Annotated in this window: 110 protein-coding genes, 2 tRNA genes and 1 pseudogene (2 of these 113 cut by a window edge); 66 read left to right on the forward strand and 47 right to left on the reverse strand. The window is 63.5% G+C overall.

What is annotated here, in order from left to right; translation table 11 throughout:
- The 8 genes from C8C99_RS06950 to C8C99_RS06985 all read left to right on the forward strand — a co-directional run.
- Positions 1-533: the 3' portion of an amino acid ABC transporter permease gene (locus tag C8C99_RS06950; RefSeq protein ID WP_056645362.1), read on the forward strand. 136 nt of this gene lie to the left of the window's left edge; only the last 533 of its 669 coding nucleotides appear in the window; its start codon lies off the left edge, out of view; the stop codon is at positions 531-533.
- Positions 530-1324 carry an amino acid ABC transporter ATP-binding protein gene (locus C8C99_RS06955; RefSeq protein ID WP_304529394.1) on the forward strand — a complete coding sequence of 265 codons (795 nt, stop codon included), beginning with the start codon at positions 530-532 and terminating at the stop codon, positions 1322-1324. Before C8C99_RS06950 ends, C8C99_RS06955 begins: the two co-directional genes overlap by 4 nt.
- Before the next feature lie 58 nt (positions 1325-1382).
- Positions 1383-2276, forward strand: a complete 894-nt coding sequence (locus tag C8C99_RS06960; RefSeq protein WP_108625326.1) for a phytanoyl-CoA dioxygenase family protein — start codon at positions 1383-1385, stop codon at positions 2274-2276.
- The gene (locus C8C99_RS06965; protein ID WP_108625327.1) at positions 2276-2902 is read left to right on the forward strand and encodes a HutD family protein; all 627 of its coding nucleotides are present in this window, start codon (positions 2276-2278) and stop codon (positions 2900-2902) included. Before C8C99_RS06960 ends, C8C99_RS06965 begins: the two co-directional genes overlap by 1 nt.
- Positions 2903-2974: 72 nt before the next feature.
- Positions 2975-4261: an imidazolonepropionase gene (gene hutI / locus C8C99_RS06970; protein WP_108625328.1), complete on the forward strand. Its 1287-nt coding sequence runs from the start codon at positions 2975-2977 to the stop codon at positions 4259-4261.
- The gene (locus tag C8C99_RS06975) at positions 4258-5643 is read left to right on the forward strand and encodes a formimidoylglutamate deiminase (protein ID WP_108625329.1); all 1386 of its coding nucleotides are present in this window, start codon (positions 4258-4260) and stop codon (positions 5641-5643) included. Before hutI ends, C8C99_RS06975 begins: the two co-directional genes overlap by 4 nt.
- Positions 5644-5664: 21 nt before the next feature.
- Entirely contained in the window at positions 5665-6480 is an 816-nt protein-coding gene (hutG, locus tag C8C99_RS06980; protein WP_108625330.1) for an N-formylglutamate deformylase, read from the forward strand.
- Positions 6481-6601: 121 nt separating this feature from the next.
- Positions 6602-6811: a hypothetical protein gene (locus C8C99_RS06985; protein ID WP_056645342.1), complete on the forward strand. Its 210-nt coding sequence runs from the start codon at positions 6602-6604 to the stop codon at positions 6809-6811.
- Positions 6812-6841: 30 nt separating this feature from the next.
- On the opposite strand, the gene asd is transcribed toward C8C99_RS06985, so the two are convergent.
- The 6 genes from asd to C8C99_RS07015 all read right to left on the reverse strand — a co-directional run bounded on the left by asd (position 6842) and on the right by C8C99_RS07015 (position 12485).
- On the reverse strand, positions 6842-7693 hold the full coding sequence (gene asd, locus C8C99_RS06990; protein WP_056645340.1) for an archaetidylserine decarboxylase: 852 nt from the start codon (positions 7691-7693) through the stop codon (positions 6842-6844).
- A gap of 64 nt (positions 7694-7757) precedes the next feature.
- Positions 7758-8471 (reverse strand): ABC transporter ATP-binding protein, encoded by a 714-nt coding sequence (locus C8C99_RS06995; RefSeq protein ID WP_108625331.1) that lies wholly within the window; start codon positions 8469-8471, stop codon positions 7758-7760.
- 1 nt (position 8472) lies between these two features.
- On the reverse strand, positions 8473-9246 hold the full coding sequence (locus C8C99_RS07000) for an ABC transporter ATP-binding protein (protein ID WP_108625332.1): 774 nt from the start codon (positions 9244-9246) through the stop codon (positions 8473-8475).
- A complete protein-coding gene (locus C8C99_RS07005) occupies positions 9239-10237 on the reverse strand; it encodes a branched-chain amino acid ABC transporter permease (protein ID WP_056645329.1) in 999 nt (332 codons plus the stop codon). Before C8C99_RS07005 ends, C8C99_RS07000 begins: the two co-directional genes overlap by 8 nt.
- A gap of 85 nt (positions 10238-10322) precedes the next feature.
- A complete protein-coding gene (locus tag C8C99_RS07010; protein WP_056645325.1) occupies positions 10323-11186 on the reverse strand; it encodes a branched-chain amino acid ABC transporter permease in 864 nt (287 codons plus the stop codon).
- Positions 11187-11297: 111 nt separating this feature from the next.
- Positions 11298-12485, reverse strand: coding sequence for an ABC transporter substrate-binding protein (locus tag C8C99_RS07015; RefSeq protein WP_108625333.1), 1188 nt, complete (start codon positions 12483-12485; stop codon positions 11298-11300).
- Positions 12486-13027: 542 nt separating this feature from the next.
- Here C8C99_RS07015 and C8C99_RS07020 point away from each other — a divergent pair.
- The 4 genes from C8C99_RS07020 (at position 13028) to C8C99_RS07035 (ending at position 16020) form a co-directional block, all read left to right on the forward strand.
- The gene (locus C8C99_RS07020; RefSeq protein ID WP_108625334.1) at positions 13028-14197 is read left to right on the forward strand and encodes an HPP family protein; all 1170 of its coding nucleotides are present in this window, start codon (positions 13028-13030) and stop codon (positions 14195-14197) included.
- 290 nt (positions 14198-14487) lie between these two features.
- Positions 14488-14739, forward strand: a complete 252-nt coding sequence (gene infA / locus C8C99_RS07025) for a translation initiation factor IF-1 (RefSeq protein WP_015014402.1) — start codon at positions 14488-14490, stop codon at positions 14737-14739.
- Between the two features lie 185 nt (positions 14740-14924).
- A tRNA-Pro gene (locus C8C99_RS07030) sits at positions 14925-15001 on the forward strand.
- A 221-nt stretch (positions 15002-15222) separates the two neighbouring features.
- Positions 15223-16020: a heparan-alpha-glucosaminide N-acetyltransferase gene (locus C8C99_RS07035; protein ID WP_255411682.1), complete on the forward strand. Its 798-nt coding sequence runs from the start codon at positions 15223-15225 to the stop codon at positions 16018-16020.
- Positions 16021-16139: 119 nt separating this feature from the next.
- Here C8C99_RS07035 and C8C99_RS07040 read toward each other — a convergent pair whose 3' ends face one another.
- The 6 genes from C8C99_RS07040 to C8C99_RS07065 all read right to left on the reverse strand — a co-directional run bounded on the left by C8C99_RS07040 (position 16140) and on the right by C8C99_RS07065 (position 20870).
- Complete coding sequence (locus C8C99_RS07040) at positions 16140-16925, reverse strand: peptidylprolyl isomerase (protein WP_015014400.1); 786 nt, start codon at positions 16923-16925, stop codon at positions 16140-16142.
- Between the two features lie 66 nt (positions 16926-16991).
- Complete coding sequence (locus tag C8C99_RS07045) at positions 16992-17252, reverse strand: BolA family transcriptional regulator (protein ID WP_056645320.1); 261 nt, start codon at positions 17250-17252, stop codon at positions 16992-16994.
- A 15-nt stretch (positions 17253-17267) separates the two neighbouring features.
- On the reverse strand, positions 17268-17807 hold the full coding sequence (locus C8C99_RS07050; RefSeq protein ID WP_056645317.1) for a septation protein A: 540 nt from the start codon (positions 17805-17807) through the stop codon (positions 17268-17270).
- 24 nt (positions 17808-17831) lie between these two features.
- On the reverse strand, positions 17832-18245 hold the full coding sequence (gene msrB / locus C8C99_RS07055) for a peptide-methionine (R)-S-oxide reductase MsrB (RefSeq protein ID WP_108625335.1): 414 nt from the start codon (positions 18243-18245) through the stop codon (positions 17832-17834).
- Positions 18242-19723, reverse strand: coding sequence for a YdiU family protein (locus C8C99_RS07060; RefSeq protein WP_108625336.1), 1482 nt, complete (start codon positions 19721-19723; stop codon positions 18242-18244). The genes msrB and C8C99_RS07060 overlap by 4 nt, the downstream gene beginning before the upstream one ends.
- Before the next feature lie 79 nt (positions 19724-19802).
- On the reverse strand, positions 19803-20870 hold the full coding sequence (locus tag C8C99_RS07065; RefSeq protein WP_108625337.1) for an AraC family transcriptional regulator: 1068 nt from the start codon (positions 20868-20870) through the stop codon (positions 19803-19805).
- A 185-nt stretch (positions 20871-21055) separates the two neighbouring features.
- On the opposite strand from C8C99_RS07065, the gene C8C99_RS07070 reads away from it, so the two are divergent.
- Positions 21056-22789, forward strand: a complete 1734-nt coding sequence (locus C8C99_RS07070; protein WP_108625338.1) for a carboxylesterase/lipase family protein — start codon at positions 21056-21058, stop codon at positions 22787-22789.
- A 46-nt stretch (positions 22790-22835) separates the two neighbouring features.
- Here the strand turns inward: C8C99_RS07070 and C8C99_RS07075 are convergent, their stop codons facing one another.
- Positions 22836-23522 (reverse strand): Crp/Fnr family transcriptional regulator, encoded by a 687-nt coding sequence (locus C8C99_RS07075; RefSeq protein WP_108625339.1) that lies wholly within the window; start codon positions 23520-23522, stop codon positions 22836-22838.
- 288 nt (positions 23523-23810) lie between these two features.
- Here C8C99_RS07075 and C8C99_RS07080 point away from each other — a divergent pair, with 288 nt between their 5' ends.
- From C8C99_RS07080 to C8C99_RS07180, 20 genes are all read left to right on the forward strand, one after another.
- On the forward strand, positions 23811-25454 hold the full coding sequence (locus C8C99_RS07080) for a 3-(methylthio)propionyl-CoA ligase (RefSeq protein ID WP_108625340.1): 1644 nt from the start codon (positions 23811-23813) through the stop codon (positions 25452-25454).
- A 187-nt stretch (positions 25455-25641) separates the two neighbouring features.
- Positions 25642-26874 carry a branched-chain amino acid ABC transporter substrate-binding protein gene (locus C8C99_RS07085; protein ID WP_056645296.1) on the forward strand — a complete coding sequence of 411 codons (1233 nt, stop codon included), beginning with the start codon at positions 25642-25644 and terminating at the stop codon, positions 26872-26874.
- Positions 26875-26957: 83 nt separating this feature from the next.
- Positions 26958-27911, forward strand: a complete 954-nt coding sequence (locus C8C99_RS07090; protein WP_108625341.1) for a branched-chain amino acid ABC transporter permease — start codon at positions 26958-26960, stop codon at positions 27909-27911.
- A 4-nt stretch (positions 27912-27915) separates the two neighbouring features.
- Positions 27916-29238, forward strand: coding sequence for a branched-chain amino acid ABC transporter permease (locus C8C99_RS07095; RefSeq protein ID WP_108625342.1), 1323 nt, complete (start codon positions 27916-27918; stop codon positions 29236-29238).
- 2 nt (positions 29239-29240) lie between these two features.
- Entirely contained in the window at positions 29241-30026 is a 786-nt protein-coding gene (locus tag C8C99_RS07100) for an ABC transporter ATP-binding protein (protein ID WP_015014388.1), read from the forward strand.
- Between the two features lies 1 nt (position 30027).
- Positions 30028-30723, forward strand: a complete 696-nt coding sequence (locus C8C99_RS07105) for an ABC transporter ATP-binding protein (RefSeq protein ID WP_108625343.1) — start codon at positions 30028-30030, stop codon at positions 30721-30723.
- Positions 30724-30913: 190 nt separating this feature from the next.
- A complete protein-coding gene (locus C8C99_RS07110) occupies positions 30914-33013 on the forward strand; it encodes a 3-hydroxyacyl-CoA dehydrogenase NAD-binding domain-containing protein (RefSeq protein WP_094290992.1) in 2100 nt (699 codons plus the stop codon).
- A gap of 35 nt (positions 33014-33048) precedes the next feature.
- Positions 33049-34224, forward strand: coding sequence for an acetyl-CoA C-acyltransferase (locus C8C99_RS07115; RefSeq protein WP_108625344.1), 1176 nt, complete (start codon positions 33049-33051; stop codon positions 34222-34224).
- Between the two features lie 421 nt (positions 34225-34645).
- Positions 34646-36049 carry an NAD(P)-binding protein gene (locus C8C99_RS07125; protein ID WP_108625346.1) on the forward strand — a complete coding sequence of 468 codons (1404 nt, stop codon included), beginning with the start codon at positions 34646-34648 and terminating at the stop codon, positions 36047-36049.
- Positions 36050-36208: 159 nt separating this feature from the next.
- Positions 36209-38062 (forward strand): acyl-CoA dehydrogenase, encoded by a 1854-nt coding sequence (locus tag C8C99_RS07130; RefSeq protein ID WP_108625347.1) that lies wholly within the window; start codon positions 36209-36211, stop codon positions 38060-38062.
- Complete coding sequence (locus C8C99_RS07135; protein WP_108625348.1) at positions 38062-38271, forward strand: hypothetical protein; 210 nt, start codon at positions 38062-38064, stop codon at positions 38269-38271. Before C8C99_RS07130 ends, C8C99_RS07135 begins: the two co-directional genes overlap by 1 nt.
- 174 nt (positions 38272-38445) lie before the next feature.
- Positions 38446-39237: an SDR family oxidoreductase gene (locus C8C99_RS07140; RefSeq protein WP_108625349.1), complete on the forward strand. Its 792-nt coding sequence runs from the start codon at positions 38446-38448 to the stop codon at positions 39235-39237.
- A 145-nt stretch (positions 39238-39382) separates the two neighbouring features.
- Complete coding sequence (locus tag C8C99_RS07145) at positions 39383-39814, forward strand: PaaI family thioesterase (protein ID WP_108625350.1); 432 nt, start codon at positions 39383-39385, stop codon at positions 39812-39814.
- Between the two features lie 114 nt (positions 39815-39928).
- A complete protein-coding gene (locus C8C99_RS07150; protein ID WP_108627072.1) occupies positions 39929-40945 on the forward strand; it encodes an NADP-dependent oxidoreductase in 1017 nt (338 codons plus the stop codon).
- On the forward strand, positions 40945-41397 hold the full coding sequence (locus tag C8C99_RS07155; RefSeq protein ID WP_108625351.1) for a GNAT family N-acetyltransferase: 453 nt from the start codon (positions 40945-40947) through the stop codon (positions 41395-41397). The genes C8C99_RS07150 and C8C99_RS07155 overlap by 1 nt, the downstream gene beginning before the upstream one ends.
- Positions 41398-41451: 54 nt before the next feature.
- Entirely contained in the window at positions 41452-43119 is a 1668-nt protein-coding gene (locus C8C99_RS07160) for an isovaleryl-CoA dehydrogenase (RefSeq protein ID WP_199226351.1), read from the forward strand.
- 30 nt (positions 43120-43149) lie between these two features.
- Positions 43150-44085: a glutathione S-transferase family protein gene (locus C8C99_RS07165; RefSeq protein ID WP_108625352.1), complete on the forward strand. Its 936-nt coding sequence runs from the start codon at positions 43150-43152 to the stop codon at positions 44083-44085.
- A 147-nt stretch (positions 44086-44232) separates the two neighbouring features.
- A complete protein-coding gene (locus C8C99_RS07170) occupies positions 44233-45138 on the forward strand; it encodes an SDR family oxidoreductase (RefSeq protein ID WP_056645269.1) in 906 nt (301 codons plus the stop codon).
- A 101-nt stretch (positions 45139-45239) separates the two neighbouring features.
- Positions 45240-45845: a methylated-DNA--[protein]-cysteine S-methyltransferase gene (locus C8C99_RS07175; RefSeq protein ID WP_056645267.1), complete on the forward strand. Its 606-nt coding sequence runs from the start codon at positions 45240-45242 to the stop codon at positions 45843-45845.
- A gap of 225 nt (positions 45846-46070) precedes the next feature.
- Positions 46071-47096 (forward strand): diguanylate cyclase domain-containing protein, encoded by a 1026-nt coding sequence (locus tag C8C99_RS07180; RefSeq protein ID WP_108625353.1) that lies wholly within the window; start codon positions 46071-46073, stop codon positions 47094-47096.
- Positions 47097-47129: 33 nt separating this feature from the next.
- Here the strand turns inward: C8C99_RS07180 and C8C99_RS07185 are convergent, their stop codons facing one another.
- The 3 genes from C8C99_RS07185 to C8C99_RS07195 all read right to left on the reverse strand — a co-directional run bounded on the left by C8C99_RS07185 (position 47130) and on the right by C8C99_RS07195 (position 49197).
- The gene (locus tag C8C99_RS07185) at positions 47130-48212 is read right to left on the reverse strand and encodes a DUF72 domain-containing protein (protein WP_108625354.1); all 1083 of its coding nucleotides are present in this window, start codon (positions 48210-48212) and stop codon (positions 47130-47132) included.
- 45 nt (positions 48213-48257) lie between these two features.
- Positions 48258-48662 (reverse strand): hypothetical protein, encoded by a 405-nt coding sequence (locus tag C8C99_RS07190; RefSeq protein WP_108625355.1) that lies wholly within the window; start codon positions 48660-48662, stop codon positions 48258-48260.
- 241 nt (positions 48663-48903) lie between these two features.
- Positions 48904-49197 carry a DUF4148 domain-containing protein gene (locus C8C99_RS07195; RefSeq protein WP_108624899.1) on the reverse strand — a complete coding sequence of 98 codons (294 nt, stop codon included), beginning with the start codon at positions 49195-49197 and terminating at the stop codon, positions 48904-48906.
- 273 nt (positions 49198-49470) lie between these two features.
- Between C8C99_RS07195 and C8C99_RS07200 the strand changes: the two genes are divergently transcribed.
- The 3 genes from C8C99_RS07200 to C8C99_RS07210 all read left to right on the forward strand — a co-directional run bounded on the left by C8C99_RS07200 (position 49471) and on the right by C8C99_RS07210 (position 54043).
- Positions 49471-51840, forward strand: a complete 2370-nt coding sequence (locus tag C8C99_RS07200) for a Tex family protein (RefSeq protein ID WP_108625356.1) — start codon at positions 49471-49473, stop codon at positions 51838-51840.
- Between the two features lie 87 nt (positions 51841-51927).
- Positions 51928-52755, forward strand: a complete 828-nt coding sequence (locus C8C99_RS07205; RefSeq protein ID WP_108625357.1) for an HDOD domain-containing protein — start codon at positions 51928-51930, stop codon at positions 52753-52755.
- A 115-nt stretch (positions 52756-52870) separates the two neighbouring features.
- Positions 52871-54043, forward strand: a complete 1173-nt coding sequence (locus C8C99_RS07210; protein WP_108625358.1) for a patatin-like phospholipase family protein — start codon at positions 52871-52873, stop codon at positions 54041-54043.
- 331 nt (positions 54044-54374) lie between these two features.
- Here C8C99_RS07210 and C8C99_RS07220 read toward each other — a convergent pair whose 3' ends face one another.
- Both C8C99_RS07220 and C8C99_RS07225 read right to left on the reverse strand, forming a co-directional pair.
- Positions 54375-57197 carry an EAL domain-containing protein gene (locus C8C99_RS07220; RefSeq protein ID WP_108625359.1) on the reverse strand — a complete coding sequence of 941 codons (2823 nt, stop codon included), beginning with the start codon at positions 57195-57197 and terminating at the stop codon, positions 54375-54377.
- Positions 57198-57448: 251 nt separating this feature from the next.
- On the reverse strand, positions 57449-58585 hold the full coding sequence (locus C8C99_RS07225; protein ID WP_108625360.1) for an iron-containing alcohol dehydrogenase: 1137 nt from the start codon (positions 58583-58585) through the stop codon (positions 57449-57451).
- A 97-nt stretch (positions 58586-58682) separates the two neighbouring features.
- Between C8C99_RS07225 and C8C99_RS07230 the strand changes: the two genes are divergently transcribed.
- From C8C99_RS07230 to C8C99_RS07240, 3 genes are all read left to right on the forward strand, one after another.
- Entirely contained in the window at positions 58683-59552 is an 870-nt protein-coding gene (locus C8C99_RS07230) for a 2-keto-4-pentenoate hydratase (protein WP_108625361.1), read from the forward strand.
- Positions 59553-59613: 61 nt separating this feature from the next.
- Positions 59614-60576: an alpha/beta hydrolase gene (locus tag C8C99_RS07235; RefSeq protein ID WP_108625362.1), complete on the forward strand. Its 963-nt coding sequence runs from the start codon at positions 59614-59616 to the stop codon at positions 60574-60576.
- 8 nt (positions 60577-60584) lie between these two features.
- The gene (locus C8C99_RS07240) at positions 60585-61442 is read left to right on the forward strand and encodes a YbgC/FadM family acyl-CoA thioesterase (RefSeq protein ID WP_108625363.1); all 858 of its coding nucleotides are present in this window, start codon (positions 60585-60587) and stop codon (positions 61440-61442) included.
- A 63-nt stretch (positions 61443-61505) separates the two neighbouring features.
- Here C8C99_RS07240 and C8C99_RS07245 read toward each other — a convergent pair whose 3' ends face one another.
- A complete protein-coding gene (locus C8C99_RS07245; protein WP_108625364.1) occupies positions 61506-62423 on the reverse strand; it encodes a folate-binding protein YgfZ in 918 nt (305 codons plus the stop codon).
- A 45-nt stretch (positions 62424-62468) separates the two neighbouring features.
- Between C8C99_RS07245 and mltG the strand changes: the two genes are divergently transcribed.
- From mltG to C8C99_RS07275, 6 genes are all read left to right on the forward strand, one after another.
- Positions 62469-63455 (forward strand): endolytic transglycosylase MltG, encoded by a 987-nt coding sequence (mltG, locus tag C8C99_RS07250; RefSeq protein WP_304529395.1) that lies wholly within the window; start codon positions 62469-62471, stop codon positions 63453-63455.
- 24 nt (positions 63456-63479) lie between these two features.
- A complete protein-coding gene (gene tmk / locus C8C99_RS07255) occupies positions 63480-64157 on the forward strand; it encodes a dTMP kinase (protein WP_108625366.1) in 678 nt (225 codons plus the stop codon).
- On the forward strand, positions 64154-65161 hold the full coding sequence (locus C8C99_RS07260) for a DNA polymerase III subunit delta' (RefSeq protein ID WP_108625367.1): 1008 nt from the start codon (positions 64154-64156) through the stop codon (positions 65159-65161). Before tmk ends, C8C99_RS07260 begins: the two co-directional genes overlap by 4 nt.
- 17 nt (positions 65162-65178) lie before the next feature.
- Positions 65179-65538, forward strand: coding sequence for a PilZ domain-containing protein (locus tag C8C99_RS07265; protein WP_056645241.1), 360 nt, complete (start codon positions 65179-65181; stop codon positions 65536-65538).
- 63 nt (positions 65539-65601) lie between these two features.
- Positions 65602-66408 (forward strand): TatD family hydrolase, encoded by an 807-nt coding sequence (locus tag C8C99_RS07270; RefSeq protein WP_056645238.1) that lies wholly within the window; start codon positions 65602-65604, stop codon positions 66406-66408.
- Positions 66405-67079, forward strand: a complete 675-nt coding sequence (locus C8C99_RS07275; protein WP_108625368.1) for an ankyrin repeat domain-containing protein — start codon at positions 66405-66407, stop codon at positions 67077-67079. The genes C8C99_RS07270 and C8C99_RS07275 overlap by 4 nt, the downstream gene beginning before the upstream one ends.
- A 94-nt stretch (positions 67080-67173) precedes the next feature.
- Here C8C99_RS07275 and msbA read toward each other — a convergent pair whose 3' ends face one another.
- Entirely contained in the window at positions 67174-68976 is a 1803-nt protein-coding gene (gene msbA, locus C8C99_RS07280; RefSeq protein WP_108625369.1) for a lipid A export permease/ATP-binding protein MsbA, read from the reverse strand.
- Between the two features lie 139 nt (positions 68977-69115).
- Between msbA and tolB the strand changes: the two genes are divergently transcribed.
- From tolB to C8C99_RS07305, 5 genes are all read left to right on the forward strand, one after another.
- The gene (gene tolB / locus C8C99_RS07285; RefSeq protein ID WP_108625370.1) at positions 69116-70435 is read left to right on the forward strand and encodes a Tol-Pal system beta propeller repeat protein TolB; all 1320 of its coding nucleotides are present in this window, start codon (positions 69116-69118) and stop codon (positions 70433-70435) included.
- Positions 70436-70479: 44 nt separating this feature from the next.
- Positions 70480-71022, forward strand: a complete 543-nt coding sequence (pal, locus tag C8C99_RS07290; protein WP_056645231.1) for a peptidoglycan-associated lipoprotein Pal — start codon at positions 70480-70482, stop codon at positions 71020-71022.
- The gene (gene ybgF / locus C8C99_RS07295; protein ID WP_108625371.1) at positions 71022-71813 is read left to right on the forward strand and encodes a tol-pal system protein YbgF; all 792 of its coding nucleotides are present in this window, start codon (positions 71022-71024) and stop codon (positions 71811-71813) included. The genes pal and ybgF overlap by 1 nt, the downstream gene beginning before the upstream one ends.
- Positions 71813-72640, forward strand: coding sequence for a ThiF family adenylyltransferase (locus tag C8C99_RS07300; protein WP_108625372.1), 828 nt, complete (start codon positions 71813-71815; stop codon positions 72638-72640). The genes ybgF and C8C99_RS07300 overlap by 1 nt, the downstream gene beginning before the upstream one ends.
- A 42-nt stretch (positions 72641-72682) precedes the next feature.
- A tRNA-Lys gene (locus tag C8C99_RS07305) sits at positions 72683-72758 on the forward strand.
- 1110 nt (positions 72759-73868) lie between these two features.
- On the opposite strand, the gene C8C99_RS07310 is transcribed toward C8C99_RS07305, so the two are convergent.
- A complete protein-coding gene (locus C8C99_RS07310; RefSeq protein WP_233247328.1) occupies positions 73869-74549 on the reverse strand; it encodes a DNA/RNA non-specific endonuclease in 681 nt (226 codons plus the stop codon).
- A gap of 445 nt (positions 74550-74994) precedes the next feature.
- Positions 74995-75693, reverse strand: a complete 699-nt coding sequence (locus C8C99_RS07315; RefSeq protein ID WP_056419560.1) for an SOS response-associated peptidase — start codon at positions 75691-75693, stop codon at positions 74995-74997.
- Positions 75694-75729: 36 nt separating this feature from the next.
- On the opposite strand from C8C99_RS07315, the gene C8C99_RS07320 reads away from it, so the two are divergent.
- Both C8C99_RS07320 and C8C99_RS07325 read left to right on the forward strand, forming a co-directional pair.
- Positions 75730-76176, forward strand: coding sequence for a LexA family transcriptional regulator (locus C8C99_RS07320; RefSeq protein WP_056419563.1), 447 nt, complete (start codon positions 75730-75732; stop codon positions 76174-76176).
- 20 nt (positions 76177-76196) lie between these two features.
- The gene (locus tag C8C99_RS07325) at positions 76197-77495 is read left to right on the forward strand and encodes a Y-family DNA polymerase (RefSeq protein WP_108625373.1); all 1299 of its coding nucleotides are present in this window, start codon (positions 76197-76199) and stop codon (positions 77493-77495) included.
- Positions 77496-77823: 328 nt separating this feature from the next.
- On the opposite strand, the pseudogene C8C99_RS07330 reads toward C8C99_RS07325, so the two are convergent.
- A pseudogene (locus tag C8C99_RS07330) lies at positions 77824-78777 on the reverse strand (IS5 family transposase); the annotation flags it as partial.
- 183 nt (positions 78778-78960) lie between these two features.
- Here C8C99_RS07330 and C8C99_RS07335 point away from each other — a divergent pair.
- From C8C99_RS07335 to C8C99_RS07345, 3 genes are all read left to right on the forward strand, one after another.
- Positions 78961-79413, forward strand: a complete 453-nt coding sequence (locus C8C99_RS07335; RefSeq protein WP_056419573.1) for a PaaI family thioesterase — start codon at positions 78961-78963, stop codon at positions 79411-79413.
- A gap of 233 nt (positions 79414-79646) precedes the next feature.
- The gene (locus C8C99_RS24405) at positions 79647-79970 is read left to right on the forward strand and encodes a heavy-metal-associated domain-containing protein (protein WP_082493245.1); all 324 of its coding nucleotides are present in this window, start codon (positions 79647-79649) and stop codon (positions 79968-79970) included.
- 18 nt (positions 79971-79988) lie between these two features.
- Positions 79989-80492, forward strand: a complete 504-nt coding sequence (locus tag C8C99_RS07345) for a hypothetical protein (protein WP_015012969.1) — start codon at positions 79989-79991, stop codon at positions 80490-80492.
- A 75-nt stretch (positions 80493-80567) separates the two neighbouring features.
- Here the strand turns inward: C8C99_RS07345 and C8C99_RS07350 are convergent, their stop codons facing one another.
- From C8C99_RS07350 to merT, 12 genes are all read right to left on the reverse strand, one after another.
- Positions 80568-81497, reverse strand: a complete 930-nt coding sequence (locus tag C8C99_RS07350) for a sensor domain-containing diguanylate cyclase (protein ID WP_056419579.1) — start codon at positions 81495-81497, stop codon at positions 80568-80570.
- A gap of 21 nt (positions 81498-81518) precedes the next feature.
- Positions 81519-82331 carry an alpha/beta fold hydrolase gene (locus C8C99_RS07355; protein WP_056419582.1) on the reverse strand — a complete coding sequence of 271 codons (813 nt, stop codon included), beginning with the start codon at positions 82329-82331 and terminating at the stop codon, positions 81519-81521.
- 140 nt (positions 82332-82471) lie between these two features.
- Positions 82472-85618 carry an efflux RND transporter permease subunit gene (locus C8C99_RS07360; RefSeq protein ID WP_108625374.1) on the reverse strand — a complete coding sequence of 1049 codons (3147 nt, stop codon included), beginning with the start codon at positions 85616-85618 and terminating at the stop codon, positions 82472-82474.
- Complete coding sequence (locus C8C99_RS07365; RefSeq protein ID WP_056419591.1) at positions 85615-87132, reverse strand: efflux RND transporter periplasmic adaptor subunit; 1518 nt, start codon at positions 87130-87132, stop codon at positions 85615-85617. The genes C8C99_RS07360 and C8C99_RS07365 overlap by 4 nt, the downstream gene beginning before the upstream one ends.
- A gap of 12 nt (positions 87133-87144) precedes the next feature.
- Positions 87145-88470 carry a TolC family protein gene (locus tag C8C99_RS07370; RefSeq protein WP_108625375.1) on the reverse strand — a complete coding sequence of 442 codons (1326 nt, stop codon included), beginning with the start codon at positions 88468-88470 and terminating at the stop codon, positions 87145-87147.
- Positions 88471-88545: 75 nt separating this feature from the next.
- Positions 88546-89001, reverse strand: coding sequence for a hypothetical protein (locus C8C99_RS07375; protein ID WP_060987635.1), 456 nt, complete (start codon positions 88999-89001; stop codon positions 88546-88548).
- A gap of 69 nt (positions 89002-89070) precedes the next feature.
- Positions 89071-91359 carry a heavy metal translocating P-type ATPase gene (locus C8C99_RS07380; protein WP_108625376.1) on the reverse strand — a complete coding sequence of 763 codons (2289 nt, stop codon included), beginning with the start codon at positions 91357-91359 and terminating at the stop codon, positions 89071-89073.
- Between the two features lie 119 nt (positions 91360-91478).
- Positions 91479-91718, reverse strand: a complete 240-nt coding sequence (locus tag C8C99_RS07385) for a DUF2933 domain-containing protein (protein WP_015012930.1) — start codon at positions 91716-91718, stop codon at positions 91479-91481.
- 213 nt (positions 91719-91931) lie between these two features.
- Positions 91932-92204 carry a hypothetical protein gene (locus C8C99_RS07390; protein WP_015012929.1) on the reverse strand — a complete coding sequence of 91 codons (273 nt, stop codon included), beginning with the start codon at positions 92202-92204 and terminating at the stop codon, positions 91932-91934.
- A gap of 321 nt (positions 92205-92525) precedes the next feature.
- Positions 92526-94208, reverse strand: a complete 1683-nt coding sequence (merA, locus tag C8C99_RS07395; protein WP_015012928.1) for a mercury(II) reductase — start codon at positions 94206-94208, stop codon at positions 92526-92528.
- Positions 94209-94279: 71 nt separating this feature from the next.
- On the reverse strand, positions 94280-94555 hold the full coding sequence (merP, locus tag C8C99_RS07400; protein ID WP_008905582.1) for a mercury resistance system periplasmic binding protein MerP: 276 nt from the start codon (positions 94553-94555) through the stop codon (positions 94280-94282).
- A gap of 15 nt (positions 94556-94570) precedes the next feature.
- Positions 94571-94921, reverse strand: a complete 351-nt coding sequence (gene merT, locus C8C99_RS07405) for a mercuric ion transporter MerT (protein WP_108625377.1) — start codon at positions 94919-94921, stop codon at positions 94571-94573.
- A gap of 70 nt (positions 94922-94991) precedes the next feature.
- Between merT and merR the strand changes: the two genes are divergently transcribed.
- The 3 genes from merR (at position 94992) to C8C99_RS07420 (ending at position 96609) form a co-directional block, all read left to right on the forward strand.
- Positions 94992-95420: an Hg(II)-responsive transcriptional regulator gene (gene merR / locus C8C99_RS07410; protein ID WP_015012926.1), complete on the forward strand. Its 429-nt coding sequence runs from the start codon at positions 94992-94994 to the stop codon at positions 95418-95420.
- A 197-nt stretch (positions 95421-95617) separates the two neighbouring features.
- Entirely contained in the window at positions 95618-95989 is a 372-nt protein-coding gene (locus tag C8C99_RS07415) for a hypothetical protein (RefSeq protein ID WP_100409585.1), read from the forward strand.
- A gap of 95 nt (positions 95990-96084) precedes the next feature.
- Positions 96085-96609: a DUF4148 domain-containing protein gene (locus tag C8C99_RS07420; RefSeq protein WP_108625378.1), complete on the forward strand. Its 525-nt coding sequence runs from the start codon at positions 96085-96087 to the stop codon at positions 96607-96609.
- A 142-nt stretch (positions 96610-96751) separates the two neighbouring features.
- Here C8C99_RS07420 and fliE read toward each other — a convergent pair whose 3' ends face one another.
- The 4 genes from fliE to C8C99_RS07440 all read right to left on the reverse strand — a co-directional run bounded on the left by fliE (position 96752) and on the right by C8C99_RS07440 (position 100644).
- Positions 96752-97060 (reverse strand): flagellar hook-basal body complex protein FliE, encoded by a 309-nt coding sequence (gene fliE / locus C8C99_RS07425; protein ID WP_015012923.1) that lies wholly within the window; start codon positions 97058-97060, stop codon positions 96752-96754.
- Positions 97061-97299: 239 nt separating this feature from the next.
- Positions 97300-98562: a type II restriction endonuclease gene (locus C8C99_RS07430; RefSeq protein WP_108625379.1), complete on the reverse strand. Its 1263-nt coding sequence runs from the start codon at positions 98560-98562 to the stop codon at positions 97300-97302.
- Positions 98555-99961, reverse strand: a complete 1407-nt coding sequence (locus C8C99_RS07435) for a heavy metal sensor histidine kinase (protein ID WP_056419624.1) — start codon at positions 99959-99961, stop codon at positions 98555-98557. Before C8C99_RS07435 ends, C8C99_RS07430 begins: the two co-directional genes overlap by 8 nt.
- Positions 99958-100644, reverse strand: coding sequence for a heavy metal response regulator transcription factor (locus tag C8C99_RS07440; protein WP_015012920.1), 687 nt, complete (start codon positions 100642-100644; stop codon positions 99958-99960). The genes C8C99_RS07435 and C8C99_RS07440 overlap by 4 nt, the downstream gene beginning before the upstream one ends.
- A 228-nt stretch (positions 100645-100872) precedes the next feature.
- Between C8C99_RS07440 and C8C99_RS07445 the strand changes: the two genes are divergently transcribed.
- The 6 genes from C8C99_RS07445 (at position 100873) to C8C99_RS07470 (ending at position 105240) form a co-directional block, all read left to right on the forward strand.
- A complete protein-coding gene (locus tag C8C99_RS07445) occupies positions 100873-101106 on the forward strand; it encodes a hypothetical protein (protein ID WP_233247170.1) in 234 nt (77 codons plus the stop codon).
- Positions 101103-102536 (forward strand): TolC family protein, encoded by a 1434-nt coding sequence (locus C8C99_RS07450; RefSeq protein ID WP_108625380.1) that lies wholly within the window; start codon positions 101103-101105, stop codon positions 102534-102536. Before C8C99_RS07445 ends, C8C99_RS07450 begins: the two co-directional genes overlap by 4 nt.
- A gap of 19 nt (positions 102537-102555) precedes the next feature.
- Complete coding sequence (locus C8C99_RS07455) at positions 102556-103968, forward strand: multicopper oxidase family protein (RefSeq protein ID WP_015012917.1); 1413 nt, start codon at positions 102556-102558, stop codon at positions 103966-103968.
- Between the two features lie 35 nt (positions 103969-104003).
- Positions 104004-104489, forward strand: coding sequence for a plastocyanin/azurin family copper-binding protein (locus C8C99_RS07460; RefSeq protein ID WP_056419630.1), 486 nt, complete (start codon positions 104004-104006; stop codon positions 104487-104489).
- Positions 104490-104527: 38 nt separating this feature from the next.
- Positions 104528-104869: a copper-binding protein gene (locus tag C8C99_RS07465; protein WP_108625381.1), complete on the forward strand. Its 342-nt coding sequence runs from the start codon at positions 104528-104530 to the stop codon at positions 104867-104869.
- A 77-nt stretch (positions 104870-104946) separates the two neighbouring features.
- On the forward strand, positions 104947-105240 hold the full coding sequence (locus tag C8C99_RS07470; RefSeq protein WP_124515296.1) for a hypothetical protein: 294 nt from the start codon (positions 104947-104949) through the stop codon (positions 105238-105240).
- A 157-nt stretch (positions 105241-105397) separates the two neighbouring features.
- Here the strand turns inward: C8C99_RS07470 and C8C99_RS07475 are convergent, their stop codons facing one another.
- Both C8C99_RS07475 and C8C99_RS07480 read right to left on the reverse strand, forming a co-directional pair.
- The gene (locus C8C99_RS07475; RefSeq protein ID WP_056637557.1) at positions 105398-105589 is read right to left on the reverse strand and encodes a heavy-metal-associated domain-containing protein; all 192 of its coding nucleotides are present in this window, start codon (positions 105587-105589) and stop codon (positions 105398-105400) included.
- A 60-nt stretch (positions 105590-105649) separates the two neighbouring features.
- Positions 105650-106084 (reverse strand): Cd(II)/Pb(II)-responsive transcriptional regulator, encoded by a 435-nt coding sequence (locus C8C99_RS07480; protein WP_108625382.1) that lies wholly within the window; start codon positions 106082-106084, stop codon positions 105650-105652.
- Positions 106085-106163: 79 nt separating this feature from the next.
- Between C8C99_RS07480 and C8C99_RS07485 the strand changes: the two genes are divergently transcribed.
- Complete coding sequence (locus C8C99_RS07485) at positions 106164-108485, forward strand: cation-translocating P-type ATPase (protein WP_233247171.1); 2322 nt, start codon at positions 106164-106166, stop codon at positions 108483-108485.
- A gap of 11 nt (positions 108486-108496) precedes the next feature.
- Here C8C99_RS07485 and C8C99_RS07490 read toward each other — a convergent pair whose 3' ends face one another.
- The 5 genes from C8C99_RS07490 to C8C99_RS07505 form a co-directional block, all read right to left on the reverse strand.
- On the reverse strand, positions 108497-109552 hold the full coding sequence (locus C8C99_RS07490) for a DMT family transporter (RefSeq protein WP_056637549.1): 1056 nt from the start codon (positions 109550-109552) through the stop codon (positions 108497-108499).
- A 396-nt stretch (positions 109553-109948) separates the two neighbouring features.
- Positions 109949-110377, reverse strand: coding sequence for a hypothetical protein (locus C8C99_RS23815; RefSeq protein ID WP_124511450.1), 429 nt, complete (start codon positions 110375-110377; stop codon positions 109949-109951).
- Between the two features lie 24 nt (positions 110378-110401).
- Positions 110402-110647 carry a hypothetical protein gene (locus C8C99_RS07500; RefSeq protein WP_146186018.1) on the reverse strand — a complete coding sequence of 82 codons (246 nt, stop codon included), beginning with the start codon at positions 110645-110647 and terminating at the stop codon, positions 110402-110404.
- 160 nt (positions 110648-110807) lie between these two features.
- Positions 110808-110942 carry a hypothetical protein gene (locus C8C99_RS24320; RefSeq protein ID WP_255409640.1) on the reverse strand — a complete coding sequence of 45 codons (135 nt, stop codon included), beginning with the start codon at positions 110940-110942 and terminating at the stop codon, positions 110808-110810.
- A 21-nt stretch (positions 110943-110963) separates the two neighbouring features.
- Positions 110964-111185, reverse strand: a complete 222-nt coding sequence (locus C8C99_RS07505; RefSeq protein ID WP_100409567.1) for a hypothetical protein — start codon at positions 111183-111185, stop codon at positions 110964-110966.
- Positions 111186-111295: 110 nt separating this feature from the next.
- On the opposite strand from C8C99_RS07505, the gene C8C99_RS07510 reads away from it, so the two are divergent.
- Complete coding sequence (locus tag C8C99_RS07510; protein ID WP_108625385.1) at positions 111296-111601, forward strand: helix-turn-helix domain-containing protein; 306 nt, start codon at positions 111296-111298, stop codon at positions 111599-111601.
- 32 nt (positions 111602-111633) lie between these two features.
- On the opposite strand, the gene C8C99_RS07515 is transcribed toward C8C99_RS07510, so the two are convergent.
- Positions 111634-112489, reverse strand: partial view of a hypothetical protein gene (locus tag C8C99_RS07515; protein ID WP_108625386.1) — the 3' portion only. The gene runs 14 nt beyond the window's last position; only the last 856 of its 870 coding nucleotides appear in the window; the start codon falls outside the window, past its right edge; its stop codon occupies positions 111634-111636.

The following is a 112489-nucleotide window of genomic DNA, read 5'->3' on the forward strand; positions in this document are numbered from 1 at the left end:
ACCCCAAGCGCCGCGTGGTCTACGCCCTGTGCACCGCCTACGTGGCTGCAATCCGTGGCACGCCGCTGCTGGTGCAGCTGTTCATCCTGTTCTTTGGCCTGCCGCAGTTCGGCATCTTGCTGCCCGCGTTTGTGTGCGGCGTGATTGGCCTGGGCATTTACTCGGGTGCCTATGTGTCCGAGGTGGTGCGCGGTGCCATCCAGTCCATCGACAAGGGGCAGATGGAGGCTGCGCGCTCCATCGGCATGTCCTCAGGTCTGGCCATGCGCACCGTGGTGCTGCCGCAGGCAGTGGTGCGCATGATTCCGCCGCTGGGCAATGAGTTCATCGCGCTGATCAAAAACTCCGCGCTGGTGTCGCTGCTCACCATCCACGATCTGATGCACGAGGGGCAGAAGATCATCAGCGTGTCTTACCGCTCGCTGGAGGTGTACCTCGCGATTGCGGTGGTGTATTTCATCCTCACGGGTGTCACGACGCTGGTGCTGCGTCGCATGGAGTTGCGCCTGCGTGCCGGAGGGATGGTGCAATGAAAAAAGAATCTGCAATGAACGGAGCAGGCCAGTCCGCCGAGCCCATCGTGCGCATCCGGGGGCTGCGCAAGTCGTTTGGCAGCCATGTGGTGCTCAATGGCATCGACTTTGATGTACTGCCGTCACAGGTGGTGGTGGTCATCGGGCCCAGTGGCTCAGGCAAGAGCACCTTCTTGCGCTGCTGCAATGGGCTGGAGCAGCCAGAGGGCGGCACGGTCGAGATCTGTGGCCGCACGCTGGTGCAGGACGGCCGCATGCTGCCCGACCATGACCTCAACGCCCTGCGCGAAGAGGTGGGCATGGTGTTCCAGTCGTTCAACCTGTTTCCGCACCTGTCGGTGCTCGACAACGTCACGCTGGGCCCGCGCAAGCTGCGCGGCCTCTCGCGCAAGGACGCCGAGGAGCGTGCGCAGGCCTTGCTGGCCAAGGTGGGCCTGGCGCACAAGGCCGCGGCCATGCCCGCCAGCCTGTCGGGCGGGCAGAAGCAGCGGGTGGCCATTGCCCGCGCGCTGGCCATGGAGCCGCGCGTGATGCTGTTCGACGAGCCCACCTCGGCGCTGGACCCGGAGCTGGTGGGCGAGGTGCTGCAGGTCATGAAACTGCTGGCCAGTGAAGGCATGACCATGATGGTCGTGACCCACGAAATGGACTTTGCGCGCGAGGTGGGCGATGTGGTGGTCGTGATGGATGGCGGCGGCATCATCGAATCCGGCCAGCCCGCCACCATCTTCACCAACCCTACGCAGGAGCGCACGCGTTCTTTCCTGCAGGCGGTGCTGACCCGCGCCTGAGCCAGGGGGCGGCATGGTGCACGACAACGGTCAACAACCTACAAGGAGACAGCCTCGCATGCCCCCGTTCTCACCCGGCAATGACCGGCGCCAGCGACAGCACTTTCAACAGCGTTTGCAAGAGCGCCTGACCGCAGACCACATTGCCCGCTTTGATCGGGATGGTGCGCTCTGCATCAAGCAACTGCTCGCGCCTGAAGAGGTTGCGCTGCTGCGCGATGGCATCGACGCCAACCTGGCCGCGCCCAGCCCGCGCGCCAAGGTGGCCAGCCGGCCGGATGACCCGGGCCGCTTCTTCGAGGACTTCTGCAACTGGCAGGACATCCCGCAGTTTGGCCGCTTTGTGCGCGACACGCCGCTGGCCCTGGCTGCGCAGCGCCTGATGCAGTCGCGCACCGTGCGGCTGTACCACGACCATGTGCTGGTCAAAGAGCCGGGCACGCGCCAGCGCACGCCCTGGCACCAGGACCAACCGTACTACAACATCGACGGCATGCAGAACATCAGCATGTGGATTCCGGTGGACCCGGTGTCCCGCGCTGCGACGCTGGAGTTTGTGGCCGGTTCGCACAAGGGGCCGTGGCTCATGCCGCGCACCTTCATGGACAACCAGGCCAAGTGGTTCCCCGAAGGCAGCCTGCAGGACCTGCCCAACGTCGAGGCCGACTGCGATGCCTTCCCTATTGTGGGCTGGGAGATCGAGCCGGGTGACGTGGTGTGTTTTCACATGCTCAAGCTGCACGCGGCCGGCGGGGTGGAGGGCAGCAACCGCCGTCGTGTGTTCTCGGTGCGCTTTCTGGGCGACGACACGCGCCATGCGCCCCGGCCGTGGAAGACCTCGCCCGAGTTTCCGGGCCTGGCCGACGAGCTGCCTGCCGGGGCTGAGATGGACCACCCGCTGTTCCCGCTGCTGGTGGACGGAAACGACATGCCACAGGGGGAACGGGCGTGATGCAGTTTCTGGACCTGGCCGCCGCACCTTCGGTGCCATGGAAGAACGGGGGCGGCAGCACGCGAGAACTGGCGTGCTGGCCGCCCGGCGCGGGCATGGACGGTTTTGGGTGGCGCGTGAGCGTGGCCACCATTGCGCACCCTGGGCCGTTCTCGGCCTTTCCGGGCGTGGACCGGCAGATCATGCTGCTGGAGGGCGACGGCGTGCACCTGCAGGGCGCCGCAGGGCATTGGCAGCACGCGCTGGAGCACTGTTGGCAGCCATTTGCGTTCTCTGGCGACGAGCCGGTGGACTGTCGCATGCTGGGCGGTGTTTCCACCGACTTCAACCTCATGCTGCGCCGGGGTGTGTGGAACGGCAAGCTAGAGGTGGTGCGCGATGTGCCGCCGCCCGCTAGGGGGGCTGCGGCAGGCCTGTGCATGGTGCTGCAGGGCGCCTGGCGGTGCGAGGCTGGCTACACGCACCCCGCGCAGGTGCTGACGGCAGGTCAGGGCGTGTGGTGGGTGAGCGAGGGCGCCGCAGTGGCGCCGTCGATCACCCCTGTGCGCGCCACCAAGGGCACCGGGTCTGCCGATGATGCACCCGTGCTGGCCTGGGTGGCCCTGCACACGGTCTCCCCACCATAATTTGAACCAAATAGGCTGTATGCGCTAGTGGAATATGCGCTGACAGCTATAGAAAATATAGTAAATCAATCCATGGACACAACAGCAGACGGCAACAGGCAGGGCGTGGTCCCGAAGATGTCTTGTGCGCCCAGCGCCGATGGCGTGTGGCTGAACCTGCGGCCTGTGGCCACGTTGTGGGTGGCGGATGTGCCGGTGCCCGAGGGCGCGCCGGCATGTGTGGCGGTGCAGGGCGGCGCCGTGCAGTGGGTGGGCCCGCAGGCCCTGGTGCCAGCGGCCTTTGCCGCCTTGCCCCGCTTTGACGGCAGGGGTGCCATCACCACCCCCGGCCTGGTCGATTGCCACACCCATCTGGTGTACGGCGGGCAGCGCGCCAACGAGTTTGCGATGCGGCTCGCAGGCGCCACGTACGAAGAGGTCGCGAAGGCGGGCGGGGGCATTGTGTCGTCTGTTCGCGCCACGCGCGAGGCGTCTGAGGGCGAACTGTTCGCGCTGGCCGCGCCGCGCCTGCAGGCGCTGCTGGATGAAGGCGTGTGTGCCATCGAGATCAAGTCCGGCTACGGCCTGGCGCTGGAGCATGAACGCAAGCAGCTGCGCGTGGCCCGTCGCCTGGGCGAGGCATTTGGCGTCACGGTACGCACCACCTTCCTCGGCGCGCATGCGCTGCCGCCCGAGTATGCAGACCGCAGCCAGGACTACATCGACCTTGTCTGCAACGAGATGCTGCCTGCGCTGGTGGCCGAAGGGCTGGTGGATGCCGTGGACGTGTTTTGCGAACGCATCGCCTTCACGCTGGCCGAGACCGAGCAGGTCTTCCAGGCCGCGCGCAAGCTCGGCATCCCCGTCAAGCTGCATGCCGAGCAGCTCTCGGACATGGGCGGTTCGGCACTGGCTGCGCGCTACGGCGCGCTGTCGTGCGACCACATCGAGCACCTGTCGGCCGACGGCATCGCCGCCATGAAGGCCGCAGGCACCGTGGCCGTGCTGCTGCCCGGCGCCTGCTACACACTGCGCGACACGCACCTGCCACCCATCGCAGCACTGCGCGCGGCGGGCGTGCCCATGGCCGTCTCCACCGACCACAACCCCGGCACTTCACCCGCGCTCAGCCTGCTGCTCATGGCCAACATGGCCTGCACGCTGTTCCGCATGACGGTGCCCGAGGCGCTGGCGGGCATCACCAGCCACGCTGCGCGCGCGCTGGGGCTGCAAGATACCCACGGCCTCATTGCCTCCGGGCGGCCCGCCAATTTTGTTCTCTGGCCGGTGGGTGAGGCGGCCGAGCTGGCCTACTGGCTGGGCCACAAGCCCGCTTGCACCATCGTGCGGCAAGGTCACATTCACGGAGTCTTGGCATGACGAACCAATTGTTCGCCACCGATGCATTGCTGCCCACCGGCTGGGCGCGCAACGTGCTGGTCGCGTGGGATGGGGCAGGGCGCATTACCCAGGTCACCCCCAACAGTGCCGTCCCTGCCGGGGTCGCGCAGGCGCCTGGCCCGCTGCTGCCCGGCATGCCCAACCTGCACTCGCACGCGTTCCAGCGCGCGTTTGCGGGCCTGACCGAATACCGCGCTGAGAGCCAGGACAGCTTCTGGAGCTGGCGCAACCTGATGTACCGCTTTGCCGCGCGCATCACGCCCGAGTCGCTGGAGGCCATCGCCACCTGGCTGTACGTGGAGATGCTGGAGGCGGGCTACACCAGCGTGTGCGAGTTCCACTACGTGCACCACGACCAAGGGGGCACGCCGTATGCCGACGATGCCACCCTGTCGCTGGCCCTGCTGCGCGCTGCGCGCAATGCGGGCATGGGCATCACGCTGTTGCCCGTGCTGTACCAGACCAGCGGTTTTGGTGCCAAGCCAGCCCGCGCTGACCAGGCACGCTTCATTCGCAGCACGGACAACATGCTCTCGTTGTTGGAGCGCCTCACGCCCTTGGCGCAAGCGCAAGGAGCGAGTTTGGGCCTGGCGCCGCACTCGCTGCGCGCGGTACCGCCCGACAGCCTGACCGCCGCCGTGCGGGGCCTCACGGCGCTCAACCCCCAGGCGCCCATCCACATCCACATTGCCGAGCAGACGCAGGAGGTGGACGACTGTGTAGCCTGGAGCGGCCAGCGCCCCGTGCAGTGGCTGCTGGAGCACGCACCCGTGGACGAACGCTGGTGCCTGGTGCACGCCACGCACATGACGCAGCAGGAGTACCAGGACGCAGCCCGCACCGGTGCCGTGGCAGGCATCTGCCCCACCACTGAGGCCAACCTGGGCGACGGCATCTTCGACATGCCGCTGTGGCTGCAGCACGGCGGCCGCTGGGGTGTGGGCTCGGACAGCCATGCCTGCGTGAACGCAGCGGAGGAATTGTTGATGCTGGAATACGGCCAGCGCCTGTCGCTGCGGCAGCGCAATGTGCTGGCCACCCCAGCCCAGTCCGAGGTGGCCGCTGCCATGACCCTGCAGGCCGTGCAGGGCGGGGCGCAGGCTGCAGGCCGCGCCATTGGCGGCCTGGCCGTGGGCCAGCAGGCCGATCTGGTGGCGCTGGATGCGCAGCATGTGGCTCTGCGCGATCTGCCTGCGCACAGCATGTTGTCGGCCCATGTGTTTGGCAGCCACCGCACCTCGGCCATCGACAGCGTGTGGGTGGCGGGCCAGCGGCGCATCACGGGCGGCCGGCACACGCTGCATGATGCAGCGGCCCAGGCGTTTGTAGGCGCGCGTTCGGCCACCATTGCACCCGATTGAATTCCTACCCGTGAGCTTGTGATGACCGATACCTCTCCACCCCCCTTTGTGTTTTATCCCGGCACTGCGCCGCTGCTGGTGTCCATGCCCCATGCAGGCACCTACGTGCCGCCCGCGCTGGCCGCGCGCTTTACCGATGAGGCACGCCAGGTGCCCGACACCGACTGGCACATGGAGCGCCTCTATGCATTTGCCAAAGACTTGGGCGCGTCCATCCTCGTGGCCACGCACTCGCGTTATGTGGTCGACCTGAACCGCCCGCCGGATGGCGCGAGCCTGTACCCCGGGCAGAGCGTCACAGGCCTGTGCCCGGTCGATACGTTCGACGACACGCCCATCTACGCCAAGGGCGACGTGCCCGATGACGCCGAGATCGCCGCGCGCCGCGATGCCATCTGGGCGCCGTACCACGCGCAGCTGCGTGCCGAGCTGGATCGCATCCGCGCCCAGCATGGTTTGGCCGTGCTGTGGGACGCTCACTCGATCCGCTCAGTGCTGCCGCGCTTTTTTGAAGGCAAGCTGCCCGACCTGAACCTGGGCACGGCCAACGGCGAAAGCTGCGACCCCGCACTGGCGCAGGAGCTGCTGGCGATTGCCCAGTCGGCGCCGGGCTACACCGCCGTGCTCAATGGCCGCTTCAAGGGCGGGCACATCACGCGCCACTATGGGCAGCCCGCGCAGAATATTCACGCGGTGCAACTGGAGATGACCCAGTGCAGCTACATGCAGGAGGCTTTGCCTTTTGACTACCTGCCCGATGTGGCAGCTGGTGTGCAGCCGCACCTTCAGCGCATGCTGCAGGCCGCGCTCGCCTTTGCGGCAGCGCAATCGGTGTGAATCGGGCGCCACGCCCCCTTCGGGGTTATCGGTGCTAGTATGGGTCGGTCGGTCCGCCATGGACCGCCGTCTGGGCCAGCATTCACGCATGAGCCCGTTGTAGCGGGAGGAGCCGCGCCCCATGGACCCCACCGCTTATTACTACATGCCCTTGTTCAAGCCCGGTGCCTTTGTGCAATGGAACCACCAGCGCGAGACCGTGAGCCATGTGGTCGTGCGCCGCAACTCTCTCATGGTGTATCTGGTGGGGCATGAGTCCCCGGTGCACCCCGACGCGCTGCATCTGGCGCCTACCGCCTTTCAGCTCACGCGCGCGCCAGACCGTCTTTGAACGCGGGCAGCCCCGCCGATGGAATGAGCGTTAACCGCCAGCGCGCTGCGCCATGGCTTCACCCAGCTGGATGGGCCGTGTGGGCGACCATTGCGGGTTGAACTGCAAAGGCCCCTGCGGGAACAACATCACGACGGTAGAGCCGAGCAAGAAGCGGCCCATCTCCTCGCCTTTTTGCAGGCGGACCTGGCCGGGTGCGTAGTCCCACTGCCGCAGCGTGCCCGTGCGCGGCGGGTTCACCTGCCCATGCCACACGGTGGCCATGCTGCCCACAATGGTGGCACCTACCAGCACCAGCACGAAGGGGCCCTGGGCCGATTCAAAAAAGCACACCACGCGCTCGTTGCGCGCAAACAGGCCGGGTACACCGCGTGCCGTGGTGGGGTTGACCGAGAACAGATCACCGGGCACATGGACCATGCGCGTGAGCTCGCCCCCGCAAGGCATGTGGATGCGGTGGTAGTCGCGCGGGCTCAGGTACAGCGTGGCGAAATGTCCGTTGTCAAAACGGGCAGCGGCAACGGCGTCGCCACCCACCAGGGCTGTGGTGGAGTACGTGTGTCCCTTGGCCTGGAAGACCTGGTCCTTGGCGATGGGGCCGAACTGGCTGATGGCGCCGTCCACAGGGCAGATCAGGTCGGCTTGGGCCAGCGGGCGCGCGCCGTCTTTCAGCGCACGTGTGAAGAAGTCGTTGAAGCTGGTGTAGCTGGCGATGTCGGGGTTGGCTGCCTCGGCCATGTTGACGTTGTAGCGGCCCACGAACCAGCGGATCACCGAGGTGGTGAGGCCGCCGAGGCGGGCCGATGCGAACTTGCCAGCCAGGGTGGTCAGTGCCTGCTTGGGCAGGAGGTATTGCGGCAGAACTGCCAGGCGATCAGACACGGGCGAACCCCTCAAAGACGAAAGCGGACGATTCTATCGGCGGGGCGCCGTTGCCCGCACGGGGTCATACCCCGAGGTATTGCTCTAGCAGCAGGGGCTGTGCATGCAGGGCGTCCGAGCTGCCGTCAAACACCACCTGGCCCTTGACCAGGATGACGTTGCGGTCGGTGATCTGCGTGACGTGCTTCCAGTTCTTGTCCACGATCACGCTGCTGATGCCGCTGTCCTTGATGAGGCTGCAGATGCGCCAGATCTCGCGCGCGATCAGGGGCGCCAGGCCTTCGGTGGCTTCGTCGAGGATGAGCACGTCGGGGTTGGTCATCAGCGCGCGGCCGATGGTCAGCATCTGCTGCTCGCCGCCGCTGAGCTGCTGGCCGCCATGGCCCAGCCTTTCCTTCAGGCGCGGGAAGGTCTCCAGCACGCGCTCGTAGGTCCAATCGCGCTGGCCGCGTGTGCCGGCGCGGGCGGCCATCTGCAGGTTCTCGACCACGCTCAGGTTGCCGAAGATGCCACGGCCTTCAGGCACGTAGGCAATGCCCAGCCGGGCCATCTCATAGGGCGGCTTGCCCGTCATGTCGCGGCCGGCCACGGCCACGCTGCCCGACCGGGGCTTGACCAGGCCCATCAGCGACTTGAGCAGGGTGCTCTTGCCCATGCCGTTGCGGCCCATGAGGCCGATGGTCTCGCCCTGGCCCACGGTGAAATCAATGCCGTGCAGGATGTGGCTGCTGCCGTAGAAGGTGTGGATGCCCTTGGCATCGATCCATGGAGTGGTCATCTCAGTGGTCCTCCCCCAGGTAGGCGGCCTGCACGGTGGCATCGGCGCGCACCTCGGGTGGTGTGCCCTGCGCAATCACCTCGCCGTTGACCATCACCGTCAGGCGGTCGGCCAGCGCAAACACGGCATCCATGTCGTGCTCGACCAGCATCATGGCGTGGGCGGGCTTGAGGCGCTGCAGCAGCTCGACCATGCGCTCGGCCTCGGCCACGCCCATGCCGGCCAGGGGCTCGTCGAGCAGCAGCACCTGCGGCTCGGTGGCCAGGGTCATCGCAATTTCGAGCTGGCGCTGCTCGCCGTGGCTCATGGCCCCTGCAATCGCGGTGCGCCGGTCTTTGAGGCCAGATAGCTCGATAGCGCTTTCAAGACGTGCGCTGGTTGCTCTGTTTTTGATAGTGCCAGAGCGGGTGTCCTGCCACCAGCGCAAGGGGTTCCAGGGCTGCTGTGCATCGCGCGACTGGGCCGCCAGGCGCACGTTCTCGTGCACGGTGAGCGGCAGGAAGATGTTGGTCTTCTGGTAGCTGCGGCCCAGGCCCTGACGCGAGATGCGTTCGGGCGCCCAGCCGGTCACATCGGTGCCCCCCAGCAGCACCTGGCCCGAGCTGGGTGGCAGGTCGCCCGAGAGCAGGTTGGTCAGCGTGGACTTGCCCGCGCCGTTGGGGCCGATCACCGCATGGATCTTGCCCCGCCACAGGTCCACCGAGACACCATTGACAGCGGCCAGGCCGCCAAAGCGCTTGGTCACCTTCTGCGCGGACAACAGGACTTCAGCCATGGTGCAAGCCCTCCGAGGCCTGGGCCGCACGGCGCTGGGCAAACATGCCCAGCAGCCCGCGCGGCGCGGCCACCACCACCAGCACGATGAAGCAGCCCATCAGCAGTTGCCAGTGTTTGCTGATGTCCTTGAATGCGTGCAGCAGGTACTCGAAGGCAAATGCACCCACGATGGCGCCCGCAAAGTTGCCCATGCCGCCCAGAATGACCATCATGATCGCGTGTGCGCTCATGTGAAAGCCCATGAGTTCCGGGTTCACATAGCCGGTTTGTGCGCCCCACAGGTACCCCGCCAGGCCAGCCAGCGCCCCGGCGATGGTGAAGGCGGTGAGTTTGTAGCCCCGTGTGCCAAAGCCCATGGCGCGCATGCGGTGTTCGTTGATGCGGATGCCAGCCAGCGCGCGGCCCAGCGGGCTCCACAGCAGGCGGCGCAGCAGCGCGTACACCAGCACCACCAGCGCCAGCGTGAAGTAGTAGAAAGTCTTGCGTCCCTCCAGATCGAACGGCAACCAGCCGAGGATGGAGGCATCGGGCCGGAAGTTGATGTACAACCCGTCCGAGCCGCCTAGCACCTTGTTGTCGAAGAACAGGTAGAACACCATCTGCGCAAAGGCCATCGTGACCATGATGAAGTAGATGCCGTGAGTGCGCACCACAAAGAACCCGATCACCAGCGCTACCAGGCCGGATGCGGCCACTGCCAGCGGCAGCGACCACCACAGGCTCACAGGCATGTCGGCGGGGGTGAGAAAGGCGAGGGCGTAGCCCGCCACGCCAAAGTAGGCGGCGTGGCCCAGCGAGACCAGCCCGGTCACGCCCTGCAGCAGATCCAGGCTCATGGCAAAGATGGCCATGATCATCATGCGGGTGACCATCTGCACATAAAAGTCGCTGCCCACCACAGGGAACAGCAGCAACGCAGCCAGCCCCAGTGCCAGGGCGAACTGCACGCTGCGTGGCAGCACTTCGATATTGGCGCGCGGGGTGCTCATGAGCGGCCGCCGGGCCGCCCCAAGGCGGCGAAGGCCCCCTTGGGGGGCAGCGAAATACACGAAGTGATAAGCGTGGGGGGCTTTGTCATTGCTTAAAGAGGCCTTCAGGTTTCCACAGCAGCACGGCTGCCATCAGCATATAGACCAGCATGCCCGCCACCTGCGGCAGCAGCACCTTGCCAAACGTGTCGACAAAGCCCACCAGCAGCGCAGCAATGAGCGCGCCTCGCACGGAGCCGATGCCACCAATCACCACCACCACAAAGCACATGATGAGCACCGAGGAGCCCATATTGGGGTAGACGCTCGACACGGGCGCAGCCACCATGCCCGCGACCGCCGCCAGGCCCACGCCCAGCGCGAACACGATGGCATGGATGAGCTTGATGTTCACGCCCAGCGACTCGGCCATGTCGCGGTTGAAGGCGCCCGCGCGGATCTTCATGCCCAGGCGGGTTTTGGAGATCAGCAGATACAGGGCCACGGCCAGCGCGATACAGACGCCCGATATGAACAGCCGGTACACCGGATAGGAGAGGGTGTCGGTGAGAGGAATGGACCAATCCAGCAACTTGGGGATGGCCACGCCGTGCACGTCGTCGCCCCACAGGATGGAGCGCAGCTCTTCAAAGATGTAGATCAGCCCGAAGGTCAGCAGCACCTGGTCCAGGTGGTCGCGATGGTAGAAGTGGCGAAACAGCAGCCATTCCAATACCAGGCCAAACACCACAGCAAGCGCGGCGCCCCCCAGGATGGCCAGCGTCAGGCTACCGAACTGGCCGGAGAGCGAGTACCCCAGGTATGCGCCCAGCATGTAGAAGCTGCCATGCGCCAGGTTCACCACGCCCATGATCCCGAAGATCAGCGTGAGCCCGGCCGCCAGCATGAACAGCAGCAGGCCGTATTGCACGCTGTTGAGCAACTGGATCAGGAACGTGGCGAAATCCATGGAGGGCTGGGTTTGGAGTACAAAAAATCAACCCGCGCAGCACGAGGCCGGCGGAGGAAGCCCGGCATGCAAGCCGGGCGGTCGGGTCGGAAAATGGGCTGACCGAACGGTTTAGCCCATGCGGCAACCGGCGCCGCTGTCGGCCAGCGCCTTGGCGGCCACGCCGATCACCTTGTTTTCCTTGTTCTCCACGCGGCGCAGGTAGATGTCCTGCACGGGGTTGTGCGACTTGCTCATGGTCCACTTGCCGCGTGGGCTGTCGATGACGGCGCTTTCCATCGCCTTGATGACGGCCGGCTTGGCAGACAGGTCTCCCTTGACGGCGTTGGCACCATGCACCAGCAGCAGGCCGGTGTCGTAGCCTTGCACAGCGTACACGTCGGGCTGGCTGCGGAAGGCCTTGGCATATTCCAGGCGGAACTGCTTGTTGCGCGGCGTATCCAGCGAGTCGCTGTAGTGCATGGTGGTGATGATGCCGTCGGCCGCTGGGCCTGCAGCGTCCAGCACGCCTTCGGTCAGGAAGCCCGAGCCATACAGCGGAATCTTGTCCTTGAGGCCGGCCGCCGCGTAGTCCTTGATAAACTTGGCCGCGCCGCCACCGGCAAAGAAGCAGGCCACGGCATCGGGCTTGAGCGCGGCAATCTCGGTCAGCAGCGCCTGAAATTCGACGTTGGGGAAGGGCAGGCCCAGTTCCTTGACGATGGTGCCGCCCGCCTTGGTGTAGCTTTCCTTGAAGCCCTCAAACGCTTCGTCACCAGCCGCGTACTTCCAGGTGATCCAGACGGCCTTCTTGTGGCCCTTTTCGACCATGGCCTTGCCAAGCGCCAGTGTGGGCTGCGAATTGCTGAACGAAGTGCGGAACACGTTGGGAGCGCAGAGGGCGCGGGTGGCTGCGTGTACGCCTGCGTTGGGGATGAGGTTGAGCACGCCGGTGTCGCGCGCCACCTTCTGGATACCCATTTGCACGCCCGAGTGCACGGTACCGATCAGCACGTCCACCTTGTCGCGCTGCACCAGCTTGCTGGCGTTTTCCACACCCTTGCTGGGCTCGGATTCGTCATCGACCTTGAACCATTCGATCTCGCGGCCGCCAAGCTTGCCGCCTTGCTGGTCGATGGCCAGACGCACGCCATTCTCGATGGCCACGCCCAACTGCGCAAAAGTGCCGGTGTAGGGCAGCATGAATCCCACGCGCACCTTGCCGCTTTGAGCGCGCACGATGGAGGGCAGCAGCAGGCCCGTGGATGCTGCGCCGACGAGGGCGGCACTGCGGCTGATGACGAGGCGGCGGGTGGTCATGGGGCTTGTCTCCTTTGTTTAGGCTTAAAGTAATTTACTGCAAGCGTTCGGTGGTGAATACCTATGGGTTACCCGTACCGGAGGTAGGACTGGGTTCAGAGCACAATCACTGCCCATGTCCTGGGGCTATGCCGTCAACGCGCGGCAGGTGGAGGACATGGCAAGAAGCTGCTTCTGACTCCGGTGGAAAAGGGGTGAATTTGCAGATGAATTAAAATGCATGTTTTTATTTTTTGTGCAGTATAGAGCGTGTTTTTGGATTGGGGTGGTCGATTCTGTTCTGCCTCGTAGGTAGTTTCCAGCAGGGAGCTGTTGCGACGCCTCCAACCGAGGGCTGGCTCGCTCCAGGCGGCTGATGCCCCTCGGCGCACCTGCACCATGGCACTGGCGGCACAATGGCGTCGGATTCTTCAATCGGTTGCGCTATGTAGCGGCATCCCGGCAGGCCCGTCGCGATGGGCGCTGCGCAGCGGCCCTCAACTCTCCAGTTTGCCGGTTGAGCACTGATGTAGCTTGCGGCTGCCTCCGTCCTTCCGTCCTGTATGTCTTCTTCTCCCCCCGACCTCTCCTCTTCATTGCCTTCCCGCCAGCCATTGGCCGAGCGTCTGGTCGAGTGGCTGCGGCATTTCTGGCCCGCCCCGCTGGGCATCGATGGCCGGGAGCGCCTGCGCTTTGTGGTGGGGGCGGTGATGGGCATGCTGCTTACCGCGTGGCTCAGCCGCTGGTGGGCCCAGGGCAGTGGCTCCGGCCCGTGGATGGTGGCGTCGTTGGGGGCCAGTGCCGTGCTGGTGTTTGGCATGCCTTCCAGCCCTCTGGCCCAGCCCTGGCCCGTGCTTGGCGGCAGCACCCTGTCAGCATTGGTGGGTGCGGTCTGCTCGGCACTGATTCCAGACAAGGTTTTGGCGGGCGCCATTGCCGTGGGCCTGGCCATTGCGCTCATGGTGCCGCTGCGGTGCCTGCACCCGCCCGGGGGAGCCATGGCTTTGTACGTGGTGTTGACCTCGGGCGATGGGTGGCACCTGGCCGCATTCCCGGTGTTGTTCAACGTCGTGCTGTTGTTGATCGCTGCTGTGGTCTACAACGGGTTGACGGGCCGCCGCTACCCCCATCCTCAGCGCGTCGTTTCGCGGGTGGCAGCAAGCCAGGGGGCTTTCACCGCCTCGGATGTGGACGCGGCACTGGCCCATTACAACCAGGTGCTCGACGTGAGCCGCGCGGACCTGGAGGGGCTGTTGCATCTGGCGGGACGTGCGGCGTTCCAGCGGACGCTGGGAGAGCTGCGGTGCGCGGACATCATGTCCAGCCCGCCTCACGCCGTGGAGATGGGGGTGTCGCTCAAGGAGGCGTGGGCGCTGATGCGTTTGCAGCAGATCAAGGCACTGCCGGTGGTGGATACCCAGCGCCAGGTCATCGGGATCGTGACAGTGGCCGACTTCATGCGGCTGGCCAACCTCGATACCCACGAAGGGCTGGGGCAGCGGTTGCGCACGCTGGTCATGGGGCGTGGCGGGCAACCGCAGGCCGTGGGCGAGATCATGTCCCACCCGGTCCAGGTGGCGCGCGCCACGCAGCATGCGATGGACCTGGTGCCCCTTTTCTCGCAGGGCGGCCACCATCACATTCCCATCGTGGATGACGTGGACCACCTCGTGGGCATCATCACCCAGACCGACCTGGTGCGCACCCTAGCCACTGCAGTGCAAGGCCGATAGTGGGCGGCAGGTGTGACGCAGCGCCCGCGCCACAGAGCACACCGTGCGCCCATAGGCAAAACAATGCGTGTCGCGGTACAATTGACAGGCTTTGCACAGCGCTGACGCCTGTTCATTGAAGCCGTCTCCCCGGCCCTCTGCCTGATCTGCGCCCTGGGTGCAGCCGACTCCCACCGCCCGCCATGCACCGTGTGTCGAGTTTCGACAACACTGCAGCTGCCGTGGTGAACGCAAAAATCCCGCTCAGGCGCCGACCACAGAACATTTGCTTAGAAGAGATAGAGAAACACATGGCCAAAGAAGAACTCATTGAAATGCAGGGCTCCGTCACGGAAGTCTTGCCTGACTCGCGCTTTCGCGTCACGCTGGACAACGGTCACCAACTGATTGCCTACACCGGCGGCAAGATGCGCAAGCACCACATCCGCATCCTGGCGGGTGACAAGGTGTCGCTCGAGATGTCGCCTTACGATCTGACCAAAGGCCGCATCACGTTCCGTCATCTGGCCGGTCGCGGCCCTGGTCCGTCGTCCAGCCGCTGATCCCTTCTTTCTCGGTCCGTGGCAGACCGAGGAAGGTGTTTGATTTTTCTGGTTCGTCTCTTGTCACGTCGCAGCCCTTGGGCTGTCTCCCTGTCATCGCTTCGCCTCGCCACTTTCTAAAAAAAGTCAAAAAAGCGGGCGTTGAACCAAAAACAGGGGATTTGGCGGGTTAGAATACGAGCTGTCGGAGCGTAGCGCAGCCTGGTAGCGCATCTGCTTTGGGAGCAGAGGGTCGCGAGTTCGAATCCCGCCGCTCCGACCAATGTTTGAAGGCCTTGCAGCACATGCTGCAAGGCCTTTTTTCTTGCCCGTCCGTGCCTTGCACATGGTGCGGCCAAGCCTCGCCTTCGTCGGGCCAACGGCATGCGCAGCAGTCCATTCCGGCAGGCTCGTGGAATCTACGTACCATTGGGTTCATCGTTGGTGGGCGTTTGTCCGCTTCGATCCTGCCGTGTGCCATGCACGGTGCTTGCTGGTATCGCCATGACATTCTCCGCACCTCCTGCAGCCATCTCTGCGCCGTCACCGCCCTCCAAAGCGCTGGCATTGCCCGCGGCGCACCGTTACGACGCAGTCGATGCCCTGCGGGGGCTGGCCATGGTGTGGATGACGGTGTTCCACTTTTGTTTTGATCTGAGCCACTTTGGCCTGTGGCCGCAGAACTTCCGCGTGGATCCCTTCTGGACCACACAGCGCACTGTCATCGTGAGTCTGTTCCTGTTCTGTGCGGGGCTGGGTCAGGCCATTGCCTTGCACCAGGGGCAGGGCTGGCGCCGGTTTGGGCGCCGCTGGGTGCAGATTGCCGGGTGTGCGCTGCTGGTATCTGCCGGGTCGTTGGTGATGTTTCCGGCAAGCTTCATCTACTTCGGTGTGCTGCACGGCATGGCGGTGATGTTGCTCGTTGCGCGATGTACCGCTGGTTGGGGGCGCTGGCTCTGGCTGACCGGGCTGGTGGCCATGGCCTTGCCGTGGGCGGCGCAGCAGCTTCTGACGGGGATATGGGCAGATGCCGCGCCCTGGTTCAACGGGCGGGCTTTGAATTGGCTGGGGCTGGTGTCCCGCAAACCGTTCACGGAAGACTATGTGCCGGTGCTGCCTTGGTTGGGCGTGCTCTGGTGGGGGCTCGCCGCGGGGCAATGGGCGACGCGTGCACACAAGAGTTGGCTGCAATGGCGGTTACCCGCCGGACTCACTCTCCTGGCGACGCTGGGGCGGTGGAGCCTGAGCTACTACATGGTCCACCAGCCGGTGATGATTGGCCTGCTGATGGCTGTGGTGTGAGTAATGGGGCGGACTTGAGCCTTGTTGATCCAGGGGGCATTGCGACACAGCCCAAGCCCATAAAAAAACGCGACCGAGGTCGCGTTTTTTGTTGCCAGAACGACTGAGTTCCCGTTGGCTTATTCCACTTTGGCCTTGGCGCGCAGGTCTTCCTGGAACTTGGCCAGCTTTTGCTGTTGCAGCTGCTGTGCCACTTGTGGCTTGACTTCTTCAAGCTTGGGCAGCTCGGCCTGGCGCACATCGTCCAGGCGGATGATGTGCCAGCCAAACTGGCTCTTCACGGGCGTTTCGGTCATCTTGCCCTTTTCGAGCTTGACCAGCGCTTCGGTGAACTCGCTCACGTAGCTCGATGGGTTGGCCCAGTCGAGATCGCCACCCTTGGCGCCGGAGCCTGGGTCCTTGGATTGCTTCTTGGCGATGTCTTCAAACTTCGCGCCCTTCTTGATGGACGCGATGATGGCCTTGGCGTCGGCCTCTTTCTCCACCAGGATGTGGCGGGCCTTGTATTCCTTGCCGCTGTTGGCGGCCACGAACTTGTCGTATTCGGCCTGGATTTCAGCGTCGGTGACGGGGTTTGTCTTCTGGAAGTCGGCGAACAATTCGCGGATCAGAATGGCCTGGCGGGCCAGTTCCAGTTGGGACTTGTAGTCGGCCGAGGTTTCCAGGCCGCGTTTTTGGGCTTCCTGCATGAAGATTTCACGGGCGATGACTTCTTCCTTGATCTGGCCTTCGATGTCGGGCGTCACGGGGCGGCCCGAGCGTTCGACCTGCTGCTTGAGCGCTTCGACACGCTCCTTAGGAACTGCCTTGCCGTTGACGATGGCGACATTCTGGGCGGAAACGGGCAGGGCCAACGTGCCCAGCACGGCAGCGGCCACGAGGCCGGACAGGAGCTGTTTCTTCATGCGGAATCCAAAAAAATGAGGGTTGTTTGCCAGCTGAAATCCGGCAGGTATTGACTTGGGGCCGGCTCAGAGAACTTCAATGGCGAGGGCGTGAACGCCTTGGTCAATAAATTCTTGCAGCGCATCATACACAAGGCGGTGTTGGGCCACGCGGGTGCGTCCTGTAAAGAAAGGTGACGCGATCCGCACCCGAAAATGGGTGCCAAATCCGGTGCCGTTGGCACCTGCATGGCCGGCGTGGGCCGCGCTTTCATCCACCACTTCCAGGTGGCTGGGGGTGAGGCGGTCGGCCAGGGTCTGGTGCATCTGATCAGCAAGGGTAGTCATGGGCTTCGCGCTCGTTCAGGTAGTGGGCTCGTCGCCCTTGAGGTGGGGGGCGATGTAGATGCCCTGGGCCACCAGGAAGACCAGCGGAAACGCATAGCCCCAGAGCTTGAAGTCCACCCAGGCCTCGGTGCTGAAGTTCATCACCACGTAGGCGTTGATGGCCGACATGAAGGCACAGTAGATGATCCAGGCCACGTTCAGGCGCTGCCAGACGGTGTCGGGCAGATCGAGCTGGCTGCCCAGCAGCATCTTGAGAAAGTTCTTCTTGAGCGCCCACAGCGCCACCGCCAGGGCAATGGACATCGCGCCGTACAGCACGGTGGGTTTCCACTTGATGAACCGGTCGTCCTGTAGCACCAGCGTGAGCGTGCCAAACAGCAGGATCAGCACCAGGGTGACCTTGTGCATGGTCTGCAGGCGCCGGTCGATGGCATAGATGATGGCCATCTGCAAGGCCGTGGCCGCCATGAGCACGGCGGTGCCTACGTAGATGCCGTAGAACTTGTAGGCCCCGAAGAACAGCAGGATGGGGAAAAAGTCGATCAGGATTTTCATGGAGTCAGCAAGGAGTCCCGGGCTTCAGCGGTCGCCGGACTCGAAGTCCAGCGATGCCGAGTTCATGCAATACCGCAGCCCCGTGGGCGCTGGGCCGTCTTCAAACACATGGCCCAGGTGCGCCCCGCATTGTGCACACACCGTTTCGGTGCGGACCATGCCATGACTGCGGTCCACGATTTCTGTGATGGCGCCGGGGATGGCTTCGGAAAAGCTGGGCCAGCCGCAACCCGCATCGAATTTGGTGACCGAGTCGAAAAGTTTGGCGCCGCAGCAGATGCAGTGGTAGCTGCCGTCAGCCCAGTGGGCTTCGTACTTGCCGGTGAAAGGACGCTCGGTGGCGGCATGGCGCGTGACCTGGAAGGCCACGGGCTCGGCGCCTTTCTCGCGCAGCACGGCTTGCCATTCGGTGTCTGTCTTCTGGATGGGATGGGTCATGATGAGCAGCTGATCTCGATGGAAGACGCCCAGTCGGGCGGGAAGGCGGCGTAGGCGTCATGCCTCGGGTGCTCGTCAAACGGGCGCTCCAGCAGCCGCTGCAGGGTTTGGAGTTCGCCAAAGTCGCCAAGTTTCGCCGCACGGATCGCCTGTTCGCCCAGGTGGTTGCGCAGCACGAACTTGGGATTAGTTTTGAGCATCAAATCGGCTTGATGCGCTACATCCATATACCTCGAATGCTCTGAATATAGTAGCAACCATTGGTCAAGGCCTGCGCGGTCCGCAAACAGGTCGCGCACGGGCTCCATGTCTTGTGTGCCCACGGCGTGCGACAGGCGGCGCCAGAAGATGGGGTAGTCCACCCCGTTCTGGGCCAGCAGCAGCAAGATGCCGTCGATGAGTGCACCATCGCCATCGCTGGCCTCCACCAACCCCAGCTTGGCGCGCATTTGGGCCATGAAGGCTTCTGGGAAAACCGTCTTGTAGGACTCCAGCGCCTGTTTCGCCAGCTCTTGGTCGCCGATCAGGGGCAGCAGCGCCTGGGCCAGGCAAAACAGGTTCCAGTACGCCACATTGGGCTGGCGGTTGTAGGCGTAGCGGCCTTGCGAGTCGCTGTGGTTGCACACGTGGCCGGGCACAAAAGCATCCAGAAACTGGAAGGGTCCGTAGTCAATCGTCAGGCCCAGGATGCTCATGTTGTCGGTGTTCATCACCCCGTGGCAAAAGCCCACGGCCTGCCATTGCGCCATGAGCCGCGCGGTGCGCTCGCTCACGGCCTGCAGCAGGGCGGCGTAGGGGTTGCCCGCGAGGTCCTCGCCGTCCCGGCATTCGGGGTAGTAGCGGTCAATGACATAGTCGGCCAGTGTTTGCAGCGCGGCCTCCTGGCCGTTGGCAGCAAAGTGCTCAAAGTGGCCAAAACGTACAAAGCTCGGGGCCACGCGGGTGACGACGGCAGCGGTTTCGACCTCCTCGCGGCGCACCGGCCCGGGGGAGCCGGTGATGCACAGCGCGCGCGAGGTCGGCACACCCAGGCCGTGCATGGCTTCGCTGCACAAAAACTCGCGGATGCTGGAGCGCAGCACCGCACGGCCATCGCCCATGCGTGAGTAGGGCGTGCGGCCTGCGCCCTTGAGCTGGACCTCCCACCCCGTGGCCGTCTCCCCGAGCAGGATGGCGCGCCCATCGCCCAGCTGACCGGCCCAGACGCCAAACTGGTGCCCGCTGTACACGCTGGCCAGGGGGCGGGAACCTGCCATCAGGCGGTTGCCGGTGAAGGCCTGCAGGGCCTCGTCGCTGCACAGGGCGGACTCATCCAGCCCCAGCAGTTGCGCTACGGCGGGGCTGGTCCCTACCCAATGGGGCGAGGGCAGGGGGGTGGGGCGCAGTTCGGTGAAAAAGTCGGGGCCCAGCGCGGCAAAGCCGTGGTCCCAGGCCAGGCCAAGGTCGGTACGGGCGTCGCTGTCGGCAGTCAGGGTCATGGGCTGGATTGTCTCGCAGGCCGGATGCCCCGGCGCCCACAGGGCCATGGCAGGGTGTGGCGGGTCGACACTGCAACCGCTATAGCGACGCTGCTGCGGCCAGTAAGACCGGGCCCGGTGCAGGCTGCAGCAACTGCTGGCGGTACTGGCCTGGCGGCATGCCGAACCAGCGTTTGCAGGCCCTGAAGAGGTTGCTCTGGTCGCTGAACCCCAGTTGGTCTGCCACTTCGGCCAGGCTGCGGCGCGGGTCGGCCAGGTACTGGCGGGCCAGCTCGCTGCGGGTGTCATCCAGCAGTTGCTGAAAACTCACCGACTCTGCCTGCAGCCGGCGCTGCAGGGTGCGGTCGGTCAGGTGCAGGCGTGCCGCCACGTCCTCACGGCGCGGTTCACCAAGGTGCAGCATGCGTGATATTTCGGTGCGCACCTTGGCGCTGACCAGCGACTGGCCCAGCGGGCCCAACTGCCCCAGCTCGGCCTCCACCAGTTGTTCGTGCAGCGCCCACAGGCTGGGGTTGTGGGTGGGAATGGGTTGCAGCAGGTCGGCTTCGGCCATCAGAAAGCGGTTCACCGGCTGGCCAAAACGGGGCGGCACACCAAACGCGGCGCGGTGGCACGCGTCGTCGGTCGGCGCTGGGGTGACCAGCTCCACCGCCAGGGGTGTGAGGTCGCGCCGCGTGAGCCAGTCGCACAGCGTGATGAGGGTCAGCGCCGCAAATTCCACGCGCTGGCGAGGAATGGGACGCGACGCGCCGATGTGGTTGACCACCAACCAGTAGCCGCGCGGGTCCCGCTCCATTGAGAACGTGGTGGCGTCCGAGATCAGCGCCATGTGCCGGTCCAGGTGCTTGAACCCTTCGAGGAGATTGGGGCCCGAGGCCAGAGCGTGGCCCACCAGGTCCAGCTTGCCGTAGCGCGCGGCCAGTTGGCGGTCCAGGCCCAGCCCCGGGCGGTCGTAGTGCTGGGCTGCTGCCTCCCACAAGCGGCTGACGCGGTCCACATCCACGCGGGTGTGGGGGTGCTGCAGGCTCTCCAGATCGATGTCGGCTTGCGCGCACAGGGCTTGCACCGGCAAGCCTTCGGCCGCAAACAGCTCGGCAATGCCGCGCACCCAGGCGGCAGAGCTGGTGCGCTGCGGCAGCGGGTTCATGGGCAAGCCCCTGCCTCAGGGTTTACGCGCGGGTGGTGTTCTGAAGTCACTGTTTTGGTGTGGTTGCGATAGTGGGTTGTGGGCCTGGCGTTTCCACAATCGGCGCCGAGGTCGGGCCCTGCCGCGAGTGTGATGCGTTCTGCAGGCCCGCCCCATTCCTGAAAACCCCGAAGGAGACAAACAACATGGCCTATTTTGCAAAGAGCCTGCGCTGGGGCGCAGCCTGTCTCGCCGCTGTAATGACCACGGCGTGTGGTGGCTCTGGCGGTACGCCGCCCGAACTGCGCGAAACCCGCTACGGTATGGTGCGCGGCACGGACGACAGCGCCACCAGCGGCACTTATGCGTGGAAGGGAGTTCCCTACGCACAACCCCCCGTGGGGGCCCTGCGCTGGCAACCGCCTGCAGAGCCTGCCGCCTGGACGGGCGAACGCAGCGCCAGCCGCTTTGGCAGCGCCTGCCTGCAGATGGGCCGCATTTACGGACCCGGGGCCAACAACCGCTTTGACGACACGATTGGCCAGACGCTGAATACTCCACTGGGCAGCGAAGACTGCCTGACCCTCAACATCTGGCGCCCAGCCAACGCGCAGGACAACCTGCCGGTGCTGGTCTTCATCCACGGCGGCAGTGCCATCTCGGGCTACACCGCCGACCCGGTGTACGACGGCGCGGCGCTGGCCAAGTCGGCCAATGCCATCGTGGTCACGGCCAACTACCGGCTTGATGTGCTGGGGTATCTGCAGTTGCCCGCCCTGCATGTGGGCAACAACGGCAGTGGAGGCAACGCGGGCAGCAGTGCCTATACCGGCAACTATGCGTTGCTGGACGTGGTGCAGGCGCTCCGGTTCGTGCAGGGCAACATCGCCCGGTTTGGCGGCAATGCGGGCAACGTCACGTTGATGGGGCAGTCGGCTGGGGCCATCAATGCCCTGGCGCTGCTGACGGCGCCGCAGGCCAGCGGTTTGTTCCACAAACTGGTGCCGATCAGTGGGGGGATCTCCCTGGCAACCAACTTGCCCGCCGGGTCCATTCCCACGCTGAACCCGGTCGCCCGCTACGCCACACAGGCCAGCCAGCTGCTGGCGCACCTGGCCGTGGCCGATGGCCTGGCGCCCGCATTGCCAGAAGCCCAGGCCCTGGTGGCCGGCTGGACCCCTGCACAGGTGGCCAGCTACCTGCGCGGCAAGGATGCGCGCGTCATCCTGCAGACGGTGCTGGCGAAGGGGCTGACAGGCTCCGGCCCCATCCCGGACGGTGTGGTGGTGCCGGCCGACCCCATCGCTGACATTGGGGCTGGGCGCTATCAGAAGGTGCCCGTGCTGTCCGGCTACACCGCCGAGGAGGGCAAGCTGTTTGCCCCCTTCCTGGTGCTGCTGGGCGGCAAGCCTGGCATGAAGATCAGCGATGCCGACCGCTTTGCGATGATGCAGCGCTTTGACCCCGATGCGCCCGCCACCCTGACGGCGGCGGACATTCTGGATGCGTCCTACCTGCCGGTGACAGCCCCCGGCACGGGCTACAACGCACGCACCCAACTACTGGGCAACGTGTTTATTGGCGCCAGCCGCGACAACCTGCTGAACGCCCTGCGCAGCCAGCAGGGCAATGTGTGGAACTACCAGTTCAACTGGGCCCAGCAGCCTGCGCCGTGGAACGATGTGTACGGCGCGGCCCATGCGTTCGACCTGCCGTTTGTGTTTGGCAACTTCGGTCCCTCGGTGTTTGCGAAGGCGACCAACAGCACCGCCAACCAGCCGGGGCGCCTGGCCTTGTCGCGGGCCATGATGGACAGCCTGCGGGCGTTTGTGCACACCGGTGATCCCAACAACGCCACGCTCAGCCAGACCTGGCAGCCCTGGCCCCGCAAGTTCATCTTTGACGCGGACCAGAAGGCGGTGCGCCTGAGCGTGCAATGACCCTCGCGTTGCAGATGTCGCACAGCCCTTGGCTGAATGCGGTTGTTCAGTGCGCGGCCGTGGCGGCGAGGTATGCGTTCAGCGCCTCGTCGTCCACGATGGCCACCCGCCCGAAGTCCAGCGACACGATGCCCATGCCCTCCAGCGACCGCAGCACCTTGTTCACGGTCTGCCGCGACAAGCCCACCAGTTGCCCCAGCTCTTCCTGCGTGAGGTTGAGCCGCCGCGTACTGCGCCAGAACAGGCGGCTGAGGTACAGCGCCACGCGGTGCTCGGTGGACTGGGTGCGTCCGGCTTCGATGATGGTCATGGCCTGGCCCAGCCGCATGTTCAGGTGCAGCACCAGAAACTGGTTGAACGCCAGGCTGGTCTCGCGCAGCGTGGCAAACAGAGGCAGGGGAAGGCACAGCAACGTGGTGGGGCGCAGCGCCACCACGTTGTACCGTCGGGGTTCGGGCTTCATGGCCGAGCCTTCGCCAAACCATTCGCCGTCAGGTACCCCGATGAAGGCGGACGACCGGCCCTGGCTGGCAGGGCTTTGCAGCATCACCAGGCCCGACAGCACGGCATGCCAGCCTTGCACGGCGCTGCCTGCGGGCATCATGATCGCGCCCTTGTCGGCCTGCTCGGCAAACACCTCTTCGCGCAGCCGTTCCTGCATGGCGGCAGGCAGGCCCGCGAACCAGGGCTGGGCGGCAATGAATCGTGGGGCAGAAGGGGCGGCGCAGAGCATGGGCCTGATTGTCGCTGCAGAGGTGCCTGCGGTTCAGGGTATTCCCTTGCCCTTTGTCAGTGGGACGACAAGTGTTGGCAGCCATGCCCGCCGGGCGCACACTCCGCTGCGGTTCACGGGGTTCAGCGACTGCGCAGCCATGCCGCCGCCCATGCCACGCCAGTGCGGTGGTGCGGCGTGCGTGGGTTCATCCCAGTGGCGTGCGGGGGCACGACGCGGGCGACACCCGAACGCCGATACGCGCGCTACGATGACCGTTCCATTCACTACAACATCCAAGGAGTATTCATGCTGGGCTTGATGCAGAGTCAACCGTTGCTGATTTCGTCGCTGATCGAATTCGCCGAGCGCCACCACGGCGACGCCGAAATCGTGTCCCGACGGGTGGAGGGTGACATCCATCGCTACACGTACCGCGACCTTGCCGCACGTGCCCGCCGCCTGGCCAATGCGCTTGACGAACTGAAGCTCCAGTTCAGTGACCGGGTGGCCACATTGGCCTGGAATGGCTACCGCCACATGGAGATGTATTTCGGCGTGAGTGGCTCGGGCCGCGTGCTGCACACCGTCAACCCGCGCCTGCACCCCGACCAGATCGCCTGGATCATCAATCACGCTGAAGACCAGGTGCTGTGTTTTGACACCACCTTCCTGCCCCTGGTGCAGGCGGTGCATGCCAGGTGCCCCACCGTCAAAAAGTGGGTGGCCTTGTGCGATGCGGACAAGTTGCCTGCGGATTCCGGTATCCCGGGCCTCACGAGCTACGAGGCCTGGATCGGTGCCCAGTCTTCCGACTACGCCTGGCCTGAGTTTGATGAGAACTCTGCATCGAGCATGTGCTACACCAGCGGCACCACGGGCAACCCCAAGGCCGCGCTGTACAGCCACCGCTCCACCACACTGCATGCCTACGCGGCGGCTCTGCCCGATGTGATGTGCCTTTCGGCCCGCGACTCCGTGCTGCCGGTGGTGCCCATGTTCCACGTCAATGCCTGGGGCATTCCGTACTCGGCCGCGCTCACGGGCTGCAAGCTGGTGTTTCCTGGTCCGGCGATGGACGGCAAGTCCATCTACGAGCTCATCGAGGCCGAGAAGGTCACCTACGCGGCGGGCGTGCCCACGGTGTGGCAGATGATGCTGGGCCACATGAAGCCTGCGGGCCTCAAGTTCTCCACGCTGCGCCGCACGGTGATCGGCGGCTCGGCCTGCCCGCCCGCCATGATCCACGCGTTCAAGGAAGACTACGGTGTGGAGGTGCTGCACGCCTGGGGCATGACCGAAATGAGTCCGTTGGGCACGTTGTGCACGCTCAAGAACAAGCACCTGGTCATGTCCAAGGACGAGCAGATGAAGGTGCTGCAAAAGCAGGGCCGCGCCATCTATGGTGTGGACATGAAGATCGTGGGTGGCGACGGCAATGAGCTGCCCTGGGACGGCAAGACCTATGGCGACCTGCTGGTCAAGGGACCGTGGATCGTGGGCAGCTACTTCAAGGGCGAGGGCGGCGACCCCCTGGTGCGCGACGCGCAGGGCAGGGGCTGGTTCCCCACCGGTGACGTGGCCACCATCGATGCCGACGGCTTCATGCAGATCACCGACCGCAGCAAGGACGTGATCAAGTCCGGCGGCGAGTGGATCAGCTCCATCGACATCGAGAACATCGCGATGGCCCATCCCGCCATTGCCATGGCGGCCTGCGTGGGTATGCCGCACCCCAAGTGGGACGAGCGCCCCATCGTGGCCGTGGTCAAGCGGCCGGGCACAGAGGTGACCCGTGAAGAGCTGCTGGCTTTCTATGAAGGCAAGACGGCCAAGTGGCAGATCCCGGATGACGTGGTGTTTGTCGATGCCATTCCGCTGGGCGCGACCGGCAAGATGCTCAAGACCAAACTGCGCGAGCAGCTCAAGGATTACAAGCTTCCGGGCCTGTGATCAGGGTGGGGCAATGCATGTGTGCGCATCGCTTGCGAAGGCCATTTTTTGCACTGCCCCAGGCTGGTGCGCGCTCGGGGGAGCGCTGCGCCAGTCACGTGTGCGACGCTGGTAGGGGCAATCCCTGAGCATCGCTTTGTTGCAACGCGGTACGCTGCGTTGTGTCGATTTACAAGGAGACAAAACCATGAAGTTCGCTATTAAGGCTGTAGCAGCCTCGGTAATCTTGGCAAGCGCTGGCGGGGCCTTCGCTCAAAAGGGCGAGACGGTGAAAATCGCCTGGCTCGACCCCCTGTCTGGCCTGATGGCAGCCGTGGGAACGAACCAGCTCAAGAGCTTCCAGTTCATCGCTGAAGAGTTCAACAAGAAGAACCCTGCTGGCGTCAAATTCGAAATCATCGGCATCGACAACAAACTCAGCCCCCAGGAAACCACCAGCGCCCTGCGCTCGGCCATGGACCAGGGCGCACGCTACGTGGTGCAGGGCAACGGCTCCGGTCCGGCGCTGGCCATCATGGACGCGCTCGAAAAGCACAACGCGCGCAATCCCGGCAAGGAAGTCCTGTTCCTGAACTACGCTGCCGTGGACCCAGACCTCACCAACAGCAAGTGCAGCTACTGGCACTTCCGTCTGGACGCAGATACCTCCATGAAGATGGAAGCCCTGACGACCTACATGAAGGACCTGCCTGAGGTCAAGAAGGTCTATCTGATCAACCAGAATTACTCGCACGGCCACCAGGTCTCCAAGTTCGCCAAGGAGATGATGCAGCGCAAGCGCCCTGACGTGCAGTTTGTGGGTGACGACCTGCACCCCCTGGCCCAGGTGCGTGACTTTGCACCCTACATCGCCAAGATCAAGGCATCGGGCGCTGACAGCGTGATCACCGGCAACTGGGGCTCCGACCTGGCGCTGCTGATCAAAGCCGCCAACGACGCTGGCCTGAACAACGTCAACTTCTACACCTACTACGGTTCCGTCACCGGCAGCCCCACGGCCATGGGCGCTGCGGCTGCCGGCCGCGTGTACATGGTGGCCTACGCCCACATGAACCTGCCGGGCGAGCTCAACAAGATCGTGGTGGACTACAAGAAGAAGTTCAACGACGACATGTACACCGGCGCCGTTTACCACGCCTTCACCATGCTGTCCGAAGGTTTCGTGAAGGCCAAGTCCACCGACCCCGTCAAGGTGGCCGCTGCGTTCGAAGGCATGAAGTTCAAGAGCTTCAACGGTGAAGTCGAGATGCGCAAGACCGACCACCAGCTGCAGCAGGGCCTATTCATTTCCAAGTGGGAAAAGGCCGGCGGCAAGTACCCCATCGACTCGGAGAACACCGGCTACACCTTCGTGCCGCTGAAGTACTACGAGCCCTATGTGGCCAGCACGCCCACGTCGTGCCAGATGAAACGCCCGTAAATCCGGCGCTGGCGCTTCGGCGCCAGAACTTCGAGGCCCGACCTACTCGGGCCTTTTTTTTCCCTCCGTGATGAAAAATTCCAATGAATCCTGAGTTTTTCGTGATCTCTTTGCTGAACGGCGTGAGCTACGGGCTCCTGCTGTTCATGCTGAGTTCGGGCCTCACGCTGATCTTCAGCATGATGGGCGTGCTCAACTTCGCACACACCAGCTTCTACATGCTGGGTGCCTATTTCGCGTTCACCATCTCCGGGGTGGTGGGCTTCTGGCCTGCGCTGGTGCTGGCACCGCTGGTGGTGTTTGCGCTGGGCGCCGCGTTCGAGCGCTATGCCCTGCGCCGGGTGCACAAGTTCGGCCATGTCCCCGAGCTGCTGGTCACGTTCGGGCTGTCGTACCTGATCCTGGAAGTCGTGCAGCTGGTCTGGGGCCGCTCCACGGTGCCCTACGGCCTGCCCGAGCAATTGCAGGGCCCGCTGTTCTCGCTGTACGGCACGCAGTTTCCCAAGTCGCGTTCGTTTGTGATGCTGGTGGCGCTGCTGATGCTGTTGTCGGTGTGGCTGCTGCTCACACGCACCCGCATCGGCCTGGTGATCCAGGCAGCCCTCAAGTACCCCGAGATGGTGGAGGCACTGGGCCACAACGTTCCGCGCGTCTTCATGCTGGTGTTTGGTGGCGGCGCCGCGCTGGCGGGCCTCGCTGGTGTGATCGGTGGCAACACCTATGTGACCGAGCCTGCGATGGCGGCGTCCGTGGGTTCCATCATCTTCGTGGTGGTGGTGGTGGGCGGCATGGGCTCGCTGGCAGGGGCCTTTATCGCCTCGCTGCTGATCGGTGTGGTGCAGACCTTTGCCGTGGCGCTGGACTACTCGCTGATCCACGTCTTCAAGGCCGTGGGTGTGGCCGTGACCGACCAGACCTTCGGCTATCCCTTGCTCAAGCTCACGATCTCCCAGGTGGCGCCCATCCTGCCGTACCTGTTCCTCGTGCTGATCCTGATCTTCCGCCCCAAGGGCCTGTTGGGCACACGGGAGGACTGAAGCCATGAACTCAACCACTCATCCTGTTTCTGGTGCCACGTCGCACTACCGGTTCAAGCCCTGGAATGTGGGGCGTTTTGTGATCTGGACGCTGTTTGCCGTCGCACTGATCGTCGCGCCCATGCTGTTTCGCAGCAGCCTGGCGCTGACCATGCTCTCGCAGATCGGCTACCTCATCATCATCTGCCTGTCCTACAACATGTTGTTGGGGCAGGGCGGCATGTTGAGCTTCGGCCACGCGGTGTACACCGGCCTGGGGTCGTTCATAGCCATCCACGCCATGAACATGGCAAGCAAAGGCAGCTTCAACATTCCTTTGGTGCTGATCCCCATCGTGGGCGGGCTGGCGGGGGCGTTCTTTGCGATCTTGCTGGGTTTTGTCACGACCAAGAAGTCGGGCACCACGTTCGCCATGATCACGCTGGGCATCGGCGAGCTGGTGGCTTCGATGGCGCTGATGTTCCCCGAGTTCTTTGGGGGCGAAGGCGGCATCACTACCGACCGCGTGTATGGCCAGTCGTTCTTCGGCATCACCTTCGGGCCGGCCATTCAGGTGTACTACCTGATCGCTGTGTACTGCTTCGTGTGCACGGCAGCGATGTTTGCCTTCACCGGCACACCGCTCGGCCGCATCCTGAACGCCGTGCGCGACAACCCTGAACGTGTGGAGTTCATCGGCTACAACACGCAGCGGGTGCGCTACTTCGCGTTCATCATCGCCGGCTTCTTTGCCGGTATCGGTGGCGGTCTGGCCACCATCAACTTCGAGATCGTGACGGGTGCCGACAGCCTGAACGTCGTGCGCTCGGGCGGCTACCTGCTGTTCACTTTCCTTGGCGGAGCCACGTTCTTCTTCGGTCCCATCATTGGTGCGGTGTTGCTGGTGCTGGCTTCGGTGCTGCTGTCCGAGCTGTCCAAGGCCTGGTTGCTGTACCTGGGCCTGGTGTTCCTGTTCATGGTGATGTATGCGCCCGGTGGCGTAGCCAGCCTGATCATGATGAACCTGCGCCTGGCCAAGTTTGGCAAGCTGCGGCCGCTGTTGACCTCTTACCTGGCGATGGGCGGTACCGCTCTGGTGGGCGTGATGGGCGCGGCCTGCATGATCGAGATGACCTACCACCTGCAGCTCAATGCGGCGCTTGGGTCAGAGCTGACATTCCTCGGCGCCACGCTCAATGCCAAGGGCTTTACCAGCTGGTTTGGCGCGGTGTTTGTGATGGTGACGGGCTTTGCACTGTTTGAACTCTGCCGCCGCCAGTTTTTGCGTCAGTGGGGCCGTATCCAGGAAGAAATAGAACATGAAATCAAGCGCGGGGAGGCTTTGTAACCATGGCGGCTGACAACGCAACCTATGCGCTCGAACTGCGCGACCTGCGCAAGAGCTTTGGCAAGACCGAGATCATCCGGGGTGCCAACCTGGCGGTGGCCCCTGGCGAACGGGTGGCCATCATTGGCCCCAACGGTGCCGGAAAGTCCACGCTGTTCAATCTGATCAGCGGGCGCTTCGCGCCCACCAGTGGCGACGTGATCCTGAACGGCCAGCGCATCAATGGCATGGCGCCGTATGAGATCAACCGGCGCGGCCTGTCGCGCAGCTTTCAGATCACAAACATCTTCCCCAAGCTGTCGGTGTTCGAGAACCTGCGCTGCGGCGTGCTGTGGAGCATGGGCTACAAGTACACGTTCCTGCGTTTCCTGTCGAACCTGCACGATGCCAATGAGCGCGCCAAGCAGCTCATGGAGATGATCAAGCTCGACAAGAAGCGCGACACGCTGGCCATGAACCTCACGTACGCCGAGCAACGCGCGCTAGAGATCGGCATCACCATCGCGGGCGGCGCTAATGTGATCCTGCTGGACGAACCTACGGCCGGCATGAGCAAGACCGAGACCTCGCGCTTCATCCACCTCATCAAGGAAGTGACCGAAGGCCGCACGCTGCTCACGGTGGAGCACGACATGGGCGTGGTGTTCGGTCTGGCCGACAAGATCGCCGTGGTGGTGTATGGCGAGGTGATTGCCTTTGACACGCCCGACAAGGTGCGCGCCAACCAGCGCGTGCAAGAGGCCTATCTGGGCTCGGTCGTTGCGGACGAGCAAGGGGCGGGACACTGACATGCTGAAAATTGAAAATCTTCACGCCTACTACGGCAAAAGCCATGTGCTGCATGGTGTGACCTTCGACGTGCAACCCGGTGAAATCGTGGCCCTGCTGGGGCGCAACGGTTCGGGCCGCTCTACCACCGCCAAGGCCATCATGGGCCTGGTGGACTGGGAGGGCACACTGAACTGGAAGGGGCAGGACCTCAACGGCAAGAAGGCCTACGAGATAGCCCACCTGGGGGTGGGTTATGTGCCTGAAAGCCGCGATGTGTTCCCCAACCTCACCGTGCACCAGAACCTGATGTTGGGCCAGAAGGGCAGCGGCAAGAACAGCCGCTGGTCGTTTGACGACATGTACGAGATGTTCCCGCGCCTCAAGGAGCGTCAGCACACCGAAGCGGGCGTGATGTCGGGCGGCGAGCAGCAGATGCTGACCCTGTGCCGCACGCTCATGGGCGACCCCGACCTCATCATCATCGATGAACCCACCGAAGGCCTCGCGCCCAAGATCGTCGAGCTGGTGGGCCAGTACCTGCAGACCATCAAGTCGCGCGGCATCTCGGTGCTGTTGATCGAGCAGAAGCTGACCATCGCGATGAAGATCTCGGACCGCGCGCTGGTGATGGGGCATGGCTCCATCGTGTTCCAGGGGACGCCGGACAGCTTGCGGGCCGACAACTACATCCGCAAGGAATGGCTTGAAGTCTGACGATTTCTGAAAAACCATGGCTAAAAGAGGCGCCCGATAGCTGAAGGCGCCTCTTTTTTTGCGCTACCAAATGTTGCACTGCAAACCCCCTTGTCCCGCCCGGGACAAATTGACACGCCAAATGGGTTTGAAGTCTCTACAATAAAAACGCACGATCGTTCTTTTTCACTTTCCAAGGAACAACAGCACCATGACCGCTGAATATAAAGTCCACGGCTCCGTTGCCGTGATCACCATGGCCAACCCTCCCGTCAACGGACTCGGTCTGGCGACCCGCCAGGGCATCGTGGACGGCCTTGGCCGTGCCAATGCCGATGCAGCGGTCACGTCCATCGTGATCACCGGTGCTGGTGGTGCGTTCTCTGGCGGCGCCGACATCAAGGAGTTCGGCACCGACAAGTCGCTGCAAGAACCCAATCTGCTGTCGGTGATTGCCGCCATCGAAAATTCGGCCAAGCCCGTCGTGGCCGCCATGCACAGCGTCGCCATGGGCGGCGGGCTGGAACTGGCCCTGGGCTGCCACTACCGCATTGCAGCGCCTGGCTGCTCGATCGCGCTGCCCGAAGTCAAGCTGGGCCTGATCCCCGGCGCAGGCGGCACGCAGCGCCTGCCCCGAGTGATCGGTGTGGAAGCCGCGCTCAACCTCATCGTGAGCGGCGAGCCCGTCAAGAGCGAAATGATCGGTGCCGTGCCCGGCCAGAAGCTGTTCGACAAGATGGCCGCGTCGGCCGAATCGCTGGCGGCAGAAGCCCTGGCGTTTGCACAAAGCGTGGCCGATGCCCGTCCTCTGCCCCTGGTGCGCAACTTCCCCTGCAAGCACCCTGAAGGCGATGCGTACTTCCAGTTCGCGCGCAACATGGTCAAGGGCATGGCCAAGAACTTCCCTGCGCCCGCCAAGTGCGTCGACGCAGTCGAAGCAGCCACCAAGAAGAAGTTTGCCGAAGGCATGCTGGTCGAGCGCGAGATCTTCATCAACCTGATGTGGACGCCTGAGTCGCGCGCACTGCGCCACCTGTTCATGGCAGAGCGTGCAGCGAGCAAGATTCCCGATGTCGCATCCGACACCCCCAAGCGTGACATCAAGCTGGTGGGCGTGATTGGTGCCGGTACCATGGGCGGCGGCATTTCCATGAACTTCCTGAACGCGGGCATCCCCGTCAAGATTCTGGAAATGAAGCAGGAAGCCCTGGACCGTGGCGTGGCCACGATCAAGAAGAACTACGAAGCCCAGGTCAAGAAGGGCAAGCTCAAGCAGGACAAGTACGAGCAGCGCATGGCCCTGCTGAGCACCACGCTGAGCTACGACGACCTCAAGGACTGCGACCTGATCATCGAAGCCGTGTTCGAAGAGATGGGCGTCAAGGAAGCCGTGTTCAAGCAGCTCGACGCTGTGGCCAAGCCCGGCGCCATCCTGGCCTCCAACACCTCCACGCTGGACGTGGACAAGATCGCCGCTTTCACCAAGCGTCCGCAGGACGTGGTGGGCATGCACTTCTTCAGCCCCGCCAATGTGATGAAGCTGCTGGAGGTGGTGCGCGGCAAGGAAACCGCCAAGGACGTGCTGGCCACCGTGATGGCCATCGGCAAGAAGATCAAGAAGACCTCGGTGGTTTCCGGCGTGTGCGATGGTTTCATCGGCAACCGCATGATCGAGCAGTACAGCCGCCAGGCGGGCTTCCTGCTGGACGAAGGCTGCACGCCGCAGCAGGTGGACAAGGCCATCGAAAAGTTTGGCTTTGCCATGGGCCCGTTCCGCATGGGCGACCTGGCTGGTAACGACATCGGCTGGGCCATCCGCAAGCGCCGTGCCGTGGAGCGCGCCGACATGAAGTACAGCCGCACCGCTGACAAGCTGTGTGAACTGGGCCGCTTTGGCCAGAAGACCGGCGCAGGCTGGTACGACTACCAGGCCGGCAAGCGCGATGCGATCCCGAGCGACCTGGTCAACAAGATGATCGAAGACCACCGCAAGGAACTCGGCATCACGCCGCGCAAGATTTCGGACGAAGAAATCGTGCAACGCCTGGTATTCGCTCTGGTCAACGAAGGCGCGCACATCCTGGAAGACGGCATTGCCAGCAAGTCCGGCGACATCGACATGGTGTACCTGACCGGCTACGGCTTCCCTATCCACCGTGGCGGCCCCATGCACTACGCCAGCGAAGTGGGTCTGTTCAACGTGGTGCAGGCCATGGACCGTTTTGCCAAGAACCCGCTGGACGACGCAGCGTTCTGGAAGCCCGCTCCGCTGCTGGCCAAGCTGGCCGCCGAAGGCAAGGCCTTCCAGTAAGCCGCATCCACAGACACCGAATCAAAGGAATTCACATGACCTCCGCAGTGATTGTTTCCACCGCCCGCACGCCACTCGCCAAGAGCTGGAAGGGTTCGTTCAACATGACGCACGGCGCCACCCTGGGCGGCCATGCCGTGCAGCACGCCGTATTGCGCGCCGGCATCGACGGCGCTGACGTGGACGACGTCATCATGGGTTGCGCCACGCCCGAAGGCGCCACGGGCAGCAACATCGCACGCCAGATCGCGCTGAAGGCTGGCCTGCCCATCACGGCATCGGGCGTGACCGTCAACCGTTTCTGCTCGTCCGGCCTGCAGACCATTGCCATGGCCGCCCAGCGCATCATCGCTGGCGAAGCCGATGTGTTCGTGGCCGGTGGCGTCGAAAGCATCTCCTGCGTGCAGCAAGAGATGAACCTGCACATGATCCAGGACCTGGCCTTGGCCAAGCAAAAGCCCGAGATCTACTGGAGCATGCTGCAGACCGCCGAGCAAGTGGCCAAGCGCTACAACATCGGCCGCGAAGCCATGGACGAATACGGCGCTGGCAGCCAGCAAAAGGCCTGCGCAGCCCAGGCTGCCGGCCTGTTCGACGCCGAAATCGCCCCCATCAGCGTGACGGCCGGTGTGGCCGACAAGACGCTGGGCCTGATCACCAAGCAAGTCACGGTGAGCAAGGACGAAGGCACGCGGGAAGGCACGACGGTAGAGGCCATCAGCGGCCTGCGCTCGGCGCTGCCCGGCGGCCTGATCTCGGCCGGCAATGCCAGCCAGTTCTCCGACGGCGCCGGCGCCTGCGTGGTCACCAGCGAAGAGTACGCCAGCAAGAAGGGCCTCAAGCCCCTGGGCCGTTTCCTCGGCTTTGCTGTGGCCGGTTGCGAACCTGACGAAATGGGCATCGGCCCCGTGTTTGCCGTGCCCAAGGTGCTCAAGAAGCTGGGCCTCACGGTGCAGGACATCGACCTATGGGAGCTGAATGAAGCCTTCGCCGTGCAGGTGCTGTACTGCCGCGACAAGCTGGGCATTCCGGCCGACCGACTGAACGTGAACGGCGGCGCCATCGCCCTGGGCCACCCCTACGGTGTGTCGGGCCAGCGCCTGACGGGCCACGCCCTCATCGAAGGCAAGCGCCGTGGCGCCAAGAAGGTGTGCGTGACCATGTGCATCGGCGGTGGCATGGGCGCTGCGGGCGTGTTTGAAGTGCTGTAAACGCCCCTGTCTTGGCGGGAAGATGCCCCGCACAGGCCGCAAGGTCTGTGCGGGGCTTTTTTGTGTGCGCCTTTGCTTGATTACTCGCCGCGCCCGTGGGGGGTGTGGGGCCAGCGGCTCCCGGTTTTCACCGGCGCGCATGAGCATTGCGGTCGTGTGAAGCTGGGTGGGGTCGAGGGGGCAACCCTCTAGCCCCTACGCAACGCGGATGAATCGTCAAAGAATGCGAGGAGGTCGGCGCAGGGCGGCCGGATCATGGGCGCGATGTTTCCAGGTCTCGCAGTGTTGATGCTATGGGCGCGCTTCAGCGCGGCCTGATCAGCGGACTGGAGCTTTTTGCCTTCTGAGCCCATACTGATGTCGTCCGAAGCCAACCGGGGATGCCACGCAACGGGTAGTTCCCAAACCAAGGGGCGGAAAAATGTCTCACGCCACGGATTACCTGATCGTCGGTAGCGGTGCAGTAGGCATGGCCTTTGCAGATACCCTGCTGGATGAAAGCGATGCCCACATCACCTTCGTTGATCGCCGGGCCAAGCCCGGCGGCCATTGGAACGATGCGTATTCTTTCGTGGCGCTGCACCAGCCGTCGGCTTACTACGGCGTCAACTCCACCGAGCTGGGTAGTCGCCGCTTGGACACCCACGGCCCCAACAGCGGGTTTTTCGAGCTGGCCAGTGGCTTGGAGGTCAATGCCTACTTTGACAAGCTGATGCAGCAGCGCTTTTTGCCCAGTGGGCGGGTCAGCTACCACCCGATGAGCGACCACCAGGGCGAAGGGCGTGTGGTTTCTCTGCTGTCTGGCGCGCAAACGCGCATTTCGGTGCGCAAGAGAATCGTGGACACCACCTGTGCCGACATCGGTGTGCCAGCCACGCACACGCCAAAATTCTCGGTCGAAGAAGGCTTGCGCTGTATCACGCCCAATGCATTGCCGGCACTCTGGATGAACGCCGTAAGGCAGCCTGTGCCGCAGCAGTTCTGCATTCTGGGCGCAGGAAAAACGGCCATGGATGCGGCGGTCTGGCTGCTACGCAACGGCGCGCGGCCGGACTGCATTCAATGGGTTGTGCCACGCGACTCGTGGTTGCAAAACCGTCTGCACACCCAGCCTGGCGTCGCTTTCTTCAACGACAGCATCGGCGGCGAGGCAGACAAGATGGCTGCTTTTGCCGAGTCGGCAACCATCGATGAAGTGTTCTTGAAGCTCGAAGCGCTTGGTCAGATGCTGCGCATAGACCCGCGCCAAACGCCCACCATGTTTCACTACGCCACAATCTCCACGGGAGAGATTGAATTGCTGCGCACCATCGAGCAGGTCATCCGAATGGGGCGGGTCCAATCCATCGGGTGCAATGCGCTGACTTTGGAGAAGGGGCGGGTGGCGATGCCCCCCGACACTTTGTACATCGACTGCACTGCCTCTGCCGTGAAAGCGCTCGCGTCCCAGCCGGTGTTTCAACCGGACCGCATCGTGGTGCAGCTGCTGCGCATGCCGCTGGTCACACTCAGCGCTGCCATCACCGCCTATGTGGAGGCCCACAGCGATGACGATGCCTACAAAAACCAGTTGTGTACGCCTGTCCCTTTCCCGGGCAATCTGGCTGGCTACGCACGCGCGACGCTGATGAGTACGATGAATCAGGTCCGGTGGTCTCAAGACAAGCCGTTGCGCAAGTGGATGCACAGTAGCCGCCTGGACGCTTTCGGAACAATGGTCTCCGAGTTGGACAAGTCAGATGCCGACAAGCAGGCTACGCTGGGCCGCTTGCGTGCCAACACCATGGCGGCCACCGCCAACATGGCCAGACTGATGGCGGCTTGATAGACAGCCTGGAGGGCGTTGGCGTGGGGTCAGACATCTCCGTGGAGGGCGTACTTTTCTGTTCGGTGTTCAGAGCTGTTTTGCCTGCCGGTCCGTGGTGCCGTCGCCGACAGGACAGTTCCAGTTTGGCAATGAATCAAGCTGCTGGACAATGGCGCCATGACCCTTCGCCCCACCCTCAATTTTCTGCTCCATGACTGGCTGAACGCCACTGCGCTTACGGAGCGTGAGCGCTTTGCGGACCACAGCCGCGACACGTTTGACGCGGTGCTCGACACCTGCGAGCGCATCGCGCGCGAGAAGTACGCGCCGTTCAACCGCACGGTAGATACCGAGGAGCCGCACTTCGACGGCGAAAAGGTCATTCTGCCGCAGGCCACCTACGAGGCGCGCAAGGCCTACGCAGAATCCGGCCTGCTGTCGGCCGCGCAGGACTACGAGATTGGCGGCATGCAGCTGCCCTACATGGTCGAGGCGGCGGCCAACAGCTTCTTTGCCGTGGCATCGATCAGCATTGGCTCCAATTTGCTCACCTCTGGCAATGCGAACCTGCTGATGGCGCACGGCACGGCGTTGCAGAAAGAGGTGTTCGCGCTCAATGAATTCAACGGCCGCTGGTCGGGCACCATGTGCCTGTCGGAGCCTCAGGCGGGCTCTTCGCTGTCCGATGTGGCCACGCGCGCCGTGCCTGATGGCGGCGACTTCGAATCCGACCTGCTGGGCCCGCGCTACCGCCTGACAGGCAACAAGATGTGGATCAGCTCGGGCGACCATGAACTGACCGAGAACATCGTGCACTTGGTATTGGCCAAGATCCCCGGGGCGGACGGCAAGCTGGTGCCGGGCACCAAGGGCATTTCGCTGTTCATCGTGCCCAAGAAGCTGGTGGACACCAACGGCCAGTTGACTGGCGTGCGCAACGACGTGGCGCTGGCGGGCCTGAACCACAAGCTGGGCTGGCGCGGCACCACCAACACGCTGCTGAACTTTGGCGAGGGCAAGTACCCTGTGGACGGCCAGGCTGGCGCGGTGGGCTACCTGGTCGGCCAGCCTGGCAAGGGCCTGCACTGCATGTTCCACATGATGAACGAGGCGCGCATCGGCATCGGCATGGCTGCCACCATGCTGGGCCTGGCGGGCTACTACGCCAGCCTGGACTACGCCAAGAACCGACCCCAGGGCCGCCCAGTTCAAGGTCCGAAAGACGGCGCCGCAGCGGTGGTCAAGGATGCCGCCCAGCCCCAGGTGCGCATCATCGAACACGCCGATGTGAAACGCATGTTGCTCGCCCAAAAGTCTTACGGTGAAGGCGCGCTGGCACTCAACCTGTTTTGCGCCAAGCTGGTAGACGAGCAGCACACCGGCGACGCGGCATCCGCTGACGACGCCCGCCTGTTGCTGGAGGTGCTCACCCCCATCGCCAAGAGCTGGCCCAGCGAATGGTGCCTGGAGGCCAACAGCCTGGCCATCCAGATCCACGGCGGCTACGGCTACACGCGCGACTTCCCGGTGGAGCAGTACTGGCGCGACAACCGCCTGAACATGATCCACGAAGGCACCCACGGCATCCAGGCCATGGACCTGCTGGGCCGCAAGGTGCTGATGGAAGGCGGGCGTGGCCTGCAACTGCTGGCCGGGCGCATCAACGCCACCATCGAGCGCGCCATCCAGGTGCCCGCACTCGCTGCCCACGCCAACGCGCTGGGCAAGGCGCTGCAGGACGTGGGCGCCGCCACCAAGGCCGCCTGGGCCACGGGACAACCGGCCGATGCGCTGGCCAACGCCGTGCCCTACATGCAAGCGTTTGGCCACACAGTGATGGCCTGGGTGTGGCTGGACGTGGCGCTGGCCACGCTGGCGGCCGATGCAGCCCTGGCGCAGCCCGCCAGCGTGGGCCGCATGGGCGCCATGCGCTTCTTCTTCCACTACGAGCTGCCCAAGATCGGCGCCTGGCTGCAAGTGGTCAGCACGCGCGACGCGACCTGCGCCAGCTTCCCTGAAGAGGCGTTCTGATGGTGGCACCGCACACGCTGCAGCGCTTGCACAAACTCATCTGGGTGTTGATCTACGGCGGCCTGCTGACCCTGGTGCTGGGCATCGCCACGGCCCGCAGGGACGAGGCCACCGGCTGGGTACTGATGGTGGGTGGGGGCGTGGTGGCGGCCGTGGGCGTCGTGCTGATCGCCGTGCGCGCGCGGCTCCAGGCCGACCCCCAGGGCTGAAGCGGCCCAACACGGGAACGCCGCAGGGCGGCAGGGACGACGCGGCGGCGACACAATGCGGCCCCATGGCGCCGCACAATGGTTGCCTGAGATCAACCGCAGCCCATGCACTGAAGCGCCGGGCCTGCGGGCGCGAACATTGACCGATTGGCAAAAAACGAAGGAGACATTCACATGACACGCACCATCCAACAACTGTTTGATCTGACGGGCAAGACCGCCCTGGTGACCGGCGGCTCGCGCGGCCTGGGTCTGCAACTGGCCCACGCGCTGGGCGAAGCCGGCGCCAAGATCGTGCTGAGCTCCCGCAAGGCGTCGGACCTTGAAGAGGCCACCGCCGACCTGCAGGCCGCAGGCATCGACGCGCGCTGGATCGCCGCCGACTGCGCCAACGAGGCCGACATCCGCCGCTTGGCCGACGAGACCCTGCAGCGCCTGGGCCATGTGGACATCCTGGTCAACAACGCAGGCGCGGCCTGGGGCTCTCCAGCTGAAGACCACCCCGTGGAAGCCTGGGACAAGGTGATGAACCTCAACGTGCGCGGTTACTTCATCCTGAGCCAGCACATCGCCAAGCACAGCATGATCGGCCGCCGCAGCGGCAGCATCATCAACGTGGCGTCCATCGCAGGCCTGGGTGGCAACCCCAAGGGCATGAACACCATTGCTTACAACACCTCCAAAGGCGCGGTGATCAACTTCACGCGGGCGCTGGCGGCCGAATGGGGCGCGTACAACATCCGCGTCAACGCGATCTGCCCGGGCTTCTTCCCCAGCAAGATGACGGTGGGCACGCTCAAGGCCATGGGCGAAGAGGCATTGGCCGCGCACGCACCGCTGGGCCGCCTGGGCGATGATGAAGACTTGAAGGGCCTGTGCGCGCTGTATGCGTCGGATGCAGGCAAGCACATCACCGGCCAGTGGCTGGCGGTGGATGGCGGTGTGAGTATCGTTACGGGTGGATGAGCATCCCCCTGAGGCGCTGCGCGCCTTCCCCCTTCTCTCGGCTTCGCCGGGAAGGGGGACGCAGCCCTCGCTGCGGGGCGGCCCTTGCTTGGCTGCCTTGGTCTGGGCCGCGCCAGTTTTCGAGTTCGTGTACTGAGGAAATCCCTTGAAAAGTTTTGGTGTCGAAATCCCCTTTGTCAGCCACCTGGGCTTCACGCTGCACCGCATGGAGGACGGCGAGTCCGAGCTGCGTTACGAAGCCAAGCCCGAGCACCTGAACTCGTTTGCCGTGACCCACGGCGGTGCGTCGATGACGCTGCTGGATGTGACCATGGCCACGGCCGCGCGCAGCGTGACGCCGGACATGGGTGTGGTCACCATCGAGATGAAGACCAGCTTCATGCAGCCCGCACGTGGGCCGCTGGTGGCCAAGGGACGGTTGATTCACCGCACGGCCACCATGGCGTTTACCGAGGGCACGGTGTACGACGCGCAGGGCAAGGTGTGCTGCCATGCCACCGGCACGTTCAAGTACGTCAAACGGCTGCCGGTGGACGGGCGCAATGTGAATGACCTCAAGGTCATCTCCACCGACTGAGTCGGTGAGCGAGGTCACCACCAGGCTTTAGAGTCTTTTTAACTGCAAGCGCAATGGATATATGCGCTGGCAGCTATCAAAAACATAGTGTTGAATTTTCTGAAGGAGCTTTCCATGCCACGCAACCAACAAATCGTTCTCGACAACCGCCCCCAGGGCGAAGCGGTGGCCAGCAACTTCAAGCTGGTCGCGACCGACACGGCCGCGCTCAAGGATGGCGAGGTGCTGGTGCGCCACCACTACCTGAGCCTGGACCCCTACATGCGCGGCCGCATGAACGAGAGCAAGAGCTACGCCGCGTCGCAGGCGCTGGGCGAAGTCATGATCGGTGGCACCGTGGGTGAGGTGGCCGAGAGCAAGCACCCCAAGTACGCCGTGGGCGACAAGGTGGTGGGCATGGGCGGCTGGCAGGAGTACAGCGTGGTCAATGCCGACCAGCCCGGCGCGTTGCGCAAGGTGGATACCACCCATGTGCCGCTGTCGCACTACCTGGGCGCCGTGGGCATGCCCGGCGTGACGGCCTGGTACGGCCTGGTCAAGATCATTGCGCCCAAGGAAGGCGACACCGTGGTGGTGAGCGCCGCCACGGGCGCCGTGGGCAGCGCCTTTGCTGCATTGGCCAAGGCCCGTGGCTGCCGCGCGGTGGGCATTGCCGGCGGCGCGGACAAGTGCAAGTACGCAGTGGAAGAACTGGGCTTTGACGCCTGCATCGACTATCGTGCCCACAGCGACGTGAAGGCCATGTCCAAAGCGCTGAAAGAAGCCTGCCCCAACGGCATCGACGGGTACTTCGAGAACGTGGGCGGCTGGATCATGGACGCCGTGATGCTTCGCATGAACGCCTTCAGCCGCATTGCCCTGTGCGGCATGATCGCTGGCTACGACGGTGCGCCGCTGCCCATGGCCAACCCTGCACTCATGCTCATCAACCGCATGAAGGTCGAGGGCTTCATCGTGAGCGAACACATGGAAGTCTGGCCCGACGCGCTCAAGGAGCTGGGCACGCTGGTCGGCACCGGCAAGCTGCGCCCGCGCGAAACGATTGCCCAAGGCATTGCGGCTGCGCCTGAGGCTTTCCTGGGCCTGCTCAAGGGCAAGAACTTTGGCAAGCAACTGGTCAAGCTGATCTGATGATGCTGAAGTGGACCTGGGCCCGCTTCGACGACCTGGGCGTGCATGCCCTGCATGACGCCCTGGCCCTGCGCTGCAAGGTCTTCATCCTGGAGCAGGGCTCGTACCAGGACCCGGACGGTGCCGACAAGCAGTCCCACCACCTGCTGGGCTATGACGAGGCGGGTGCGCTGCAAGCCTGCCTGCGCGTGGTGGACCCGGGCGTGAACTACCCCGAGCCCTCCATCGGCCGCGTGGTCACCGCCAAGGAGGCGCGCGGCAACGGCACAGGCCGGGCGTTGATGCAGGAGGGCATTGCCCGCTGCAGCCAGGCGTGGCCGGGCCGGGACATCCGCATCAGCGCGCAGGCGCACCTGCAAAGCTTTTACGGCAGCCTGGGTTTTGAGGCGGTCTCGGACGAATACCTGGAAGACGATATCCCGCACGTTGAAATGCTGAGAAAGGCGGGCTGACGCAGCCGCAGCCCCCTCGACCATTCACCCCCGCCCACCCGTGAAGGAGCCGACATGACCTTACCCACCGCCACCCTGGCGCGTACCCATGACGTCTTCAACCAGAGCACGCCCTGGGCGGACGTGAACCTGTTCACCACCAACCTGCCGCTGCAGGACGCGCTGCGCCTGCATGCTCCTGGCCTGGGTGTGGATGGGCTCACCGCGCTGGGCGCCGAGATGGGCGCAGCCGAAATGCTGAGCCACGCACGCCTGGCCAACACCTACAAGCCCCAGCTGCGCACGCACGACCGCTTTGGCTACCGCACGGATGTGGTGGAGTTCCACCCCAGCTACCACGCGCTGATGGGCGCCGCCTTGCGCCACGGCCTGCACGCCACGCCCTGGTCGCGCCAGGACACGGGCCACGCGCATGTGGAGCGCGCGGCAGGCTTCATGCTGTTCACCGAGGCCGAGCCCTCCATCCTCTGCCCCGTGTCGATGAGCTACGCCGTCACACCTGCCTTGCGGGGCAATGCTGCCGTGTGGGCCGACTGGAGCAAGGGCCTTGCCGCCACACAGTACGACCCGCGCCTGGCGCTGTTCTCGCAGAAATCCGCGCTCACCATGGGCATGGGCATGACCGAGAAGCAGGGCGGATCGGACGTTCGCGCCAACACCACCCAGGCCGTACCGGATGGCGAGGATGCCTGGGGCGCGCGCTATCGCATCACGGGGCACAAGTGGTTCTTTTCCGCCCCCATGTGCGATGCGTTTCTGATCTTGGCGCAGGCGCCCGGCGGGCTCACCTGCTTTTTCCTGCCGCGTGTGCTGCCAGATGACACGGTCAATTCGATCCGCATCCAGCGCCTGAAAGACAAGCTGGGCAACCACGCCAACGCCAGCTCCGAGGTCGAGTTCATCGACGCGATGGCCTGGCGCGTGGGCGAGGAGGGCCGGGGCGTGGCGCAGATCCTGGAGATGGGCACCATGACGCGGCTCGATTGCGCCCTGGGCACCAGCGGCCTCATGCGGCAGGCGCTCAGCATCGCGCTGCACCACACGCGCCAGCGCTCGGCGTTTGGCAAGAAGCTCATCGAGCAGCCGCTGATGCGCAATGTATTGGCCGACCTTGCTCTCGAAAGTGAAGCTGCTACCGCTTTATCCATAAGGCTTGCGAGCGCTTTTGACCAGAAAGACAAGAGCGAACATGAGGCGGTGATGGCCCGCCTGCTCACGCCCGTGGCCAAGTTCTGGGTGTGCAAACGCGGGAGCGTGTTTGCCCAAGAGGCCATGGAATGCCTGGGCGGCAACGGCTATGTGGAAGAGGGCGGTGAGGGCGTGATGGCCCGCATCTACCGCGAGATGCCGCTCAACTCCATCTGGGAAGGCGCGGGCAACATCATGGCGCTGGACCTGTTGCGCGCCGTGCGCCGTGCCGACACCGCAGCTGCCTTGGCCGACGAGCTGGCCCCCGCACGCGGCGCCCACCCGGCGCTGGACCGCCTCGCAGGTGCCTTGCCCCTGCGCGTGGACGCCATGACCACCGAGGCCGAGGCCCGGCGCTTGGCGCAGGATGTGGCGCTGGCTGTGCAGGCTGCGCTGCTGTACCGCAGCGCGCCCGCAGGCGTGTTCGGCGCGTTTTGCGATTCGCGCCTGGGCGGCGACTGGGGCTATAGCTTTGGCACGCTGGGAGCGGGTGTCAACCTTGACGCCATCCTGGCGCGCGCGCTGCCGGCTTGAGCCATTCCACCCATTTTTACGGAGACTCCCATGTCCCACCTCATCCTGCACCACTACCCGTCGTCCCCGTTCTCCGAAAAGATCCGTGCGGTGCTCGGCTTCAAGCAACTGGCCTGGAAGTCCGTCATCATTCCCAGCGTCATGCCCAAGCCCGACGTGGTGGCGCTCACGGGGGGTTACCGCAAGACGCCGTTCATGCAGATCGGCGCCGACATTTACTGCGACTCGGCCCTGATCTGCGATGTGCTGGAGCATGAACAGCCCGAGCCCGTGCTGTACCCGCCGCACCTGAAGGGTGTGGCGCGCGTGTTTGCGCAGTGGGCCGACACCACGCTGTTCTGGGCCGCCATGGCCTACAACCTGCAGCCTAAGGGCGCTGCCGTGATGTTTGCCAACCTGCCGCCCGCTGCAGCACAAGTATTTGGCGAGGATCGCCGCGAGATGAGCGCGGGCATGAACCGACTGCGCCCGGCCGACGCCACGGCGGCCTACCGCTCGTACCTGCGCCGCATCGCCCACATGGCCGAAGAGCACGACTTTCTGTTCGGTGCCGAGCCCTGCCTGGCCGACTTTGCGGCCTACCACCCGTTGTGGTTCACGCGCCAGTGCGTGCCGGTGATGGCCGACATCTTCGCCGCCACGCCTGCCGTGCTGGAGTGGATGGACCGTATGGCAGCGTTGGGCCATGGCCGCATGGAGAAGTTCAGCGCTGCCGACGCCATCACGGTGGCCGCAGGCATGGACCCGTTGCCTTTGACCGACGACCTGTTCCAGGACGAGCACGGCATCCCGCTGGGCAGCCAGGTCACGATTGCCGCCGAGAGCTTTGGCACGGAGCCCACGGAAGGTGAATTGATTGCCGCTACCCGCACCCGCTACACCTTGCGCCGTACCGACCCGCGCGCGGGCACCGTGCACGTTCACTTCCCCCGCATCGGCTACGTGCTGCGGCCTCTGGCGCCCTGAACAACGGCGGCCTTTTTTATCGCTTCGCGCCCGATGCGCCTGCGCGTTCGGGCGGCGTTCGTCGAAGCGGTGTGTCGGTATCCGCGCCGCCCGATGTTTCACGACCGCACCCCATCATCCATCGACAACCCCTAGGAGACACAAAACATGATCGACAACTTTGCCGGCAAAACCGCCGTCCTCACCGGCGCTGGCTCGGGCTTTGGCCTGGAATGCGCTCGCATTGGCGCCCGCCTGGGCATGAACCTGGTGCTGGTGGATGTGCAGCAGGACGCGCTCGACGCCGCCACGGCCGAGATGCAGGCCGCAGGCAGCCAGGTGCTGGCGCGCAAGGTGGACGTGTCGAACGCCGCTCAGATGGAGCAGTTGGCCGCCGATGTGCAGCAGCGCTTTGGCGCACCACACCTTGTCTTCAACAACGCGGGTGTGGGCGCGGGCGGCCTGGTGTGGGAAAACTCGGTCAAGGACTGGGAGTGGGTGCTGGGCGTGAACCTGTGGGGCGTGGTGCACGGCGTGCGCCTGTTCACCCCCATGATGCTGGCAGCCGCCAAGGCCGACCCGGCCTGGCGCGGCCACATCATCAACACGGCCAGCATGGCGGGTCTGCTGGCAGCGCCCAACATGGGCATCTACAACGTGAGCAAACACGCGGTGGTGGCCCTGTCGGAAACGCTATACCAGGACCTGTCGCTGGTCACCGACCAAATCAGCGCGAGCGTGCTGTGCCCCTTCTTTGTGCCCACCGGCATCAACCAGAGCCACCGCAACCGCCCCGGCGACCTGCCTGCCGAAAGGCCCACCAAGAGCCAGCTCATCGGCCAGGCCATGAGCGACAAGGCCGTGGGCAGCGGCAAGGTGACCGCGGCCGAGGTGGCGCAAAAGGTGTTCGACGCGGCAGCGCAAGGCCAGTTCTACATCTACAGCCACCCCAAGGCCCTGGCATCGGTCCAGACGCGCATGGAAGACGTAATGATGGGCCGCAACCCCACCGACCCGTTTGCCGCCAAGCCAGAGCTGGGTGCGCAGCTGCGCGCGGCACTGCGGGCGGACTGACCAGCGCAACGCGCCCACAGACGCCTGGCGGCAGGTGTTTGAATAAAAATGGCTGCATGCGCTAGTGCAATATGCGCCAGCAGCTATTAAATGCATAGCGTATGTCCCCGGATGCACCGCTGAACGCTGATGCCCACGCGGCCGCGTGGGGCCACGCCCTGTTCGATACGGCGCTCGGCCCCTGCGGCATTGCCTGGGGGCCCGGTGGCATTGCGGCAGTGCAATTGCCCGAGGCCGATGCACCGGCCACCCAGGCGCGCCTGCTGCGCGGGCTGGGGCAGGGCACCTATCCGCAGGTGTTGCCGCCGGCCGTTCCGCCAGTCGAGGTGCGCCATGCCATCGCAGGCATCCAGGGCTTGCTGGCCGGGCAGGCACTGGACCTGCGGGAGGTGCCGCTCGACATGTCGGGTGTGTCGGCGTTTCACCAGCAGGTGTACGCCATTGCACGGGCCATTCCGCCGGGCCAGACGCGCACCTATGGCGAGGTGGCGGAACAGCTGGGCGGTAAGGGCCTGTCGCGCGCCGTGGGGCAGGCGCTGGGCCTGAACCCGTTTGCGCCGGTGGTGCCATGCCACCGAGTGCTGGCGGCGGGTGACAAGCCCGGCGGCTTCTCGGCCGGGGGCGGTGCGCTGACCAAGATGCGCATGCTGCAGATCGAAGGGGCCTGCCTGGGCGGTACGCGTTCGCTGTTTGGCAGCGCGGACTAGCCCAGCAGACTTGCCCCGCCATGCGGCAGTGATCTGTTGCGACGAGGGTCGGCGCGGCTGGCTGCACAAGTGTGTTACTGAGTGCTACATTTGTTGAAGCGCCTGTTTTTTGTGCAGTAGTGATGCGCTTCGCGCTCTGTGCAGCAAGGCATTGCGTCCAGGACTGCCGTGGCTGCGCCTTGACCCCCTATCCCTCCGCTCCCGGCCTTCAGGAGAAAGTTGCCCATGTCACCCGAACGCCAACGACTGGCCCGCATGCTGTTTGACGAGTACATCGCCATGTATGCGTCGCGCGATGCCCGGTTGGTGGACCGCTTCAGCGAGAACTTCAGCGGCTTTGCGGGCAGCAGCGACAAACTCATCAAGTCCCGCAGCGAGTGGGTGAACATCACGCGGCTCGACTTTGCGCAGGTGCCCGGGCACATCGGCATCGAGATGCGAGACATCTTCCCCCAAGAGCTGGGGGCAGACGTGTTGGCCGTGACGGCGTTTTTCCACATCCACCTGCCCAACCCTGATCCGCTGTTTGCCAGTGAGACTGCCCGTTTGGTGCTGGTCTTCCGGCAGGAGCGCGACGACTGGAAGATTGCGCACAGCAGCATCTCCATCCCTTACGGCCTCGCGCGCGACGGCGAGGTGTACCCCGCCAGCCGCCTGCAGCAGCGCAACCAGGAACTGCAGGCCCTGGTGGACGAGCGCACGCAGGCGCTGGCCCAGGCCAACAACCAGCTGCAACTGCTCAGCAACACCGACGGCCTGACGGGTATTGCCAACCGCCGCCACTTTGACCAGGCCCTGGCCCATGAATGGGCGCGTGCCCAGCGGGCCCATGGCCCGGTGTCGCTGATCATGCTGGACGTGGACGTGTTCAAGCACTTCAACGACCACTACGGCCATCTCGCGGGCGATGCCTGCCTGAAGTCCCTGGCCCTGACGCTGGCGCAGACCGGGGGACGCCGCGACGGCGACGTGGTGGCGCGGTTTGGCGGCGAGGAGTTTGTGGTGCTGCTGCCCGGCGCCGATGCCCCGGCTGCGCTGGAGGTGGCCCAGCACATCCAGCAGGCCATCCAGGCCCTGGCCTTGCCGCACGAGGGTGCCCCCCACGGCATCGTGACGGTGAGCTTTGGTGTGGCCACCATGGCGCCCGAGCGCGAGCAACTGGCCGAAGAACTGGTGCGTCGCGCGGACCGCGCGATGTACCGCGCCAAGCAAGGCGGGCGCAACCGCATCGAGCAGGCGCCGGAGCCATAGAGCCGAACGGGGCGTGACGGAGCGGCGGCGCCCTTATCGGGCCGCCAGCTTTGCGACCTCTTCAGCCACCCCGCGCACCGTGAGCGGCGCGCAGCCCTCTGCGTGGTTGCTGATGGTCACGAAGGCGTTCTGCCCCCGACCCGTGGTACCCGCGATGACGGCAGCCAGCGCCGCCCGGGTTTCCAGGTCCGGGTGATGCAGCCGGTCGTAGGGCTCGTACAGCCGCTCGGCCTCTTCATAGCCGTAGGGGCCGTGCACGGGGTTCAGGTTCCAGCGGCACACCAACGGGCCGGGCCACAGCGCACGCAGCATGGGCAACTGGTTTTGCAGCGGCGGCATCTTGGCGTGGAGCCCCAGGCAATAGGTGGCGCCCGCTTCGCGCAGCACGGCCGCAAAGTCCGGCGTCAGCCATTCGGGGTCGCGCACCTCCACGGCAATCACGCCATCAGGCGCTAGCGGTGCCAACGGGGGCAGGGCCAGCAGCATGGCACGCAGGCGATCCAGCAAGAGGGGCATGCGGTCCAGCTGCGCCAGCGGCAGGGGGCTGAGCTGGAACACCAACGCGCCCAGCTTGTGGCCCAGCCCCTGCAGCGCAGGCTCGACACATTCGCTGCGGGCCAGCTCGGGGCTCAAGAACGCCGGGTTGGGCTGGCGGCCCCGTCCGTCTTCGCTGCGCACCAGTGCATCCGTCACCACGCTGGGGGCTTTGACCACAAACCGGAAATCGTCGGGCACCTGTGACGCATAGCGTTCATATTGGCTCACCGTGAGCGGGCGGTAGAAGCTGCGGTCGATGCTCACCGTGCGCATCAGCGGGTGCTGGGCATACACGGCCAGCCCTTGTTTGGAAAGTTGCGTGTCGGAATGCTCGCCCTCCCACACCAGGCCTTTCCAGCCGGGGTAGGTCCATGACGATGTGCCCAGGCGCAACCGGGGCGGCAGGGCGGCGGCAAGCGCCGTCAACGCATCGTCCGAAGCGATGAGGGCCACGGTGCCGGACCGGGTGCGCCGCGTGGGGGCTGCACCGTCCTGCGCTGGGGGCAAAGCGGGGGCCGAGGCGGCAGCTTCAGCAGGGGGCGGCTTGGGGAGCGTGTCGCCAAAAAGATCGTCTTGCATGCGCTGGGGTGGGGCGGCTAAGAGCAGTGCTAGCGGGCCGAGACGCTACGAGCCGCCAAACAACCCGCTCTCGTCCAGCAGGTCAAACGTGATCTGGGGGTGGGCGTCCATGCTTTTCTTGATGGCTGCCGGAATGGCTTGCCGCGTCTTGCGGCACAACCCCGGCTGTTCGTGCACCAAGATCGCAATGCCGCGGAGGCTGCGCACCTCGTTCGGGCTTTGGGTGATGGACAGGCGAATGCCCAATTGCTGCTCCATGCGCTCCTGCATCCTCCGCAGGTCGGCCAGGCTGCCGAGGTTCTCCAGGCGCTCCAGCATCTTCTTTTCTTCGCCGCGCGTGAGCATCAGGATGCGCACATCGCTGCCTGGCGTCTGCAGTAGCGCATCCCGGTCGCACACGCAGGTGCCGGGAGGGCATTCGGTGCGTATGGGGAAGGGGGGAAGGGACATGGAACGGCGTGTGAACAGTCCTTCATTCTATGAAGGGCTGGCCGTGCCGAGCGTGTGACTGCCCGCAAGCCCATGCAGTCCGCCAACAAAAAGGGCTCCACAAGGGAGCCCTTTTTGCCTGCCCGCCCCTGCGGTTCAGTTAACACTCCCCATGGCAGCAGCACCCGCACCGCGCGAAGTGCCACCACCATGGGAAGTCCCGCAACTGCTTCAAACCAATCTCAGCAGTTGGTCTGCCAAATTACATGGCGCTGAATTCGCCCGAAGGGATCTGGCCGGTGCGCACGGCTTCGGCAGCCTGGGCACGCACGGCAGCACGGTCAGCGGTGGACTTGTAGGTCACCACGCGCGAGCCTGCGGGTTCCATGTTGTGGGTGCGGGCTTCGGTGACGGCTTCGGCAGCCACTTCAGCGCGGGTGCGGTTCGTGTCGAACTTCAGGGCAAATTGCGAGCCATCGGCTTCATCAGCATGGGCGCCAAAAGCGGCGAAAGCGGCAACAGCGGCGACGGAGAGGAAACGAGCGGTCTTGTTCATGATGAAAATCCTTGAAAGTTAAAAAGCGTCTCAAAAAAGCCGGGTCAAAAACCATTCCTGAACCGGGTTCGGTGAGTCGCCTTGCGGGTTCGGCTCATCGATGGGATGAACTGTACGCCGATGGTGTTCAGGGAAAAACCACCCAGTCGCAAACTAACTGTTCCAGTATTGAGAACAATCCGTCGACCCGTCGCCGGGCTGCCAAACCGCCTGTGGCAAACTCGCGCGCTTCGCTTTTTTGTTTGACCGAGTCTCAGAGAGTCCGTCCCACCCATGCAGCAGATCGTTCGGCAGTTGGCCGCAGAAATCAAAGTCAGTGAACAACAGGTGCGCGCAGCGGTGGAGCTGCTGGATGGCGGTGCCACGGTGCCCTTCATTGCGCGCTATCGCAAGGAAGTGACGGGCGGGCTGGACGACATCCAGCTGCGCGAGCTGGAGGCGCGCCTGTCCTACCTGCGCGAGCTGGAAGACCGCCGCGTGGCAGTGCTCCGGGCCATCGACGAACAAGGCAAGCTGACCGACGCGCTGCGCGCCGCCATCGCCGCCGCGCCCACCAAGCAGGAGCTGGAAGACATCTACCTGCCGTTCAAGCAAAAGCGCCGCACCAAGGGCCAGATCGCGCGCGAATTTGGCATCGAGCCGCTGGCCGACAAGCTGTTTGCCGACCCCACGCTGGACCCGGCTGTGGAGGCCGCCGCATTCACCAAGCCGCCCGAAGTGCTGGACGACGGCAAGCCCGGTGCTGATTTCTCCACTGTGCCTGCCGTGCTCGACGGCGTGCGCGACATCTTGAGCGAGCGCTGGGCCGAAGACCCGGCCTTGGTGCAAAACCTGCGCGAGTGGCTGTGGGCCGAAGGCCTGCTGCGCAGCAAGAAGGTGGACAGCAAGAACGAGAACGACCCCGAGGTCTCCAAGTTCCGCGACTACTTTGACTACGACGAACCCATTGGCCGCGTGCCCTCGCACCGCGCGCTGGCGGTGTTCCGGGGCCGTGGGCTGGAGATTCTGGAAGCCAAGCTGGTGCTGCCCGTGGAGCCCGAACCCGGCAAGCCCAGCATCGCCGAAGGCAAGATCGCCCTGCACCTGGGCTGGAGCCACCAGGGCCGCAAGGCGGACGACTTGATCCGCAAGTGCGTGGCCTGGACCTGGCGCGTGAAGCTCAGCCTCTCCACCGAGCGCGACCTTTTTGCCCGCCTGCGCGACGAGGCCGAGAAGGTGGCGATCAAGGTGTTTGCCGACAACCTGCGCGACCTGCTGCTGGCCGCACCGGCCGGCCCGCGCGTGGTGATGGGTCTGGACCCGGGCATCCGCACCGGCGTCAAGGTGGCTGTGGTGGACGCCACCGGCAAGCTGGTGGAGACCGCGACCGTGTACCCTCACGAGCCGCGCCGCGACTGGGAAGGCTCGCTGCATACGCTGGCCAAGCTGGTGGAAAAGCACGGTGTGAACCTTATTGCGATTGGCAACGGCACGGCCAGCCGCGAGACGGACAAGCTGGCCGCCGACCTGATCAAGATGGCCGCCAAGGCCGACCGCGCCATCGAGAAGGTGGTGGTGAGCGAGGCGGGCGCGTCTGTCTACTCCGCCAGCGAATATGCCTCGCAAGAAATGCCCGATGTGGACGTGAGCCTGCGCGGCGCCGCCTCCATCGCCCGCCGCCTTCAGGACCCGCTGGCCGAGTTGGTGAAGATCGACCCCAAAAGCATCGGCGTGGGCCAGTACCAGCACGACGTGAACCAGAGCGAGCTGGCACGTACCCTGGGCACCGTGGTGGAAGACTGCGTGAACTCCGTGGGCGTGGACCTGAACACGGCCAGCGTGCCGCTTTTGAGCCGCGTGTCGGGGCTGTCGGGCAGCGTGGCCAAGGCGGTGGTCCGCTGGCGCGAGGCCAACGGTGCGTTCAAGAGCCGCAAGCAGTTCATGGACGTGGCGGGCCTTGGCGCCAAAACCTTTGAGCAGAGCGCAGGCTTCTTGCGCATTCGTGGCGGAGACAACCCGCTGGACATGACGGGTGTTCACCCCGAGACCTACCCGGTGGTCGAGCAGATCATGGAAAAGACGGGCAAGCCGGTGGCCGAGATCATGGGCCGCGCCGACATGCTCAAGACCCTGAAGCCCGAGCTGTTCGCCAACGAGAAGTTTGGCGTCATCACCGTCAAGGACATCCTGGCCGAGCTGGAAAAGCCAGGCCGCGATCCGCGCCCCGACTTCAAGGTGGCCCGCTTCAACGATGGCGTGGAAGACATCAAGGACCTCAAGGAAGGCATGATCCTCGAAGGCACGGTGAGCAATGTGGCCCAGTTCGGCGCCTTCATCGACCTTGGGGTGCACCAGGATGGCCTGGTGCATGTGAGCCAGTTGGCGCACAAATTTGTGAACGACGCGCGCGAGGTGGTCAAGACCGGCGACATCGTCAAGGTCAAGGTCATGGAGGTGGACGTGGAGCGCAAGCGCATCGGCCTGTCGATGAAGCTGGATGCCGCGCCACCACGCCAGGGCGGTGACCGCGGTGCACCCCGTGACAACCGCTTTGAGGGCGCTGGCCGGGGCTACGCACAACCCCAGCGCCGAGCGCCCGAGCCCGCGCAGCAGTCGGCCATGGCGTCGGCGTTTGCGAAGTTGCAACAGGTCAAGGGCCGCTGACGCCGCCCGCTGTGTGGCCGGTGGTGTTTTGGCCGTACAGGGCCCCATAATCGCAAGCACCTGAACCAACCACCGGCGCCGTACCCCATGGAGTTGAACGCACTGCTGGCCCAACCTGTGGCACTGCCCAGCCTTCCGCGCGCCGTGGCGTTGCTGATGAGCGAGCTGGCCCACCCTGAGCCCAGCTTGCGGCGCCTGAACCAACTGTTCGGCACCGACCCCGCCCTGGCGGCGCGCCTGCTGGAGCTGGCCAACTCCCCCACCTTCCAGCTGCCCGGGCAGATCGCGGGCATCCCCGAGGCACTGGCGCTACTGGGCACCGCACAGTTGCGCACGCTGGTCACCTCGGCACCGCTGGGCACCACGTCACGCTCGGTGCCCGGGGTGAACATGCAGCAGTTCTGGCGTTACAGCCTCAACACAGCCAAGCTCGCGCGGTCGCTAGCGGGCATCGTCCACCACAACCAGATCGCGGCCTATACCGCCGGTTTGCTGCATGCCTTGGGCGAGCTGGTGATCCATCTGGCGGACCCCGAGAAGGCCCAGTCAGTCAACACCCTGGTGGCGCCATTTGATCTGCGCCGCGACAAGATCGAGCAGCGCATTTTTGGCTACAGCTACGGCCAGGTCACGGCGGACTGTGCACGCCGCTGGCAATTGCCCGAGGTGGTGATCGATGCCCTGCAACACCAGCATGCGCCGTTTGACAACAAGGTCTACGAACCGCTGGCGGGCGTTATCCACCTGGCCGCATGGCGTGCCCGCGCTCGCGAAGCCGAGCTGAACGAAAAGGAGCTGGCGGTGTCCTTCCCCGGCGAAGTGGGGCTGACCCTGGGGCTCGACATTGACATGGTGCTGCAGCAAGACCCCATTGACTGGACGGCCCGGCCCGAGGCGGCGGATTTCGTCGTGTAGCTTCGCTTTACCCCGCTAGAGGCAGGCCTGCAGTGCTTGGGATGGTGAGGTCGTCGTCGGCTGGGCGACAGTGTGTGGTGAAGGTGCGAATTGCCGCTTTGCGACAATCAACGCCATGAAAGCACTGCGCATCCACGCCGGCCCCCGCGCCCGCCAACACCTGGAACAACAGGGCCTGCAGCCCGCGGATGTGGGCGTGATTCCGGCGGCAGCCGGTGGGCCCAAGGGCTTGATCCTGGGGCCCATGGACCGGTTCATCTTTGGGGAATGGCTGCCGCGCTCAGACCAGCCCGTGCACTTGGTGGGCGCCTCCATCGGCGCCTGGCGCATGGCCACGGCCTGCCTGCAGCAATCGGTGGCAGCCTTTGAGCGGCTGGAACACGACTACATCCACCAGGACTACGAGCTGCCACCCGGCAAAAAGCGCCCCACAGCCGCCCATGTGAGTGAGCGGTTCGGCCAGAACCTGGAGGCCTTCTACGGCGGGCGGGTGCAGGAAGTGCTGAGCCACCCGCGCTACCGCCTGCACATCGTCACGTCCCGGGGCCGCCATGTGCTGGGGCGCGAACATGCGCTGGGCACGCCACTCGGTTATCTGGGGGCGTTCGTGACCAACACCGTGCACCGCAAGGCGATGGGGGCCTGGCTGGAGCGGGTGGTGTTTTCCTCGTCAGGCGCGGCCTTGCCTTTTGCCACGACCGACTACCGCACCCGGCAGGTCGGGCTGAGCGCAGACAACTTCATGCAAGCGCTCCAGGCCAGTTGCTCGATCCCGTTTGTCCTGCAGGCCGTGCACAACATCCCGGGTGCGCCCCGGGGTGCTTACTGGGATGGCGGCATCACCGACTACCACCTGCATCTTGCTTATGGTCTGCCGAACGAAGATGCTTCTGAATTGATAGCTGCTCAGGCAATGAGCCCTAGCGCTTCCGGCGGAAAAGGCTTCAAATCTGCGTCCGAGCCGCTGCGCGCGGGTGCTGGTGGCATCGTGCTCTACCCCCACTTCCAGCACCGTGTGGTGCCGGGCTGGCTGGACAAGGGGCTGAAGTGGCGCCACAAGGCCACGTCGGCGCTCGACAACATGGTGGTGCTGTCACCCGACCCGGACTGGGTGCGCCGATTGCCCAACGCCAAGCTGCCCGACCGCAACGATTTCACGCATTACGGCACAGACAGCCGCGCACGAGCGAAAGCGTGGCTGTCGGCCACGCGTGCCAGCCAGCAACTGGTGGATGAGTGGCGCGAATGGCTGGAGCGGCCTGACATGGGCGCGGTGCGGCCGCTGTAGGCTGCCAGGGCGGACGCGCCTCTGGGGCTCGTTGGGTCTCTTGCGCTGGCTGCTGGCTCTCAGAACCTGTTCAAAGTCTTTTTGGAGTTGCACAAGTACCTTGCCGGGATGGGATGCAAGGCGCGGTGCGCCGCCGATAGCCCGTGCTATCGGCAAGCGCCGCAACGCCGCAGACCGCCCGGCAAGGCACTTGCCCGCAGGGTTGGAGTGAAATAGGGCGATTGGACGCCCCGGCTGCTTGCATGGGCACGAGCCCATGCGGCGCATCCGAAGCATCCACTCATCCCGATTGCACTTCAATGCAATTTCCAAAAAGACTTTGAACAGGTTCTTAGGTCGAAGCAGGGCGACGTGCCGCCTCCTGCACCGCCCGGGCAGCATGGCGCGCAGCGTGGTCTCGGGCCCAAGGCAGCACATCGGCCGCGGGCATGGGCCGGGCAATGCCATAACCCTGCGCGCGCTCGCAGCCCAGCTCCAGCAGCTTGGCGCAATGCTCAGCGGTTTCGACGCCTTCGGCTACCACGTGGCGGTGGAACGCAGCCGCCAGCGCCACGATGGCTTGGACGAGGGTGAGGTCGTCGCCGTCCTCCAGAATGCCGCGCACGAAGGACTGGTCGATCTTGATGGTCTCGGCGGGCAGGCGCTTGAGGTAGGACAGGGACGAAAAGCCGGTGCCAAAGTCGTCTAGCGCAAAACGCACGCCCAGGGCCTGGCAGCTTTGCATCATGCGGCGCATGTACTGCATGTCTTCGAGCGCGGCGGATTCCAGGATCTCCAGCTCCAGCCGCGAGGGAGACACCTCGGGGCAGGTGTGCAGGATGTCCTTGAGCCGCTGCACAAAGTTGGGCCGGTGGAAGTGGGGCGCCGCGATGTTGACGCTGACCTCCCAGCCCATGCCCGCATCGCTCCACACCCGCATCTGCGCCAGGGCCTGGCGCAGCACCCATTCGCCCAGTTCAACCTGCAGGTCCGTGTCCTCCACCAGCGGCAGCACGTGCTGCGGGCCCAGCAGCCCCTCTTGCGGGTGTTGCCAGCGCAGCAGGGCTTCCAGCCCAATGATCTCGCCGGTGCGCAGATTGACCTTGGGCTGGTAGTGCAGCACCAGCTCGCCCGCGTGCAGTGCGCGGGCCACCCGGGTCTGGCGGGTGTGCTGGGTCTGCACGGCGTGGTCGTGCTGCACATCGAACACGTGCAGCTGGTTGCGCCCGAAGCTCTTGGCCTGGCACATGGCCTGGTCGGCGTGGCGCAGCAGGGTGTCGGGGTTGGCGTCGTCCTGCGGAAACACGGCCACGCCAATGCTGACGGTAATGTTCACCAGGCGGTCGTCAATCGCGTAGGGCGCGGCCAGTTGCTGCATCAGCACGGCCAGGCGCGCCTCGATGGCGGGCACATCGGGCTGTTCGCCCAGCAGCAGCACAAACTCGTCGCCGCCCATGCGGGCCACGGCTTCATGGGCCGCGATGAAAGCGCCCAGGCGTCGGGCCACTTCCTTGAGCAGGCGGTCGCCCACGCGCTGTCCAAAGGTGTCGTTCACCGCCTGGAAGTGGTCCAGGTCCAGCATGCACACCGCCAGCAGCAGCTGATGGTTGCGGGCCACAAACAGGGCGTGCGTGAGCTTTTCGGCCAGCGCCGCGCGGTTGTAAAGGCCAGTGAGCGCATCGTGGCGCGCGTGCCAGGAGATCTGGTGGCGCAGGTTGCGTGTTTCGGTCACGTCGCGGAACACCAGCACGCAGCCTGTGGCGTGGCCGCTGCCCTCGCGGATGGCGGCCGCCGTGTACTCGATGGCGTAGCGCTCGCCAGAGCGGTGGATCAACACCTCGTAGGTGGCCTGTTGCAGCACGCCTGGCTGCGTGTCGCGTTCGGCGGCGGCGCTGGCCGTGCGGCTGGCCGGCTCTTCGTACAGGCGAAACACGTCGTCCAGCTGCCGGCCCAGCGCCTGCTCAGCAGTGAACCCGGTCATGAGCTGTGCGGCTTCGTTGATGGTCTCGATGCGCCCGCCCAGGTCGGTGGTGATGACGCCGTCGCCGATGGAGGCCAGGGTGATTTCGGCACGTTCTTTTTCGGCGCGCAGGGCCTCCTGGGCGCGTTTGCGCTCCGTCACGTCCACCAGCGTGCCGATGGTGCCGGCCAGCTCGCCGTTGGTGCTGGTGAACGGCGCTTCGTAGTAGGCCATGTCCAGTGGGGGCTGGTGGGGCGGGCGGATGCGGATCTCGTTGTCTTGTGCGCTGGCGACGTGGGCCGACCGTTCCGGGGCCAGTTCGGCAGGCAGGCTGGCACCTGCGGCGCCGTCAGCGCCCGGTTGGGAATGGAACAGGCGCTGCCAGGCGCGGTTGGCGTCCAGGTAGGTGCCGTCGGTATGGCGCACAAACACAGGCAGGGGCAGGGCATCGATCAACTGACGGGTGAAGTGCAGTTGCTCGCTCTGCTGGCGCTGCGTTTCGTGCAGGGACAACACCAGGGACTGCACCTTGCCCGCCATGTCGTTGAAGGTCTCGGCCATGGCGCGGGACTCAAGCGTGCCGGTGACCTCCATGCGGGTGCTCAGATAGCCCTGGCGAAACGAGTCGGTGGCCTGGGCCAGGCGTTGCAACATGCGGGCATTGGCGCGCAGCAGCAGCGTCAGCAGGAACAGGATGGTGAAGATGTTGAGCGCCGAGATACGTGCCTGCACCAGCACCGTGGCCCAGACCTGGTCCACCAGCGACTGGGTGTGCGCGGTGATCGTCAACCGCCCCGATGTGCCGTCAGCGAGTGTCAGGCCCGACTGTTGCACGGGAGCGGAAAGATCCAGCCCGTGGGCGAACCACTGAGGAGCAACGGCGGGGTAGGGGGGGGCGGTGACCTCAATGGGAGGCTGATCTGCGGCCTGCCACTTCAGGGAGGCAATACCCGGTGCCGCCTGTGCAAGCGCCTCGGTCATGGCGCGGGTGACGGCATCTGCAGCGGGCGCGGGCAACGTTGCCAGGTGCAGCAGCAGGGGGTCGCTGGTACGCCGCAGCTCGGTGGTGGCCTGTTGCTGGGCCTCGTCGGTTTCTGCCGCCAGCAGGTAGTGGTAACGCACCCCGGTGACCAGCAGAATGATCGCCACGATGGGCACGTACAGCCTGGGGTAGGTGCCTCGAAGAAGCCAGACGGTGAGATTTCCAGTACGCATTGACGGCGGTCCTCCCCCTACAACCCCAGGGTAATGAATGGTTAATTAATTCTTGTCGGGGAGGAGTCTAGCGTGTAAGAAGTTGTGAGCCGAATTCTGGACAGCGCAGTTTGCGCGGGTGTTGCACACCTGTGACTGTTGGTGATTGCCACCCAGGCCAACGCAGCGTGCACCCCGGGCCTTGGTGCGCAAACCGCCACGCCGCTACGGCCGGGTGCAGGCGCGGCGTGTGTCTTTAGTGGGGCGGTGGATCAGAGCGACTGGGCCAGCATGTCGCGGTATTCCCCAGGTGTGGCGACGCGCGGGTTGGTCTTGTGGCAATGGTCGGCCATGGCGCCCTTGATGATGTCGTCGAACATCGCCTCTGTCACACCCATGGCCGCCAGGCCCGTGGGCAGGCCCAGGCGGGCGTTCATGTCGCGGATGGCCTCGGGGATATCGCCCGCAGACTTGAGGCCCATGGCGTGGGCCATGCGCTCCAGGCGCTTTTCTTTCTGTACCGATTCGGCCTGCGCGTTGAAGCGCACCACGGCGGGCAAAAACATGGCATTGAGCGTGCCGTGGTGCAGGCGCGGGTTCACGCCGCCCAGGCTGTGGCTGAGCGAGTGCACGGCACCCAGGCCCTTCTGGAAGGCCATGGCGCCCTGCATGCTGGCGCTCATCATGTGCAGGCGCGCTTCGCGGTCGCTGCCGTTTTTGGTGGCCTGCTCGATGTTCGCCCAGCCGCGAGTCAGGCCGTCCAGCGCAATGCCGTCAGCGGGCGGGTTGAACGCGGCAGACATGAAGGTTTCCATGCAGTGCGCAATCGCATCCATGCCCGTAGCGGCGGTGAGCATGGGGGGCAGGCCCAGCGTGAGCTCGGGGTCACAGATGGCCGTCTTGGGCACCAGGTTCCACGAGTGAAAGCCAAGCTTGCGGTGGTCGTCCACGATGATGATGGCGCCGCGCGCCACTTCGCTTCCCGTGCCGCTGGTGGTGGGCACGGCGATCAGCGGCGCAGCGCGGTCGGTAATGCGGGGCGAGCCGCCTTCGATGGTGGCGTAGTGCGTCAGTGGCCCCTCGTGCGTGGCGGCAATCGCGATGCCCTTGGCGCAGTCGATGGCCGAGCCGCCACCCACGGCAATCAGGCCGTCGCAGCCCTGGGCCTTGTACATCTCCACCGCCGCGCGCACGGCGGCTTCGGTGGGGTTGGACGGGGTCTGGTCAAACACGGCCACCGTCATGCCGGGCAGTGCATCCAGCGCCTTTTGCAGCACGCCTGCGGCCTTCACGCCGGGGTCCGTCACGATCAGCGGACGGGTGATGCCCACGCGTTCGCATTCCTGCTTGAGCAGTTGGACGGCGCCGAATTCAAACTGGATCTGGGTGACGTAGTAGATGAAAGCCATGGTGCAACAGGATGTGTGAAAGGGAGTGCCAGCGATTACGATAGCTCGCCAGCCCTTGGAACGGATTCTGAGCCCACTTTATAAGGAGGAGACAGCCGTGAAAACGAAGCAAACCCTGATGGCGGCCCTGGTGGCCGTCGCATCTGTGACAACTGCCCAGGCCCAGTGCCTGACCGATGCGCAGGCCGCCGACCTGGTGGCCGCCTATGTCGCCAAGACCCCGGCAGCCAACCCCGAGAACCTCACGGACGCCGACGGCGCCTGCACACGCGGCAAGGTCAACGCCTTGCTGGCCCAGCGCATGGGCAAGGTGATTGGCTACAAGGCGGGCCTGACCAACCCCGCCGTGCAAAAGCGCTTCAACACCGACAAGCCCGTGTGGGGCAAGCTTTACGAGGGCATGGTGTTGCCCAGCGGCGCCACGGTGGATGCGGCTTTCGGTGCCCGGCCCCTGTACGAGGCCGACATGCTGGTCCGCGTGAAAAGCGCCGCCATCAACCAGGCCAAGACCCCCATGGACGTGCTGGACGCGGTGGACCAGATCATTCCGTTCATCGAACTGCCTGACCTGATGGTGCAAGCGCCGCCCAAGCTCAACGGAGCAGGCGTGACCGCCATCAATGTGGGCGCGCGCCTGGGTGTGGCGGGTGCCCCCATTGCCGTTCCGGCGTACCGTGGCGAACGTTTTGCGATGCTGAAAGCCCTGGCCGACATGAACGTGTCGCTGACCGATGGCGCGGGCACGCGCCTGGGCGGCGGCAAGGGCAGCGACATCCTGGACCATCCGCTCAATGCCGTGGTGTGGCTGGCCGGTGCGCTGGCGCAGGAAGGCCTGACCATGCAGCCGGGCGACCTGATCAGCCTGGGATCGTTCTCGCCGCTGCTGCCGCCCAAGGCGGGCCTGTCAGTTACTGCCACCTATGACGGCCTGCCCGGCGCAGCACCCGTGCGACTGAGTTTCAAGTAAGCCACCCCTGATCGGCCCACCACCGTGCGGGCCGTTGTCTTTTTTGCCGAGACCCCGACCGTTGACCGACCTGCACATCCACCACACCCGCCTGACCCCGCAGATGCGCAGCGTGCTCGAACGCATGGCCCGCGCCGGGCACCCACCACTGCACACGCGCACGCCGCAAGAGGCACGCATCGCCTATCAGGCAGGTGCCGACGTGCTGGAGGTGCCCAAGGCCGCGCTGGCGCGGGTCGAAGACCTGCAGATCCCCACCCGCGACGGCGCCCAACTGCCCGCGCGGTTGTACGCGCCCAACACCGATAAGGGCCTGCCCGTGCTGCTGTACACGCACGGCGGCGGCTTCACCATCGGCAACATCGCCACGCACGACATCCTGTGTCGCGAGCTGGCGCGTCTGGCCGGTTGCATGGTGGTCTCGCTGGATTACCGGTTGGCGCCGGAGCACCGCTTTCCCACGGCCAGCAATGACGCCTGGGATTCCTTGCAATGGCTCGCTGCCAACGCCGAGCGCCTGGGCGCAGACCCGCAGCGGCTGGCCGTGGGCGGCGACAGTGCAGGCGGCACCCTGGCTGCCGTCAATGCCATCCTGGCGCGCGATGCAGGCCTGCCTCTGGCGCTGCAGCTGCTGATCTACCCCGGCTGCGCCGCACACCAGGACACGCCTTCGCACGCCACCTTTGCGCGCGGCCTGGTGCTGGAAGAGCCCGCCATCAGCTGGTTTTTCGGCAACTATGTGACCACGCGCGAGGAGCGCGAGGACTGGCGTTTTGCCCCGCTGCTGGCGCCGGACGTGGAATGCGTTGCGCCCGCCTGGATTGGCCTGGCCGAATGCGACCCGCTGGTGGACGAGGGTGTTGACTACGCCGACAAGCTGCGCCTGGCGGGCGTGCCGGTGGACCTGGACATCTACCGCGGCGTGACCCACGAATTCATCAAGATGGGCCGCGCCATCCCCGAGGCGCGCAAGGCCCATGCCGATGCAGCCCGTGCGCTGCGGCTGGCTTTTCACCTGGAGTAAACAGACCCATGCAACGCACTGATTTCCGTTGTTTCCACCGTCTGCGCGTGCGCTGGGCCGAGGTGGACATGCAAAAGATCGTGTTCAACGCGCACTACCTCATGTACGTGGATACCGCCATGTCTGAGTACTGGCGCGCGCTGGCGCTGCCGTACGAGGCGAGCATGCTGGCGCTGGGCGGCGAGATGTATGTGAAGAAGGCCACGGTGGAGTACCACGCCTCGGCGCGGCTTGATGACACGCTGGACGTGGGCCTGAAGTGCGCGCGCATCGGCAACTCGTCGTGCCTGTTCACGGCGGGCATTTTCTGTGGCGACCGCCTGCTGATCTCTGCCGAGCTGGTCTACGTGTTTGCCGACCCGGCCACGCAAACCTCCCGTCCGGTGCCGCCCGCACTGCGCGCGATCTTCGAAGGGTTTGAAGCGGGCGCCGAGATGGCCGAGGTGCGCACGGGCGACTGGAACACCCTGGGCCGCGATGCCGGCCGCGTGCGCACCGATGTGTTTGTGCACGAGCAGGGCATCCCGGCCGAGGTTGAGGCCGATAGGCATGACATCTCGGCGCGCCACGCCGTGCTGTACAACCGGCTGGGCATGCCCGTCGCTGCGGGTCGCCTGCTGCAGCAGTCACCCGGCGTGGGCCGCATCGGCCGCATGGCGGTGGACCGGTCAGTGCGCGGCGCGCAGTGGGGCCGTCAATTGCTGGATGCGCTGGTGGACGCTGCACGCGCCCGGGGCGATGCCGAAGTGCAATTGCACGCCCAGCGTAGCGCCGAGGGCTTCTACCGCAGTGCGGGGTTCACGGTGGTGGGTGAGCCGTACGAAGAGGCGGGCATTGCGCACATTGCCATGGTCCGCAAGCTCTGAGGGTTTGCTATTGAAAAGAGAGCTGCTCGAGCATGTTCGACTAGCAAATTCGCCCGATTTGGCTCAGATATCGTCCAGCAGCGGGTAGGGCAGGGGCAACAACGACAGCGCCACGCCGCCTGCTGCGCCCACCTGCAGTGCGCCCTCTTGGGCGGCACTGATCTGTAGCGACACGATGGTGTCAAATCCGCCGCCCGGCGCAGCGGCCACCTGCACCACGGTGCCGCAGGGTTGTTCCAGGTCGCTGGTGCTGAACACCTCGGTTCCCACCGCCACCTCGGCCGCCGCGTGGGCGATGTAGGCACGGCGCTTGAGCGTGCCCCGGAACTGGCTGCGTGCCACCACTTCCTGGCCGGGGTAGCAGCCTTTCTTGAAGTTCACGCCGCCCACAGATTCATAGTTGAGCATCTGGGGCACAAAGGCTTCGACCACCGGCGTGGTCAGCGTGGCGACGCCGCTGATGACTTCGCTCCAGAGCCACAGCGTCGCATCCAGCGCCGGGCCTGCGGGCGCGGGCTCTGTGGCGGGGGCTACCCACAGGGCGCGTGGGGTGAGGTCCGCGGGATAGAGGTGCACCACCGTTGCAGTACCAAAATCAGCTTTGGTCCAGGCCGGTTGGGCACTGCCAGCTACGGCATTGATAGCATCTCCAGCGATGCCATACAGGGCGAAGTCACCGGTAGCATCCGTCAACTTGGCCTTGGCGCGCATCACAAACATCGACAGGCGCTTGAGCGTGGCGGGCAGCAGGTCGCGGCTGCAGACCAGCAGCACCTCGGTGGCGCTGCGCTTGAAGCCGATGAAGCTGGCCTGCATGCGGCCCTTGGCCGACAAGAAGGCCGCAAGGCGGGCCTGGTCCATGCCCAGCAGGGCGAAATCCTGGGTGAGCTGGCCGTGCAGAAACTTGGCGGCGTCTTCGCCTTCCACGCGAATCACGCCGAGGTGGGACAGGGGGGCAATGCCATTCAAGGGGTAGGTCATCGCTGAATTATGATGCCCTGATTCATACATATTGGTAGCAGGGTTGTGCGACGTTTACTGGCTTTGATCGTGTTGGTGGGGATCGCACTGGGCGGCGCTGCGTATTGGTGGCTGCACCAGCCGCTGGACCTGGGCCCCGAGCCGCTGGAGCTGGCCATCGAGCCCGGCACCACGCCGCGCGGCGTGGCCCGCGATGTGGTGGCGGCCGGGGTGAAGACGGATGCGCGCCTGCTGTATGCCTGGTTCCGCGTTTCGGGGCAAGATCGTGCCATCAAGGCGGGCAACTACGAAATCCCGCCCGGCACCACGCCCATCAGCCTGCTGCAAAAGCTGGCCCGGGGCGAAGAGGCCTTGCGCGCACTCACCCTGGTCGAAGGCTGGAACTGGCGCCAGGTGCGCCAGGCGCTGGCCAAGGAAGAGCAGATCAAACACGATGCTGCCGCCTTGACCGACGAGGCGCTGATGGCCCAGCTGGGCCGCCCCGGCGTGGCGCCCGAGGGGCGGTTCTTCCCGGACACCTACACCTACGCCAAAGGCTCCAGCGATATTGCCTTGCTGCGCCGGGCGATGCACGCCATGGACCGCCATCTGGAGGCGGCCTGGGCCCAGCGCGCGGCCGACACCCCGCTCAAATCGGCGGACGAAGCGCTGACGCTGGCCAGCATTGTCGAAAAGGAAACTGGCAAGGCCAGCGACCGGGGCCAGATTGCGGGCGTGTTCGTCAACCGCCTGCGGGTGGGCATGCTGCTGCAGACCGACCCCACGGTGATCTACGGCCTGGGCGAGAAGTTCGACGGCAACCTGCGCAAGCGCGACCTGCAGTCCGACACTCCCTGGAACACCTACACCCGCGCGGGACTGCCGCCCACGCCGATCGCCATGCCCGGCAAGGCCTCGCTGCTGGCCGCCGTGCAACCCCAGGCTACGCGCGCGCTCTACTTTGTGGCCAAGGGCGACGGCACCAGCCACTTCAGCGCCTCGCTGGAGGAGCACAACCGCGCCGTCAACCGCTACCAGCGCGGGCAGCAGTAAACCGTTTCTTGAACCAAGGTGCCCATGTCACGACCCGGTCTGTTCATTTCGTTTGAAGGCATCGACGGTGCAGGCAAGTCCTCGCACATCGAGGGCCTGGCTGCGGCGTTCCGTACCCAGGGCCGCACCGTCACCGTGAGTCGCGAACCCGGCGGCACGCCGCTGGCCGAAAAGCTGCGCGAGATGGTCCTGAACGACCCCATGGATGCGCTCACCGAGTCGCTGCTGATCTTTGCTGCCCGCCGCGACCACCTGTGCAATGTGATTGAGCCCGCTCTGGCCCGGGGCGACGTGGTGCTGTGCGACCGGTTCACCGATGCCACGTTTGCCTACCAGGGCGCAGGGCGGGGCTTCGATTTGGGTGTGCTATCAACTTTGGAGCGCCTGGCGCAGACGGGACTAGCGCCTGAGGCCAATTTGATGCGTGAACCCGATCTGACGGTGTGGTTTGACTTGGCACCGGAGGTGGCGGCCGAGCGCCTGGCCGGTGCGCGTGTGCCCGACCGCTTCGAGGCTCAGCCGGTCGAGTTCTTCCGCCGCGTGGCCCGGGGCTATGCCGACCGCGCCGCTGCAGCGCCCCAGCGTTTTGCGCGCCTGGACGCAGCGCAGGAGCGCCATCGCGTGTGGCAGCAGCTCACCAGCGTGTTCGTGCGCAAGGGCTGGCTGGCCATCATGGTGGCTACGCAGGGAGGTCCGCAATGAGTGAAGCCACCGCGGCCCTGGCGCCCTGGATCGCGGCGCAGCGCACCAGCCTACTGGCCCAGCGCGGCCACGCGTGGCTGCTGCAGGGGCCGTCGGGCCTGGGGCAGTACGCCCTGGGGCTGGAGCTGGTGCGCGCATGGTTGTGCGACGCGCCGACAGAGCAGGGCGCCTGCGGCCATTGCGGCAGCTGCCACGCCATCGATGTGCGCACCCATGCCGACCTGTGCGTGCTGATGCCCGAGGTGCAGATGTTGGCGCTGGGCTGGCCCCTGTCGGAAAAGGCCCAGGCCGATATCGACGACAAGAAGCGCAAGCCCAGCCGCGAGATCCGCGTGGAGGCCATGCGCGATGCGGTGGAGTTCTCACAGCGCACCTCGGCGCGTGGCAAAGGCAAGGCCGTGCTGGTCTACCCGGCCGAGCAGATGAACCATGTCACCGCCAATGCGCTGCTCAAGACGCTGGAAGAGCCACCCGGCGACGTGCGTTTTGTGCTGGCCAGCGAGGCTGCGCACCAGCTTCTGCCCACCATCCGCAGCCGGTGCCTGGGGCACACCATGGTCTGGCCGGCCGAGGCCGATAGCCTCGCGTGGTTGCAGGCCCAGGGTCTGGCCCGGGATGCGGCAGCGTCGTTTCTGCGCGCAGCAGGCGGACGGCCAGAAGATGCACTGGCACTGGCACAGTCGGGCCGCAGCCCCCAAGCCTGGTCAGCTTTGCCCCAGGCGGTGGCGCGGGGTGATGTGACGGCCCTGGGCGACTGGGCCCCAGCCCAGGTGATCGATGCACTGCAAAAGCTCTGCCACGACCTGCTGGCCGCCAGCGTGGGCGCCGCGCCACGCTACTTTGCGCAGGCCGACCTGCCCAAGACGCCGCCGCTGGGCGCACTCACGCGCTGGTCGCGGACACTGGCCAAGGCCGCGCGCACGGCAGACCACCCGTTCAATGCCGGTCTCATGCTGGAGGCGCTTGTCGCCCAGGCGAGAAACACCCTACACTCCAAGCACTAAGCCGCACGCCCCCATCCATGAGCAGTCCATCCACCGCGCCCCGTCCCAGCGTCATGCAGCTGGCCATCAAGGAAAAGGCCGCGCTCTACGCCGCCTACATTCCTTTTTTTGCCGAAGGGGGCATTTTTGTGCCCACCCAGCGCGACTACAAGCTGGGCGACGACGTGTATGTGCTGTTGACCTTGCCCGAAGATACGCAGCGCTACCCCGTGGCAGGCCGCGTGGCCTGGGTCACGCCGGCGCGTGCTGCGGGCAACCGCACCCAAGGCGTGGGCATCCAGTTCCCCAAGGACGAAAAATCCCGCCAGCTCAAGGCCAAGATCGAGGAATTGCTGGGAACTGCGCTGGGCTCGGACCGTCCTACCCAGACGATCTGACTGCGCCACCGCCGCCCCCGTGCCGACCCGCGCTGGCTGGTCGGCTTTTTTGTTTTCCATCACATGTTCACTGATTCGCACTGCCACCTCAACTTCCCGGAACTGGTCAGCCAGCTGCCCGCCATCCGCCAGGCCATGGCTGAGGCGCAGGTCACCCGGGCCCTGTGCATCTGCACCACCATGGAGGAGTTCGAGGGCGTGCACGCCCTGGCCCTGGCCCATGACAACTTCTGGAGCACGGTGGGCGTGCACCCCGACAACGAGGGCGTGACGGAACCCAGCGTGCAGGACCTGCTGGACCGCGCAGCCCTGCCCCGCGTGGTGGCGATTGGAGAAACGGGCCTCGACTACTACGGCATGGAAGACCGCAAGGGCGGGCGCAGCATTGCCGACCTGGAGTGGCAGCGCGACCGTTTCCGCACCCACATCCGGGCGGCGCGGGCCTGTGGCAAGCCGCTCATCATCCATACGCGCAGTGCCTCCGACGACACCTTGGCCATCCTGCGGGAAGAAGGCGAGGATGGCGCGGGCAACCTGGCGGGCGGTGTTTTCCACTGCTTTACCGAATCGATGCAGGTGGCGCGCGCAGCGCTGGACCTGGGCTACTACATCTCCTTTTCGGGCATCGTCACCTTCAAGAGCGCGCAGGAGCTGCGCGACGTGGTGGCCTTTGTCCCGCTGGACCGCATGCTCATCGAGACCGACAGCCCCTATCTGGCCCCGGTGCCCTACCGTGGCAAGACCAACAACCCGTCGTACGTGCCCCATGTGGCCCGGCAGGTGGCAGAGACCAAGGGCCTGGCGCTGGAGGTGGTGGCCGAGGCCACCAGCCGTAATTTCGACCGCTTGTTCCCGGGGGTGATGGCATGAGCCTGCAACGACGTTCTGTTCTGGCCGCTGTGGCGCTGGGTGTGGTGTCTGCCCGTGCATGGGCGGGTGCCTACGAAGATTTTTTTGTGGCCGTCCTGAGGGATGACGGTGATGCGATCACGGCATTGTTGCGCCGGGGCTTTGACCCCAACACGCGCGACCCCAAGGGGCAGGTGGGGCTCACCATCGCTTTGCAGAACGGCGCCAACAAGGCCTTTGCGGCGCTGCTGGCATCGCGCAGGGTGAATGTGGAAGCCCGCAATGCCAAGGACGAAAGTCCGCTGATGATGGCTGCGATCAAGGGCAACGTAGAGGCAGTCAAGGCCCTCATAGCACGCGATGCCGACGTGAACAAGACGGGCTGGACGCCGTTGCACTACGCTGCGTCGGCAGGCTCGCCGCAGCATGCGGTCATCATTGCGCTGCTGCTCGAAAACCATGCCTACATCGATGCTGCGTCACCCAACGGCACCACACCCCTGATGATGGCCGCGCACTACGGCTCCACGGAGGCCGTGCAGTTGCTGTTGGACGAAGGGGCAGACCCTACGCTCAAGAACCAGTTGGGGCTGACCGCCACCGATTTTGCTTTGCGAGTGAGCCGCACCGAGTCCGCCGAGAAGATCGCCGCCGCCATTCGGCGGCGCCAGCCCAACCGGGGCAAGTGGTAGCGGCGATGGATGGCGGAGGCGCGGTGGCGAGGGATGGGACTCGGTTGCTGCGTTGAGGCTGACCGTTGCCAGACCCCCGGGCCCGGCGCCCTGCTTACTCCGCGAGGGTTCCTGTGCCCGACGCAGCGCGTGTCTGCAAGCGCGCATACAGCCCGCCCTGCGCCATCAGGGCGCTGTGGGTGCCTTGCTCCGCGATCTGCCCGCGTTCCATCACCACCACCCGGTCGGCATGCTCGATGGTAGAGAGCCGGTGCGCAATCACCAGAGTGGTTCGGCCTTGCATCAGGCGCTGCAGGGCCTCCTGCACCAGGCGTTCAGACTCGGTGTCCAGGGCCGATGTTGCCTCGTCCAGGATGAGGATGGGGGCATCCTTGTACAGGGCCCGTGCAATGGCCAGCCGCTGGCGTTGCCCACCTGACAGTTGCGTGGCGTTGTGTCCCACGACCGTGTGGATCCCCTGGGGGAGGGCGGCCACATGCTCTGCCAGGTTGGCCGCGGCAAGGCACTGCTGCACGCGTGTTTCGTCCACCGCCTGACCCAGCGCCACGTTGGTGGCGATGGTGTCGTTGAACATCACGACATCCTGGCTCACCATGGCAAATTGCGAGCGCAGCGAAGCCAGGTCCCAATCCGGCAATGCCTGGCCGTCGACCGCGACAGTGCCCGCCGAGGGCATCACAAACCGGGGCAGCAGGTTGACCAATGTGGTCTTGCCCGCGCCCGAGGGGCCCACCAGCGCCACGATCTCGCCCGGGGCGACCTGCAAGGTCAAGCCGTTGAGCGCAGGTGCATGGTCGGCGCCAAACGACACGGTGACGTTGCTCAGCGTGAGCGCACCCTGCACACGGTCCTTGCGGTAGGTGCCGCCGGTTTCTGCTCCCGTGTCGCCCAGAAGGCCCAGGCCGCGCTCCAGCGCGGCCACGCCCCGCGTGACGGGGCTGGCCACGTCGGCGAGGCGCCGGATGGGTGCGATAAGCATCAGCATGGCGGTGATGAACGATACGAACCCGCCCACGGTCACGTCTTTCGCATCGACCGCACCCCGGCTCTGCCACAACGCAATGCAGATGACCACAGACAGCGCGGCCGCAGCGAGCAACTGGGTCAGCGGTGTCATGGCTGCCGAGGCGATGGTGGATTTGATGGCCAGGCGGCGCAAGCTGTGGCTCAAGTCGGCAAAGCGCTGCGCCTGCCCCCCCTGCGCACCGTGCAAACGCACCATGCGGTGGGCCAGCACGTTCTCTTCGACCACATAGGCCAGCTCATCCGTGGCCTGCTGGCTGCTCTTGGTCAGGTGGTAAAGCCGCCGCGACAGGGTCTTCATGATCCAGGCCACTCCCGGAACGACCACCGCCACGATCAGCGTCAGTTGCCAGTTGAGGTACAGCAAATAGACCAGCAGCGCGATCAGCGTGAAACCATCGCGCGACAGGCCCAGCAACGCCTGCACCAGCAAGGTCGCCCCGGTCTGTACCTCGTACACCACGGTGTTGGAGAGAGCGCTGGCCGACTGGCGTGCAAACAGGCCCATCTCTGCCGCAAGAACCCGGTCAAACAGCGCCTGGCGCAGCGTCAACATGCCCTCGTTGGCGATGCGCGCCAGCGCGTACTGGCCCACAAACTGGGCCACGCCACGCACAAAGAAAACCCCCAGGATCGCGAGGGGCACCATCCACAGCTGCAAGGTGCCCTGGGTGAAGCCTTTGTCCAAGAGTGGTTGCAACAGGGCAGGTATCAGGGGCTCCGTGATGGCTCCCACCAGCGTGGCGACAATGGCCAGGCTCCAGGCCAGCCGCTGGCCGCCAAAATAGACCGATAGCCGCTTCAGTCGTGCCGTCAGGCTTGCGGGGGGAGGGGGGGCGTTGGCGGGCGCGGCGCCCGTGTCAGTGGCTTGCATGTGGCCCGGATTCTACGTTTGCGCTGCGCACTGCCCTGTGGCCTCGTGCCGCCGCGCACAGTTTGTCACAGGGGGGGCGCCGCTGTGTGTAACATTCGGGTTTGCCTTCAGGCACTTGTTCGGCCACTGCTGGATGCCAATGACCACAGATCGAATCTCCCAACACCCTTCTTCTGCAGCTCCGCTGCTTCCCCTGCGCCGCCAGTTGCTGGCCGCACTCATCGCATCACCCTCCATCCCCGCCCTGGCGCAGTTCCGCGTCGAGGTCACCGGCGTCGGGCTGACCCAGTTGCCTATCGCCATCGCACCGTTCCGCGGGGATGCGCAGTCCCCCCAGAAAATGGCAGCCATCGTGCAGGCCGACCTGGAGCGCAGTGGGCAGTTTCGCGCCATCGACGCTACGGGCGCCGCGCTGGACGAAACCGCACGGCCCGATGTTGCGCTGTGGCGCCAGAAAAGCGCGGATTCTCTGGCTACCGGCAGTGTCACTCGCCTCGCGGACGGGCGCTTTGATGTGCGCTTTCGCCTGTGGGATGTGGTCAAGGGGCAAGATCTCGGCGGGCAGAGCTTTGTGGTCACGCAAGGTGACCTGCGCTTGGTGGCGCACCGCATTGCCGATTTCATCTACGAAAAGCTCACGGGTGAGCGCGGCATCTTCTCGACGCGCATCGCTTACGTGACCAAAACGGGCCCCCGCTACAGCTTGTGGGTGGCGGATGCAGATGGCGAGAACGCTCAGTCCGCCCTGTCCAGCCCCGAGCCCATTATTTCGCCCGCATGGTCACCCAATGGCGGTCAACTGGCCTACGTGTCTTTCGAGTCGCGCAAACCCGTGGTCTATGTGCATGACGTGGCCACAGGCCGGCGGCGCTTGATCGCGAATTTCCGTGGCTCCAACAGTGCACCCGCCTGGGCGCCCGACGGCCGCACGCTCGCGGTTACGCTGAGTCGGGACGGCGGTTCGCAGCTGTACACCATCGATGCCAATGGCGGGGAGCCCCGCAGGCTGATGCAAAGCGCCGGCATCGATACCGAACCCGTGTTCTCGGGCGACGGCCGCAGCATCTTCTTTGTGAGCGACCGGGGCGGTGCGCCCCAGATCTACAAGGTGGGCGCGTCGGGGGGTAATGCCGAGCGTGTGACCTTCACGGGCACCTACAACATCTCTCCCAGCGTCAGCCCGGATGGTCGCTGGCTCGCCTATATCTCCCGCGTGGGTGGCGCCTTCAAGCTCCACGTCATGGACTTGTCCACCGGCACCACCAACGCCGTGACCGACACGACGACAGACGAAAACCCGAGCTTTGCGCCCAACAGCCGTCTCATCGTTTACGCCACGCAGCAGCAAGGCCGTGAAGCCCTCATGACCACCACGCTGGACGGCAAGATCAAGGCTCGCTTGGCGGGCCAGGCGGGTGATATCCGCGAACCGGACTGGGGTCCGTTTCAAAAGCAATGAACTTATCTGCACTTTCAGTTACCAAGCCTTCAGGAGAAATTTGGATGATCAAACGTTTTACCCTTGCCCTTACCGTTGTCGCTCTCATGGCGGGTTGCAGTTCTGGTGTGAAGCTGGACGATGTGCCGGTCGAAGACAAAAACGCCACCTCCACCATGGGCGGAGCCAACGGCGGTGCCAACTCCGGCCAGTCGTCGCAAAGTGGCGTCACGGGCGTGGACCTGAGCCAATCCGGCCGTGACGGTGCGGGTCCTGTCGGTGTCGCGCGCATCGTGTACTTTGATTACGACAGCTACGTGATCAAGCCCGAGTTCCAATCCCTGATCGAAGCGCACTCCCGTTTCATCAAGGCGGCTCCCAACCGCAAGGTCATGATCGAAGGCCACACCGATGACCGTGGCGGCCGCGAATACAACCTGGCTCTGGGCCAGAAGCGTGCAGAAGCTGTGCGTCGCTCGCTGGGCTTGCTGGGCGTGCCCGACAGCCAAGTCGAAGCTGTGAGTTTTGGTAAGGAAAAGCCTGCAGCACAAGGCAGTACAGAAGATGCACGTGCCCAAAACCGCCGTGCTGAACTGTCGTACCGTTGATGCGACCCGCCGTACCGGTTTTCTCGCTGAAGGCGGTGGCGATGGCGGCGTTGCTCGCAGTGCCGCTGTCTTCAGCCCACGCTGCCATATTTGAAGATGGTGAGGCGCGACGGGCCATCCTGGAGATGCGGCAACGCGTTGATGGGCTGCAATCGTCTCAGCAACGGTCTGCTGAAGAGGTTCGCAGGCTGAGTGAAGAAAATGCCCAGCTGCGCCGCAGTCTGCTGGACTTGCAGACGCAAATTGAAGCCCTGCGCGCTGAGCAGGCCAAGCTCAACGGCCAGAACGAACAGCTCTTGCGTGATGTGGGCGAACTGCAGCGCCGCCAGAAAGATATCGCACAGGGCGTGGACGAGCGGTTGCGTCAATTCGAGCCCATCAAAGTCAATGTGGACGGCCGCGAGTTTCCGGCAGACCCCGCTGAAAAGCGCGACTTTGAGGCGGCCCTGACTGTCTTTCGCTCCGGCAAATTCCCAGACGCAAGCGCCGCTTTCGCTGGTTTTGTGCGGCAGTATCCACGCAGCGGCTACGTGCCTTCCGCTCGGTTCTGGTTGGGCAATGCCCAATACGCCACCCGTGAGTACAAGGAAGCGATTGGCAACTTCAAGCAGATGTTGACTGATGCTCCCACGCACGCCCGTGCGCCCGAGGCCGCGCTGTCCATCGCCAATTGCCAGATTGAGCTCAAAGACACACGTACTGCGCGCAAGACGTTGGAAGACCTGCTGCGCGCTTACCCTCAGTCCGAAGCAGCCGTGGCCGCCAAAGAGCGCTTGTCGCGACTCAAGTAATGGGGGGCGAGGTGGCTTTGGCCCTGCATAGTGCGCCAGATGCTGGTGCGGAGGATGCGCTGGAGCGCCGTTTTGGCGGGCTTCAGCGGCTTTATGGAGTGCAGGGCGCTGCCAGAATCCGCTCAGCTCATGTGGCCGTGGTGGGTATTGGTGGGGTCGGCTCCTGGGCTGCGGAGGCCTTGGCGCGCAGCGGCGTTGCGCAAATCACGCTGATTGACCTGGACCACGTGGCCGAGTCCAACATCAATCGACAAATCCATGCACTGACCGGCACCGTGGGGCAGGCAAAGGTTTTGGCCATGCGTGATCGCATCGCGCAAATCCATCCAGGGTGTGTTGTCCATTGCGTTGAGGAGTTTGTGGAACCCGGAAACTGGCCGGGTTTATTGCAAACGCCGATAGACGCGCTCATTGATGCCTGTGACCAAATCAAGGCCAAGACCGCGTTGTCCGTTTGGGCCAAGACCCTTGGTGTGCTGCACATAGCGGTGGGTGCGGCAGGTGGAAAGCGGCACGCACACAAGGTGGATGTGGACGATCTTGCGCTGGTCACTCATGACCCGCTGTTGGCGCAACTGCGCTATCAGATGCGCAAACACCATGGTGCCCCGCGTGAGGGTAAGAAGATAGGAGTCCCCTGCGTTTTCAGTCGGGAGGCCGTTGCGCCGCCAGATGCCTCCTGCAACATCGATGGGGATGGCTCCTTGAACTGCCACGGCTACGGCTCGGTGGTTGCTGTGACTGCTACCTTCGGCCAATGCGCGGCGGGCTGGGTGCTCGACAAACTTGCAACGGATTCCAAGTTGGCCGGAAAAAAGACGCTATAATCCAAGGCTTTGCAGCAATCGACGCGATGGCTGCAATCGGTCGGGACGTTAGCTCAGTTGGTAGAGCAGCGGACTTTTAATCCGTTGGTCACAAGTTCGAATCTTGTACGTCCTACCACCAACACATTGTAGATATTAGAAAGCCTGCTATTTAAAACATAGCGGGCTTTTTTCCATTTTGGGGCTGGTGACAGTCTGGTGACAGTTTCAAAGTTGATGAGCGGAAGTTGCAACCAACGCACCCGGAGCCTGAAGTGGTGTTCAAGTGGCTTATCAGGGGCCCTTTGATACTTGGGCACTGACTGTGCAATCGGTCTGGTGCGAGAACACCGTAACTCAGCCCCAGACGCGTCTAACGGACAGTTTTTGGTCAACTCTGCACCGACTTTGCGGAGCCTGCTCTGGTCAGAGTGTCATTTCCAAGTTCGACGCACTGCTTCATCGCTCATCCATCGGAAAGGGTGCTCGCGCCTTGAGCGCAGTGAATTGGGAAGCACCTCTTCAATCGCGGCTTCGACGAGCGCTCTCAATGAGGGCCCAGGTTTCCCGACTGTGCACGCGTTCACGACAAGATCCCCTTGGCGGTAAATCAGCTTGAGCCGTTCCTGAAAGTACGCCCTCGCTCCGCTGTCCCATGCCTCACGGAACACTTTGCTCCTGTAAAGGCGAGTGGCCTGACCGAGCGAGCATTGATAGGGGGATGGCGTTGATCAAGTAAAGCTGGGTCTCGTTCTTATTCCAACACGGAGGCACGAGCAATCCGGCTCGTTTGCGGATGTGGCGCCCCGTCACCCCATTTGCGGGCCAGGGCGTGTACGGCTGCCTGGACCCGTATTCATCGATGTGGGGTGACTCCAAGACGAGCAGGATGCATTGGACTTCGCTGCACCTTTCCGGCAGTGCCTGTGCCACCGAACTCCAGTCCCTCAGATCAGTTAGCTGTGAAATGCGGCCAACTAACCTGTCTGGACACTCACGTCGATCAAAGTTCGGTGTGGAACTCGGGCACACGCTGTGGACGGACCTCTCGAAATCAGCAGGAGTGAAAGCAGCGGGGGTTTTCATGGAGCGCAGCTTGCCCCTTCGTGGGCCGATATCGAAGAATTGCGACCCTCGAGGATATGACGTTTTCTCACGGATTCAAGACATGTGTACATGTGTGGACGCAGCCTGTCATCTGTGGCATGAGAGCTTCTGGCTGCGTTAAACTACATAGTCGCGCCTGGGCTTAGCGCTGCTGACCACCTTTGTTTAAGAACTCAATCCCCGTGCGTTTGACCAGTTCCTGATAGCTGATCGGTGGCCCAGCTACCTCACGCTCACGGTTCGCCTGCCAATGCGCCCATGCCCGCTGTGTCGTCGCGTCGTACACCAGCTTGTAGAGATAGGTCGGCACGCGCACGCCGTTGTCTCCAACGCGCGGACTGCTCTCGGTGAAAACGGGACCTGTGATCACAAACACATCCCCCTTGGCCCGCTTTACATAGTGCCGCGTGTCCTGCTCAATCTTGTTCCAGGCGCCACCGTTGTGCTGAGCATTCTGGGGGACCATATTCGCCAAACTGAAGCTCTGGGCCATGGCCGTTGGCGTTGGCATATCTCCCGCAGGTGCCATGTGCCCACGGCTGTAGCCAGAGTTCTTGTAGTCCTCCAGCTCCGCCCGTTCGCCACTGGGCAAGCGCGCATCCGCAAAGAACCGCTTGGCACGCTTCTCATCGGCATCCTCGATGAGCTTGCGGTTCAAGCGTTGGGCTACGAACACCGGTGTCTTGGTAGTACCGGAGTGCAGTATCGCAAACGCTTCATAGCAAAGCTCGCGCAGCTGTGGCCGGGGCGTGATGGCCGGAGGAGTTCCATTCGCAAAGAACTGCGGGCATTGCGCAAAGGAGGTGGGTTCGGGCGTGAGCAGCGCCGCACTGTCGAACTGCTGAGAACGTGCCCAGGAAAGATTCGGGAGAGCAATGCCGGCAAGAGACAGGGCCAGCACAGCCGCCAGGCGCACACGGCCTGGACAAGAGAAAAAACGATTCACAGAAGAGGCGAGCAAGTGGAAAAAAAAGATGCCAGATTGGAGCACCGTTCACGGTTCGCTTCTGGCCCGAATGCTCAGATCCTGCAGGGATTTACAGCTGCTTGCAGAGTGGGGGGCACAAACAGAAAGGGCTCCCCAAAGGGAGCCCGATCTGCCTGCCCGCCCCTGCGGTTCAGTGAACACTCCCCACGGCACCAGCACCCGCAAATGCGATGTGCCACCACCATGGGAAGTCTTGCAACTGCATCAATTCAACCCAAGCAGTTGGTATGCCAAGTTCCATGGCGCTGAATTCGCCAAAGGGTGAGGGCTTCTTCATGCATCACACTGATTCGACAGGTAACTCTACCTGCTGTGCCGGATCTTTCGCCCGGTGCACAAACAGCTCCAGTGGCGGCACTTTGATCAGCGCCTCTGCCTGCTCGATAGTGCCTCGCAGCCAAGTATCCCAGTCCCCCTTTTCCAGCGGCACCACGGTACGCTTGTCCTGCATGTCGGGCGCGCGCTTGGGGTCAGGCCGGTGCATCAGGTTGAGAACCGGCACGTCGTCGCAGTTCTGCGTGATCATGGTGTAGCTGGGCAGCACCTCGCCCGTGGCCGGGTCGGTCCATTCGCTCCACAGGCCCGCCAAGCCCCAGGGCTCGCCGTCGGCCCGCTCGAACTGCCATGGGATGTGCTTGCCTGTGCCCCAGTAGGGTTCGACATACAGCTGCGCCGGGATGATGCAGCGCTGCCCCTTGCGCCAGGGGCCGCCGTAGGTCCATGACTTGGCCATGCCCTCGCGCCGGGCGTTGACGGTGCTCAGGCGCTTGCCGTCCGTGCCGGTAGGGATGTGCGTCTTGGAGTGCGGCGGGATCATGCCCCACTGGCCTACCACCAGTTCTCGTCCAGCTTCGCCCTTGGCCCGCAGGAACGGCCCACGGTACAGCGGGCTCATCTTGTCGCGCCACTCTTCCTCGGGAACGTCACCGAAGTGCAGCACCAGCTGCTCACGGCCCGGGACCTCGTAGTAGGTACACATGGCATCATTCTGGCAGCAGGGAGCTATACTGTAAATATGTACAGTCTTTGGAATTCCTCGCTACCGGTGCCGTACGACACGGCGGCGCAGTCGCTGGCCTTGCCCCTGTGCGGGGTGAGCGTGCGCGCGGGGTTTCCATCGCCAGCGGACGACTTCGTGGTGGAGCGGCTGGACATCATGCAGTTGCTGGTGAAGCACCCCCAGGCCACCTATTTCTGGCGCGTGCGGGGCGACTCGATGCGGGACGCTGGCATCGAGGACGGCAGCATCATCGCCGTGGACCGGGCGATCAAGCCCAAGCACAACAGCATCGTCGTGGCCATTGTGGACGGCGAATGCACCGTGAAGTATCTGCACCAGCGCGCCGGCCGGATCAAGCTGCGGGCGGCCAACCCTACCTATCCCGACATCATTCCCCGAGAAAGTCAGACCATTGAGGTGTGGGGCGTGGTGAGCGGGTGCGTGAAGCTGTTTCTCACCTGATCTGATGGACGGAGGCCAGCATGTATGCGCTGGTGGATGGCAACAATTTTTACGTGAGCTGTGAGCGGGTTTTCCGCCCCAGCCTGAACGGCCGCCCGGTGGTGGTGCTGAGCAACAACGATGGCTGCGCCATCGCCCGCAGCAATGAAGCCAAGGCCCTGGGCATCAAGATGGGGGCGCCGTGGTTCCAGATTCGGCACATGGAAGAGACCCACGGCCTGGTGGCCTTGAGTGCCAACTTCACGCTATACGGCGACATGAGCAATCGGATGATGAGCCTGGCGGCGGGCCTGGGGCCCTCGCAGGAGATCTACAGCATCGATGAGTCGTTCATCGGCCTGCAGGGCATGCGCGGCGACCTGACCACCCGCAGCCACGCCATCCGCGCCCGCATCCACCAATGGGCGGGCATTCCTTGCGGCATCGGCATTGGTCACACCAAGACGCTGGCGAAGCTGGCCAACCACATCGCCAAGACGGCCGAGCGCAAACCGGGGAGCTACCCGGCCGAGCTGGCCCAAGTGTGCAACCTAACCACATTGCCGGCTCAAGACCTTGATGACCTGTTGGCCAGCACGCTGGTGGAAGAAGTCTGGGGTGTGGGCCGCAAGATCGGCGCGCAGCTGCATCAGTGTGGGGTGCATACGGTCCTGGACCTGGCCCGGCTGGACCCAGCCATGGTGCGCAGGCGCTGGAGCGTGGTGCTGGAGCGCACGGTGCGTGAGCTGCAGGGCATGCAGTGCATAGATCTGGATGACGCGCCTGAGCCCAAAAGAGAGATTGCCTGCACCCGATCATTCGGCCAGGCGGTGACCGAGCTGCCGCCGCTGGTGGAGGCCGTGAGCGAGTTCGCCAGCCGTGCGGCCGAGAAGTTGCGCAAGCAAGGGAGCCTGGCAAGCCAGCTGCTGGTGTTCTGCCACACCTCACCTTTCCGACCCGGACCCCGATTCAACCGCAGCATCGTGGTGCCACTGCGCCGGCCTACGGCTGACACGGGAAAGCTGGTGTGGGCGGCTGTAGCTGGCATGCGCCGCATGTACGAGCCTGGGTACAAGATGGCCAAGGCAGGGGTGATGCTGCTGGACCTGGTGCCGGGCAATGCGCTGCAGGGAGAGCTGGATCTGGAGGATGAAGACCACCGGGACCGCACCCAGCTGATGGTGGCTTTGGATGCGCTCAACCAGCGCTATGGCAAGGGCACCGTGCATTCAGGTGCCACGGGGGGCACCAACAAGGGCAAGGGCTGGGGGATGAAGCAGGAGAGGCGAACGCCGCAGTACACGACGCGGTGGGAGGATGTGCCGGTGGCGCGGGCCTGAGAGTGGCGGCGCTCGCACGCTGGAGATCTGTTTTGCAGCGGTTGCCGTCACTCGTCCTGCCGCTATGGAAGTCCGCTGACGATCTCTCATCGGTCGTTCGGAGTAGTGGGCCATATTTTTGGATGGAGATAGAGAACACCAATCTATTAGCTCCTCACATGGCTTGCGCTTTCAAGCCAGCTTAAGGCAATGCTGAACAAGTAACGTCATATCCATCGCAAAGCCATTTGAATGCCAAATGGCCCGCAAAGATACTGTGCTTTGCCCCACAGGGCCTGTTTCGGGAGCCTTTGAGCCCCCTTCGGACCCTTACGGGCACATGTCCCTGCAGGCGCCCTCGGGCAAGGTAGATGTTGGCCAGCGCCAAGGCCGTGAACGCACGCGTGGCGTTCTTTTGCAGCCCGCGATAGCGCACCTTGGTGAATCCCCACAGGCGCTTTACCACCGCAAAGACATGCTCGACCCGAGCGCGCACCCGTGACTTGTTGCGGTTCTTGGCCCGCTGAACTTCGTCCACCTCGCCCGCACGGCGGGTGCGCTGGTTGGTGAAGTCCTTGGCCCTGGGGGCTTTGCTCGCTATCAGTGTTTTCTGGCCGGCGTAGGCCGAGTCGCCGTACACGCGCTGTTCGTTGCCATGCAGCAGATCGGGCAGCGGATGTTTGTCGTGCACGTTGGCCGCCGTCACCACAGCGCTGTGCGCCAGCCCGCTTTGACTGTCCACGCCAATGTGCAGCTTCATGCCGAAATACAATTGCTGGCCTTTGCGAGTCTAATGCATGTCGGGGTCACGCGCCTTGTCGGCGTTCTTGGTAGAACTGGGCGCTGCGATGATGGTGGCATCCACGATGGTTCCGGTATTGACCTTGAAGCCCCGCTCCTGCAATTGCTGGCCTACCTTGGCGAACAAGGCTTCGCCCAGTTTGTGCTCATGGAGCAGTTTGCGCAACTTCAGCAGCGTGGTGGCATCGGGCACGCGTTCGCGACCCAGGTCAATGCCCACAAAGCGGCGCAGACTGGCGCTGTCATACAGGGCCTGCTCGCACGCCAGATCGGCCAGGTTGAACCAGTGTTGCAGGAAATGGATGCGCAGCATCCGCTCCAGGCCAATGGGCGGGCGGCCATTGCCTGCCTTGGGGTAGTGCGGCTCTATCACCTGACACAGAGCGGCCCATGGCACTATTGTCTGCATGGTCCGCAAGAAATCTTCGCGTCGGGTGGGTTTGCGCGAATGCTCGAATCCGTTGTCTTGATCTGCGGCCATTGCCAGGGTCTGCTGCTTCATCTGCGGATAACGTTTGACCCCCATCAACGGTGGACCTTAATCAGCGTTGCCCTAACTATCGAACCTTCATTCGAGAAATCCCCTGCCGCAAGTGTCTTGGATGCAAGGTTGGACGCATCCTGAATGTACATTTGGACGAGCCCTCAATGTACATTTGGACGGTAAACGCACCATTGCTTTCCCATGCATAGTCCGACCATCCCGTTTCGCCTAGTCTCCACTCAGCGCGAAGAGCAATTGGCTCAATTCAACGCCAGGAAAGAAATTGCTTGGTTTGGGTTTAGGGGGGCGTTCAAAGAGCCAGGCTTGGCGATCATCAATTTCACCAAAATCGAATCTGGCCTTCAGGGAGGTGGAGGAACCTCCGCAATCAATGGCGGTGTTATCGCCGCAGGTTTTGATGCAGCCTTCGTGCTTGCCGGTTTGGGTCACTACGATTCCAAGGTCGTCGTCACTCTGGAGTTGTCGGTCAAATTTTTGTCCCTTGCACTTGTCAACGAGTCGCTTGCATTCCAAGCGCATGTGGTTCGATCTGCTAAAAACTTCTCGTTCGCCGAGGGCTTTCTCTCTCAGGCAGGTACAGGGCCAGCCCAGCATTTGGCAATTGCCACCGCTATGGTGGCGCCTGCGCGCTAGGCACGCGGCGGGAATGCGCAAGGCGCCAAAGGTGTCCTTCCCCTCGGCTGAGATGGAGATTTTCGACGGTCGTTCACCCAAGGCGCGAGCGTTCTAACTCGTAGAGACACCACCAGCAATGGGCTCGTTTGCTGCTTTCCGAGCTTATATGCCGATTGAATTCCGTGAGGCCTTGACCTTCCCACCGTGGCAAGGTTCATAGTCAAAACGTGAATCAACCAAAGGAGGCTCACATGGTCCATATCAATGTTCCTGATATGACGTGCGGCACTTGCGCCCAGCGCATTGGTCGTGCAATAGCTCAGGCCCAACTGCCTGGGGGCGTCGAAGTAGAAATCGACGTAGCTACACGTCAGGTACGCATCCCGGCGCAAGCCGGAGAAAGCACCGTGGAGCTTGTCCGCTCAGCGATTGAGCGTGCTGGATATAAAGCAGACGCGGCGGTGAGTCCTGCATCTCGCCGAACAACCGGTGGCTGCTGCTGTGCGTCTCGGCCCGTAGCCCCTGTTGACGTGGATCAAGACGGTGCAAGGCAGACGTCGTCATGCTGCAGTTGAACTACCAAGGAGACCATCATGCGTCTGAACATCGTCGCTGGGCTGTTGACAACCCTATTCGTGGCAGGCTGTGCCGTCGCGCAATCGCCAAAACCTGAGGACGAACACGCAGGCCACCACCCCGGAGATGCACAGAGCGGCGGCGTCACAACCCAGTCTGCCCCGGCAGCCACTGCCGCGTCTGCACCGGACGCCTTTGATCGTCAGATGAAGGCGATGCAGGAAATGCACAAAAAAATGCAGGCGGCCAAGACTCCCGCCGAACGCTCAGCGCTGATGGAGGAGCACATGAAGCTCATGCAGTCAGGCATGGCCACGATGGGCGCGGGTAGTTCTGGTGGCATGGGGATGGGAATGATGCAGCAAGGGGCGCAGACCAAACCTGCCATGCCTGCAGCCTCCGGAAACTCGGGTATGGGAGGCATGATGGGCATGCACGCTCAAATGGAGCGCCGTATGGCCATGATGGAGCAGATGATGCAAATGATGGTGGACCGCCAAGCAGCCATGCCATCCAAGTAGTCTCACCGCGAACGTTCTTTGCGGGGGAAGCTATCACTATTCCAAACGCTGGTGAGCTGCGCGAGGCTGGGTGACTCAGTCACTAACCACTGTGCAGTTGCGCCCGAGCGCCTTTGCCCTGTAAACAGCTTCATCAGAGCGTTTTAGCAGCCGGGCGAGGAAATCCGCTCCGGTTTGGTGTACTGCACATGCCAGCCCGACACTGACCGTTACTGGCCCCGCCAATGAGCGAACCCGTCTGGCGCATTTGTGCACCCGCTCCGCGATTCGGGCAGCGGCTTCTGCGTCCGCATCAGGTAACCAGAGGACGAATTCTTCCCCGCCGTATCGCGCCACCAGGTCCGAACCACGGGCGCCTGCCTGTAACTGGCGAGCAAAGTTCACCAGCACCCGGTCGCCCTCGGGATGGCCATGCGCATCGTTGATCCGTTTGAAGTAGTCCACGTCCACCATCAACAACGACACGGAACTCTGTCGAGAGGCCGTCCGTTGCCACTCTTGCACGGTCAATTCCAGCGCACGGCGGTTTTTAAGACCTGTAAGCGGATCAGAGAGACTCAGTTCCGAAAGCTGGCGATTCTGCAATTCAACCTGTTCATTGCTGGCGGCCAAGCGCTGGGCAAGACCCTGGGCCTCTGCACGGGCCTTGATCAACTCGCCTTCGAAACGGCTGCGTTCGCGGGCCACAAAAAAGGCCCATACGATGTGGTCGCCCGTCTCCAGGCGCTTGCTGACCGCATTGACCATGACAGGAACAGTCTCGCCGCCAACACCGCGCAGGTGGAGGAATACTTCGCGCGCACTCTTGGCGTGATGCAGCGTGGGAAACAGGTGGGTCTGGCTGAAAATTCGAGAAGCTGGTGTCAACAGTTCATCCATGGAGTGGCCGAGCCAAAACGCCTCCGTGCCCCCGATCAGGACAAGGAACTCCCTGTTCATCCGCACGATGTGCCCCACCGGGTCCGTGATCATCATCGCGCAAGGGATGTCATCAACCGCCAGCATGTTCCGCCCTCTCGGTTTCGCTCACGCTAAGGAGAGATATCGCTGCATGGCGGCCGTCACCAAGTGCGGATGACTCATGTGGGCGCAGTGTCCGGTCACGTCCAGCACTTCCAGCGTGCTGTCCCTGAGCTTCTTGTGCATGTATTCCCCCACCGAATGGGGCGCCAACGCATCGTTGCCATGCTGCAAGATCAGACTCGGCCGGGTCACGCGTGACAGCTCCTCTCTGGTATCCGCAAAGAAGGTTGCCTGCGCAAAGATACGAGCCATCGTAGGATCGGTTGAGCAGAAACTCTCGGACAGCTCTCCGCCCAGACTGTCTGCCTGCGGCGCTCCCGCCACAATGGGTGCGAGGTAGCTGGACCAGCCCATGAAGTTCTGGTCCATGAGGTCCAATAGGCCCTCCAAATCCTGGCGCTCGAACCCTCCAAGGTAGTCCGGAGCGTGATTGATGTAGCAAGGCGACGGGCCGACCAGAATCAGGCGATCAAAAAGCATAGGTCGCTCGATGGAGGCCAGCAGGCCGATGCTGGCGCTGACCGAATGTCCAACAAAATGCACTCCGCGCTCGATGCCCAATGCGTCGCATACATCCAGCAGATCTTGCACGTAGCCTTTCAGACTTGCGTACTTCACGGGGTCAAAGGCGGCCAAGTCTGATTGGCCGCAGCCGACGTAGTCGAACAAGACCTGGTGGCACTTACCTTCAAAGGCCGGAGTGATGTGTCGCCACATATGCTGGCTACACCCAAAGCCGTGCGCATAGACGAGCACGGGGACGTCCGGGCGAATTGCATCGATCACATGCACGTTGTTGCGCTTACGAATTTCCACTGTTGTTCTTTCCGGGCGGTCAGTCCGCAGATTTTGCACGCCTGACGCTTGCACCGTGCGCAAAATAGCATGCAAGCGTGCGCGATTGGGAGTGAGAAACAACTGGTTTATCGCTAGCACCAGCTTGCGCAACGCAGCGTTCAGCCTCCAGATGCCTCTGTTTTCACTCTCCTTGGCTTTCGCATCAGCACATAGGCTGCAGGAATCACGAACAAAGAAAGCAGCGGTGCGGTCACCATACCGCCCAGCATGGGAGCCGCGATGCGGCTCATGACCTCCGAGCCTGTCCCGCTGCTCCACACGATGGGTACCAGGCCCGCCAGGATGACGGCTACGGTCATGGCCTTGGGCCGGACGCGCAGCACGGCACCTTCGCGGATCGCGTCCAGCAGATCTTCCAGCGTGGGCTGCTTGCCGTCTGGACATCTCTCTGCGAGTGCCTGCTTGAGGTAGATGAGCATGACCACCCCAAACTCTGCTGCCACCCCTGCCAGGGCAATGAAGCCAACGCCCGTTGCGATGGACAAGTTGTAGTTCATCAGGTACAGGAACCAGATACCCCCGGTCAATGCGAACGGCAGTGTCGCCATGATCAGTCCTGCCTCCCCCATGCGTGAGAAGGTCAAGTACAACAACACGAAGATGATCAGCAAGGTGGCGGGCACGACTACCTTAAGGCGGGCATTGGCCCGCTCCAGGTACTCGAACTGGCCTGAGTACGTGATGCTGACCCCGGGCTCCAGCTTGATCTGTCGGCTCACGGCATCGCGCAGGTCATTGGCCACCGATGCCAGATCGCGCCCCCGCACATCGACATACACCCAGCCCGATGGGCGGGCGTTCTCGCTCTTGAGCATGGGCGGCCCATCGGTGATGGAGATGCTGGCCACCGTACCCAGCGTGATCTGCTGACCCATGGGGGTGGAGATGGGCAACTGGGCCAGGCGTTCTGGGGAGTCTCTCCATTCACGCGGATAGCGCAGGTTGATTGGGAAGCGGGCCAGGCCCTCGACCGTTTCAGAGACGTTTTCTCCACCGATGGCCCCGGAGACCACGGCCTGGATTTCGCTTACGTTCAGCCCGTAGCGCCCTGCGGCCGTGCGGTCGATGCGGACATCGACGTAGCGCCCCCCCGTCAGGCGCTCTGCCAACGACGAAGTCACTCCCGGAATGCCCTTGGCGACCTGCTCGACTTGGGCAGCGATCCCGTCGATCACCTTCAGGTCGTTGCCGGTCACCTTGACCCCGATGGGACTCTTGATGCCGGTGGCCAGCATGTCAATCCGGTTGCGGATGGGTGGAATCCAGATGTTGGACAGGCCAGGAATCTTGACGGCCTTGTCCAGCTCCTCGATCAGACCCTCGGGCGTCATTCCTGGACGCCATTGGTCTCTGGGCTTGAGCTTCACCGTGGTCTCGAACATTTCCAGCGGTGCCGGATCGGTTGCGGTCTCCGCGCGGCCAGCCTTGCCGAAGACGCGCTCGACCTCGGGAACCGTCTTGATCATCCGGTTGCTCAGTTGCAGAAGCTCCGTCGCCCGCTGTGCCGACAGGCCCGGGAGCGCCGAAGGCATGTACAGCAGATCGCCTTCATCGAGCCTGGGCAGGAACTCGCCCCCCAGCCGCGAGAGGGGCCAGATCGTGGTCGTCAGCGCTAGCACGGCGATGACCAGGGTAGATTTTGGGCGGTGCAGAACCCACTCCAGGCAAGGCCGGTACACGGCGATCAGCGCGCGCGTGATCGGGTTCTTTTGCTCATCTGGGATGCGGCCCCGGATCCAGTAGCCCATCAGGACCGGGATCAGCGTGACCGAGAGGGCCGCAGCTGCGGCCATCGCGTAGGTCTTAGTGAACGCCAGCGGTCCAAACAGGCGGCCTTCCTGTGCTTCCAGCGTAAAGACGGGCACGAAGGACAAGGTGATGATGAGCAGCGAGAAGAACAGCGCGGGGCCTACCTCCTCGGCGGCTTCGGTGATTACCTTCCAGCGCTCTTCCCCCACCAGTTGGCGGTCGGGATGCTTGTGCTGCCAGGCCTCCAGCTTCTTGTGGGCGTTCTCGATCATCACCACGGCCGCATCAACCATGGCGCCCACTGCGATCGCAATGCCACCCAGAGACATGATGTTGGCGTTGATGCCCTGGTAGCGCATCACCAGAAACGCCGCCATGATCCCCAGAGGCAGAGAAATGATGGCGACCAGTGCCGAGCGCAGGTGCCAGAGGAACAAGACACAGACCACAGCCACCACGATGAACTCCTCCACGAGTTTGGTGGTGAGGTTCTGGATCGCCCGCTCAATGAGCGCACTGCGGTCGTAGGTTGTGACGATCTCCACGCCCTGGGGCAGGCTGCTTTGCAGCTCGCTGAGCTTGGCCTTGACGGCTTGGATGGTTTCCTGGGCATTCTTGCCCGAGCGCAGGACCACCACGCCACCGGCCACCTCGCCCTCGCCGTCGAGTTCGGCGATGCCGCGCCGCATCTCTGGCCCGATCTGGAGCGTTGCAACATCGCCCAGGCGCACCGGAATCCCGGCGCGAGACACCAGCGGGATGGAACGAAAGTCATCGAGCGTCTTGAGGTAGCCGCTGGCGCGCACCATGTACTCGGCCCCGGACAACTCCAGCACCGATCCCCCGGTTTCCTGGTTGGCTCCCAGGATGGCCTCGCGCACCTGCCCCTGGGTCAGCCCTTGGGCTGCGAGTTTGATTGGATCAAGCACTACCTGGTACTGCTTGACCATGCCGCCCACCGACGCCACTTCCGCGACATTGGGCAGGCTCTTGAGTTCGAACTTCAGAAACCAGTCCTGCAGGGCCCGCAACTGGGCGAGATCGTTCTTGCCGGTGCGGTCCACCAGCGCATATTGGTAGATCCAGCCGACCCCCGTGGCGTCGGGGCCGAGCGACGATTTGGCCGTGGCGGGTAGTCGTCCCTGCACCTGGTTCATGTACTCCAGCACGCGGGAACGCGCCCAGTACAAGTCCGTGCCGTCCTCGAACAGGATGTAGACAAACGAGTCGCCAAAGAACGAGAAGCCGCGCACTGTCTTGGCGCCCGGGACGGACAGCATGGTGGTGGCCAGCGGGTACGTCACCTGGTTTTCCACGATCTGCGGCGCCTGGCCGGGATAGGAGGTACGGATGATGACCTGGACATCCGACAAATCAGGGAGAGCGTCCACGGGGGTGCTGCGCACTCCCCACACGCCCCAGGCCGTGAGCATCACGGTCGCCAGCAGAACCAGGAGTCGGTTCGCCACCGACCAGCGGATCAGACGTGCGATCATGGCTTGATCCTTTCCACGGCAGTGATCACGAAGTCCTTGCCTTGCTGCTGGAAGGTGAACTTGACCTGCTGCTCCGGTTTCAGGGCCTTGGCCAGCTCTGGGTTTGCCAGCTTGAATGGCATGGTCATGCCGGGCCACTTCAGTTCAGGCACGGCCTCGTGGGTAAGGGTCAGCTCGGTTGGCGTGACCTCATCGACCACCCCTCGCACCGTAAAGCTCTTGGACGCCGGAGCCGCAGAGGCCGAGGAACCCTGTTCAGCGATGGGTTGTGCGCTGCTGCCGGGAGGTTGAGCGGGCATGATGCCTCGCAGGCTGGCTTCCGAGTCGATCAGGAACTGCGCCGAGGCGACCACCTGCTGCCCTGCGGTGAGTCCGCTTTGAATGACGAGTCGGTCATCGATTTCCGCGCCAAGTTGTACCTGGACGGGGTGGTACTTGCCGGGGCCATCCACCACGTAGACCAGCGCCCGCTTGCCGGTGCGGATCACCGCTTCGCTGGGCACCAGCAACGCCGGTTGGGTGCGTCCCGCCAGGACAATCTGCCCGGACATGCCCGCCTTCAGCCGCTGGGTGGGGTTGGGAAGCTCCAGGCGCACGCGCACCGTGCGGGTGTCCCGGTTGGCCTCCGGGAGGATGCTCACGACACGGGCTTTGAGGGTTTCGCCCGGAAACGCGGCCAGGCGCACCTGGGCGTCCTGCCCCAGTTGCAAGGGACCGCTTTGCGCTTCGGGAACGGCCGCTTCGATCCAGACGCTGGCCAGACCGTTTACGCGTACGAGACTGGCACCCGCAGAGACCGTCATGCCCTGGCGCACCATCAGTTCGGCCACCATCCCTGCTTGTGGGAAGGTCACCGTGTAGCGGCCCTGAGGTTCGCCCGTGCGCTCCACCTGGGCCACGAGCGAGGCAGGCATGCCCAGCAGTGACAACCGATGACGCGAAGCGGCCGTCAGCGACTCTTCCTTGAGCGCCCGGACAGCGAGGAACTCGCGCTGCGCAGCCACCCACTCAGGCAGCAGTAAATCGGCCAATGGCGCGCCTGCGGCCACCACGTCACCCGGGGCCCGGGCATAGACACGCTCCACAAATCCTGCAGAACGCGCCTGGACGATACTCACATCCCGGTCATTGAGCTGGACCGTGCCCAGCACGTCCACATCGGATCCAATGTCGCGCTGCTCCACCGTGGCGGTGCGCAGGCCGAGGGCTTGCACCGCTTGTGCCGAGACATTCAAACCGGTGCTTTGTTGTGCGTCCTCATCGGCGTACTTGGGAACCAGCGCCATGTCCATGTAGGGCGACTTGCCTGGCTTGTCGAACTTCTGCGTTGGCACCATGGGGTCGTACCAGTACAGCACCTTGCGGTCGGCCTTCGCCGCTTCTGCCGATGGAGGGGTAGCGCCAGATGGATGACTGCTCGCAATGCGCCATTGGGAGACGCCCCAACCGAGGGCAATGCCAGCAGCCACCAGTGCCACGGCCACAGTGGTCTTCTTGAAAACGGTATTGGTCATGTGGTTCTCCCTTCAGTCCGCGATCAGGCTGTTCAGACGGGCAATCACGGTGTCCCGCTGCGCCTGCAGATCAATGAGCCGCCAGTGCGTCTCCCGCACTTGGGCCCTGGCCGCCAGCACGGCGCTCAAGTCGCCTTTGGCAGACTGGTAATTGGCCAACGCGAGTTCGGCACGCCCCTGTGCCAAGCCCATGCCCGCCGATTGCAGCCGCTCGATCTGACTGTTCAGTGCCGCCAGCTCTGAGGCGCTGTCCTCCAGCTCCTGCAGGTGCCTGCGGGTCACGTCTTCCTGCTCGGCGTCCAGGCGCTGCAGCTCCAGCTGCTTGGCCTTGATCTGGGGTCCCTGGCGCCGCTCCTGTTGCCAGGGAAGGTCAAAGGTCACCTGGAAGGACACCATGTCGCCCCAGCGTCGGTCGCGGCGGCTGTAGGCGACTTCCCAGGACCAATCACCCTTGGTTTCTGCTTGGGCTTCGCGCGTTTCCGCCAAGGCCATGGCCTGCATGGCGGGGTACTGCGCAAGTTCCGCGTGGCGGTGTACCTCAGACCGCAGTTGATCCAAGGGGCGGCTCAGCGGCCCAGGAGTTCCCTGTAGCGCCTCGTCGGCGCGAGCGCCAACCCAGCGCCGCAACATCGCCCTGGCCTTGGACCGGTCCCGCTGCAGATCGTCCCTGCGATCCGACAGCGCAAGCGCCTCCTGCCTGGCCATCAGCAGGTCTGCGGCCTGGGCCGTGCCTCCGGCGATGCGGGCGGGCAGGCTGTCCTGCAGGCGCTGGTTCTCACTCAGTAGACCGGTGAGTACCTGGTCACGTTGCTCGATAGCCTGGGCCAGGATCCACGCTTGACTCAGTTCCTGGCGGATCTGCAGGCGCTGGACCGCCAGGGTGGCGCGTTCGCGTTCCACCTTGGCCTCGGCACCGGCGATCTGGGCATCGCGCTTGGCCCGGTTGGGCACCTCCTGCATCAGCGCCAGGCGCTGCATGGTCATGGACTCACGCGTGAGGCTGAAGCGGTCCATGCCGCTGATGGGAAAGTTCTCGATACCGACCGAGAGCTTGGGATCCGGCAGCGTTCCCGCCGCCTGCCGGGTGCTGGTGGCTGCGTCAATCTGCAGCCGCTGGGCCGTGATGCGAGGGCTGTGCTGCTCCGCCAGATCCAAGGCCTCTGCAAAGCCCAGGGCGTGGGCCTGGTTGCCAGCCAAGCCGATGCTGGTCAACAGGACCCCGAGAGCGCCCAGGCGCAGTTGGCGGAGGTTGCGCACCTGTATGCGCTGCGAGATGGGGTGAATGCGCTGGTGCGCAGACAGGCGCTCGCAGGGAGCGCCGAAGGAGATGATGGGCATGGTGGTCCTCGAAATGAAGGGGCACGAAGTCAGACTTGCGCAAACGCTGCAAGGCAGCGCGCAAGGCGTGCACGATCAATTCCGAAAGACCTGATGGGTTAGATAGATGGGGGGAGCGCCCGCTCGACTGTCCAGCTCCGCGTAGACAGCCCGAGGGTCAATGTGGCGCTCGGAGTCCAGGATCACAGGCAGCACATAGGCGACCCAGATGGCGTGCGCCGCGAGCGCCTGCAGATCGAGACCTTGGAGCGAGGGGGAGGACAAACTTTCGCCATCACAATGGGCTCGACACAGCTGAGGATCTTGCTCATCCATGGTACCCGCCATCGCGTGGCAATCGGGCATGGAGGGCATGCCGACGGCATCTTCCATGGCCATGCTCGCTTTTTGCATCGATGCCGCATGGGCTGCAGAGTCCAACTTGGGACAGGCATAGGCGGCCAACGCGAACTGCATCAGAAGCAATGCCGCGACCAGAACGCTGGCTATCCAGCGTCCTTGGCGCGATACGGTGCTTCTGGCGAAGATCATGGTGCGAATGGTATCCCCAGCGATGGCCACGGACTTAACCTAGATCAAATCCGGGCCTGCCGAGCCATCTCAGCCCTTGCGAAGTCGCAGGGCATTGGCGATCACGGACGCCGAACTCAGGCTCATTGCCAAGGCCGCGATCATTGGCGACAACAGCCAGCCGGTGAAGGGATACAGCAGCCCTGCAGCAATCGGTATGCCCAGCGCGTTGTAGAGGAAGGCGAACATGAGGTTCTGTTTCATGTTGCCCACCGTTGCCTCCGACAGTTCCCGCGCCGTGGAAATCCCTCGCAGATCGCCCTTGACCAAGGTGACCTGTGCGCTGTTCATCGCCACATCGGTGCCAGTACCCATCGCGATCCCCACGTCTGCCTTGGCAAGGGCGGGCGCGTCATTGATCCCGTCACCCGCCATGGCAACAACACGGCCTTCGGCCTGCAGCCGGGACACCAGGGCCAGCTTGTCCGCAGGCTTGACCTCGCCATGAACCTCATCAATCCCCAGCTTTGCCCCCACCGCCTTGGCGGTGGTCATGCCGTCGCCCGTGGCCATGACAATGCGCAGCCCCGCCGCATGCAAGGTCGCCAGCGCTTCCGGCGTGCTGGCCTTGATGGCATCCGAGACCGCAAGCAGGCCTTGAAGCTGGCCATCGGCCGCCAGGTACATCACGCTGGCGCCTGTGGCGCGCAAGGCCTCTGCCTGCGCAAGCAGCGGGTTCGCAGAAACCCCGACCTGCTCCATGAGGACTGTGTTGCCCAGGGCGAGCTGGCGTCCAGCGACCTGTCCGCGCACCCCGATGCCAGACCCGGACTCAAAGTCCTCGGGCTTGTCCAGGGCCAGCCCCTTGGCGCGGGCCGCTTGGACAATGGCATCGGCCAGCGGATGCTCGCTGCCTTGATCCAGACTGGCTGCCAGGCGCAGAACCTCATCCTCGGACAGACCGGGCATGGCAACAACCCGCTCGAAGGAAGGCTTGCCCTCTGTGAGCGTGCCAGTCTTGTCCACGATCAGCGTATCCACCTTGCGCAGGTTCTCGATGGCTGCTGCGTCCCTGAACAGAACCCCGCTGGTCGCCCCCCGGCCGGTAGCCACCATGATCGACATGGGTGTTGCCAATCCCAACGCACAAGGGCACGCGATGATCAACACCGCAACTGCATTGACCAGGCCGTAGACCCAGCGTGGCTCCGGACCGAACAGGCCCCACGCGAACAGTGTGAGCAACGCGATACCCACCACGGCCATCACGAAATAGCCCGCCACCTGGTCCGCCATGCGCTGCATGGGAGCCCGCGAGCGCTGTGCCTGCGCAACCATCTGAACGATCTGGGACAACATGGTCGCGGAGCCCACCCGCTCAGATCGGATCACCAGAGCGCCGTTGGTATTGAGGGTGGCACCTATAACTGCATCACCAGGCCCCTTGACGATGGGCACCGGCTCGCCAGTGAGCATGGCTTCGTCCACCGCGCTGCTCCCCTCGACCACCACGCCATCCACCGGCACCTTCTCACCGGGGCGCACGCGCAAGAGGTCTCCCACATGGACATGGGACAAGGGAACATCACTCTCCTGACCGTTAGCGTCGATACGCCGCGCCGTCTTGGGGGCCAGGCCCAGCAACGATTTGATGGCGGCCGAGGTCTGCGAGCGTGCCTTGAGCTCCAGCATCTGGCCGAGCAGCGTGAGCGAGATGATGACGGCTGCTGCTTCGAAGTACACCGCCACGCGGCCCATGGCCTGGAATGAGGATGGAAATACCCCAGGCGCAACGGTGGCGACCACGCTGTAGGCGAAAGCGGCACCGGTGCCCAGGCTGATCAGCGTCCACATGTTGGGACTGCGGTTCACGATGGACTGGGCGCCACGCACAAAGAAGGGCCAGCCAGCCCACAGCACGATGGGAACCGTCAGCACCAGTTCGATCCAGCTCTGCGTGGCCATTTCGAACCACTGCAGCCTGTGCCCCACCATGGCCAGAACAGTGACCACCACGGTCAGTGGCAACGTCCACCAGAAGCGATGCCGGAAATCCACGAGTTCGGCGTTTTCTCCCTCATCCAGCGTGGGGAGCATGGGCTCCAGCGTCATGCCGCATTTGGGGCAGTTCCCGGGGTGGTCCTGCTGCACCTCAGGGTGCATGGGGCAGGTGTAGATGGTGCCGGGCTGAGTGGCTTCTGGCTCTCGCGCAACCTTGTCGGTACCGGGAGGCGTGACAGCGTACTTGTCCGGGTCCTCAACAAACTTCGTTTGGCACTTGGCGCTACAGAAGTAGTAGTGCCGCCCCTCATGCTCCGCCGAGTGATGCGATTGTTCCGTCACGTCCATACCGCAGACTGGATCTTTCAGTTTCGTCATGGGCGGCGGTGTATCCCCGTGGACCCCCTCATGATGCTGATGGCCATGGTGGGTGTGATCGTGCGGTTCCGCGTTGGACATGAATGGCCTCCCTGCAAATGTGTTGTGTGCCTGCAAGATTACTTTTTGCTCGAATCGCCTTCGTGAGAGCCGTGCCCCCCGTGCCCATGGAAGAGGTGCATCAACGGGCAAGCCAGCAATAGCAGATACGGCCAGTAGCCCGCGATGTGCGACCAATGCTCCCTGAGCAAGAAGAATGCCCCGATGAGCGCAAGCATGATCACCGCGCCGATCAATTTGCGGCTGCCTCCGCTGGCGTTGGCAGCTTCTGAATGCCCTGTGGTGTGGTCGTGGTTCATGGCGATCTCCAAGAAGTGGTCATCGAGATGGTGATGGACCTTGGGGGAACGATAAGGGTTTACATGGTGGCAATGTCAAGCATGATCATCATCAATCCTTGACTTGCGTCACATGAATGGCGGTATGTCCAGGCGTTCAACTTTGATCGCAGCAATGCTCCCTTGCCGCCTTCCCTGGACGCTACGGGTGTTGCACCGCCTCGCCGGGGTGCGTCAACGTGTGCGGGTCGAGGGATTGCCGGAAGGAGCTGCAGATCGCGCAGCATCATCCTTGGCAGAGTCACCCGTGAGCATGCGGCCAGCGGCGTCCACCTTGACCATTCCCAGCCTCGGATGACTCCAGTAGCGTGCCGTTTCTTCCCCGACCTGCATCTTGACCGGCGATGCCTGGTCGCGTGCCTCGTTGCCAGCGGAAGCTGCGAAAGCAACTGCACAAGCCATCGACAGCGCCGCGACAACGGCGGGTGCAAAGATCTTTTTGAACATGGTCTTAACCCTCATCATGAGTCATTGAAACGTCAGCCAGGCTGACGGCCCCACGCGGTCCGATGGGCTCGGTGCGCGTCGTGACGAGGGGAAGTTTGGAATACAGCAACACACCAGAAGATGATGGGTCGATGATATTTCTGTAATGCTGGCAGGCGCCGCTTTGGGCGCGCCGTGAAGCGTTTCGGATGCTGAGAAATTTCACTCAGAAAAGTGTCCCTGCACCAAGTTCGCTCGGCGTTGGCTGTTGCTTGGCAAGTCGGCGCCAATCAATAGCGATTTGAGCTACTGTGCGGGCACTCTCATCATCTCGCCCGCTTCTCATCCTGCACAGCAAGAAAGCTGCTTGACGTCCTTGCTGAAGGTCTGCGCCGCGAGCTTGAGTCCCTCGACCATCGTCAAATAGGGGAACAACTGGTCGGCCAGCTCCTGCACTGTCATGCGGTGCCGAATTGCCAGGGCCGCCGTCTGGATCAGTTCGCCAGCTTCCGGCGCGACCGCCTGCACGCCAATCAAGTGCCCGGTGGTATCGGTCACCAGCTTGATAAAACCACGCGTGTCGAAGTTGGCGAGCGCACGTGGCACGTTGTCCAGCGTCAACAGCCGGCTGTCGGTCTCAATGCCGCCATTGCGCGCTCCTGCTTCGGTGTAGCCCACGGTTGCTACTTGTGGATCGGTGAACACCACGGCGGGCATCGCGGTCAGGTCGAGTGCCGCTTCCCCACCGGTCATGTTGATGGCCGCGCGCGTGCCTGCGGTTGCGGCCACATAGACGAATTGAGGCTGGTCGGTGCAATCGCCTGCCGCGTAAATGTTCCGGCCACTGGTGCGCATGCCCTTGTCAACGACGATGCCCCCCTGCGCATTGACTGTGACCCCCGCCGCGTCCAGCGCGAGGCTGTGCGTGTTCGGTGTCCGCCCCGTTGCGACCAGCAGCCTGTCAGCGCGGATATCTCCGTGCCCCGTCGTCAGCACAAATTCACCGTCAACATGCGCGACCTGGCTGGCTTCCCTGTGCTCCAGCACCTCGATGCCTTCGGCACGAAAAGCAGCAGTCATGGCCTCTCCGATGGCCGGGTCCTCCCGGAAAAACAAGGTGCTGCGCGCCAGAATCACTACTTTGCTGCCTAGCCGGGCAAAAGCCTGGGCCAGCTCCAGCGCCACCACCGACGAGCCAATCACAGCCAGCCGTTCGGGAACGGTGGCACTGGCGAGCGCCTCCGTCGAAGTCCAGTAGGGTGACTCTTTCAAACCCGGAATCGGCGGTAGGGCCGGGCTGGCTCCTGTCGCGACCAAACAGCGGTCGAACACCACGATCTGCTCGTCCCCCTCGCTCAAACGGACGACAAGGCTCCGATCGTCCTTGAAACGCGCTTCACCGTGCAACACCGTGATGCCTGGGTTGCCGTCCAGGATGCCTTCGTACTTGGCATGGCGGAGTTCTTCGACACGTGCCTGCTGCTGCGCTAGCAACCGCTCGCGCAGGATCGTCGGCGGTGTGGGTGACATGCCCCCATCGAACGGGCTTTCTCGGCGCAGATGCGCGATATGCGCGGCGCGGATCATGATTTTGGACGGCACACAGCCAATGTTCACACAAGTTCCGCCGATGGTGCCTCGCTCCACCAGCGTGACGTGCGCGCCTTGCTCGACGGCCTTCAGTGCTGCCGCCATAGCGGCTCCACCACTTCCGATCACGGCTATTTGCAGCGGACGCTCGTTGCCACGGCGCTTGTCAGCGCCCCCTGTCCACTGACGCACCTGATCGAGCGATCCAGCGTGGTTGTGTTTGGGGGGGACATCGGCGAGCATTGCTTTGTAGCCCAGTCTGGCCACAGCGGCAGTCAGAGCATCGGGCAATGTGCCCGGCAGGGTGACAAGTTGGGCAGTGCCTTCGGGGTGGGAGACAAATGCCGACTGTACGCCGGGCACGTCTTCCAAGGCTTTTTTGACGTGTGCCGCACACGAACCGCAGGTCATGCCGGTGATTGTCAGATGGGTCATGCGACAGATCCTTTTTGCTTGTGCGCGCCAGGTAACGGCATCACATGCGCTGCAGTGCAGTTGTCAATGCTTCACCGCTTGACACTGGATGGAAACCCCACCTCTGCGGTTGCCTTGGTCAGCTTCTGCACGCTGGTCTTTGCGTCATCGAAGGTGACAGCTGCGTCGCGCGTCTCAAAGGTCACCTCAACTTCGCTAACGCCTTCGATCTTGGAAAGCGCTTTTTTGACGATGATCGGGCAGGTGGAGCAGGTCATGCCGGGAATGGCCAGCATGACGGTCTGGGTGGCGGCCCACACGGGGACAACGGCCAGGGTGAGCGCCAGGGAGGCAAGTAGTTGTTTCATGAAGAACTCCTGTGATCAATAGAAAAATGGCATGACATAGGGGAACCCGAGCGCGACCACAATCAGTGCGGCCACGCTCCAGAAAATAAGCTTGTAGGCAGCTCGCACCTGGGGAATCGCGCAGATCTCCCCCGGTTTACAGGCTTGCACCGGGCGGTAAATGCGCCGCCAGGCGAAGAACAGCGCCACCAGCGCGACCCCGATGAAGATCGGGCGGTAGGGCTCCAGCGCGGTCAGGTTGCCAATCCATGCCCCGCTGAATCCCAGGGTGATCAGGACCAGCGGTCCGAGGCAGCAAGTCGAGGCAAGGATGGCCGCCAGCCCTCCGGCGAAGAGCGCTGTGCGCCCGTTGTTTGGCTCCGACATGCGCTTGACCTTTCAAAATTGGTTGAATCCCGTAACCTTACTTCCGTAGTCATGTACGGAGTCAAGCGGTATGAAAGCCAATTTGGAGAGTTTTACGATCGGCGCTTTTGCCGAGGCGGCCGGGGTCAATGTAGAGACCATCCGGTTCTATCAGCGCAAGGGATTGTTGCCCGAGCCGGCCAAGCCTCACGGCAGCATCCGCCGCTATGGAGATGCAGATGTGACGCGGGTGCGCTTCGTCAAAGCGGCTCAGCGCCTGGGCTTCAGCCTGGATGCAATAGCCGAGCTGCTGCGGCTAGACGATGGAACTCATTGTGAAGAAGCCAGCGCACTGGCTGAGTCCAAGCTCAAGGATGTGCGCGAGAAGATAGCCGATTTGGCACGCATGGAGTCGGTGCTGTCTGAACTGGTATGCGCATGCCATGCGAGAAAAGGGAATGTCTCCTGCCCGCTGATTGCGTCGCTGCAGGACGGCGGGAGACTCTCGTTGCCGCAATGAGGTGGCCGCAGTGTCGTATGACGCCCAGAACCGACGCGGGGGATGCACTCGGGTTTTAGTGGATTGCAGATTGCTGTCGAAAGCGTAATCAGGAGGTCACCTCCATGTGGGGCGGCAATTTTTAGACTTCTCTCCGTGGTGCAGAAAACGCCACCTGGATGAACCATATCGGGCATCCGGCGCCACAGGAGACCATCATGAAAGTTCGTACCGCAATCCTCGTCGCCAGCCTTGCTGCATCCGCCACCGCCTCTTTCGCAACTTCCGTTTACCACGCAAGCCCAAGCCAGGAGGAAGGCGTGAGCCTGGCCGCCGACCATTTGGGCAATGCGGTGAGCCGCCAAGCGGTCGAAAGCACCGTGCTGGCCGCTCAGAAGGACGGTTCGCTGTACTGGATCAGCCGTGGCTACCCTGCCACTTATCCACTCGTTCCGGGCCCCAAACTGACCAAGACCCGCCAGCAAGTCCTCGATGAGTTGCAGTCAGCCAAGCGCAACCCCGTCGGTCGTGACGGTGTACGGGATATGGGCGGCGAAGCTGGCTGGGTCGATGCCCGCCAACTGCCCTGAACCCTCTCAACGATCACCGGCAACCGCGTGCCCTCCCAAACCGGCCTGCGGTTGCACCTGAACCATTGCCATCTACCCAAAAAGGAAACCCCATCATGAAACTGAAGTCCACCCTCATCGTCCTTTCCCTCATCGCAGCCCCCGCTTTTGCGTCGGACCAAGCGGTCAGCAAGACGCGCGAACAAGTGCTGGCTGAATTGGCGCAGGCTCAGCAAAACGGCGAGATGCTTGCTGCAGGCGACTCGGGGATGACTCTCAAGCAAATCAACCCCGGAGCCTATCGCTCGACTACTTCGACTCAGGCTAGCAAATCCCGCGAGCAAGTGCGGGAAGAATTGGAGCAGGCTATCCGTACGGGTGACATCATGGTGGCCGGTGAATTCGGAGTCAAACGCAATGAGTTGATGTCTGGTCGCTATCCGATCGTGGCAGGCAAGTCGTTGAAGACGCGGGAACAAGTCAAGAGTGAGTTGGCACGCGCCATCCGCGAAGGCGAAATCGTCGCTGTGGGCGAAGACGGCCGCAAGCTCAACGAAATCTATCCTGACCGCTACCACGCTGCGCACCATGCTGCCGTGGCCACCACCTCGGACGAAGTCACCCAGGCCCCTCGGTTCTAAACGGGTTCTCCGGGCGGTCGGCTGCTGATCTGGAGGGGTCTTTCGAAACAGGGCCTCCTCCAATTGGCTCGCCATGCATGTCTGCGGCGCTAGCAGCAAGTGCGTGCGACATCTGCTTTTGCATTGCTCTGGCCTCCGAGCATCAGACTTGCATGTTCATCACATCGGTGTAGGCCTGGACAATGCGGTTGCGGCTCTGAAGAGTGGCCTGAAACGCGATGTTCGACTTGACTCCAGCGAGCATCGTTTCTTCAAGACTGACCGTGGGATTGCCGAATGTGACCTCGCGGCTTAGGCGACCAGACTCACTCTGCAACTGGCTTGTGGTTGAAAGCGCCTGCTTCATCGCGTCCAGAAAACCGCCTCCCTGGATGCTCGGTGCTTTGGGCACAGAGTTTCCCAGCGAACTGACAGGCAATAGTGCATCCAATGGCTTTGTCGTGACGTTCATGCCGAGGCTTTCTGGGGCGAAGAGTTTGCGAAGTTCTGCCTCGAAATCTGTACCGAGGCAACGCCCAATCGTAGAGATTGGAGTTCGATCTGTAGCTTTCGCAACGCAAGGCGCCACCCGTCAATCCCGCCGTTCGGGATAACAGAAACTTCATCTTGCCGACATCGCCGTGGGTCGCCGCATCCCTGGGGCCCAAAGAGCCGAGCGCAGCGAAGCGCGCCGCACGAAATAGCCGTGGCTCACAGCCGCTGCGAAATCTCCAGCAACGGCTTGATGCTGGACCCAAAGCGGCTCATGGAGGCATGGTTCTGCTCCAGCTGGCTGTAAGGCAAGTACCGGATTCCCAGCTCCGACACCCTGGAGAAGGCAGGCCTTTGAAGTTGCTCAGCGACCTTGTCTCTGCGATTGTCTGGAGCCACCAGAAACAGGGCGCAGTTGCCTGCAACCGGCGTGCCCAGGGCCAGATCGAGCATGCGTACGATGCCCGAATAGATGGACGTGGTGTGTTCGACTTCGAATGCGGCGGCGAATTGCGAGGTCTGGGGATCAACCCATACAACATCGATCAGTCGCACGGACTCCAGTCCTCGGTCCAGGCTGGCGGGCAACTGCGCCATGCATCCATCTCCCAGCAACCCCCCGCCATAGGCGCGGCCCCGGTCGTTGGACGCGATCCAGACCTCAAATCCGAGCGCCTTGCCCAGGTCGCGCAGCGAGGCCTGGACACCCGTGTGGGTCGCATCACTCTCGGTCGCTTGGGACAGTTCCCGTTGCAATGCGGTGGATTCCTGGCGCACACGTTCAAGGTCTTCTTGCCAGAGAGCTGTCGCCGCTGCATCCATTGCTTGTGGCGGCGCTGCATATCGGCCACTGCCAATGTCAAACATGAGTCCTGCAATCGCGCCCAGATCATTCGACAGTTTCAGCCGGTACTGCGCGTTCAGGCGCAGCAAGCCCTCCCGCATGGAGAGATAGTGCTCCCAGCGCCCGAGCTTCACGCGCCCCCCGGTCACCGCGTTGAACCCGTTGACGATGGCCGTGTTGAAGGGAGAGACCAGCGTTGGGTGGATGAAATACAGCAAGTTGGCGACTGCTGGGCCCAAGCCTTTGATGCCAATTGCATCAATGCGCTGTATGGCGGCCACCACGTCTTCTGCGCAGTCGCAGTGATCGCAAGTGTGAAGAAGATCTGCGAAGGCGAGCTGGTTGCTCGCATTCTCGTAGATATCCGGAATCCGCAGCTTGGGTTTCCAGAGGAAAGCGTGGTCCGCACCCTTGAAGATCTGGCGCTGCTCCGCCACGGACCCGACGATTGTCTCCAGCGAGGAGCCTCGGTAGGCGTTGCCAAACGTTCCGGCCCGGATGTCCTCCACCACTTGCGCAATGCCTCGGCGAATGGAGCGGAAGTTCTTGATCCGCTGATCCCACAAGAACCAGGTGTTGTAGGTGCTGCTCGGGTCTGCCTTCCAGCAGTCTATGAGAGTTTCCAAAGGGTCATGCATCTGTCGTGAGGTGCTTGCCAATGCTCTGTGCACTGGGGAAATACATCGAAAAACAAGTCCTGCCATCCGCCGAACTCACAGAAATCCGTCCCCGGTGTGCGTGAACAATCGCCTGGGTAATGGACAAGCCCAACCCCGCTCCGTCCGAGTCCAGCTGCTTGCGCGACTTGTCCGCCCTAAAGAAGCGGTCGAACAGGCGGGGGATCATCTGCGCCTCGATGGAAGGTCCAGTGTTGACGACGTCCACGGTGGTTCCGTGCAGGCCCCCCTGGATGTCCACGACCACCAGCTCGCCTGGTGGGGTGTAGCGAATGGCGTTGGACAGGAGATTGCTGAGCGCCCGGCGCAACATCAACCGGTCGCCTGTGATCTCCGCCGTCCCGATCAATTGCAGTCGGACTTGCTTCTCTTCTGCCAAGGCCTCGTAGAAGTCAAACAAAGCCTGAGCTTCATCATGGACCGCGATTCTTTCCGTGCTGGGAAGAATGAGACCGTGGTCAGCCTTGGCCAGGAACAACATGTCAGCCACCATGCGGGCCAGGCGCTGGTACTCCTCGGCGTTGGAGGCCAGTATGTCCTGGTACTCCTCAGAGGAGCGAGCCTGGCTGAGTGTGACCTGCGTCTGTGTCATCAGATTGTTGATCGGCGTACGCAGCTCGTGAGCCAGGTCCGAAGAAAACTCGGACAGGCGGTCGAACTCCTCCTTCAAGCGCCGGAGCATCTCGTTGAGGGTGGTCGCCAGGTCGGCCATCTCCACCGGAAACTCCTGGGTTGGCATCCGCTCGTCCAGTCGCTGTGCCGTGATGGCCATGGCGCGGGACCGCATGGCGCGAAGGGGGGCCAAGCCATTCTTTGCGGCCCACCAGCCCAGGATCCCAGCCACCAGCGTTGCCAATGCCACGTAGCTCACAAGTACCCAAATCAATTCGTACATGAAGTGCTTGTGGTGAGCAATGTCCACGGCCACCCAGACCTGCAGCGGCGGCTCTGCGGAATCAGGCAGCGTCACGGCTTCGGACATTCCCCGGTACTCACGGTCCTTGATTCGCCACGAGGCGACCCCCAAGCGGGAATGCTGGGTCCGCACGCTCAAGTCCGCAGGAAACTCAAAGTCTTCCGTCGAGTACAGCGATTGACCATTGCGAAGCACGGTGACGAAGAGGCCCTCATGGCTGTGCAAAACGTCATCCAGCCGCGTCTTCAGATCCTGCGGCGACTTCGATTTGCCGATGACCTCACGCGTCAGGTGAACCTTGTCACGCAGTGCATCGCGGTCAAGCTCCACGAAATGCCGGTCAATGGAAATCGCCACGAGAGTTCCCAGTCCAATTAGCACCAGCCCGGAAGCCAAAGTAAAAAAGACCGTCAGCCGTGTCGTGAGCGAGTACCGGGCTTTCACGCACGCTCCTGCGGCGCTTCAAGCACATACCCCATGCCTCGCACCGTCTGGATCAGCTTGGCGTCATAGGCATCGTCAATCTTGGCCCGAAGCCTGCGCATCGCCACCTCGATCACGTTGGAATCGCTGTCGAAATTCATATCCCACACCTGCGACGCGATCAGAGAGCGCGGCAGAACTTCCCCTTGGCGGCGCATCAGCAGCTCCAGGAGTCCGAACTCCTTGGCCGTGAGGTCGATGCGTTTGCCAGATCTGCTGACTCGCCGCCGCAAGAGGTCTAGTTCTAGATCGGCCACCTGGAGGACCGTCACCTCGGTGCCATTGCGACCACGCCTGAGGATGGTGCGCGCTCGCGCCAATAGCTCGGCAAAGGAAAACGGTTTGACCAGGTAGTCGTCCGCCCCCAGTTCCAACCCTTTGATCCGGTCTTGCACCTGATCCTTGGCCGTGAGAAACAGTACGGGCATCTCCAGGCCCCGGCGACGCAGATTGGTGAGCACCTGCCAGCCATCCATCCCAGGAAGCATCACATCCAGGATCACCAGGTCGTAGTCACCTTCCTGGGCCAGATGCAGGCCATCGACTCCGTTGTGAACCAGATCGGCGTTGAACCCTGCCTCACGCAAGCCTTGGCGCAAGTATTCGCCGGTTTTGATTTCATCCTCGACGATCAATATCTTCACGGGATCTCCCTGTCTGCGAATGGCGGCAAGTGTGCCCTCAGATCGCTGGCTTTCTTCCAGATGACAAAGATGTAATGAAGCCGTTATGTCGGCGGAAGCCTTGGGATCACACAATGCGTTGCATCAAGAACGCATGGTGAACCTATGAAAATTTCCTGGCTTTCACGACCTATATCAACCCCCTGGCTAGCCGCCGCGCTAATAGCGCCGTCCCTGGCTCTGGCTCAGATGCCAGAGGGCGAATCCGCCAAGGTGGACTATCAGCTTTCGTACCGATCAGCCCTCTCGGGCTACGAAGCCTACAAAGAGCAATCCGTCCAGCCCTGGAAAGCGGCCAATGACAAGGTGGGCGAGATCGGAGGCTGGCGCACCTATGCCAAGGAAATTCGCCAGACGGCACCCACAACCGGCCAGGACCAACCCGCGCAGGGCCATGACGCACACCACGGGGGCAAACAATGAACCGCCCCTTGCACACGCCCCGCGCCAAACTCGTGATCGCCGTGGCCGCAGTGGCGGTCTTGTCTGGTTGCGCCAGCGTGAATCTGGAGCAGAACCTCACCAGCGCCAATACAGCCGCAAGCGGTTTCACGGACGGCCAGCTTACCTTGGCCCGGGACCAGAGCGAGCGGGACGCCTTGCGCCAGCGCGCTTCGGATCTGCTGGCCAAGCCGCTCAGTCAGAAGGATGCCGTTCAACTCGCACTCGTCAATAGCCCATCCCTGCAGGCCATCGTGGCTCAAAACTGGGCGGACGCTTCCACGGCAGCCCAGTCCGGCCGCATCGCCAACCCCATCCTGAGCCTGGAGCGCGTTCGCCTGGGCAGCGAGACGGAGATCGGCCGCCTCCTGTCCTTCGGGCTGCTGGACCTGCTGACCTTGCCGACGCGCAAAGGCATCGCCGAGCAGCGCATCAAGCAGACCCAGTTGCGCCTGAGCAGCGAGGTAGTGGACCAAGTCACGCAGGTACGTCAGGCATGGGTACGCGCCGTTGCCGCGCAACAAACGCTGGCCTACACCCAACAGGTCGTCGCCAGCGCCCAAGCCAGTGCCGAACTGGCCAAGCGCATGCAGGCGGTGGGCAATTTCAACAAGCTTGACCGTGCACGCCAGCAAGCGTTCTATGCCGACACAGCGACCCAGCTGGCCAGTGCCCAGCACCAAGTCACGGCAGCCCGTGAGGAACTGGTCCGGCTGCTGGGTCTGGACGACAGCCAAGCCCAACAGCTCAAGTTGCCTGAGCGCCTGCCCACACTGCCCAAGGAGCCGCTGTCTGCATCGGACGCGGGCCGCCAAGCGTCTAAGGGGCGGCTGGATCTGCAGATCGCGAAGGCTGACTACGACGCAGCTGCACGCGCGCAAGGCTGGAACAGGATCACGACCTTCACAGACATCGAGTTGGGCGTGCGGCGCGACTCTGTCTTTGATGCCGCCGAGAACACCCACTCCACGCGGCGCGGCTTCGAGATCAGCCTGCAGCTGCCGATCTTCGACTGGGGTGGAATGCGGCGCGACGCCATGAATGCGCAGACCCTGGCTGCGGCCAACCGCCTGGAAGCAACCGCACGCGCAGCGGGTTCGAACCTTAGGGAGAGCTACTCCGCGTACCGCACTGCATATGACATCGCGCGTCACCACCGCGACGAGGTGATTCCCCTGCGAAAAACCATCTCCGAAGAAAACCAGCTTCGCTACAACGGGATGCTGATCAGCGTTTTCGAGTTGCTTGCCGACTCCCGCGACCAGGTGAACTCGGTGATGGCGGCCCTGAACGCCGAACAGCAGTTCTGGCTGGCGGACGCCGCCCTTCAGGCCTCTCTCATCGGCAAGCCCACCAGCGCTGGCGTCTCGGGCGGTGGCGCAGCCGCTGCCGAAGCCGGTGCAGGCCACTGATCCCCTCAAGGAAACCAACATGAATTCAAGAAGAGATTTTTTCCGGTTTGCTGGCATTGCCGGAGGGGCCGTGGCCGCAGCGAGTGTGAGCCGCGTGGCAATGGCCGCACTGCCAGAACCCGTGTACCAGACAAGCGCAGACACCATGGCGCCGCTGGTGCCCAACTCCGGGCGCCCCTACAATCCGGTGGTCACGCTCAACGGCTGGACGCTGCCCTGGCGCATGAACCAGGGGGTCAAGGAGTTCCACCTGGTGGCAGAACCCGTCGTGCGCGAAATGGCCCCTGGCTTCAAGGCCCACCTTTGGGGATACAACGGCCAGAGTCCTGGTCCCACCATCGAAGTGGTGGAAGGCGACCGCGTTCGCATTTTTGTGACCAACAAGCTGCCCGAGCACACCAGCATCCACTGGCATGGACAGCGTTTGCCCAATGGCATGGACGGTGTGGCGGGATTGAACCAGCCCGCAATCCAGTCGGGCAAGACCTTCGTCTACGAATTCGTGGCGCGCCGTCCAGGTACCTTCATGTACCACCCGCACGCCGATGAGATGACCCAGATGGCCATGGGCATGATGGGCTTTTGGATCACGCATCCAAAGACCAAGCATCCGCTGATTGATGAAGTGAATCGAGACTTTTGCTTCCTGCTCAGTGCCTACGACATTGAGCCCGGGGCCGCTACGCCGAAGGTCGCGGAAATGCTGAATTTCAATTTATGGACTTGGAACAGCCGCATCTTTCCTGGCATCGACTCCTTGAACGTCCGGCTCAATGACAAGGTGCGTATTCGCATCGGCAATCTCACCATGACCAACCACCCCATGCACTTGCACGGTCACGAGTTTTTGGTGACGGGCACGGATGGTGGTCCTACACCCAAGAGCACCCGTCTCTATGAAGTGACCACCGACGTGGCCGTGGGCCAGATGCGCCAGATCGAGTTCCTCGCGGACGAAGAAGGTGACTGGGCATTCCACTGCCACAAGAGCCACCACACCATGAATGCAATGGGTCACGACATTCCCACCATGATTGGCGTAGACCACCGGGGCGTGGCCAAGAAGATCAACAACCTGATCCCCGACTACATGGTCATGGGCGAACGGGGCATGGCGGACATGACCGAGATGGAGATGCCCATCCCGGACAACACCATTCCCATGATGACCGGGGAAGGCCCGTTCGGGTCGGTCGAAATGGGCGGGATGTTCAGCGTCGTCAAAGTACGCCGCGACCAGAAACCGGGCGACTACAAAAATCCGGGTTGGTACAAGAACCCAGAGGGCACGGTGGCGTACGAGTACACCGGCCCGATGGCGGAGCCTGCCCGCTTCAAGGCCGAGGGCGGCCAATCCATGCCCCGCAAAGAGAAGTCCAGTTCGGACACTGTCGTCAAGGTCAAAAAGCCGTCTTCGCACAGCGGCCACTGATCGCCTCCTTTCCTCATCCACAACCCAAGGTAACTATGAAACGCACTCTTTCCCTGATCGCCGCCTCCGCCCTGGTGGCCCTGTCCTTCAACAGCTTTGCGGGCGGTACCCACAGCGGCGGTCACGGCCATGGAAGCGAGGAGTCAGCCATCGGCGAACCAGGCAAAGCCTCCAAAGTCAGTCGCACAATCAACGTGGACATGGCTGACACCATGCGCTTCACGCCCGCCGCGATCTCCGTCAAGCAGGGCGAAACGGTCAAGTTCGTGATCAAGAACAGTGGCCAGGTCAAGCATGAGTTCAGCCTGGGCACCGATGCCGAACTCAAGGAGCACTACGAGACGATGAAGAAGTTCCCGGACATGGAGCATGACGAGCCCAGCAAGGTGTCGCTGGCCCCCGGCAAGCAAGGCGAAATCATCTGGCAGTTCACCAAGGCTGGCGAAGTGAAGTTCGCCTGCCTGTACCCAGGCCACTACGACGCAGGCATGAAGGGCCAGGTCACGGTGGTCAAGAAGTAATCGGGGAATCCCTGCACGCAATTGAACAAGGAGCTCGTATGAAAAACGCAAACACTTTATTGATCGGCGCTATGTTGTCGCTGGTCACTCTCATGCCGCTGTCGGCCGTGGCGCAGGCCGCTGGAGACGCCGGAAAAGCCGCATCCACGACCGCAGCCTCCATGACCGATGGAGAGGTGCGCAAGATCGACAAGGACGCCGGCAAGATCACCATCAAGCATGGCGACATCAAGCACTTGGAGATGCCGGGGATGACCATGGTGTTTGCTGCCAAGGACAAGGCCCTGCTCGACAAGACGCAGGTCGGCGACAAGATCCGTTTCATGGTGATCAACGAGGGCGGAAAGATGGTCGTCACCGCCATCGAGCCTGCCAAGTAAGCACAAGGAGTGCCTCGCCGCGCCCTCAAGAAAGGGGGCGCTCTTCTGTTCGCACGTCAACCTACCAAGGAAAAATCATGAAAACTCTCCTTATCGCCCTGGCCATGACCGCCGCATCGTCCGCATTCGCTGCTGGCGACACCCAAGAGGCCACGCCCTACACCAACTCCAAGGCGCAAGCGCATGGCGAGGAACACAAAAAGGCCCGTCCTGCGACCGGTGTGAAGCGGACCAAGGATGGCAGTACGGCGCGGGGTGAAGGCTCTGGCATCGCCGACACCAGCAAGGCCGAAGCCCGTGGTCAGGAAAAGGCCAATGCGCGGGAAGCCATGCCGCACAAGGAAGCCACTCCGGGCTCCACGCCCAAGTAGTTCCGAGACAGAGAGGTGGCAAAAAAGTAGCAACCGCCCAAAGACCTCAGGCCGACCATCGCTGCGTCAAGGCGATGGTCGGCGGCTCCAAGGCGGTTTCAATACCCACCGCGATGAACGTGTGCCGGAGCAGATCTTTTGCGGTACGGACGCGTAGTCAAGAGGGCGGGTAGCCCGCCTCGGTGAGCGCTTCCGCAAGCGTCAGACGGTCTTCAGCACTCTGCACCGTAACCAAGCGCTTGGACATGTCCACCTGCACCTTGCAGCCAGGATCCACCATCTGCAGTGTCTGGTTCACCATCCCTGCGCAGTGCCCGCAGGTCATGTCGGGAAGCTGGAATTCATGCATTTACTTCTCGTGGCAAAGAGTTGAGAGGAGTGCAGTCTCGGACTTGCCACAGTGGCAAGGTCAACCACTTTTTTCTCCATGGCACAGACAGGCCTCACCATGGGCTGCCGCGACAAGCTCGTTAAGAATTCCACAGCTCTGATGCGCATGCTCTCCACTGCATGCTGAGCGCAGCTGCAGCAGTTGCTTTTCCAACGCCATCATGCTGATGATGCGAGCGCGCAGCCGACTTAGCTGGTCATCGATCAAATGGTTGACGTCTGCGCACGCCTCTTGCGGGGCATCCAATGCACCCAATAAGCTCTTTATGTCAGCCAGCGGGATGTCCAGCGCCCTGCAGTGCCGCACAAACGACAACCGCTCCAGGTGGGCCGGAGCGTAGTTGCGATAGCCATTGGCCAGCCGCGCGGGTAGAGGCAAGAGGCCTTCCTTTTCGTAAAAACGGATCGTTTCGGCATCAACGCCTGTTGCGGCGGCCAGTTCCTTGATCTGCATGTTGAGAGCTGGATATTGGGAAGTCTTGACACTGTAGCGACTCCAAGGTTTCCAATCGAGGCATCAAGGAGAGAAATTTATGAAATCCTGCTGCGACGAAGCACAAAAACCAACCTCCCAGGACCCATGCTGCGCTCCAGCCGCTCCCGTCTCTACTCAGCTTGATTCCTGTTGCGCCAGCCCGGTTGCGGCCTCTCCAGATACTTGCTGTACCCCACATTCGCTAGCAACCGCAGCGCCTTCGTTTGCAAATGGGCGTGGCCCCCAGGGAGCCATGTTCCGCATCGAGGCCATGGACTGCGCAGCCGAAGAAAGTGAGATCCGCCGCGCGCTGAAGTCAATTGCCGGGGTGCGCGGCCTGGGGTTTCAGCTCGGCGCACGCACGCTGACCATTGACGCCCCTGATGCTGTGATTCCTCAAGCCTTGGCGGCCATTCGCAAGGCAGGGTTCGACCCGCAGCCCGTGGCAACCGCTGCGGCAACGGGCGAAGCCCCTGGGCGGGCCTCCACCACCGACGAACTCGGGCGTATGGGGTTGGCGCTGGGCCTGGCCGTCTGCGCCGAAGCCGTGGCCTTCTTCTCTCCAGACACGCTGGCCTTCAAGGGCATTGGCATGGCCCTGGCGGCGGCGGCCATCTGGCTGGCGGGCTTTTCCACCTACCGCAAGGGGTTTGCCGCCTTGCTGCAGGGACGGCTGAACATCAATGCGCTGATGACGGTGGCCGTGACCGGCGCGTTTCTCATTGGCCAATGGCCAGAAGCCGCCATGGTGATGGCCCTCTATGCCATTGCTGAATTGATCGAAGGCCGCGCGGTAGACCGTGCACGCAATGCCATCAAGAGCCTGTTGGATCTCACGCCCGAGACGGCCGAAGTACGCCAGCCTGACGGCAGCTGGAAATCGGTGGCCGCTGCACAGGTTCCCGTCAACGCCATCGTCCGGGTCAGGCCGGGCGAGCGCATGCCGCTGGACGGCACGGTGGCCGTTGGGACCAGCGCAGTCAACCAGGCGCCGGTCACGGGAGAGAGCATTCCGGTGGACAAGGTTCCTGGAGATCCCGTGTTTGCTGGCACCATCAACGAAACAGGCACCCTGGAGGTGATGGTCACGGCAGAGGCCAGCAACACCACCTTGGCCCGCATCATTCACTCGGTGGAACAGGCGCAGGGCTCACGCGCCCCCACACAGCAGTTCGTGGACCGGTTTGCTGCCATTTACACCCCGGCTGTGTTCATCATGGCCGTTCTTGTGGCGACGCTCACTCCGGTCTTTATGGACCTGACGTGGGTGGATGCCGTCTACAAGGCTCTGGTACTGCTGGTCATCGCCTGCCCCTGTGCGCTGGTGATCGCAACGCCGGTGACGGTGGTCAGTGGTCTGGCTTCTGCGGCCCGGCGTGGCATCCTCATCAAGGGCGGGGTTTACCTGGAAGACGCGCACAAACTCAAGGCCATTGCGCTCGACAAGACCGGCACGATCACGGAAGGAAAACCCAAACTGGTGGCCCAGCACGTGCTGGCCAGAACGTATCCCGAAACCCAGATTCTGGGCTGGGCGGCGGACCTGGCCGGTCACTCTGACCACCCCGTGTCCAAGGCCATCGCGCAAGGACTGTCTGCTGGCCAGGGCATCGTGGCAGGCTTCACGGCCCTTGCCGGACGTGGTGTGGAAGCCCAGCTTGATGGCCAACCCCTGATTCTCGGGAATCACCGGCTCATCGAGGAACGGGGTCTTTGCAGCCCCGCCATTGAGGCGCTGCTACAGGCACAGGAATCGCAGGGCCGCACGGTGACCCTTCTGGCCAGTCAATCGGAGGTTCTTGCCATCTTTGCGGTGGCCGACACCATCAAGGACAGCTCACGGGAGGCCATCGCCCAGCTATACGCGCTGGGAATCGCCTCGGTCATGCTGACCGGAGACAACCAAGCCACGGCAGAGACCATCGCCAAACAGGCGGGCATCGACCAGGCGCATGGAAACCTGCTGCCAGAAGACAAGCTGTCGGCCATTGAGCAGATGCAGGCCCAGTACGGTGCCACGGCGATGACGGGGGATGGCATCAATGACGCACCTGCGCTGGCACGCGCCGACATCGGCCTTGCCATGGGTGCAGCAGGAACCGACACGGCCATGGAGGCTGCGGACATCGTCATCATGAATGACGATCTGCGCCGCATCCCCGAAGTCATCCAGCTCTCCAGGCGCACGCGGGGCATCCTTCTTCAGAACATCGTGCTGGCGCTGGGTATCAAGACGGTGTTCTTGGTGCTTGCGGTCTTTGGGAACGCGTCGATGTGGATGGCGGTTTTTGCGGACATGGGGGCCAGCCTCCTGGTGGTTGGCAATGGGCTGAGGCTGCTGCGCGGCACGCGCGCTCACGCGGTCCGCGCTGTTGGTTAGATCTAGCGGGTTCAGTGAACGTGCTGATGGTGCACGTCAGGAGCATGGGGATGGGCGTGGGTCACAGGCTCATGGGTGTGCTTGTGGCTGTGGCTGCCAGTTGGCATTACTACGTGCACATGTGCATGGTGCCCATCGTCGTGCCGGTGAGCATGCTCATGCTCCAGCACTTCGTGCGTGTGCTCGTGTCCATGGCTTTCCGCCAGATGGAGCATTACTCCCGCCAACATGAACACTCCACCCAAGAGCATAAACCACCCCGCAGAGCGTTCCCCGAAACCGAAGGCCACGGCAGCACCAATGAAGGGCGCGAAGGCGAACACCGAGCCCGTCCGCGCCGCACCAAATGCCCGCTGGGCCAGGAGGTAACAGCGCAGACTCAGGCCGTAACCAGTGGCTCCAACGGCGAGAAGTCCCAGTGCTGCGGACAGGGAAGGCAAAGGCTCCCCAGTCGAAACAGCCAATGCAGCCGTCGCTGCGGCCCCCAGGGTGGCCTTGGCCATCACCACCTGGCTGGGGTCGCGCTCAGCCAGCCCACGGGACAAGGTGTTGTCCACCCCCCAGGCGACCGTGGCCAGCAGCACGGCAAGCAGCCCCAGCAACTGCACGCCTCCTTGCAGGCCTTGGTCCAGAACGAGCGCCATTCCTCCTGCGAGCAGCAACAGCATGGCGGCCCACACGCGGCGGTCCATGGTTTCGCTGTACAGCCACCATGCCAGCGTGGCGGTGAACAGCGCTTCCAGAGTGAGCATGAGCGACGCGCTGGCTCCGCTCGTGTGCTGCAGGCCCCAGGCCAGGGCCACCGGCCCCAGCGCGGCGCCAAAGCCAGCCATCGCCAGAAGGCGCGGAATGTCGGACCTCTGCACTCGCGCTTCATGCGCAGCAGTCCGCAGCGACAGTGCCCCGATCAGGGCCGCTCCTAAGTACAGCAGCGCTGCGGTCGTGAAGGCCCCGAGCCCTGCGCCCAGCCTCTGTACCGCGGGCGTGCTGATGCCGAAGAGTACCGCCGCCAGCAGGGCGAGAAAGCCACCGCGCAAGGCGGGAAGATGCAAAGGGTCACGCTTCATAGGTGAGGGATTTGAGCACGACATCGGAGTCTGGTAATCCCCAGAACTGGACAAGGCAAGGGGTTCAAAGACGGAAATAGCTGACTCGACGAGAAGTGGAAGGTCTGCTTTCGAAGAAAGCGGCCAACGACATTGTCAGACTGAGCGACGGCAACCAGCCTGAAGCAGCCGTATTGACCATTTTTCAGCTGCATTCGTTCGCTTCATCCCATCCAAAGAAATCACCTCCCACTGGAAGCCCTCGCTTCTTATCTTGTGTGGGACGACCATCAGCGCCACCCCCCGAGCTGCGTTCACATCTGCTCAGACCAAAAAAAGAAGCCACAATAAAAAAGGGACCAGGCCACAGCCTAGTCCCCTTCAACAAGTAGTGGCCAACGCCACATTCGCCAGGCCTCACCCCAGCCTGCACAACTCCATGTTTACCTTGACGAGCTCTGACTCGTGAACCCACCCGAGGGTGGAGTTCGGACCAAACTCGGCGTCATGGACTCCCTTCAACTGCACCCACTCCTGAAACCGCCCCACCACCCGCAAGGTAAAGCCCTTCATCAGGATCATCTTGGGCTTGGTGTCCTCGTACGGCACAGCAGTCTCAAATACCCGCGTGCCTACAAACACCGTACGGTTCTTCACCTCCTTGCTCAGCGGCCGCACGCAAGCCGAAGTCTCCGGCTGTGGTGACTGCGCCCATGCGCCTTGCACCAGCAACGCACACAAAAGGCTGCCAGCTAACAATAGGGCAGGGCAGGTAACTCCCTGGAGGTGCCTAGGAATTGCATTCGTTCCAACATCTTGAACCTGCTTATTTTTTGTTGTCTTCATTGCATATCTCCTTTCCGCGCCAGATCAGCGCCCGTGTTTCTCAACACACTCGATCAAAGCCTTCGCAAAATCTGCCTGCAGGGTCTGCAGCGGAATCCCGCCCCGGCTCTCCGCAAACTCATCCAGGTTCTTGAGGTCGTAGCGCTCGCCCATCTTGTCCACCGCGCACTGACAGGTCTTCTTGCTGCTGCCCCCATCAGTGCAGCCCTTGACCATCATTCGTTCCGTCTTGGAGCCAGAACACCCCACCAAAGCCAGCACGGCACCCAACGTGAGTGCTGTGATCACACCCCTGGACCCACGGATCCAGCTTTGCAGACCCACTAGCTGCGCCCCCGTCATTCCGAATCGCATAACCCCTCCTTGTGTAAAAAAACGCACGCCCAGCCCTCCAGGCGCGCTCATCGTTCTGTTCCCAACTCAAAGCCCCTCACCGCTTTCCACTGTTGGCCATCCCAATCAGCAGCCAGAGCACGATCACTCCCAGCCCGAACCAGAAGCCCAGCGAGGCAAAGAACAGGTAGACCATCAAACACACCAAAATCACCTGTGCCAAAAACGCCATGGTGCTTTCTCCTGTCCAGCCTTAACTGGCCATCACAAACGCCACCATGGCAACGATCAGCAAGCCCCCAATGAACTTGCCCAGTCCTGGCAACACCATCACAGGCCACACCAACCCCTGGCCCAGGTGGTACGCAAAACTTCGGTAGGGCTCATCCCCCCAGTTGTTGGCATAGATCGCATACAGCAGCCCGAACAAGAAATACCCCACCACCACCCAACGACCCCAAGCAAACCGCTTCATGGCAATTCCTCCTAAAGTTGAAGCACTAACCACTCAAAATTCCCACGGAGCGCACAAATAGTGATGCAAACTCCGTAGATGCAAAGAAGGCAAAACCGCATCCTCCTGCGGTGTCTGCCAAACCCACGCCCCCGACCCATCTGCCCGACCCGGGCAACGTGCGCGAAATCCTCGCGTACTGGATTCGGCTACTGCGTGTAGAAAAAGGCTGGTCCCAAGAGCGCCTGGCCCACGAGTGCGAACTCGACCGCACCTACGTCTCTGCCGTAGAGCGCTGCCGCTGGAACATCGCCCTGGCCAATATCGAGCGCCTGGCACAGGCCCTGGGGGTAGAGCCCTGGACCCTGCTCAAACCCCCAGAGCAGGCGCTCAAGCCCGCCCGCAAAACCCCCAGAAAACCCCCTGTCAAGACTTGAGACTGCAGTCGAACGCAGAGGTACACGCACCTTCATTGCGAAGTCACCGGCTTACCGTCCCGCGTGAGCGACCCCTGCTGGTACACAAACTCCACCAGCTTCTGAGCCGCCTTGCGCTGCTCTTCCTCGGGTTCGAACGGCCCCGCAAACCCCAGCATCCGAATGGACAGCTTGGGAGCCATATTGGGCTTGTCCTCGACCACCGCAAACACCCGATCCGAGCAAGACCCAAACTTCGGCGACACCTGCACCCCCTGCGCCGACACCGCCAGCACCTGGAAGAGGGCAGGGCAGGCAGTCCCCGATCCACTTTGCAGCAACAGCACATCCTCTGCACCTACCGGCGCATTGCGCACGATGCGCACGGATTCCTCCTGAGGCGATAGAACGGTTTGCCCGTTTAAAACAACCGAAGAATCTCCCTCCTGCACAGCCACAACCCCAAACCGGGTCTTGACCTGCATCTCAGGCTCCTCCAGCGCAGACTCCACGCGGGCATCTCCCGCGTCAATCATCCCCAGCCAAGCCGACGGCGAAACACTGAACCCCAACTCACCCAAGACCTTGGTGGCCGGTGCCTGACTGTCCAGCGGCCTGGCCCGCACCCCCTCGACCAGACACGGCATGTTCTGCACACACTGCGACAAAAGCCGCTGGCCCAGAGCACTCTTTGGATCGAACACAAACGCCACCAGATCCCCCGTCTCCGGGCTCACCTCGAACACAGCCCCCTGTTCACCACGGCGATCCAGTACCCCAGCGATCTCCAGAAAGCCCGAGACCGTTTGCACCGGCAACTCAGGCGCTTGCACCTCGGCCTCCTTGCGCTGGCAACCGGCCAGCGACCCAGCCAGGCCCAACACCGCTAACGAAACAACCACCAGGCTT

It is taken from the genome of Acidovorax sp. 107 (genome assembly GCF_003058055.1).
Lineage (GTDB): Bacteria > Pseudomonadota > Gammaproteobacteria > Burkholderiales > Burkholderiaceae_C > Acidovorax.

Bases quoted from the DNA above. Each gene is read 5' to 3' on its own strand.
- hutI (WP_108625328.1), top strand. From the start codon at position 2,975: ATGGACACAACAGCAGACGGCAACAGGCAGGGCGTGGTCCCGAAGATG.
- C8C99_RS06965 (WP_108625327.1), top strand. From the start codon at position 2,276: ATGCAGTTTCTGGACCTGGCCGCCGCACCTTCGGTGCCATGGAAGAAC.
- C8C99_RS07035 (WP_255411682.1), top strand. From the start codon at position 15,223: ATGACATTCTCCGCACCTCCTGCAGCCATCTCTGCGCCGTCACCGCCC.
- msbA (WP_108625369.1), bottom strand. From the start codon at position 68,976: ATGCAAGCCACTGACACGGGCGCCGCGCCCGCCAACGCCCCCCCTCCC.
- C8C99_RS07360 (WP_108625374.1), bottom strand. From the start codon at position 85,618: ATGATCGCACGTCTGATCCGCTGGTCGGTGGCGAACCGACTCCTGGTT.
- fliE (WP_015012923.1), bottom strand. From the start codon at position 97,060: ATGAACGTCACGACAAAGCCATTGGATGCACTATTGCCTGTCAGTTCG.
- C8C99_RS07275 (WP_108625368.1), top strand. From the start codon at position 66,405: ATGAGCCTGCAACGACGTTCTGTTCTGGCCGCTGTGGCGCTGGGTGTG.
- C8C99_RS07070 (WP_108625338.1), top strand. From the start codon at position 21,056: ATGGCCTATTTTGCAAAGAGCCTGCGCTGGGGCGCAGCCTGTCTCGCC.
- C8C99_RS07020 (WP_108625334.1), top strand. From the start codon at position 13,028: ATGTCTTCTTCTCCCCCCGACCTCTCCTCTTCATTGCCTTCCCGCCAG.
- C8C99_RS07150 (WP_108627072.1), top strand. From the start codon at position 39,929: ATGCCACGCAACCAACAAATCGTTCTCGACAACCGCCCCCAGGGCGAA.
- C8C99_RS07105 (WP_108625343.1), top strand. From the start codon at position 30,028: ATGCTGAAAATTGAAAATCTTCACGCCTACTACGGCAAAAGCCATGTG.
- merA (WP_015012928.1), bottom strand. From the start codon at position 94,208: ATGACCCATCTGACAATCACCGGCATGACCTGCGGTTCGTGTGCGGCA.
- C8C99_RS07190 (WP_108625355.1), bottom strand. From the start codon at position 48,662: ATGTCCCTTCCCCCCTTCCCCATACGCACCGAATGCCCTCCCGGCACC.
- C8C99_RS07320 (WP_056419563.1), top strand. From the start codon at position 75,730: ATGTACAGTCTTTGGAATTCCTCGCTACCGGTGCCGTACGACACGGCG.
- C8C99_RS24320 (WP_255409640.1), bottom strand. From the start codon at position 110,942: ATGGCGTTTTTGGCACAGGTGATTTTGGTGTGTTTGATGGTCTACCTG.
- C8C99_RS07380 (WP_108625376.1), bottom strand. From the start codon at position 91,359: ATGACGAAACTGAAAGATCCAGTCTGCGGTATGGACGTGACGGAACAA.
- C8C99_RS07180 (WP_108625353.1), top strand. From the start codon at position 46,071: ATGTCACCCGAACGCCAACGACTGGCCCGCATGCTGTTTGACGAGTAC.
- C8C99_RS06960 (WP_108625326.1), top strand. From the start codon at position 1,383: ATGCCCCCGTTCTCACCCGGCAATGACCGGCGCCAGCGACAGCACTTT.
- C8C99_RS07245 (WP_108625364.1), bottom strand. From the start codon at position 62,423: ATGACCTACCCCTTGAATGGCATTGCCCCCCTGTCCCACCTCGGCGTG.
- C8C99_RS07010 (WP_056645325.1), bottom strand. From the start codon at position 11,186: ATGGATTTCGCCACGTTCCTGATCCAGTTGCTCAACAGCGTGCAATAC.
- C8C99_RS24405 (WP_082493245.1), top strand. From the start codon at position 79,647: ATGGTCCATATCAATGTTCCTGATATGACGTGCGGCACTTGCGCCCAG.
- C8C99_RS07455 (WP_015012917.1), top strand. From the start codon at position 102,556: ATGAATTCAAGAAGAGATTTTTTCCGGTTTGCTGGCATTGCCGGAGGG.
- C8C99_RS07065 (WP_108625337.1), bottom strand. From the start codon at position 20,870: ATGAACCCGCTGCCGCAGCGCACCAGCTCTGCCGCCTGGGTGCGCGGC.
- C8C99_RS07200 (WP_108625356.1), top strand. From the start codon at position 49,471: ATGCAGCAGATCGTTCGGCAGTTGGCCGCAGAAATCAAAGTCAGTGAA.
- C8C99_RS07335 (WP_056419573.1), top strand. From the start codon at position 78,961: ATGCATAGTCCGACCATCCCGTTTCGCCTAGTCTCCACTCAGCGCGAA.
- C8C99_RS06975 (WP_108625329.1), top strand. From the start codon at position 4,258: ATGACGAACCAATTGTTCGCCACCGATGCATTGCTGCCCACCGGCTGG.
- C8C99_RS07350 (WP_056419579.1), bottom strand. From the start codon at position 81,497: ATGCTGGCGGTTGATGACATCCCTTGCGCGATGATGATCACGGACCCG.
- hutG (WP_108625330.1), top strand. From the start codon at position 5,665: ATGACCGATACCTCTCCACCCCCCTTTGTGTTTTATCCCGGCACTGCG.
- merT (WP_108625377.1), bottom strand. From the start codon at position 94,921: ATGTCGGAGCCAAACAACGGGCGCACAGCGCTCTTCGCCGGAGGGCTG.
- C8C99_RS07060 (WP_108625336.1), bottom strand. From the start codon at position 19,723: ATGACCCTGACTGCCGACAGCGACGCCCGTACCGACCTTGGCCTGGCC.
- C8C99_RS07125 (WP_108625346.1), top strand. From the start codon at position 34,646: ATGTCTCACGCCACGGATTACCTGATCGTCGGTAGCGGTGCAGTAGGC.
- C8C99_RS07470 (WP_124515296.1), top strand. From the start codon at position 104,947: ATGAAAACTCTCCTTATCGCCCTGGCCATGACCGCCGCATCGTCCGCA.
- C8C99_RS07000 (WP_108625332.1), bottom strand. From the start codon at position 9,246: ATGGCTGAAGTCCTGTTGTCCGCGCAGAAGGTGACCAAGCGCTTTGGC.
- C8C99_RS07205 (WP_108625357.1), top strand. From the start codon at position 51,928: ATGGAGTTGAACGCACTGCTGGCCCAACCTGTGGCACTGCCCAGCCTT.
- C8C99_RS07140 (WP_108625349.1), top strand. From the start codon at position 38,446: ATGACACGCACCATCCAACAACTGTTTGATCTGACGGGCAAGACCGCC.
- tmk (WP_108625366.1), top strand. From the start codon at position 63,480: ATGTCACGACCCGGTCTGTTCATTTCGTTTGAAGGCATCGACGGTGCA.
- C8C99_RS07100 (WP_015014388.1), top strand. From the start codon at position 29,241: ATGGCGGCTGACAACGCAACCTATGCGCTCGAACTGCGCGACCTGCGC.
- C8C99_RS07325 (WP_108625373.1), top strand. From the start codon at position 76,197: ATGTATGCGCTGGTGGATGGCAACAATTTTTACGTGAGCTGTGAGCGG.
- C8C99_RS07130 (WP_108625347.1), top strand. From the start codon at position 36,209: ATGACCCTTCGCCCCACCCTCAATTTTCTGCTCCATGACTGGCTGAAC.
- merR (WP_015012926.1), top strand. From the start codon at position 94,992: ATGAAAGCCAATTTGGAGAGTTTTACGATCGGCGCTTTTGCCGAGGCG.
- C8C99_RS07260 (WP_108625367.1), top strand. From the start codon at position 64,154: ATGAGTGAAGCCACCGCGGCCCTGGCGCCCTGGATCGCGGCGCAGCGC.
- C8C99_RS07040 (WP_015014400.1), bottom strand. From the start codon at position 16,925: ATGAAGAAACAGCTCCTGTCCGGCCTCGTGGCCGCTGCCGTGCTGGGC.
- C8C99_RS07005 (WP_056645329.1), bottom strand. From the start codon at position 10,237: ATGAGCACCCCGCGCGCCAATATCGAAGTGCTGCCACGCAGCGTGCAG.
- C8C99_RS07075 (WP_108625339.1), bottom strand. From the start codon at position 23,522: ATGCTCTGCGCCGCCCCTTCTGCCCCACGATTCATTGCCGCCCAGCCC.
- C8C99_RS07170 (WP_056645269.1), top strand. From the start codon at position 44,233: ATGATCGACAACTTTGCCGGCAAAACCGCCGTCCTCACCGGCGCTGGC.
- C8C99_RS07365 (WP_056419591.1), bottom strand. From the start codon at position 87,132: ATGACCAATACCGTTTTCAAGAAGACCACTGTGGCCGTGGCACTGGTG.
- C8C99_RS07185 (WP_108625354.1), bottom strand. From the start codon at position 48,212: ATGCAAGACGATCTTTTTGGCGACACGCTCCCCAAGCCGCCCCCTGCT.
- C8C99_RS07240 (WP_108625363.1), top strand. From the start codon at position 60,585: ATGCAACGCACTGATTTCCGTTGTTTCCACCGTCTGCGCGTGCGCTGG.
- C8C99_RS06995 (WP_108625331.1), bottom strand. From the start codon at position 8,471: ATGACCACTCCATGGATCGATGCCAAGGGCATCCACACCTTCTACGGC.
- pal (WP_056645231.1), top strand. From the start codon at position 70,480: ATGATCAAACGTTTTACCCTTGCCCTTACCGTTGTCGCTCTCATGGCG.
- C8C99_RS07505 (WP_100409567.1), bottom strand. From the start codon at position 111,185: ATGAAGCGGTTTGCTTGGGGTCGTTGGGTGGTGGTGGGGTATTTCTTG.
- C8C99_RS23815 (WP_124511450.1), bottom strand. From the start codon at position 110,377: ATGAAGACAACAAAAAATAAGCAGGTTCAAGATGTTGGAACGAATGCA.
- C8C99_RS07085 (WP_056645296.1), top strand. From the start codon at position 25,642: ATGAAGTTCGCTATTAAGGCTGTAGCAGCCTCGGTAATCTTGGCAAGC.
- C8C99_RS07450 (WP_108625380.1), top strand. From the start codon at position 101,103: ATGAACCGCCCCTTGCACACGCCCCGCGCCAAACTCGTGATCGCCGTG.
- C8C99_RS07490 (WP_056637549.1), bottom strand. From the start codon at position 109,552: ATGAAGCGTGACCCTTTGCATCTTCCCGCCTTGCGCGGTGGCTTTCTC.
- C8C99_RS07475 (WP_056637557.1), bottom strand. From the start codon at position 105,589: ATGCATGAATTCCAGCTTCCCGACATGACCTGCGGGCACTGCGCAGGG.
- C8C99_RS07110 (WP_094290992.1), top strand. From the start codon at position 30,914: ATGACCGCTGAATATAAAGTCCACGGCTCCGTTGCCGTGATCACCATG.
- C8C99_RS07165 (WP_108625352.1), top strand. From the start codon at position 43,150: ATGTCCCACCTCATCCTGCACCACTACCCGTCGTCCCCGTTCTCCGAA.
- C8C99_RS07415 (WP_100409585.1), top strand. From the start codon at position 95,618: ATGAAAGTTCGTACCGCAATCCTCGTCGCCAGCCTTGCTGCATCCGCC.
- C8C99_RS07045 (WP_056645320.1), bottom strand. From the start codon at position 17,252: ATGACTACCCTTGCTGATCAGATGCACCAGACCCTGGCCGACCGCCTC.
- C8C99_RS07135 (WP_108625348.1), top strand. From the start codon at position 38,062: ATGGTGGCACCGCACACGCTGCAGCGCTTGCACAAACTCATCTGGGTG.
- C8C99_RS07420 (WP_108625378.1), top strand. From the start codon at position 96,085: ATGAAACTGAAGTCCACCCTCATCGTCCTTTCCCTCATCGCAGCCCCC.
- C8C99_RS07390 (WP_015012929.1), bottom strand. From the start codon at position 92,204: ATGTTCAAAAAGATCTTTGCACCCGCCGTTGTCGCGGCGCTGTCGATG.
- C8C99_RS07155 (WP_108625351.1), top strand. From the start codon at position 40,945: ATGATGCTGAAGTGGACCTGGGCCCGCTTCGACGACCTGGGCGTGCAT.
- C8C99_RS07265 (WP_056645241.1), top strand. From the start codon at position 65,179: ATGAGCAGTCCATCCACCGCGCCCCGTCCCAGCGTCATGCAGCTGGCC.
- C8C99_RS07210 (WP_108625358.1), top strand. From the start codon at position 52,871: ATGAAAGCACTGCGCATCCACGCCGGCCCCCGCGCCCGCCAACACCTG.
- C8C99_RS07465 (WP_108625381.1), top strand. From the start codon at position 104,528: ATGAAAAACGCAAACACTTTATTGATCGGCGCTATGTTGTCGCTGGTC.
- C8C99_RS07485 (WP_233247171.1), top strand. From the start codon at position 106,164: ATGAAATCCTGCTGCGACGAAGCACAAAAACCAACCTCCCAGGACCCA.
- C8C99_RS07050 (WP_056645317.1), bottom strand. From the start codon at position 17,807: ATGAAAATCCTGATCGACTTTTTCCCCATCCTGCTGTTCTTCGGGGCC.
- C8C99_RS07080 (WP_108625340.1), top strand. From the start codon at position 23,811: ATGCTGGGCTTGATGCAGAGTCAACCGTTGCTGATTTCGTCGCTGATC.
- C8C99_RS07460 (WP_056419630.1), top strand. From the start codon at position 104,004: ATGAAACGCACTCTTTCCCTGATCGCCGCCTCCGCCCTGGTGGCCCTG.
- C8C99_RS07445 (WP_233247170.1), top strand. From the start codon at position 100,873: ATGCCAGAGGGCGAATCCGCCAAGGTGGACTATCAGCTTTCGTACCGA.
- C8C99_RS07345 (WP_015012969.1), top strand. From the start codon at position 79,989: ATGCGTCTGAACATCGTCGCTGGGCTGTTGACAACCCTATTCGTGGCA.
- C8C99_RS07430 (WP_108625379.1), bottom strand. From the start codon at position 98,562: ATGCATGACCCTTTGGAAACTCTCATAGACTGCTGGAAGGCAGACCCG.
- C8C99_RS07220 (WP_108625359.1), bottom strand. From the start codon at position 57,197: ATGCGTACTGGAAATCTCACCGTCTGGCTTCTTCGAGGCACCTACCCC.
- C8C99_RS06985 (WP_056645342.1), top strand. From the start codon at position 6,602: ATGGACCCCACCGCTTATTACTACATGCCCTTGTTCAAGCCCGGTGCC.
- C8C99_RS07480 (WP_108625382.1), bottom strand. From the start codon at position 106,084: ATGCAGATCAAGGAACTGGCCGCCGCAACAGGCGTTGATGCCGAAACG.
- merP (WP_008905582.1), bottom strand. From the start codon at position 94,555: ATGAAACAACTACTTGCCTCCCTGGCGCTCACCCTGGCCGTTGTCCCC.
- C8C99_RS07115 (WP_108625344.1), top strand. From the start codon at position 33,049: ATGACCTCCGCAGTGATTGTTTCCACCGCCCGCACGCCACTCGCCAAG.
- C8C99_RS07015 (WP_108625333.1), bottom strand. From the start codon at position 12,485: ATGACCACCCGCCGCCTCGTCATCAGCCGCAGTGCCGCCCTCGTCGGC.
- infA (WP_015014402.1), top strand. From the start codon at position 14,488: ATGGCCAAAGAAGAACTCATTGAAATGCAGGGCTCCGTCACGGAAGTC.
- C8C99_RS07160 (WP_199226351.1), top strand. From the start codon at position 41,452: ATGACCTTACCCACCGCCACCCTGGCGCGTACCCATGACGTCTTCAAC.
- C8C99_RS07090 (WP_108625341.1), top strand. From the start codon at position 26,958: ATGAATCCTGAGTTTTTCGTGATCTCTTTGCTGAACGGCGTGAGCTAC.
- C8C99_RS07315 (WP_056419560.1), bottom strand. From the start codon at position 75,693: ATGTGTACCTACTACGAGGTCCCGGGCCGTGAGCAGCTGGTGCTGCAC.
- C8C99_RS07195 (WP_108624899.1), bottom strand. From the start codon at position 49,197: ATGAACAAGACCGCTCGTTTCCTCTCCGTCGCCGCTGTTGCCGCTTTC.
- ybgF (WP_108625371.1), top strand. From the start codon at position 71,022: ATGCGACCCGCCGTACCGGTTTTCTCGCTGAAGGCGGTGGCGATGGCG.
- C8C99_RS07375 (WP_060987635.1), bottom strand. From the start codon at position 89,001: ATGATCTTCGCCAGAAGCACCGTATCGCGCCAAGGACGCTGGATAGCC.
- C8C99_RS07385 (WP_015012930.1), bottom strand. From the start codon at position 91,718: ATGAACCACGACCACACCACAGGGCATTCAGAAGCTGCCAACGCCAGC.
- msrB (WP_108625335.1), bottom strand. From the start codon at position 18,245: ATGACCCATCCCATCCAGAAGACAGACACCGAATGGCAAGCCGTGCTG.
- C8C99_RS07175 (WP_056645267.1), top strand. From the start codon at position 45,240: ATGTCCCCGGATGCACCGCTGAACGCTGATGCCCACGCGGCCGCGTGG.
- C8C99_RS07270 (WP_056645238.1), top strand. From the start codon at position 65,602: ATGTTCACTGATTCGCACTGCCACCTCAACTTCCCGGAACTGGTCAGC.
- C8C99_RS07370 (WP_108625375.1), bottom strand. From the start codon at position 88,470: ATGCCCATCATCTCCTTCGGCGCTCCCTGCGAGCGCCTGTCTGCGCAC.
- C8C99_RS07300 (WP_108625372.1), top strand. From the start codon at position 71,813: ATGGGGGGCGAGGTGGCTTTGGCCCTGCATAGTGCGCCAGATGCTGGT.
- C8C99_RS07225 (WP_108625360.1), bottom strand. From the start codon at position 58,585: ATGGCTTTCATCTACTACGTCACCCAGATCCAGTTTGAATTCGGCGCC.
- C8C99_RS07095 (WP_108625342.1), top strand. From the start codon at position 27,916: ATGAACTCAACCACTCATCCTGTTTCTGGTGCCACGTCGCACTACCGG.
- tolB (WP_108625370.1), top strand. From the start codon at position 69,116: ATGACCACAGATCGAATCTCCCAACACCCTTCTTCTGCAGCTCCGCTG.
- C8C99_RS06955 (WP_304529394.1), top strand. From the start codon at position 530: ATGAAAAAAGAATCTGCAATGAACGGAGCAGGCCAGTCCGCCGAGCCC.